Raw genomic sequence first — 115,343 nt, forward strand, 5'->3', positions numbered from 1 at the left:
GAACTATAAGCATAGGTCTTTTTGCTTGTTGCACATTCAATTTTAGCTAAATGTGCCTCTAACAATTCACCCTGAATGAAAACGCTATGTCCATTGTACTTTGCTGTAAAGCCTTTTGCCGCTGGGCTGAAATAGACTTTATGTTCTTCATCGTTCAGTGCAAGTTTAATGGCATAGCTGGCATTAATATTTAAACGCCATAGAGACTCGGCTTGCCATACAGGATTTGCAGCTGTTTTATTGCTGGCAAAGCGAGACAAGAGTTCAATCAATGCCGCCGTGATGATGAGCTCTGAAGAGGCTGTTTCATTGTGTTGCAGTAAAAACGCTTCTTCACGTTGAATTAAGTTGGTGTCTAGGTTGGCGGTTTTAAAAGACTCTGAACGGACCAAACGGTCTAAGAATGCTATGTTATTGCCCAAGCCATCGACATGAAATTGACTCAGAGCATGGTGCATTTGCGTGAGTGCGGCTTCACGATTCTTTGCCCAAACAATTAATTTGGCAATCATTGGGTCGTAAAAGGTCGTGATTTCATCCCCTTCAACAATGCCACTGTCTACACGGACATGCTCATTTTGCTGAGGGTAGTGCAGGTAGTGGATTTTCCCAATCGCAGGTAAGAAACCTTTTTCAGGTTCTTCAGCATAGACACGTGCTTCCAGCGCATGACCATGAATACTGAGTTCGTGTTGTTGTTTAGGTAGTGGTTCACCAAAAGCTACACGAAGTTGCCATTCCACCAAATCTTGCCCTGTAATCATCTCTGTTACAGGGTGCTCAACTTGCAGGCGGGTATTCATTTCCATGAAATACGCCGTGCCGTCTTGCTCCACAATAAATTCAACAGTACCTGCACCGACATAATCCACTGCACGTGCTGCATCAATAGCGGCTTGGCGCATGGCTTCGAGTTTTGGCTCTGCCATTTGGGGTGCAGGCGCTTCTTCTAATACTTTTTGATGGCGACGTTGCACTGAACAATCGCGTTCAAAGAGGTGCACATAGTTACCATGTGTATCACCAAAAACTTGTACTTCAATATGGCGCGGTTGTACCACATAGCGTTCAACCAGAACATCGTCATTGCCAAAGCTTGAACGCGCCTCACTTTTACATGAAGCTAGATGGCTTAAAAAGTCTTCGCCGCGATCAACCAAACGCATGCCTTTACCACCACCGCCAGCACTGGCTTTAATCAGCACAGGGTAGCCAATGGCATCGGCTTGTTGTTTTAAAAAATCAGGGTCTTGGTTAGTGCCATGGTAGCCCGGTGTCAGCGGTACGCCTGCTTTTTCCATTAAAGATTTAGAGGTGGCTTTTAGGCCCATGGCTAAAATGGCATCTACAGGTGGACCAATAAAGACAATGTTGTTTTTTTGGCAGGCATTGGCAAATTGGTCATTTTCAGATAGAAAGCCATAACCCGGATGAATTGCTTCTGCGCCTGTATCTAAGGCAGCTTGGATAATACGTTCAATTTGTAGATAGCTTTGTGCAGCAGGGGATTCGCCGATATAAATGGCTTCGTCGGCTTGTTGCACGTGCTGTGCTTGAGCGTCAGCATCTGAATAGACTGCAACGGTGGCAATGCCCATTTTTTTTGCAGTTCGGATCACACGACAAGCAATTTCACCACGGTTTGCAATTAAGATTTTATTAAACATATCGATATCCTTTCTTGTTGTTATGCCGTCGTCTTGATCCAGACTGGACTGTGTTTATTTAAAAAAGCATTTAAGCCATTTTTCGCCTCTGATCCTTGGCGTATATGGGCAATATGTTGTGCGGTTTGCAACAACAATCCTTCAGTTAACACTTGCTGATCGACCATTTGGATGAGTTGTTTTGAAGCCGTTTGTGCTTCTGGCCCACCCAAAAGTAAGGCATCGACCATTTCTGCGACTTTTTCATCTAACTGTTCAGCATCGGCCACCACATGCGCTAGACCAATATGTAGGGCTTGCTCCGCAGAAATACGTTCTGCGGTTAAAAAGTAGCGTGAAGCCTGACGTGCGCCAATCGCACGAATCACATAAGGGCTAATGGTTGAAGGGGCTAAACCTAAGCGCACTTCAGAGGTCGCAAACTTAGCATCACTGCTTGCCACACAAATATCACAGGCAGAAGCCAGTCCCATCCCACCACCAAAAGCAATGCCTTGCACACGGGCGATGGTCGGTTGTTTTAATGTCGCTAAACTTTGTAGCATTTTCGCTAGTTTTAATGCATCGGCTTCATTTTCAGCCTGTGAGGCTTGTCCTGCTTCTTTCATCCAGTTCAGGTCAGCACCCGCCGAGAAGCTTTTGCCACGTCCTGCTAAAATCACCACACGGACATCATCACGCGTATTGAGTTCGCTAAAGCAGCGGTGCAGTTCTTCAATCACTTGAGTATTGAAGGCATTATGCATTTCTGCACGATTAATCCATACCGTTGCCACTTGGTCGCGTTGTTCGAGTTGTAAATATTGAAAGCTCATCACTCATCTCCTACATGCGGAACACGCCGAATTTGGTCGGTTGGATGGGTGCATTTAAGGCTGCGGCTAAACTTAAACCGAGCACCTGACGGCTTTGTGCAGGGTCAATCACACCGTCATCCCACAAACGTGCCGATGCATAATATGGATGGCCTTGACGTTCAAACTGATCGCGGAAAGGTTGTTTAAAATCATCTTCTTCTGCCGCAGACCAAGACTCGCCACGTTTTTCGATTTGATCACGCTTTAAGGTCGACAATACACTTGCCGCTTGTTCACCACCCATGACCGAAATACGCGAGTTCGGCCATGTCCACATGAAGCGTGGTGAATATGCACGACCACACATACCGTAGTTGCCTGCACCAAATGAACCACCAATCACTAGGGTGAGTTTTGGGACATTCGCGGTTGCAACAGCCATGACTAGTTTGGCGCCATTTTTGGCAATGCCTTCATTTTCGTATTGGCGACCGACCATAAAGCCAGTGATGTTTTGGAGGAACAGTAGGGGAATATTGCGCTGCGTACAGAGTTCAATAAAGTGAGCCCCTTTTTGTGCAGACTCTGAAAATAAAATACCGTTGTTGGCAATAATGCCAACGGGCATGCCATAGATTTTGGCAAAACCTGTGACTAAGGTGGTGCCAAAGCGGGCTTTGAATTCATCAAAACGTGAACCATCGACAATGCGCGCAATCACTTCACGAATATCGAATGGTTTGCGTGCATCACTTGGCACAACACCATACAGTTCAGTTGCATCAAATAACGGTTCTTCAATCTCTGTTGCACGTGTATGTGGTGTTTTATTCAGATTGGCGACGATATTACGAGCAATGGCAATGGCATGTTCGTCGTTCTCAGCCAAATGATCCGCCACACCTGACAGGCGAGTATGCACATCACCACCACCTAAGTCTTCACTGCTAACCACTTCACCCGTTGCTGCTTTCACCAGTGGTGGGCCACCTAAGAAAATCGTCCCTTGGTTACGCACAATAATAGTTTCATCAGACATGGCAGGTACATATGCACCCCCAGCTGTACAACTGCCCATTACCACCGCAATTTGGGCAATGCCCATGCTCGACATACGTGCTTGGTTATAGAAAATACGCCCAAAGTGATCACGGTCAGGGAAAACTTCGTCCTGCATCGGCAAATAGGCACCACCTGAGTCAACCAAATAAATACAGGGCAGATGATTTTGCTCTGCAATTTCTTGAGCACGTAAGTGTTTTTTCACAGTCAGTGGGTAGTACGTGCCGCCTTTTACTGTTGCATCGTTGGCGACGATCATGCAGGTCACACCATTGACCTGACCTACACCAGCAACGACACCAGCCGCAGGCACATCGTCTGCATAGACGTTTTGTGCTGCCAACTGACCAATTTCAAGGAATGCCGTGCCTGCATCAATTAACTGATCAATACGATCACGTGCTAACAGTTTTCCGCGTGCCAAATGCTTTTGTCGCGCCGCTTCGCCGCCGCCTAAAGCAATGTGTTCTGCTTTTTGCTTTAAGTCATCGACCAAGCTTTGCATTGCTGTTTGGTTGGTTTTGAAGTCTTCACTTCGAATATTGATCTTGCTATGTAATTGATTCATCACGAACATCCTTGTCATTTTTATTGTTGTGGAGGGTTAAGCAGTTTCATTAAACAGTTCACGGCCAATCAACATACGGCGAATTTCAGAAGTTCCCGCGCCAATTTCATAGAGTTTTGCATCGCGCCATAGACGGCCTGCAGAAAATTCATTGATATAGCCATTTCCACCTAAGGTCTGAATAGTTTCACCTGCCATCCATGTGGCTTTTTCCGCAGCATATAAAATTGCACTGGCTGCATCTTTACGTAGGCTACGGCTATGGTCAGCCTTATCGCACTCAGCACCCACGGCATAAACCAACGCTTTACATGCCAACCAAGTCGAATACATATCGGCAATTTTTCCTTGCATCAACTGGAACTCACCGAGCGCTTGGCCGAATTGTTTACGGTCATGGATATAGGGAATCACGGTGTCCATGCAAGCATCCATAATGCCTAAAGGACCTGCGCTTAAAACCGCACGCTCATAGTCCAAACCACTCATAAGTACTTTCGTGCCGTTTCCTACACCGCCCATCACGTTTTCTTTTGGCACTTTCACGTTGTCAAAGAACAGAGGGTAAGTATTCGAACCGCGCATACCCAACTTGTCTAAATGTGTGCCATGGCTAAAACCTTCCATGCCTCTTTCTACAAGGAAAGCCGTCATACCTTTAGCGCCTGCATGCAAATCAGTTTTGGCATACACCACAAGCACATCAGCATCACCACCATTGGTGATCCACATTTTTGAACCATTTAACAGGAAGTGATCGCCACAATCTTCAGCTTTGAGTTTCATGCTGACTACGTCTGAGCCTGCGTTTGGTTCAGACATGGCAAGTGCACCGACGTATTCACCTGAAATTAGTTTAGGTAAATAGCGCTGCTTTTGTTCCTCGCTGCCATTTCGGTTAATTTGATTCACACATAGGTTAGAATGTGCACCATAAGAAAGACCAATCGAAGCTGAAGCACGTGAGATTTCTTGCATGGCAATGATATGCGCTAAATAACCTAGGCCTGTACCGCCATATTCTTCACTGACGGTCAGACCGAGTAAGCCCATATCGCCAAATTTTTTCCACAACTGAGCTGGAAATTCGTTGTTCTGATCGACTTGTTGCGCAATAGGAGTAATTTCCTTGGCACAAAAAGCCGCAACGGAATCACGCAGTGCAATGAGTGTTTCATCTAAACCGAAATTTAAGCTTTGTAGGGTCATTTCTTCATTCGTCCTATGAGTGTATTTATTGTTCCTGATAAAGCATTTTTGTTGTGCTTGATTTTTACAATACATCGAATTTTTAAAAAAGTGAACTAAAATTCACAAATTGATTTACAATTCATTTTATCTGGTTGAGAATAGAATTATGAGTTATAAAAGATCATCATTGATGCAAGAACGAATGGAACAAAATCGTGAAGCGATTTTGCAATCCGCTCGTGAACTTATTGCTCAAGGGGGGATTAAAGACGCGCAAATTCAAGCAATTGCTGAACGCGCGGGTGTTTCGAGTGGTTTGGTGTATCGATACTTCGATAACAAAAGCCAAGTGTTAATTGAGGTTTTGTCTGAGGCCATTCAGCATGAGGTGAAAATTTTAAATCACATTGCTGAAAGTGAGCTCTCGTCAAAACAGAAATTGGACAAGGCGGTAACCACGTTTGTGAAACGTGCCATGAATAGCCCCCAACTAGCGTATTCACTCATGTTTGAACCAGTCGATGCTGAGTTAGAACATGAACGTTTTCGCAGTAAACAGCTGATTAAACAGAGCATCAAAGAAATACTGGCCGCAGGGAAAATTAACGGTGAGTTTGGATTTGAAGATTTAAATACCGCAGCACTTTGTGTGGTCGGCGCCATGACTTTTGTGGTGATTGAGCCTTTAAATCCGTCTCGAAATGTGATGTTTGATCAAAACTATAAAGACTACTTTGTGAAACAAATTGCTGAATTTTGTGTCAATGCAGTTCAGGTTCAGGAGGAAAAATAGTAGCAGGTGTGAACACAAAGGTTTGGTGTTTGAAGGGAAGTAGTCATAGAACAATTAAAGTTGAATAACAAGATTACAATGAATCAAGGAGATCGATTCGATGACACAAGAACGGTTAAGTTATGCCTATGGAACGAGCAGTCAGCCCTTATTAGGCATGACGATTGGTGAGAAATTTGATCAGGCTTGTCAGCAGTATGCGGAACAAGATGCTGTTGTCAGCCTGCATCAAAATGTCAGACTCACGTATAAGGAATTACAAGCTCAGGTCAATGCGTTTGCCTGTAGTTTACTAAAACTGGGCTTGAAAAAAGGCGATCGACTTGCGATTTGGTCACCGAACTGTGTGGAATGGACGATTACCCAGTTTGCTGCGTTTAAAGCAGGTATCATTTTAGTCAACTTGAACCCTGCCTATAAAAGTAATGAGCTCGAATATGTGTTGAATAAAGTTTCTTGTAAGGGCTTGGTCATTGCATCGCAATTTAAAAGCACGAATTATCAAGATATTTTAATGAAAATTGCCCCTGAAATTAAAGGTGCTGAAAATAAAGTGTTAAAGGCAGAACGACTGCCACATTTGAAATATATTATTAAAATTGATGAAGAAGAGCATACGGGTTTGCATCGTTTTAGCGATTTGCTTACTCCCCCCAGCAAGAGACAGCTCAATCAATTAGAGCTTGTTGCAAGCGAATCGCAGTTTGATGAAACCATCAATATCCAGTTTACTTCGGGCACCACAGGTAACCCGAAAGGCACAATGCTGACACATAATAATATTCTCAATAATGGTTATTTTGTTGGTGAAGCCATTCACTTAAGTCCTGCCGATCGAGTCTGTATTTCTGTACCGCTCTTTCACTGTTTCGGTATGGTGATGGGTAATTTGGCCTGTATTACGCATGGTTCAACCATGGTCTATCCATCGGCGGTGTTTAATCCTTTAGAAACGTTAAAAGCCATTCAGCAAGAAAAATGTACGGCTGCATACGGTGTACCGACCATGTTCATTGCCATTTTAGAGCATGAACAGTTTGATGATTTTGATCTTTCCAGTTTACGTACAGGCATTATGGCGGGTAGTCCGTGCCCACGCGAAATTATGCAGCGTGTCATTGATCGGATGCACATGTCTGAAATTACCATTTGCTATGGTATGACTGAAACGGCACCTGTCAGTGCACAAAGTTCAACATCAGATTCAGTTGAACAACGAGTCGGAACCGTAGGGCGTGTCCATCCACATCTTGAAATTAAAATTGTTGATGAACAAGGCAAAGTTGTGCCGCGCGGTCAGTTGGGTGAACTGTGTGTTCGTGGCTATTCGGTAATGTTGGGTTATTGGGAAGACCATGAGAAGTCACAAGAAGTGATTGACTCAGCACGCTGGATGCATACAGGTGACATCGCAGAAATGGATGAAGCTGGCTTTGTGAAAATTAAAGGCCGAATTAAGGATGTGGTCATTCGTGGCGGAGAAAACTTATTCCCGAAAGAAATCGAAGACTTTTTATATACCCATCCTGATGTCAGCGATGTCCAAGTCATTGGTCTGCCCGATGCACGTTATGGTGAAGAGTTGTGTGCTTGTATTATTTTACATGAGCATCATGAAATTACTGAAGAGTCGATCCGTCAGTACTGTGCGGAACATATTTCACACAATAAAGTTCCACGTTATGTCCGGTTTTTTAATGAGTTCCCAATGACGGCTTCGGGCAAAGCGCAGAAGTTTAAATTGCAGGAATTTATGCGTAATGAACTGGATTTGAAAGAAATCGCATAAGGTTGAAGACGGACTTTCCTTTGCTGGGTTAAAGCCAAAGGAAAGTCCGAAGTGAAAAGCAAAAGGAATAGCATATGCACCTGAGAAATGATTGGACTCGCGCTGAAATACAAGCACTCTACCAACAGCCTTTTTTAGATTTGGTCTTTCAAGCACAGCAAATTCATCGTCAGTACTTTGAAGCGAATGCCATTCAAGTCAGTACTTTGCTGTCGATCAAAACAGGAAAATGCCCTGAAGACTGCAAATACTGTTCACAGTCTGCGCGCTATGACTCAAAGCTTGAAGCTGAAAAAAGAATTGCGGTTGAAAAGGTCATTAGCGAAGCACAGCAGGCGAAAGCCTCGGGTTCTACACGGTTTTGTATGGGCGCGGCATGGCGAAATCCACATGAGCGCGATATGCCTTATGTCTTGGATATGGTGCGTGAAGTTAAAGCTTTGGGTTTAGAAACCTGTATGACGTTAGGCATGCTGAATGCCTTTCAAGCCGAACGTTTAAAAGGTGCAGGACTCGATTATTACAACCATAACTTAGACACGTCGCGTGAGTACTATCCTAATGTGATTAGTACCCGTAGTTTTGATGACCGTTTGGATACCTTAAGTCATGTTCGAGAGGCAGGCTTAAAAGTATGTAGTGGCGGGATTGTTGGCCTAGGTGAAGAGACCAAAGATCGAATTGGTTTATTGTTTGAATTGGCAACTTTACCGATACATCCTGAGTCTGTGCCGATCAACATGCTGGTTCCAATGCAAGGTACGCCTTTGGCAGAAGTTGACAAGTTAGATGTGACTGAGTGGATTCGCACTATTGCGGTAGCGCGCATCATTATGCCGAAAAGTTATATTCGTCTGTCCGCGGGACGTGAATCGCTGTCCGATGCAGATCAAGCTTTGGCTTTTATGGCCGGTGCAAACTCATTGTTTTCTGGTGAAAAATTGCTGACTACGCCAAATATAGCACAAGGCAAGGATCAACAACTCTTTCAAAAACTGGGTTTACATGCAGAAAAAGCCAAACCGCAACTTGCTGAGTTAACAGTCGATGCTATGGCTGTGGCTTAAATGCTAGAACATGCAGTCATGAAAGTGTAGATTTAGGGCGACGAATAAAAGTAGATGAGTGAACAATAAAATGGCGAAAGACTTTCAGAGTCAAACTGTAGTGGATGGTTATGATCAACATATTCGTAAGCTCATTCCAGGTTATGAGTTGGTTCATCTGCAAATTCAAGCCATTTTAAAAACACATCTACCAGAACATGCGCATGTATTGATTGTGGGATGTGGTACAGGTTATGAGCTTTCATATTTGTTGGCGCAGCATCCAACGTGGAGTTTTACCGCTGTTGACCCATCTTTAACCATGATTGAAAAAGCGCAGCAGTTATTGAACGAGACCCATAGTGGTTTAACGCGGGTTCGCTTTGTGCATGGTGATACGACGGCATTACAGGAAAGTGCACAGTTTGATGCCGCTTTAGCCATATTGGTGGCGCATTTTATTCCACTTGAAGCAAAGCCATTCTTCTTTGCCGACATTTTACGCTGTCTTAAAAATCAAGCCATTTTACTAAGCTATGACCTGATGAGCTCTAGTGATGACACTGAACTCAAGGTTCTACAAACCTTATGTCAGAGCAATGGTTTGACGGTGGTACAGTGTGAAAAAATGATTGAGCGCCTGCAACAAGATTTTTATTTAGTCTCGGCCAGCCAGATGCGAGAGCTTCTGACTAAAGTTGGATTTCATGAAGTACGAACTTATAGTCAACTGTTGAATTATTATGGTTTTTTTTGCACAAAAGTAAAAACCAATGGCAGTGAAAAGATACATTTTAAAGATAAGAATGAAGGAATACACATGGCAGCCTATTATCAACTTTTAAATCGTGAACAGCACAGTGATGGAAGCTGTACGGCGTCTTATCTTTCCAATATTCATGCACAAGGCGCATGGAACCCGCATGAACAGCACATGGCACCTGCAACAGGGGTTTTATGTGCGGAGTTAGAGCAGTTTCAACCACGCGATGAGATGCGCATTGGACGCGTGAGTTTAGATATTTTTGGACTGATCGCTTTTGGTGAGTTTACGGTGCATACCAGTGTCATTCGTGCTGGAAAAACCATTGAACTGATCGAGGCGGAAATGCAGGCAAACGGGAAGACTTGTATTGTGGCCCGTGCTTGGAAAATGATGAAGCAAGATACCAGTGCAATTGCAGGGCTAGAAGATCAATCGATTGTACATCCTGAAACTTTGCCAGTATGGGATGGGATGAAATGTTGGCCGGGTGGTTATATCCAAAGTATTGAGACACGTGCGGCAGAAGGGCACCGTGCTGGTAAAGGCATTGTCTGGTTACATAATGATTTGGACATGGTGGAAGCTCAGGACACATCAAGTTTTGTGCGGTTATTGGGTATGGTCGACACAGCCAACGGTATTGTGCCACGTCAAAATCCAGCATCTGGATGGGGCTTTCCCAATTTAGACTTACAACTGCATTTATACCGTTTACCTCAAGGGAAATGGTTAGGTTTGGAAGCGACTCAGCAATATGGTGATGATGGTATTGGCTTAACCAGTGCGGTTTTGCACGATGAACAAGGGCCATTTGGCCGTAGTGAACAGATTTTGACTCTGCGTAAGTTTTAGTTGGTCAGTATCAATTTAATAAAAAAAGGATGAATTGCTTCATCCTTTTTTTATTGGCATGCTGTAGGCACTTTAAAATAGTGAAATGAAGATGCGGATCAGTTTAATTGGAGCGGGGCGGGTGGCTCATCATTTGGCTAAAGCCCTGATGTCTCAGCATGAAATCATCAATATTTATAGCCGAAGCTTCGACAAAGCCGCGGATTTAGCGCAAGTCGTACATGCAAAGGCGGTCAGTCATTTTAAGCAGTTAAATGCTGATGTGGATTTGGTGATTATTGCAGTAAGTGATCAGTCTATTCCGAGTGTGATTTCGGCCTTGACTGAATATCTGCCGAATGTGTTGATTGTACATACTTCGGGGAGTACAGCTCTTTCAGTTTTGGCGACGAAACATGCACGTGCAGGAGTTTTTTATCCCTTACAGACCTTTAGCTTAGAACGTGAAATTGATTGGTCAAATACACCGTTGTTTGTAGAAGCCACTGAAAATACGGATCTTCAAAGACTACATATACTGGCAGAAAGCCTGAGCCAACGCGTGTATAGCTACAGCTCTGCGCAGCGTCTAAGTTTGCATTTAGCGGCTGTCTTTGCCTGTAATTTTAGTAATTATTGTTATGACATGGCGAAACAAGTGGTGGATGCAGAGCAGGTCGATTTTAATCTGCTACAACCATTGATCTTAGAAACCGCACAGAAAGCTATACAGAATGATCCGAAGCAGATGCAAACTGGCCCTGCGATGCGTCAGGATCAGAATATTCTAAAGATGCATCAACAGATGCTTGCACAAGCTCAACGAGCAGATCTTGCTGAAGTGTATGTTTTAATGAGTCAGCAGATTAGTCAACGTCACCGTTGACATTCAATATAATAAACGAAGAAATGAATCACAAAGAACAAGCAAAGCCACTGAAAACGTGGCTTTTTTTATGCCCTAAGATTCGGTACAGTGTTGCTTAAAATAAATACAAACAAATAGAGGGTATATGCGTTCACATTCATTATTAGAACAAGTGCAGTGGAAAGATCTCGTTCAGTTAGGCCGTAGCGATGTGATTAGTGAGTTATTTATCTCTTTACCGTGGTTGATCGTCTCTTTCATTTTTGCAGGTTTACAGTGGTATGTCTTGGCGCTGTTTTGCTCGTTTATGTTTTTTTTAACAGGGCTCAGACAGGTGCATAACGCCTTTCATTTTGCCTTAGGTATTAGTCGACCTGCGACCCATTGGGTCATGTTTGTTTTGAGCATCGTCATGCTCGGTTCGATGCATGCTGTACAAATTAATCACCTCCGCCACCATCAGCACTGTATGCAGGACGAAGATATTGAAGCAAAAAGTGCAACCATGCAGTGGTGGAAAGCTTTGCTTTTTGGCCCTGTTTTTCCATGGATGTTGCATAAAAAAGCCTTTGAGGTTGGGACTAAAACCCAGAAAAAATGTATGTCTGCTGAGCTGGTTGCCAACGTCATTGTCTTGTTTTTGGTTTTTATGGTCTTGGATATCAGTATTTTAAAATACCATGTCAGTGCCATGTTGATTGGACAATGTATGACAGCATTTTTTGCGGTATGGACGGTGCATCATGATACGGAAGATCATGTGTATATGGCGCGTACAGTGCGTAATGAGTTTAAACGGGTCGTGACCTATAACATGTTTTATCATGTGGAGCATCATTTGTTTCCAACAGTGCCGACACGTCGTTTACATATTTTAGCAAAACGCATGGATGAACATGATCCAACGGTTGAAATTAGGCATGTGTTCTAACATTTTAAGCATAAAAAATAGGGCACTAAGCCCTATTTTTTGAAGATATAAAATTTATTTAATTTTCTTAAATAAGAAGTCGTTAATCTTATGACCTTCTTCTAGTCCACGACGTTCAAATTTAGTTTGTGGACGCCAGTCTGGACGTGGGTAGCTGTTGCCTTTGCCTGCCATATTCTCAAGATTTGGACGGTTATCGAGCACATCAATCATCCACTCCGCATACGGTTCCCAGTCAGTTGCTGCATGGAATGTGCCACCCATTTCCAACTTCTGTTCAACCAGTGGCATACGGTCATGGGAAACGAAACGGCGTTTGAAGTGACGTTTTTTCTGCCATGGGTCTGGAAAGTACAGTTGCACAGCGTTAATGCTGTTGTCTGGCATTTCACGTAATACTTGAATGGCATCAGCATCTAAAAGACGAAGATTGGTTAAACCTGCAATTCCAGCTTCATACACACATTGCGCGATACCCGGAACATGCACTTCAATCCCGACGTAGTTACGTTCAGGGTTGGCCTGCGCCATCAAGACTAATGAACGTCCCATACCAAAGCCGATTTCAACCGTGAGCGGACGCTCTGGATGTTCAAACTGCTGGCGTAGGTCACCTACAGGGTATTCCAAAATCATGTGACCATATTGTTCAAGCGCAGTGCGTTGCGAGGTGTTCAGCGGAGATGAACGACGCATAAATGTCACAATTTCGCGGTGTTCATTTAAGTTGTCTAGCTCGACGACTTGCTGGTCTAATTGATCATTCGTCATAATTTTGGCAGATGTAGAAATTCGAAAGCGGTATTGTAAGTCCTGAGCAGGACAAGTCAAATTTTTTACTCAGAATTTATTAAATTCAGCACCATTGAGTGTGCGCAGCCTAGAAATTGTCATCATTTATTAATCATGATGTAACGAATAAAAATTAACCTGCCATACGATTTAACCAACTGATAAAAAAATGATGAAGAATTTTAAGCCACAAATATTAAGCCTGAGCCTGATTTTGGTAGGTTGTTCTTTTCCAGCGTATGCACAACTCTTGTTTAGTCAGTATGTAGATGGAACTTCAAATAAGAAAGGATTGGAGATTTATAATCCAGATCCGACGACGGTCAACTTGGCAGAATATCAGATCAAGCAGTTTGCAAATGGCAGTAGCAGTGCAAATTTGACGGTGAATTTGACAGGGCAATTGGCGGCAAAGGGGCATTATCTGGTCGGGCATTCTGCTTTAAAAGAAGCTCTAGGCGATACGGTGCAACAGCAGGCGAACTTAGCTTTCAATGGTGATGATGCTTTGGTGCTTTATCATAATGGTATTGCGATTGACCGCTTTGGTACAGTGGGCGAAAGACCAAGCACTGGATGGGGTAGTGTTGCAACAGCGAATAGTTTTAAACGCATACTATTAAGTAATAATGTTTCTAGTACGGGGATAGACGTTACCGCGCCGTTTGATTTGGCATCGGCATGGGAAAAATGGTCAGATCGAGATGCTTTTTCCAGTTATCTGGCTGGAAATACAGTGGTACCACCATTGACCACCGTGAGCTGTAGTACGACAGCTACCCCAATTGCAGCATTGCAAAGTGCCGCGCAAGATGTGGAGTATGTGGTGAAAGGCGTAATCACGGCTGATTATCGTTATAACAATGGTTTTTCAGGTTTCTTTGTCCAAACTCCAGATGCTCAGGCTACTGCAAATACCAGTAATGCGGTGTTTGTCTATGTTCCCTCTTCAAGTCGCGTGACCGGTGGGCAAGTCGGGCAGGAAGTCATTTTCAAAGGCAAACTGAAAACCTATCAAAACCAATTACAGCTTCAAGATTTAAGCAGCGATATAAACGTATGTAATCCTTCGGCAAGTGACTTGGTTAAGCCAATGGCGATCAATTTGCCCTTTGATAATTTGACTGAAATGTCAGGCCATGCACCGAAACGTTATCAGGGCATGTTGGTCAATATTCCTCAAACTTTAACTGTCAGTGAAAACTATGATTATGGGCGTTATGGTCAGTTGGCTTTAAGCCCTGCGCGTTTATATATCCCAACCAATTTATATCCAGCTCATTCAACCGAAGCCAAAACACTGGCACAACAAAATTTACGTTCTAAACTTGTTTTGGATGATGGTTATAATAATCAGAACAGAACGCCGTGGTTGCCAAGTGCTTTTAGTGCAAAAAATACCCTTCGTACAGGTGCACAACTGCAAAATGTACAAGGTATTTTGGAATACCGCTATAACCAATGGCGAATTCAACCTGTGCTTGGGGCAACAGCGCCACAAGTCTTAGACGCGACAAACCCCCGTGCAAACGTTCCAGCAAAGGCCACACAACAAGTTCGTGTTGCAGCATTTAACGTACTGAATTATGACAATGGTTTGGCACAAGGTTTTCCGACGGAACGTGGTGCAAGTTCCGAAGCTGAGTTTAAAAAGCAACATCTGAAAATTGTCAGTGCATTAAAAGCGATTGATGCAGATGTTTATGGTTTGATGGAAATTGCCAACAATGGTTATGGCGAGCGTAGTGCAGTTGCATTTTTAGCCCAAGCGCTGGGGAGTGACTGGAAATATGTAACGCCTCCAAATGCTGACAAACTTGGAACCGACGCGATTGCTGTTGCTATTATTTATAATGCTAAGCGGGTCAAACCAATCAATGAAGCAGCGGTCTTTGATGACCAGAGCCAGAAAAACCGAGTCACGATGGCGCAGACCTTTCAAGCCTTATCTGGCGGGAAGACTTTTACGGTTATTCCCAACCATTTGAAGTCTAAAGGTAGCTGTCCAGATGATAAAACTTCGATAGAGGCAGATCAGGGCGACGGTCAAGGTTGTTGGAATCCAACCCGCGTTAAAGCGGTGCAAGCGTTAATGCAGTGGATCGCGAAGAATCCAACACAGGTGAGTAAACCGAATGTCTTACTGTTGGGTGATCTGAACAGTTATGCCAAAGAAGATCCAATTCTGGCGCTTGAACAAGCCAACTATAAAGTACTGTTGAATGATGAAAAAATTGGTCAGGGGAAAGCAGCTTATAGCTATGTTTTCGGCGTAGCCAGTAATGCTCAAGGTTATGGTGGTGCAGGCAATTTAGACCATGCGATTGCCGATGCAGCACTTTATCCTTTGGTGAAAAAAGCATTTGCATGGCATATCAATGCAGATGAACCGACGGCACTAGACTATAACGAAGAATATAAAACGGAGGAGCAAATTGCTGCATTTTATGCGGACGATGCTTATCGCTCTTCTGACCATGATCCTGTGATTGTGGATTTAGACTTAAACGATGCAGTGGTTAACGATGAGGATAAAACCAATGCAGGAAGTACGGGGCTGTGGTCTGTATTAGGGTTAATTGGTTTGGCATTGTATGGCAGTTTAAGACGTCGTAAGCATCAGTCTTAATCCGTTTTATGGATAATAATAAAAGGGCGTCATCGCCCTTTTATTTTGTCTATGGTTTCAACTTTATGAGCTGATACGGTCAATGAGGGTGCTGCTGGCTTCATTTAAGCCTAACACCTCGACCACAACACCGCGGGCTGCAAACTTTTCAACTACCGCATTTAACATTTGGACTGAAGTCATATCCCAAATATGTGCATGGCTGAGTTCAATTTCAATCTTCTGAATATGTTCGTTAAAGTCAAAAAACTGAAAGAATTTCTCTGAACTGCTAAAGAAAATTTGACCGCTCACCACATAGCGACGGGTATGGTTATGTAGTTCGGACTGAACATGAACCGTACTTTCCAGTTTATTGATGAAAAATAATGCGGACAGTAAAACTCCGACAAAGACACCTAAAGCAAGATTATGTGTGGCTAAGACAATGATCACCACACTCAACATCACTACATTACTTTGTAGCGGATGTTTAGAGAAGTTTTTAACCGAGTCCCATTGAAAGGTTGTAAATGCCACCATGATCATAATGGCAACCAAAGCTGCCATTGGAATATAAGACAGCCAGTCTTTAAAAAACACCACCAAACACAGTAAAAACACACCAGCCACTAAGGTTGAAAGCCGAGTACGTGCCCCAGAGCTGACATTAATTACAGACTGTCCAATCATGGCACAACCTGCCATACCGCCCATAAAACCGCTCACAATATTGGCCATACCTTGTCCGCGACATTCTTGATGACGGTCACCTTCAGTACCTGTGACTTCATTCACTACTGTGGTGGTCATCATGCTTTCAAGCAAACCGACGGTCGCTAATGTGATGGCGTAAGGGAAGACAATTTGCAGCGTTTCAAAGTTCAGTGGAATATCAGGCAGTAGAAAAATAGGTAAAGTATCGGGGAAATGACCTAAATCACTGACCATACGCATATCTGTGCCTAAAAACAGCGCCAAAGCGGTCAGGACGAGAATACAAATGAGCGGTGAAGGAATGGTTTTCCCTACTTTAGGCAGATAGGGAAACAGATAAATTACAGCGAGGCCAAGAGCGATAAATGCATAACCCCAGTGATTCATTTGGCTGAGCTCTGGAAGTTGCGCCATGAAGATTAAAATCGCTAGTGCATTTAAAAAACCATACACCACCGACTGCGACACAAAACGCATCAGTTTGGCAACTTTAAAATATCCCGCAATGATCTGAATGACCCCAGTGAGGATGGTTGCCGCCAGTAAATACTGTAAACCATGCTCTTTGACCAGCGTGATCATGAGTAGTGCCATGGCGCCTGTTGCTGCTGAAATCATGGCTGGACGACCGCCAAAAAAAGCAATGCTCACTGCGATACAAAAGGAGGCATACAGTCCAACTTGAGGGTCTACACCTGCAATTGCTGAAAAAGCAATAGATTCGGGAATTAGAGCAAGTCCTACCACTAAACCAGCAAGAACATCGGTACGAATGTTAGAAAACCATTCATCTTTTTTTAGGCTAATCACAGATCAAATTCATTTTAGAGTCAAGGGGGCTATGGTAAAACAACTCTGTTGCAAATTGCAGTGTTGTTACACTTGAAAAAAAATGTAAATTAGACAATATTCAAAAGGTAGACCAAAATTTTTCGTTTACGCTTTTTTGCAATTTACAGGTTTTGATCACTTGAAAGTTTGTTAGAAGCCATTTAAAACAGAGAATAGAGTTATAACAAGGATCAGATATGAAGCTTTATTATGCACCGGGTGCGTGTTCACTTGCGGCGCACATTATCCTCAATGAAATTAATGTTGACTTTGATTTAGTCCGAGTAGATTTAAAAACACATAAAACAGAAAAAGGTGCTGATTATTACGAAATTAATCCAAAAGGATATGTACCCGCTTTAGAGATTAATCCAGGTTTGATTCTGACTGAAAATGTAGCCATTTTGCCATTTTTAGCACAACATGATCCAAAACAAGATCTTATTCCTCCATCGGGTTTGGGGCGTGCCAAAGTTTTAGAATGGTTAGGTTATTTAAATTCTGAATTGCACGATGCTTATGCTGTTTTCTTTGGTGCGCCATTAGATGCTGCTGCCAAAGAAAAAGCCTATGCAGAGATTGATCGTTTACTCAGTTATATCGATAAACAAATTGGTGAGTCGGATCATGACTATTTGGTCGATGATAATTTTGGCCCCGCAGATGCGTATTTATTTGTCCTTACCAATTGGTCAAATGGTATCGAACATGACTTATCACCGTATAAAAATATTATCTTTATCCGTAATAAAGTGGCTGAACGTCAGTCAGTACAAATTGCAATGCGAGATGAAGGTCTAATTCCTTAATTTTGATGCATTGAAGAAGCGCCGAAAGGCGCTTTTTTTGTACTTTAAAATTTATTATTGATATTTAGTCAATAATATTTTGCATATTCACTACTTTTTAGCGCTGAACAGAGTCTCTATAGTGCCTACATAGATTTTGGCTTTTAGGCTCTTCCCATGAAAAATATTTTATTAGTTAACGGTGCGAAAACTTTTGCACACTCGAATGGTCAGTTAAACGATACCTTAACTGAACTTGCACAAGAGGTGTTGTTAGACTTAGGACATCAGGTTCAAGTGACACGCGCCGACAGCGAATATGATGCAAAAGCTGAAGTGGAGAAATTTCTGTGGGCAGACACCGTGATTTACCAAATGCCGGGTTGGTGGATGGGTGCACCATGGACTGTGAAAAAGTATATCGATGATGTCTTTACCGAAGGGCACGGTAGTCTGTATGCCAATGATGGACGCTCACGTTCGGATGCTTCAAAAAAGTATGGTTCAGGCGGTCTGATTCACGATAAAAACTATATGCTGTCGTTGACGTGGAATGCGCCGATGGATGCATTTAACGACGCTGAACAATTTTTCCATGGGGTTGGGGTCGACGGAGTTTATTTACCTTTTCACAAAGCCAATCAATTTTTAGGAATGCAAACCTTACCGACGTTTATTGTCAATGATGTGATTAAAGCCCCTGAAGTTGAAGCCTATATGGCACAGTACCGTGACCATTTGACGCAAGTTTTTGCTTAATCGGGAGAAGTGACCATGTTAACTGTAATAGCTGAAATTATTTGTCATTCAGAGCAAGATTTTAAAACGGTTCTTGATTCATTCAACAACATCCGTGAGCAAGTATTACAAGAGCCCGGTTGCCATCTCTATGATGTGCATATCGACCATCCTGCTGTTGAGAGTGCATTACAAACCAAAGTACCGTTTTCAATCATGATGTATGAAAAATGGGAAAGCATGCAGCATTTAGAAACACATATGCACAGTGTCAATATGCAGCAACATGCTCAAGCAACTGAAGGTGCAGTTGCTCATGTACAAATTCGTATTTTAGAAGCGCAATAAGCTACGCATATGAGTTTGACCGCGCTTTTCTTCGCTCCGTTTATTTAAACTCCAGTGCTTCATTAAACTGAACCTGTTCGAGTTTCAATGCGTAGCGCTGTTTGAGTGTTGTCCATTGAACTTTGACAGGTTGTGTTGTTTCAGCAAACTCATTTTCACCTGTCGTACTTTTTACTTTACCTGTCATAAAGTTGATACTTCGCGCCGTGATGTCACCTGATGCACGGTGGAAATCGTTGACATCATAACCAATCAGTTTAAATGCACGGTCTTGGTATCGGAAGGTATACGTGTGATTGGTCACATACCACGAACTACAGCTTAACCAGTAGTGCAGATGAACTTTGAGCACGCCTTTTTGAATACTTAATGCTTCAGTCTCACCGAGTGGATCAGCGAGGCAAGGGGACTCTATATCGCCTTCTGTCGGCAAAGTAGTATTAGTCGCCGCAAGTTGATAACCATGCATTTGCTTCAATAAAACCAAAAGCTTTCGTTCATTGATATTGAGGACATCACTCCCTAAGCGATCATTTTTAACAAAATGTTCAGGATTGGTGTCTTCAATAATCAGGGCAATATCCGCTTGACCATCTTGGTTTAAATCGCCTTGGACTTTTTCTAAAATCTTCCAGTTTTTTGGCACAAAAGATTGGTAGCTTGTTTTGAGAGTCGGTTTTTCCTCTACTTTGGCCCAAGCATTGCTTGTGAGTGTTAGGAAAAATAGGGCATTAACTATGAGTGTTGGTCTGATCCATTTTTGCATGGGCATCGCTTCCTCTCATTTTTATATGGTTATAGATGTTTGAAAGTGTCATTGAGTGTATCAAAGCGTGTGGCGAAATGTCCCAACAACCTAGGTCATCATAAAGAGCTGCCCTTGTGTTGAAATAAATAAAAAAGGACTCAGAAGAATCCTTTTTATCGCTTAAAACAGATTAAGAGATTATTTAAAGAAATAACCTGTTTCTGGTGAGCTTGCGTTGGCCATACGTTTGCGAGGCATACGACCTGCGAGGAAGGCTTCTCGACCTGCTTCAACGGCTTTTTTCATTGCAGAAGCCATTAAAATGGGATGTTGAGCGGCAGCAATCGCGGTATTCATCAACACGCCATCACAGCCGAGTTCCATGGCAATGGCTGCATCGCTTGCCGTTCCCACACCAGCATCTACCAACACAGGCACTTTGGCATTTTCTTTAATAATAGAAATCGTGTGTGGATTCAAAATCCCTAGACCCGAACCAATCAAACTACCTAAAGGCATGATGGCAACACAACCCATACTTTCAAGTTCTTGCGCCACAATTGGGTCATCGGAGGTATAGACCATGATTTCAAAACCATCGTCAATCAAGGTGCGTGCCGCTTTCAATGTTTCAGTAATGTTTGGATATAGCGTTTTTTCATCGCCCAATACTTCAAGCTTGACCAAGTTATGACCGTCTAATAATTCACGCGCTAACATACAGGTACGCACGGCACTATTGGCATCAAAGCAGCCTGCTGTATTCGGGAGAATAGTGTATTTTTCAGGTGGGACCACGGACAATAAGTTTGGTTGGTCGGGGTGTTGACCAATATTGACGCGACGAATCGCAACCGTCACGATTTCTGCGCCACTGGCTTGAATGGCCAAATCGGTTTCTTGCAGGTCCTTATATTTACCTGTGCCCACCAGCAGACGAGATTGAAATGATCTAGAACCAATGATGAGAGGGCTGTCTTGCATGTGAACTCCGTATTAACCGCCACCGACGGCATGAATAATTTCAATTCGATCCATTGCACAAATTGGGGTATGTTCCAATTTACTTTTACTAATAATGTTTTCATTTTGCTCAACAGCAAAACGTTTGCCTTCAAGTGCAAAGGTTTGCACCAGTTCAAGCAGGTTTTTACATTCGGTGTGCTGTAGTTCGCCGTTTAAATAAATCTGCATCGTGCTTATCTCTAGTTGTTTACTTGGCATATTTCATGGCATTCCATGCCAGAACCAACCAACCTGCAATCATCAATGCGCCACCAATTGGGGTAATCGCACCTAGGCCACGCGGTAAGCCCAATGCCATAACATACAGGGAACCACAGAAAAAGAAGATGCCGATTTGAATCAGTAAAAAGCTGGTTTTGATGGGAAGCTTAGGAAGGACTTTGGCCAAAATGCCGAGCGCCAATAAACCAAGCGCATGGTAAAAAAAGTAATCAGTTGCAGTTTGCCACCAAGCCAATTGGGCTTCAGTAGCACGTGCTTTGAGACCATGTGCGCCAAAGGCACCTAATATAACGGCAAACGCTAAATTCAGCGCTGAAATCGCAATCCACATATGCAATGCTTTACTTATATCACTGTGCGCAACAAAGTAGCATATTTTGAAGAAAGGTTAAAAGACAAAAAGCCTCATTTATTGGTAAAAAGAAAAGGGCATTTCGCCCTTTTCTGTATTGGTATCATCTTAGTTCGATGACATCGCCACTTTAATTTTTTCCATGGCATTTTTTTCAAGCTGACGAATACGTTCTGCGGAAACATTATATTCAGCAGCCAGTTCGTGCAGCGTCGATTTTTCATCATCTAACCAACGGCGCTGTAAAATATTACGTGAACGATCATCAAGTTGTTCCATCGCATCATGCAGAGCATTGGTGCTTTGTTCTTCGTAATCTTCTTCTTCAGCCAAACGCGCTGGGTCGTAGCGGTTATCTTCAAGATAGAGCGCAGGTGCAACATGGGTTGAACCTTCATCGTCATCATCACCCTGAGCTTCAAATGCTGCATCATAAGCAGTTAAACGACCTTCCATTTCCAACACTTGTTCAGGTGTTACATTGAGGTCATTTGCAATCGATTGCGCTTCTTTTAGAGTGAGCTTTTTAGACGATTTTTTTAGACTACGTAAATTAAAGAACAGTTTACGTTGTGCTTTAGTCGTCGCAATTTTGACAATACGCCAGTTACGAATCACATATTCGTGAATTTCGGCTTTAATCCAGTGCACCGCAAAAGAGACCAAGCGTACGCCCATGTTTGGGTCGAAGCGTTTAACGGCTTTCATTAAGCCCAAGTTACCTTCTTGAATGAGGTCGCCTTGAGGTAAGCCGTAGCCTGCATAACTGCGGGCAATATGAACCACAAAACGTAGATGCGACATGACTAAAAGTTTAGCGGCATCTAGGTCTTGGTCATAATAGTAGCGTTCAGCTAACTCTTTTTCTTGTTCCGCTGTCAAAATCGGGATTTGGTTGACAGTACTAATATAAGCGCCCAAGTTTACACCTGGTGCCGATAATGACAGGGGCATCAATTGATTGCTGCTGTCACTCATGTGTTCTCCTTAGGGATTTCATTTTTACCCAACAATTGAATTTATTTTAATCCAATCTTCCACTGAATAATGGAAAATTGGGTATAGAAATGTAAACTTTTATGCAAATGTGAATAGACTTAGTGTAATTGAAAAGAATTAAGATTCAATGAAGTAGTGAAATTCATGTTCATTAATTTGTTTCAAAACACAAGTTAAATGATGGATTTCGCAATAACGCGTGATATCGATCTGACTGTGCGGATCAGACGATTTTAATAGAAAATGCTGCGCCGGACTCTTCTTAAGTGCGCGTTTAAGCAACAACAGAGGCATAGGACATGGTTGCCCCATTGCATCAATAATGTTGGTATTTTGTTCGATATCACTCATATAGCTTAGTAAGGCTTCACAACATTCAGGATGATAGAAATAGTAGCAAATTCAGTGCCAAAACCCAAATATTTCATGTGTTATAGGCCTATAGTCGCTATATCTAAAATTACAAATAACTAGTTAAAAAATATGCTGAATTAAAAAGACGATTAATCAAAAAAAGGGTATGAATTGTTTTTAACCCATGTTAAGCTCGTCGCGTACTGGGATTTAACACAACCATAAATTGTTTTAAATCCTATTTTACAAATGGATGTAACCGGGATTTTGTTAATAGTTATACAGAATGATTACAAGCTTAGAAATAATAAATATTTTTAAACCTTGTTTGGTCTGCTGTTTGCAACACCGGGTGGTCCTTCTTTTAGATACAATGAGGATTAACTTATGACAGCTCGTGAACAAGGCGTAGTTAAATGGTTCAACGACACTAAAGGCTTCGGCTTTATCCAACGCAATGGCGGCGACGATGTATTCGTTCACTTCCGTGCAATCCAAGGCGACGGCCACCGTTCACTACGTGACGGCCAACGCGTTGAATTCAGCGTTGTAAAAGGTCAAAAAGGCTTCCAAGCTGAAGAAGTACAACCTTTAGACTAATTGTCTGAACGTACTTTAAAACGCCCCAATGTAAATTGGGGCGTTTTTGTTTATACTACAGATCAATTTTCGTGATTTTTCGTCAGAGCGCACTTATATGTCATCAGGTTTTGAAACCTTAAATTTACATCCTCAACTTAAACGAGCTATTGATGCTTTAGGTTTTAAGGATATGACGCCTATTCAGCAAAAGGTTTTAAAATTCACTTTGGCGGGACACGATGCAATTGGTCGTGCGCAAACGGGAACCGGTAAAACAGCGGCATTTTTGGTGAGTGTGATTAACGACTTGCTGAATAACCCAATTCAAGAGCAGCGCTACCGCGGTGAACCTCGCGCCTTGATTTTAGCACCGACCCGTGAGCTTGCACTGCAAATTGAAAGCGATGCGAAAGAACTCACAAAATTCTCAGATTTACATGTCGTGACGCTTTTAGGCGGCGTTGACTTTGATAAACAAAAAGCACAACTCGATAAAAAACCTGTCGATATTATGGTGGCGACGCCAGGTCGTCTGATTGACTTTGTTGAGCAAAAAGAAGTTTGGCTCGACCAAATTGAGTTTTTGGTGATTGATGAAGCCGATCGCTTATTGGATATGGGCTTTATTCCTTCAGTAAAACGTATTGTTCGTTTCTCACCGCGTAAGGAACAACGTCAGACTCTGATGTTCTCTGCAACGTTTAGTTACGATGTTTTAAATCTTGCACAGCAGTGGTTGTTTGAACCTGTAACTGTTGAAATTGAGCCAGAGAAGAAGACCAATGCAGATGTTGAACAACGGGTGTACATGGTCGCAAAGTCAGATAAATATAAATTGCTACAAGACATTCTGCGCGATGAGCCTATTGAAAAAGTGATGATTTTCGCAAATCGGCGCGATCAAGTGCGTAAACTCTATGACAACTTAAAGCGTGATGGCTATAAAGTGGTGATGTTGTCAGGTGAAATCGCACAAGACAAACGTTTGAAAATGCTAGATCAATTCAAAAATGGTCAACATAACATCATGATTGCAACCGATGTTGCGGGGCGTGGTATCCATGTGGATGGTGTATCGCATGTGGTGAATTTCACCTTGCCTGAACAGTCGGATGACTACGTACACCGTATTGGTCGTACAGGCCGTGCAGGTACAAGTGGTGTGAGTATTAGTTTTTTATCTGAAGATGATGCGTTCTATCTACCCGAAATTGAAAAAGCCATTGGGCAAAAACTACCACTGACACGTTTAGAGGGTTATTGCTAATCGTTTGACGTGATTGGTGTAAAAAAAACCGCTCAGATGAGCGGTTTTTTTATGGCATCTTTATTTTGCTTTACACGAAAAAGTCAGGATTGTTTGATAGTCACTGTCTTGGTTAATGCCTGAGTTTGTACCCGAAATAGAACCCAGTACAGATGCGGCTGCTTGGATCATTTTTCCAGTTTCATCGCTCACGACGCCTTTCAAAGCACCTTGATAGTCGGTTTTCTCATCACTCACAATCGCTGTTGCTTTAGAGCCACAAGTTTTAGCTGCTGCTTCAATCGCGTTGTTTTTTGCAATCAGTGCAGTTTTACCAATACCCGTAACTTCGTATTGATTGTCAGCTTTTTGGATCGCTAAAGAGTTGCTTGGTGTCGATGCACAAGCGCTTAGAAGTAGTGTTAGTGCTGCTGCTCCAGCAATAGCGATATTCTTTTTCATTTCATACCCCAGTCATGTTTTATTAAATCATTGTTTATTGGAACATAGCTTGTCGGATGAATCATGTAAGAAATGTATGAAAAATGCAGTCTTATCGAACAGTTTAAAAAGTGCTCAGGATTTTAAAATTAGTTTTGCTGAAACTGGGTATTTCATACTGAAGCGCTAGAGCAAACTTTTCAGAGTGTGCTACTCTAAAACGTATTGTTTAATTTGAAAGATTAAGAGCCTAATGACGGAACTCGCGGTAGATATCGTTCACCAGAATATGCATCAACGTCAATCGATTGGCCATTTGGTCGAGCCTGCTCCCAATGCAGAACAATTAGAGCGGGCATTTCAAGCCGCATTGACTGCACCAGATCATCATCGTTTAAAGCCGACACGTTTTATCGTAATTGCTGAAGATCAACGTGAGGCATTTGGTGAGTTATTGTCACAAGCCTTGGCTGATTTGGGCGAAACGGAATCGGCACAGTTAGAGCGTGTTAAAAATCATCCTTTTCGTGCCCCATTACTGGTTTTGGCACTGACTAAATTTCAATCGCATCCGAAAGTCCCTAATTTTGAGCAGACTTTAAGTAGTGGCGCTGCTATTCAGAATTTTATTTTGTCCTTACAAGCTCAAGGTTTTTCGAGTATGTGGCGTAGTGGGGCAGTGGTGGAATCGGTGCATTTCAAACAGGTTTTAGGCCTCAGTGCAGATGATTTGATCTCAGGTATTTTATATATTGGTACGGCAGTTAAAGCGATTCCGCCACGTGCTGAAATTCAAACCCAAGATTATGTAAGTTATTGGAATCAATAGTTCCATTTTAGGATATAAAAATAATGTCAGAGTTAAAGTTTTCAGATTTGGTTGAACCTGTAGCAGTAGATCAAAAAACGGCACTACGTATTACAGTTTTGGGTGGTGGTAGTTTTGGGACGGCCATGGCGAATACCGCGGTTCGTAATGGCTGCGATACCATGATTTGGATTCGTGATGAAGCCGTTGCAGCTGATATCAATGCAACGCATATAAATAAACGCTATTTGCCTGATTTTAAACTTGAAGATGGTTTACGTGCAGTTTCAAATATAGAAGAGGCTGTTCGTGATCGCGACATTATTTTGGTGGCGATTCCGAGTCATTCTTTCCGTGATGTCCTTAAACAAATTAAACCGTTTATTACTTCGCAAGCAGTGGTGTCTTTGACCAAGGGTATTGAAGCGAATACTTTTAGTTTTATGAGTGATATTATTCGCTCAGAGTTACCAGAAGTGCCTTATGGCGTGTTATCTGGGCCAAACTTAGCCAAGGAAATTGTGGCAGGACAACCGGCTGGGACGGTCATTGCAAGCCAGTCTGACTTAGTGCGTTACGCTGTACAACAAGCTTTGCATAGTGCCTTGTTCCGTGTTTTCGCCAGTGATGATGTGCATGGTGTAGAACTCGGCGGTGCGCTTAAAAACATTTATGCGGTTGCGATGGGAATGGCTGCTGCATACAAAGTCGGTGAAAATACCAAGAGTATGATTTTGACTCGTGCTTTGGCGGAAATGAGTCGTTTTGCTGTGAAGTTAGGGGCAAATCCACTGACCTTCTTAGGTTTGTCTGGTGTCGGTGATTTATTTGCAACGTGTAGCAGCCCACTCAGTCGCAACTATCAAGTCGGTTTTGCACTGGGGCAAGGCAAGAGTTTGGAACAGGCGACCACTGAATTGGGACAAACAGCAGAAGGCATTAACACCATTGTACAAGTCAAAGCACGTTCTGAAGAGCTAGATGTGTATATGCCGATTACTAGCGCTTTATACAGTGTTATTTTTGAAAATGCGCCACCAATGACAATTGCATTATCCTTAATGAAAAATGGACACCGCAGTGATGTGGAGTTTGTTTTGCCGCATCATGAGGTTTAAAGTCACTTAAAAACCGAAATAAAATGAGAGTTTAAGTGGATAAGATGACTGAATTGTCATAAAAATTAATTAAAATAATCAGGATTTGAATAAGGATTTTTTATGCAACTGACTTTGGTACGTCATGGCGAAGCTGCGCCACCGATCATGGGGAATGACACTAAACGTCCACTCACCGAACGTGGGCATGCACAGGCAGAGCAAACTGCTGACTTTTTAAAGTCACGCATCCAGCCTGATGTCTTTGTGGTTAGCCCATTGCTGCGTGCGCAGGAAACATTGGCACACATCAAACAGCACTTTGCGGATGTGCCTGTTGTAATTTGCAATACTATTAAGCCCGATGATGATGCAAAAGCGGCTGTGGAATGGTTATCACATTTGCCGTATGAGTCTATTGTGGTGGTGTGCCATATGAATGTGGTGGCGCATATGGCCTCGATTTTGGTGACAGAATCTTTCAATCCTTATGCTTTGGCTGAAGCGCGGATTTATGAGCAAGCAGTTATCGCGGAAGGCTTGTCGACACAAACAAAAGCATTTATACCTAGCATATAAAAACCAATTAAAACGGCAGAATATAATACATGTTGCAAATTTGGATGCCCGAAGCCGATGGAACATGGCACTGGTCTATAGGGGAAAGATGGCAATCTGCTCATACACTTGAGCAATTGATCCAAGATATACAAGCGCATCATGGTGAGGAAGCAACTGTTTTCTTTCCAAGCCGCGATGTGCAAATTATTCAGCAAAATATGCCTAAGGCTCAATACAAGCAGTTGGGGGCTGAAGGTGTGAAGTATTTGCTCGAAGAATATGTATTGAGCTCAATCGATCAGATGAAAGTATTACATCACTTTCAAGCGCCTGAGCAACTCACTGTTTTGGGTATTTCAAAGCATCGTTTAGAGACTTTACAGCATGCCTTGAGTTTGATTCCTGTGAAGCTGGTCAGCCTATTGCCTGATTTTCTGATTTTGCCTGTACCTGACGCAGAACAGATAATCTTAGGCTATGTTGAAGAGCGACTTCTGTTTCGCGCTAATACTTGGTTGGGCGGATCAATTGATGATCTTGCTGTATTTTTAGATTATCAAGCAGTCAACCAAAAATATAAAATTTGTAACTTTAGTGCTTCGCACATGCATAGCTTAAACGCCAGTGTGACGCAGGAGCAGCTTGAGTCTTTCCATTATGAATGGGCGGCATTGCCAAGAGCAAAACAACATCCATGGAATCTTTTGCCGAAGGTGAGAGAGCAACATGTTTCAACGGGCTATTGGAAAGCCTGTGCAGCGGTATTGGCTGCATTGATTGTGACGCAATTGACCTATGATGCGACCCGTTGGTATCAAAATAAAAAGCTTGCAGAGCAAGTGGCTGTTCAGGCGGTCGATCAATTTAAATATTGGTTTGGTGCGAACTATCCTGTGACCGAGCAAACGCTGCGAAGCCAGTTTGAATATCAACTGAATATGAATAAACAAGCTGATGCTCAAGCTTTGTCTTTATTGAGTCGCGTTGGGCCTGTGCTCATGCAACAGCAAATTGTGGCTAATCAGGTGGTGTATGAAGCGAATAGCCTAAATATGCAACTTAAAGCCAACTCGGCAGAGGCTTTACAGACACTTACTCAGCAGCTTAATCAACAAGGTTTTCAGGTTGAATTAGGCAATATTCAGCCGACCACGGGTGGGGCAATTGGAATGGTGAAAATACAATAATGAAAGCCATGCAAAATTTACAAACAGTTGTAGATCAGCGTTTAGAGCTGATCAGTACTTATTTTGATCGTCTTACACCGCGCGACCGTGTATTAGCTATCTTCTTGGTCATTTTCGTATTGGTGAACTCGATAGGGGCTGCACTTTGGTATACCCATGCTGCGGCAGAGAAACAGCAAAAACGCGTGAACCAGCTCAAAGAAACCATGACATGGATGCAGAGCAATGCAGTCACCATGAAATCGAGCTCAGATGGGCAACTGACTCCGATGGAGCAGATTCAACGTATTGCACAGCAGCAAGGTTTGTCGGTTGCTTCGCAGCAGAATGCTGAACAAATTCAGTTGGTGGTAAGCCATGCAAACTATGTGGTGTTGGCCAACTTTTTGACCCAACTAACGCAAAATGGTTTGAGTATTGAAAAAATGGAGTTGGTCTCAGATGCAGGGCAGATTAAATTATCGGCTAGCGTTAAATAATCGCTAAAAATAAAGCCAGACGAAGCATGGTGTTTTAGCTAGGCTATGCCTATAATATGGCGACTTAAAAAGCAGTAGACTTTTACAGATATGTTGTATTCTCTTGCCCGCCCTTTGTTGTTTACTTTAGCACCAGAGCGTGCACATGAGCTAACACTATCGCTATTGAAATCAACGCATAAGCTAGGCTTAATGCGTCAAAATATAGCGGCTAAACCGGTGACATGTATGGGCATCGAGTTTCCCAATCCTGTAGGTTTGGCTGCTGGTCTAGATAAAAATGGTGTTTATATTGATGCACTGGCAGGTCTAGGGTTTGGTTTTATTGAAATTGGAACCATTACTCCACGTCCACAGAAGGGTAATCCTTTACCGCGTTTATTCCGTATCCCACAAGCTAAAGCTATTATTAACCGTATGGGTTTTAACAACGCTGGTGTGGATCAACTGATTGAAAATGTCAAAGCGGCAAAGTTCAAAGGGGTTTTAGGGATTAATATCGGCAAAAATGCGGATACCCCAGTCGAAAATGCAGTAGATGACTATCTCATTTGTTTAGAAAAAGTCTATAACTATGCGTCTTATATTACTGTTAACATTTCTTCTCCAAATACTAAAAACCTGCGTAGTTTGCAAAGTGGTGATGCTTTAACCGAGCTGCTAGAGACGCTGAAAAAACGTCAGTTAGAGTTGGCTGAAGAGCAGCAGCACTATGTACCCTTGGTGTTGAAAGTTGCGCCGGATTTGGAAGCGGAAGATATTCAATTTATTGCGAAACAACTGCTTCAGTTTAAAATTGATGGTCTGATTGTAACCAATACGACTTTGTCTCGTGAAGGGGTGGAAAACTTACCTTTTGGTGATGAAGCGGGTGGTTTATCTGGTGCGCCTGTGTTTGAGAAAAGCACAGCGTGTTTAAAAGCCTTTGCTGAGGTTTTAAAAGGTCAGATTCCTTTGATTGGTGTGGGGGGGATTTTGTCGGGTGAGCAGGCGCTTGCAAAACAAAATGCAGGGGCAAACCTTGTACAAGTTTATAGTGGCCTCATCTATACAGGACCAACCTTAATTCAAGACTGCGTCTCTGCAATGAAAACAACATGAATGCCATTGATATCTTCATATTGATTGTATTGCTCATTGGAGGGCTCAACGGTTTGCGTCAAGGATTTGTTAAAGCCTTTGCGAACTTGATAGGATGGATTTTAGCGCTGATTGTTGGTGCTAAATTTGCAAGCGTCCTAGCACCTTCGATGGTCTCACTCAGTGAAGATCCAGTGGTTCAAAAAATTGCAGCTTTTGCATTTATTGTATTGGTTATTGTGGTTTTGACGTGGATAGTCACGGCATTACTGAATAACATATTGAAGAGTTTAAAACTCGGGCCTTTGAATCGATTAGCCGGCGGTGCTTTTGGTTCATTAAAAGGGTTGTTAATTGTTCTGATTACGATGCAAGGTGTCGGGTCTTGGGTTGAAAGTTCTCCATATTGGAGACAATCCAAATTTGTCCAAACACTTTTGCCTTATGCGCCATGGGCGATGGAGCTTTCTAAAGAGGCTGCAAGCGAGGCGATGTCACATATCAAGTCTAAAGATACGCATGTATCTTCAGATTCTTCACCGAAAATTTCTTCGAAAAATGCTGAGGGACAGGGTGAGTCAACAAATAATCCTTTTTATTAATCCTAGCTTGTCTGCGAGGTTGCTATGTGTGGAGTAGTTGGTATAGCTGGTAAATCAGCTGTTAACCAAATGTTGTTTGATGCATTAACGATGTTACAACATCGTGGGCAAGATGCAGCTGGGATAGTAACCTGCCACGAAGGTCGTTTATTCTTACGTAAAGACAATGGCATGGTTCGTGATGTGTTCCACACTCGCCATATGCGTGCATTACAAGGTAACTATGGTATTGGGCATGTGCGTTATCCTACTGCGGGTTCATCGAGCAGCGCTGAAGCGCAGCCCTTCTATGTGAACTCACCTTACGGGATCACGTTGGCGCATAATGGTAACTTAACCAATGCTGAAGAAATTCATGACGATCTGTTCAAAACAGACTTACGTCATATGAATACGGATTCAGACTCAGAAGTACTGTTAAACGTGTTTGCGCATGAGTTGCAAAAACGCGGCAAATTAATGCCTACAGCAGACGACATTTTTCATGTAGTTAGTAAAGTACATGAACGCTGTAAAGGTGGTTATGCCGTGGTTGCAATGCTTACTGGGCATGGATTAGTCGGCTTCCGTGATCCAAATGGTATTCGTCCACTGATTTACGGTTCGCGTGAAACTGATGCTGGTATGGAATATATCATTGCATCTGAGTCTGTCGCTATTACGGCACTCGGCTTTAAAGTTGAGCGTGATATTGCGCCGGGTGAAGCGATCTTTATCGACTCACAAGGGCAGATGTTTACCAAGCAGTGTGCTGAAGCGCCTGAATACCGCCCATGTATTTTTGAATATGTTTACTTTGCGCGTCCAGATGCGATTATTGATGGCATTTCAGTCTACAAAGCACGTTTAAAAATGGGCGAAAAGCTTGCTCAAAAAATCTTGACGGAGTGGAGTGAAGAGCACGATATCGATGTTGTGATCCCAATTCCAGATACCTCGCGTACCTCTGCACTTGAACTTGCAAATATGCTGGGTGTGAAGTTCCGTGAAGGCTTTATGAAGAACCGCTACATCGGCCGTACCTTCATTATGCCAGGTCAGCAATTACGTAAAAAATCAGTACGTCAAAAGTTGAACCCTGTTGAACTCGAGTTCCAAGGTAAAAATGTACTTTTGGTGGATGACTCGATTGTGCGTGGTACTACGTGTAATGAAATTATCCAGATGGCACGTGATGCGGGTGCGAAAAAAGTCTTCTTTGCTTCTGCTGCGCCGATGGTGAAATATCCAAACGTGTATGGCATTGATATGCCAGCAAAAGAAGAGTTGATTGCATCTGAGCGTACAGTTGAAGAAATTCGTGAAATTATTGGTGCAGATCGTCTAATTTTCCAAGATTTGGAAGACTTAAAAGCAGCTGTGCGCACTAGCAAAGTACCAGATTTACAAGAGTTTGATTGCTCGGTATTTGATGGTAAATATGTTGCTGGTGGTATTGATGAAGCTTATTTAGATGAATTACAGGCGAAACGCCGTGAAACATCGAAAAAGAAAGACAGCTATATTGATGTCAATATTGATGCAGCTTCCGTTGATTTGACGGGTGTGAAAGAAGTCTAATTGATTTAGATTTGAGAAAAGCGGGAGTTTCCCGCTTTTTTCATTTATGATGGATTGATTCAAAAAATGTAAGAAAAGGGATTTACATTGAAGGGTGTAAGTTATTCAATCATAAAGAATAAAAACATGTTGTGGTCTGCAAGTATCTGCTTGCTTGCGGTACTTTTGTCGCTATTTATTTTAAATACTGTGGCTGGACTGCTGGTTTTTTATTTTGATTCGAGTCAAAGCATTTTTTGGCATAGCTTGAGTATTTATATCATTGGTTTATTGCTCTTAGTGATGAGTTATTCCGTGGTGTATGAGCTGTATGTGTTTCGTTCAGGTGGACATAGTCTGGCCAAGCAACTGCGTGCACGACGTCTAAGTTTGATTGAAAGTACACCTGAAGAAAGTATTGCACTGAAAATTACAGAAAAACTAGCGGATACTTTTTTAATTGAAACACCTGCTGTCTATGTTTTGCCCGATGAGGTGGGGGTAAATGCCTTAACCGCTGGTTTTTATCCCAAAGATATTGCGATTATTTTAACGTGGGGCGCACTGCAAAACCTCGATGAACTTGAGCTGACGGGGTTGTTGAATCATGAGTTTAATCAAATTTTATCTGGTGAGACCGCTGAAAATACACGGCTAAAAATTTTATATAGTGCCCTCACCACCTTTAGTCAGTGGGGCAGTAAAATTGCTAAATTGGGATTTTCAACTCATCATAAAAAGTCGCAAAGTTTTGAAACTACTTTTGTCGCAACAGGTGGTGTGATCTGGTTGATTGGTAGTTTGGGGGTGCTGGTTACCCGCTGCATTAAGTTTCTGACGTTGGGGGGGCGTACTTTAAAAAATGATATGAAAACACGTCGTCTGATGCAAAATGATGCCAATATTCAAACCTTGATGCGTATCTATGTGCATCACGCAGGTTCGCAAATTCACAGTGAATATTCTGAGTCGATTGCACACATGTGTTTTGCCAACTCATTAAGTGCACAAAGTTGGATGAATATTCATCCAAGTATTGAAGAACGTATTTATGAAATGAATCCGAATTTGGTTCAAGACATACAGTTAGAAAACCTAGAAAAACTGCGCAACCGTCCGCTATTTGGCTTGTTTCGTTCCTTAGAAGAGCAGTACGCGGATTTTCAAGCCCCTTGGACTTCACCGCAGCCTTTGCCCTTATTAAGACTGTCTCCGATTAGTTTTGCCATTAAAGATGCGATTAAACCGCTTAACCCTGAAGTACGTGCGCATATTGAACGTCCAGAGCTAATTCAGCGTGCTTTACAGACCGCAACAGGATCACGCGAGCTGATGGTCGCAATTCTCATGATTCGCCAATTCCGTGAGTTTATTCCTGCTGAGGCTGAAGTGAGTCGTGCCATTGTTGATTCATTGTTAAACCTAGATGGTCGTGTTCATATTTCAATTTTTCATGAGGCATGCCGAAATATTGGTGGCATGCCAGCAACAATTGCACGCCAGTTTTTATTAAAGTTGGCTAGGATTATTCAAGAAGACGGTGAAATTGGACTGTTGGATGCACTGCTACTTGAACGGGTTAAGTTTGAGCTGAATTTGTTGCCTGTACATACACCTGCGGCCCTAGATGAAGTTAAACCGCAGATTGTGCGTTTAATTGATGCTTTGTTACATGTGCAACAAATCAATAGCGAAACACAGTTGGAAGTACGAGAGAAAATTTTACGTCGAGTTTTAACTGTGCAAGAGTTAGAGCAGTATGCGGAAATTTCAGATGAGCCGATTGATTTGGCCGAAATTTTAAATGATATGGCGGGGCTGCTACTTCGGGATCGTTTGAGTATTTTGGGGGTGGCTGAAATTTGTCTATGGAACGACCGCATTATTACTCAAGATGAGCAGGATGTTTTGGAGTTGCTTTATTGGCGTCTCGGTTTTGACAGTGAAGAGATCGTTGAGCAAATGCAAAAGAAGAATCGCTTAATGATTGTTTAATTGAGTGGTGAATTTGGCCTTGAGCATGTTCTTGATATTTGCATACTGTCTATACGAATAAATGTGAAAAGAACAGCATCTCTAGGCATTTCTCGATAGAATATGCACTGAATGAAGTGTGAAGGTATAAGATGATCGGGCATCAGCGTGAGGTTTTGGCGAGTTTAGGAATTGATTTGTGGGTTCCTGATTTTTTGCCGTCTCAACAAAATGTAGCCACATCGATCTGGCGAGATCAAAGCGCGACTGAGATTATTTCTGAAATTGTGCGACCTCAGTCTCAGCCCGAAGCCAAAAGCATTCCTGAACCTCCACTTGTACAGAATAAGCTTCCACATCCAGCGCCTCTTGCTGAAATTGCAACACAACCGATTGAACAAGAAACTGTTACAGCATTAAAAGAAGAGATTGTCCGAGAGGCCATCCATGTTGAGGCTTTTCAGTTGCAAGCTGTTGCTTTGGAGCACTGTGCCTTGGTCATTGAAGCGACACAATTGAGCTTGGAGCAGCAACAGCTGTGGCAAAATATTGTGCAAGCCTTACCTGCGCAAAAGTATGCGCTGAATTGGCCTTTTCCTTTGTTGAATTTCCAAGATGGGCGCGGTGTTCAGAGTTATATTCAAGGTTTCATTGATGGTTTAAGTCAGGGTAAAACTGTTATTGCATTGGGCTTTATACCAAATGCTAATGGTATAAAAGTCACACAATCAGCAAGCTTACAAGAAATGCTTGATCAGCCATTACTTAAAAAAGCCCTGTGGCACATGATGCGAGCAAAACAACAAAATATGGAATAGGTATGAAGCAGAAAGTCGTTGTTTTTAGTCAAATAGATGCAGAAGTATTACAGCGCCTAGAGCAGCGTTATCATGTGGTGGTCATCAACCCGAAAGCAGGTGATGTAAATACGCAAATCCGTGAGCAAGTTGCGGATGCGGATGCCATGATTGGTGCAGGGCGTTTACTTAATCAAAACAACCTAGAAACTGCGAAACAGCTCAAAATTATATCTAGTGTTAGTGTTGGCTATGACAACTATGATCTGAACTACTTAAACCAAGCAAAAATTTGGCTCAGCCACACCCCTCATGTGCTAACTGAAACGACTGCCGATTTGGCCTTTACTTTGTTGATGAGTGCGGCGCGTCAAGTGCCTTATTTGGTTCAATGGACCAAAACTGGTCAGTGGTCGCGTACTGTCGGGCAGGCACAATTTGGTCAGGAAATTTTTGGTCAAACATTGGGTATTATTGGCTTAGGAAATATTGGTGCGGCAATTGCGCGACGTGGTTTTCATGGTTTTAATATGAATATTTTGTATCACGGGCGCCGAGAAAAATTAGAATTGGCTCAGCCATTAAATGCACGTTTTTGCGAATTAGATGAGCTGTTAGAGCAATCGGACTTCATTGTTGTGGCGGTTGATCTAAACGCGAATACGCAGCATTTGATTGATGCAGAAGCATTTAAGAAAATGCAATCTCATGCCGTCTTTGTAAATATTTCGCGTGGTGCCGTAGTAGATGAGCAGGCACTTATTCAGGCCCTGGAGCAAAAGCAAATTTTTGCAGCAGGGCTGGATGTTTATGAAAAAGAACCCTTGCAAGATTCGGCACTGTTTCAGCTGCATAATGTGGTGACGTTGCCGCATATTGGTTCTGCAACGTCTGTAACACGTAAAAAAATGGCTGAGTTGGCTTACCAAAACTTGGTGAAAGCATTGGAAGGTGGTCAACCTCAATATGTGGTGAATCCTGAATTTAGATAAAAATTTGATAACACTTCATTGCATTTTCATTCAATTATCAATGTTATAGTCATTCGATTCTTTTAAATAAAGTCGGGGTGAGGGTTGAAGAGTTTTCTGTGTGCGTGCAGTTTAAGTCTTATTTCGACTGTTGGTTTTGCAGAAGGTCAATTTCTTACGAATGCCCCACAGTTCAATGTGCCTGAGATTGGTTCAGGTATAGGTTTTATTGATCAATATAATGAGCGCTATATTGGTGAAAAAGTTTATCGTGAAGTACAGCGTCAGCTACCTGTTACGCAAAATCCGTGGCTAGAAGATCAACTGATGAATGCTTTTTCAAGCATTTTGAGCCAAACCCAACTTGGTCAACCGATTGGTCTGGTGATCATTAATGACCCGCAAATTAATGCCTTTGCGGTCCCGGGTGGATTGTTTGCATTAAACGCTGGTTTGATTACCAATGCCAATAATATGGATGAAGTTGCCGGCGTAATGGCGCACGAAATTGCGCACGTCACACAGCGACACTACAGTCGTTCGCAAGAGGCGTTTAAGGGGCAGGGGTTACTCGCGCTGGCTGGGATTTTGGTTGGTGCTTTGGTTGCGTCTCAAGCCGATGGTGATGTTGGTTCAGCGGTCATGGTTGGTACCCAAGCCGCACTCATGGACAAGCAGTTGTCTTATAGTCGTAACCAAGAGCGTGAAGCTGACCGTATAGGGATGCAGTACATGTATAACGCTGGTTATAACCCGCAAAGTATGGCTGATTTTTTTGAAGTGATGCACCGTGCAACCAGTCGAGTGAGTTTTTTACCTGACTTTTGGTTCACACACCCACTCACGACTGAGCGAATGAGTGAGGCGAGACTGAGAGCGAATCAGTTGCCTAAAGTGAAATCTACTTGGCGTGATGAAGACTTTGAAATATTGAAGCTGTATACCATGGTGATCTCGAATCAGGCGACAGAACAGCAACTACAGACGTTGGTGAGTCGTAACAGCTATGCAGCACAACTGGCTTTGGCTAGTTTTTACCTCAAACAAGGTGACTATAAACTTGCTCAACAAGTGTTAGATCAGGCCAAATCACATCAGAAATTACATAACCTACAAACCTTGATTCAAACCGATATTTTACTTGGACAAAATCGGGTGAATGAAGCTCTTACCGTGATCCAATCACCTGCGAGCATCATGCCTGAAAATCGGGCTTTAAATTATAAATTGGCTGAAGTTTATATACGTCAGAATCAACCTGAGCTTGCGCAGCCTGTACTCAATCGGTTTTTGAAAAATAATCCGCGTGATGTGAATGCGTGGAGAATGATGCAGCAAGCAGCGAGTTTAGATAAAAAGTCACCAATGCGTACCATTAATGTTTTGCGCTACCGGGCTGAAGTGCAGTTTTGGTCGGGCTTTGAAGAAGAGGCGATTAAATCTTTATTGCATGCTCAACGTTTAGCGAAAGATAATGGATCAATGTCAGCGACCATTAAAACGCGTTTAACCCAAATGCAAAAGGATCGACAATTTAGAGCTTAGAAAAGTGGTATTGCAAATAGAGGGATAAAACAGAGATGAGTCAGGATTTGTTTTAAAGCTGAGAATGAATAGATAAAATAAAAAGAAGAATAATAATTTTTATAGAAACTAAAACTTTGAACTGCCTTTCTTAAGGTCAGTTCAACGTAATCGATTTAAAGATTTTTAAATTAAGCCAGTTTTGCTTTAATTTTTGCTGAAACTTGAGAAGGATCGGCGCGCCCGGCTATGAGCGGACGCAGAGAATTCATCACCTTACCCATATCTTTCATGCTAGTAGCTTCTTGCGCTGCAATCGTTTGCGCAATCATGGAATCAAGTTCTTCCTCAGTCATAGCTTCTGGTAGAAATTGAGATAAAACCTCAAGTTCGGCTTGTTCCTTACTAGCTAAATCTTCTCGACCAGCACCTTCAAAGGCTTTGATCGATTCTTTACGTTGTTTAATTTGTTTTTCAATAACCGCAAGAACTTGAGCGTCGTCAAGTTCTTTGCGCTCATCGACTTCGATTTGCTTAATTGCCGCCTGTAGACCACGAATTACCGTTAACTTATCCATTTCTTTAGCACGCATAGTGGCTTTCAAAACTTCAGTTATTTGGCTTTTTAAAGTAGTCATTATTTAGTCCAGGCAGTCAATCACAAATTAATCTTAGTAAAGGCGAGTAGTACGTACTGATTCACGCGCCAATTTCTTTTGGTAGCGTTTAACAGCAGCAGCTTTTTTGCGCTTACGTTCTTGAGTTGGTTTCTCGTAGAATTCGCGCTTACGTACGTCAGCTAAAACGCCCGCTTTTTCGCATGAACGTTTGAAACGACGGATAGCTACGTCTACTGGTTCGCCTTCTTTCAATTTAACTTGTGGCATGAAGAATCCTCATTAAGTTATGGATAAGATCTGGGCGACATTGCCCTGATCACAAGTGAAGGTCAGTATTTTACTCATTTACATCTCATACCACAAGTCTATAATGGTTCACGCAATAGATTTGATACAGGTTATAGGCAGTTTAATGATCGTTTTAGGCTTAGAAACATCTTGTGATGAAACAGGACTTGCCCTTTATGACAGCGAGTTGGGTTTGCGTGGGCAAGTGCTGTACAGCCAAATTAAACTGCATGCAGAGTATGGTGGTGTGGTGCCGGAGTTGGCATCGCGTGACCATGTGCGTAAGCTGATTCCATTGATGAATCAACTGCTTGAAGAAAGTAGTGTAAAAAAATCTGAAATTGATGCCGTGGCATATACGCGTGGCCCAGGTCTGATGGGTGCGCTGATGACAGGTGCGCTGTTTGGCCGAACTTTGGCCTTTGCGCTAAATAAACCTGCAATTGGTGTGCATCATATGGAAGGGCATATGTTGGCACCACTTTTATCGGAAACGCCGCCAGAATTTCCTTTTGTAGCACTTTTGGTCTCAGGTGGACATTCTCAACTGATGGCTGCCTATGGTATTGGGCAGTATGAATTGTTGGGGGAGTCGATTGATGATGCTGCAGGTGAGGCCTTTGATAAGGTTGCGAAAATGATGGGGTTACCGTATCCAGGTGGCCCAAATATTTCAAAACTGGCTGAGCAAGGTGATCCGAATGCCTTTGCTTTCCCACGACCAATGCTGCATCAAGGTTTGGAGTTTTCATTTAGTGGTTTAAAAACAGCCGTATCTGTGCAAATGAAAAAACTCGGTGATGAAAACCGTGATGCGGATATTGCAGCGAGTTTCCAAGAAGCCATCGTGGATACCTTAGTTAAAAAATCTGTGAAAGCGTTGAAGCAAACAGGCTTAAAACGCTTAGTGATCGCAGGTGGTGTCAGTGCCAATAAACGTTTGCGTGAACGTTTGGAAGCAGATTTAACCAAGATTCGTGCTCAGGTCTACTATGCCGAACCTGCACTGTGTACGGACAATGGCGCTATGATTGCTTTTGCTGGTTATCAGCGCTTAAAAGCAGGGCAGCAAGATGGTTTAGCTGTAACGACAACACCACGCTGGCCAATGACTGAGTTGACCAATCCCAGTGAAGTCTAAGACTTTCATTTGATAAGCTTAAAGCCCGACTGAATGTTGGGCTTTTTTACATTTAGGTCTTTACCAAAGGACTTTTAAAAATACTCTGCTTAGACTTTAAGAATATTTTTTGACTCACTTAAATGTAGCTTAGCATCAAGTTAAAAGTATTTACCCATAGGTTTATCCATAGAAATTGGGGATAAGTATGCCTAGCGTGGTTTTTGATTGATCTCAAAAGATTAAGACTTTGAGTATTTTGACTTCAATTGAAATTCTATTTTATATGGTTTTAAGGTATTGATTAATGTTAATAGTTTGTATTTTTCTTAAGTTTTTATTTCTATACGAGGATAAAACTCAAAGCAACGAAGGCCAATTACAACACGTAACATGATTTAGCTTCCTGAGCTTAAGGATATTCTTTAGTTTATATGAAAGGAAGATGTAGATTTAATTAAAAATATCTTAGTCGTATAAATCACAAAGCTATGACGGTCTGTCTTAGGAACTTTCATTACAACAATGGAAGTACATAATTAGAAGAAAATTTTAGAGGTGTTACCCATGGCGGCTACTAATGGAATGCTAGACCTTGATGATTCGATGATTCGATGATTCGATGATTCGATGATTCTACTGATTGACCATCAAAGTGGACTTTTTAATACCGTACGCGATGTACCTGTACCCGACTTACGCAATTATGTAATTGCAATTGCAAAAGCAGCAACTTTATTAAATATACCTGTAATTACTACAGCTTCTGTACCTGACGGCCCTAATGGTCCTTTAATTCCTGAAATTCACCATTTTGCCCCGCATGCGGTTTATGTACCGCGTACTGGACAAATTAATACTTGGGACAATCCTTTATTTGTAGATGAAGTTAAAAAAACGGGTAGGAAGACACTGATTATTGCGGGAACACTGACCAGTGTATGTATGACTTTCCCTGCTGTAAGCGCTCGTAAAGAAGGTTATAACGTCTATTGTGTTGTGGATGGATCAGGCAATTGAAGCAAATTAGCTACAGATACATCAATTGCTCGTGTGACCCAAGCGGGCGCAATTCCGACCGATACTTTTGCGATTGTGGCCGAGTTAATGCGTACTTGGAACCGTCCAGAAGGCTCCCGTTTTGCTGAAATTCTTTCAGATCATGTCTGCCCAGAATATAAATGCTTAATGGAGAGTTATGCAAAAGCACAAGCTGTGGTTAAAGATGGGCCAGAAACAAACTTAGATAAATATCAATAATCAGATCAAACCTATTTGAACTGATATTCATCCCTCATTTTTTCAAAGAAATAACCCAAATTCTAATGCGGAATTTGGGTTATTTCTTTGATCAGACTGAACTATTAAATATAAAAATAATTGAAATAAAATAGATGCTTAAACGCCGATCAGTATTTTTATACTAAAGCTGTTTTAATTGTTGTGAACCGACCCAGTGTTTAGAAAATTGATACGCGGCACGTCCAGAGCGTTGTCCACGTGCTTGACACCAACGAAGCGCTTCGGCTCGTACCATATCGTCCATGGCGATTTGAGCTTTTGCTAAGTAGTGCTGCACGATGTCCAAATATAAATTTTGATCCATTGGATAAAAAGACAGCCATAATCCAAAACGATCGGAGAGTGAAATTTTTTCTTCAATCGCTTCTTGTGGATGCAGTTCAGTGTACTGCGGTACATCGACTCGAGTCACAGGCGTGTTTTCATGCATAAATTCAGGCAGCAAATGACGACGGTTACTGGTGGCATAAATAATAAAATTACTTGAACCTGACTGCAAAGACCCATCCAGCACACTTTTTAAACTGCGATAGTTTTCATCTTCGGCGTTAAAAGCCAAGTCATCACAGTACACAATAAACTTTTCAGGACGTTCTGCTATCAACTTTTGAATTTCAGGCAGTTCGGATAAATCATCACGTTCAATTTCAATCAGCCTTAAGCCTTGCTCTGCGTATTCCGTTAATAAAGCACGCACAATAGAGGACTTGCCTGTCCCGCGAGAGCCTGTAAGCAGGACGTCATTGGCAGGTAAACCATTGAGAAACTGTTCTGTATTTTGCAGTACTTTTTCTTTTTGACGCTCAATGCCTTTTAAATCATTTAATTCGATTCGTTTGAGCTGATGAATCGCTTTTAATTCGCCATTTTCCCATTTAAAGGCAATCGCTGAAAAATCAGGTGCTTGTTTAACTTCTGGTAGGCTTTGCTGTAGTTGTTGGAGTACAGTCGATAGTGCTTCTAAGATATTGTTCGGTAGGTCAATGGTCGCCATGATTAATCAGCTTATAATTACACTTGTCGTCGATCTTAACATCCGATCTAGTCGTATCAAACCCTTAACGTGGTGCAGATTTGCCAATTTTAGGCTTGAAATGGCAATTGTAATGCTCACATAATTTGCACATAGTCAGTTAGACTGACGGTTGAACGTGTCAGTGAAATTTTAGGAAAACAAAAAAAGTGGGTGAGGATGAATATGTTGTTTAAAGATTTCACACGGGAAATCAACCCGCACCAAGCCTATCGAATCAAAAAACTGAAAAACCAATTGGCTCAGGCAGACAACTATACTGAGTGGAAAAGCATTGCGCTTAAAATTGATGAAGAGTCAGGGGCGCAAGAGTGGAAGTATGACAACTGTTCACCTTATTTCGATGCAGAAGTGATTACCCATCGTTTGGGTTTGTTGAAGCGTTATCGCCAACAAAAGCGTACGACCGATTTAATGTACCTGCTACGTGAAGGTCTGAGTTACGACATTGCCAATATTGCTCACCCCATGCTGTTTACCGCAACCTATGTCGGCACCAAGAAAATTATTGAAGACTATATTGAAGAAGTTAGTCGAGGTTTAGCATTTGTAGCATCTACGGATTGCCAGTGTTTAGATAAACAGCAAAAAATTGAATTTTTTCAGCACTGCCAAAAGGCCTTTGGGCAACCGGCCATGATGTTTTCAGGCGGTGCAACATTAGGACTGTTTCATACAGGTGTGTGCAAGGCTTTGCTTGAGCAAGACCTGATGCCGAAAGTGCTGTCTGGTTCAAGTGCTGGCGCCATTATGACAGCGATGCTGGGGCGAGCAACGCCTGCAGAAATGCTGAGCATCTTAAATGGTGAAAACTTTTTTACCGATGCTTTTCAATTTCGAGGTTTTCGTGAGGTCTTAAAGGGTAATGGCGGCTTAGCAGATGTAAAGCATTTAAAAAACTTTTTAATTGCAAATTTGGGTGACGTTACCTTTGAAGAGGCATTTAAGCAGTCAGGCTTGTATAACAATGTCGCGGTTGCGCCTTATGACGCCTCACAAAATCCGCGCATTATGAATACCTTTACTTCACCTGACTTATTGGTGTGGAGTGCGGTACTCGCGTCTTGTGCAGTGCCGATTCTATTTCCACCAGTCAAGCTCACCAGTAAACGACATGACGGCTTATATACCCCTTATATGTCTTCCACGCGCTGGGTTGATGGCAGCGTGCGTAGTGATTTCCCGCAGGAAAAAATGGCGCGTTTATATAATTTAAACTACACCATTGCCAGTCAAGTGAATCCGCATGTGGTGCCATTTATGCAGTCGGATGAAGCACGGTTCCGTAAAGATATGTTGAGCTGGCCTGAACGAATTGTACGCAGACAAGGCAAAGTGATTAGTAAAGGGGTGATGGACTTTGCCCGAGAACGTGTGGGGATGATTCCACCGATCCGTCGTTTACTGGATCATGGCTATGGTGTGGTTGATCAGCGTTATTATGGCGATGTGAACATTGTAGGGAAATATGGCCTGCGTCATTATAGTTATATGCTGCAAAATCCAAGACCACACTTGTTTAAGCTCTTACAACGTGAAGGTGAACGTGCAACTTGGCCAAAAATCTCAATGATTGAAACACATGCCCGTGTTGGGAAAACCATTCAACATTGTTTAGAGGTCTTAACTGCATTGGATACGGCAGAGATGAATGAATCCGAATTCTTGGCAGTTTAATCGTCAAGAATTGAACACTTTCGCGATGTCGCTTCATATTCCGACTCAGCGTTTGGGTTGGGGGCGAAGGCTTTGTCGCTTTGAAGTTGCAGGGCAGGGGTATTGGTTAAAGTATCAGTCACTATCAGAGCATGCGGCGCTAATTAACGGCTTTGACGCTGAACTTAGTTTTTATCAACATGCACTTGCGATGCTGCAACTGCCAAAGTTTTTGCCTGAAGTGCAAATCCTTGAAAATTTTGAGTTTCACTCAGAGCAAGTGAAAGTCGCACTCATCTTAAAAAATGTTCCATCATTACTTATGGCGAACCCCCGTCAGTTAAGTCGAGATCATGTCATTCATATCATCTTTAAGATGCTGAATGCAGTTGAAGAATTACATCAGATGGGTTGGATTCATGCGGATTTAAAAGCTTCGCATTTTTTGTTAGATGGTTCTACATGTAAATTAATTGATTTTGAGCAGAGCCAAAGAGTTGGTGAAATAAGCTGTCAAAAGGCTCTAACGGCGACACCGCGCTATATGGCACCCGAATTATTTCATGGTGAAGCAAAGACCGTACAAACAGACCTGTATGCACTCGGGATCATTCTACTTGAGTGGTTGACTGATCAACGTTTACAGGCATCAAGCTACCAAGATTGGGCGTATTTACACTGTCAGTTTTTGAAGATAGCGCTTCCAGAACCTTTTCAAGGTTTTAGTCCACTATTACATGGACTTTTAGCTAAGCGAAAAAGCCAAAGATGGCAAAATACCATGGCTGCAAAACGATGCTTAATGACTGAAATTGAATGAGAAAAAGCCAAGTATATGATTTTTGTTTCTTATTTAATCAAATGAGTGTGTTTTTCTTAAAAATTGCTTGTCATGCGAAAATGATCCCTATAGTATACACAGCCATTGGGGACGTGGCGAAATTGGTAGACGCACTGGATTTAGGTTCCAGCGCCGCAAGGTGTGAGAGTTCGAGTCTCTCCGTCCCCACCATAAATCATTTGAATTAAGATGGTTTATAAGGCAATAGAGGATTGGTGTAATGGTAGCATGACGGTCTCCAAAACCGTTCGTCAAGGTTCGAATCCTTGATCCTCTGCCAACTTAAAGTCTAACGCAAAGTTAGCACCCTGATGGGGACGTGGCGAAATTGGTAGACGCACTGGATTTAGGTTCCAGCGCCGCAAGGTGTGAGAGTTCGAGTCTCTCCGTCCCCACCATCAGTAATGAAGCAAGGTATAAAGCCTTGCTTTTTTATTGCCTAAAATTTAGTGAAGAACTGAATAGTCTTTTTATACAGATAGAACATAAAAATAGATTCAACTGCCGATTTTATGACAGAAAAGCGGGTGATTGCTTATAAAAGCGCTTGTCATATAGTGTCTATCGCTATAATATACACAGCCATTGGGGACGTGGCGAAATTGGTAGACGCACTGGATTTAGGTTCCAGCGCCGCAAGGTGTGAGAGTTCGAGTCTCTCCGTCCCCACCATAAATCATTTGAATTAAGATGGTTTATAAGGTAATAGAGGATTGGTGTAATGGTAGCATGACGGTCTCCAAAACCGTTCGTCAAGGTTCGAATCCTTGATCCTCTGCCAACTTAAAGTCTAACGCAAAGTTAGCACCCTGATGGGGACGTGGCGAAATTGGTAGACGCACTGGATTTAGGTTCCAGCGCCGCAAGGTGTGAGAGTTCGAGTCTCTCCGTCCCCACCATCAGTAATGAAGCAAGGTATAAAGCCTTGCTTTTTTATTGCCTAAAATTTAATAGATGATTCATATATAAAAAAAGCCCCTTTAAGGGGCTAAATTTTGATTCATCACGCGAAGTAAGTATGGAGCAATTTTAGGCTTTCAAATGGTCTTCGAATTCTTCACCGAGCTGCATGGCCAAGTTATTGCCCGCTAGGTCGCAAGTCACCAGTCCATATTCTTTTTTAAAGCTAAAAGTAAAGCCACGGTTGTCTGCTAAGGTTTTAACTGAATAACCTAATTTCTCTAGCCAAATACGAAAGGCGATGAGGTTTTTTGCTTTCACTACTTTTTTCACGAGGATATTCCTTTTTCACTGATAAATTATTAATAGGGATATTTCACGCTTTTTTAAAGGGGATTTTTTTATATATTTTTGTTTTTGTCTCTTTTTAAAGCAATCTAAACTAAGGCGAAAACGTATAGAAAGCATAAACGAGAGTCTTTCATTGTTTAAAATAATTTTATCATGATGAAAAATAATAATATTTTGAGATGAGTCTCAATACAATGGAATTATGTGCGTTCGTGATAGAGAAATATTTTGTCGTAAATAGAAATGTAATGATTTTTTTCAAAGGCTGGGTACTTTGGGACAGTATTCTCAAACAGCCTTGCTCGTGATCATTCGATTCTGGCATCGTGTGGCTTGAAACTGCATTGGTTGAAATTTTGAGAGCTCAAAGGTTAAGGGTAGAAGCCCCAACTGATCGTTTTAACTCAATAGAAGCACACATACATAATAGGAGACTGCGTTAGTCAGCAGTCTCTAGAAGGGGGAGACCAATTAAAATTGATCCTTCAGATCACGCAGTCGTTTAAACTCTTCCACATTTTCTGTGCGTAAAAAAGGATTGGTTTCGAGTTCGATTTCAATACTGCTAGGAAGGGTACATTGGCCCAAATAGCGCATGGTTTCGACACGGTCTAAACGCTCTTGAATAGCGATATTGTCTGGTTCGACATGGTTGGCAAACTTCGCGTTAGAGAGCGTGTATTCGTGCGTACAATAGACTTTGGTTTCGGCAGGCAAAGCTGCTAAACGATTGAGTGAATGGTACATCTGCTCATGTGTACCCTCAAACACTCGCCCACAGCCCATAGCAAACAGGGTGTCACCGCAAAATAAAGTCTGGATGGATTCAATAAAGTACACAATATGGCCCAGTGTGTGGCCAGGAACTGCTAAAACGTCGACATGTAAATCATGAAACGAGAAATAGTCATCATCCATCAATGCATGGGTGATGAATGGAATTTTAGATAATTCCTCACGTGGCCCATACACAGGAATATTCCGACTCGCAATCAGGTCAGAGACACCGCCAATATGGTCTTTATGCCAATGAGTCAGCCAAATTTGAGCAATGCTTAAGCCATGTTCAGTGCAATAATCTTCAACTAATCCAGCCTCAGTTGGATCAACCACCACGACTTGCTTTGATGAGCTGTGTTCCAGCAGCCAAATATAGTTTTGGAGTTGGTTTTTCACATCAATCATATGAACTTGATAAGTCATTTTTCTTCTTCAAAGAGCTGCATATATTCATTCTACTGTAGCGGGTACACGCACTGAATTCCAGTCATGAATCATGTACAGCGCATAAAGGTTAGCTCTTTATTGTTCTGGGTTTTTCTCTTTCTTGTCATATTGTACTGTTATTTTGGCCATAAAAAACCACGCTAAAAAGCGTGGTTTTTTATGTGTTCAATCTAATTTAGATTAGATTTTACCTACTAGGTCGATTGAAGGAGCAAGAGTTGCTTCGCCTTCTTTCCATTTAGCTGGGCAAACTTCACCTGGGTGAGCGTGTACATATTGAGCTGCTTTAACTTTACGAAGTAATTCTTGAGCATCACGGCCAATACCACCAGCGTTGATTTCAACGATTTGGATTTTACCTTCTGGATCGATTACGAAAGTACCACGGTCAGCAAGACCAGCAGCTTCGATTAGAACGTCGAAGTTTTTAGAAAGAGTCCACGTTGGATCGCCGATTAATGGGTATTGGATTTTACCAATAACTTCAGAAGTGTCGTGCCAAGCTTTGTGAGTGAAGTGAGTGTCAGTAGAAACACCGTAGATTTCCACGCCTAATTTTTGGAATTCAGCGTAGTTGTCAGCAAGGTCACCAAGTTCAGTTGGGCAAACGAAAGTGAAGTCAGCTGGGTAGAAGAATACTACAGACCATTTGCCTTTAAGATCTGCTTCAGTTACGTCAACAAATTGACCGTTGTGATATGCAGTAGCTGCGAATGGTTTTACTTCAGTATTAATCAAGCTCATCATTGTCTCCATGATTGGGGTTTGTATTTAATGTTGAATAGGGTATCGAAATTTTTGTTATTGCTGAAACAGTATTTTTACATTACAAGAATCGGAAAAACCGAATCTTACTTCAGACTATTTCAGCGAATGTGATCATTCTGTTCATTTAGCATGATAAATATGATGACTAAATGACAAAATCATCTATTCCGCAACTCGTTTACAGACATGATGTCCCTAGGCTTAAAATTCAAGGGGATATTTGAAAAAAAGTTAAAATTAAAAAATTATGCTGTACTTTCGCTTCGCTGTATTACCACGTAAACTAAGCGATTGATGTTTTTGATGTAGGTATTTTTTCTGTGCAGCGTCCTTTAAATATAGAGCAATTGGTGATGGTCAAAGACCGTCATCGTTTAAACCGACTCAAAAAAGGAAAAGATGCCAACGAAAAGCAATATCAAGCATTATTTGAACAGTCGCATTTAAAAGTTCTAGAGCGTATTGAACGCATTCCGAATATTAAACTGAATCAAGACCTGCCTGTTACGCAGTATGCAGATAAGTTAATTGATGCCATTCAAGAGCATCAAGTGATTATCGTTGCAGGGGAAACAGGTTCGGGTAAAACCACACAGCTACCGCAAATTGCGATGCTAGCAGGTCGTGGTTTAACCGGTTTGATTGGCCATACACAGCCACGTCGTTTGGCTGCACGTAGTGTGTCCCAGCGTATTGCGGAAGAAGTTGGTGAGAAACTTGGCGAGTCGATTTCCTTTAAAGTTCGTTTTAATGAACAAGGCTCGCAGGATTCGATCGTCCGTTTAATGACCGATGGTATTTTGCTGGCAGAGTTGGCCAATGACCGTTATCTCAATAAATACGACACCATTATTATCGATGAAGCGCATGAGCGTTCGCTCAATATCGACTTTATCATGGGGTATCTCAAACAGCTTTTGCCTCGCCGTAAAGATTTAAAAGTCATCATCACTTCAGCAACTTTAGATGTAAACCGTTTTAGTCAGTACTTTAACAATGCGCCTATTTTTGAAGTAGAAGGTCGTAGCTTTCCAGTCGAACTACGTTATCGCCCAGTCTCTGAGATGAGCATTGTCGGTAGTGATGATGATGAGTTTGATGACTTTGAAGAAAATCTACCTCGTGCTGTCGTGCAAGCTGTAGAGGAATGTTTTCGGGATGCACAAGAAAAAGGCCATCCTGAATATGCCGATACTTTAATTTTTGCCAGTACCGAACAAGAGATTCGTGAATTACAAGAAACTTTGCAAAAGCATGGGCCGCGACATACAGAAATTTTACCTTTATATGCGCGTTTGGCCTTGGCTGAACAACAAAAAATCTTTAATCCATCAGGTGGTGGGCGACGCATTATTATCGCCACCAACGTTGCAGAAACAGCGCTGACTGTACCCAATATTCGTTATGTGATTGACAGTGGTTTTGCGCGTATTTCTCGCTATAACTATCGTTCACGCGTACAGCGTTTACCGATTGAAGCGGTTTCGCAAGCAGCGGCAAATCAGCGTAAAGGCCGTTGTGGTCGTATTGCCCCAGGTGTATGTATTCGTTTGTATTCTGAGGAAGACTTTCAAAGCCGCCCTGAGTTTACTGAACCTGAAATTAAGCGAACGAACTTAGCTTCAGTGATTTTGCAGATGCAAAGTTTAGGGCTGGGTGCTTTAGAAGATTTTGATTTTATTGAGCCGCCAGATCATCGTTTAGTCAACGATGGTCGTAAGTTGTTGGTTGAACTTGGGGCAATGTCTGATAAAGGTAAAGCCCCTCTTTTGCAAAGAGGGGTTGGGGGAGATTCATCTGAAGTCATTCCCCCTCAATCCCCCTTTTCCAAAGGGGGAAGTAAAGGAGATTTAACCAAAATTGGTCAACAAATGGCCAAAATGCCAATTGATCCACGTTTGGCCCGTATGATTTTGGGTGGGGCACATTTTGGAGTGTTGAATGAAGTCTTGGTGATTGTTGCCGCTTTGGCAGTACAAGACCCACGTGAACGCCCTGCAGATAAACAAATGCAGGCGGATCAGAAACATGCGTTGTTCCGTGAAGCCGACTCTGACTTTTTATTTTATATCAAACTTTGGGAAGCACTGGTTGCCAACCGAGACATGAGTGAAAACAAACGCCGTACTTTTGCGCGTAATCACTTTTTAAGCTGGTTGCGTTTACGTGAATGGAAGAAAACTCATGAGCAATTGGTTGATTTGGCAAAAGGCTTAAAGCTGTCTTTTAATGAGAAAAAAGCCAGTTATGAAAATTTACACCGTGCACTTTTAACAGGTCTACTGTCTTTTATTGCCAATAAAACCGATGAACGCAATGTGTTTATGGCGGTGCGTCAGCAAAAGGCTCGCATTTTTCCAGCATCTACTTTACATAAGACCAATACGCCTTGGGTCATGGCTTTTGAGATGGTAGAAACCTCACAGGTCTACATTCGTACACTGGCAAAAATTGAACCTGAGTGGATTTTGCTTGCAGCAGGTGATTTGCTGAAGCACCATTACTTTGAGCCGCACTGGTCGAAAAAAGCAGGTGTGGTCAATGCCTATGACCAAATTTCACTATTTGGCTTAATTATTGAGCCGAAACGTCAAATCAACTATGAAAAAGTCGACCATGTTGCAGCACATGAAATTTTCCTTCGAGATGCACTGACGACAGGGCATTTGGGCATTACGCCACCATTTTTAAAACACAACCTGCTTAAACTTGAAGAAGTAGAGCGGGTCGAGGATAAGCTACGCCGCCGTGATTTGGTGGTGGATGAAGAGACTATTTACCAGTTTTATGCGGCTAAAGTTCCTGAAGAGGTCGCAAGTCGTCGTAGTTTTGAAGACTGGCGCGCAACGGTTGAACCGCAAAACCCACGTTATTTATTTATCGATGATGATGCGCTGTGGATGAACGATCGTCCAACCACGCAGCAGTTTCCCGATTTTTTACGCAATGGTGAACTGCGCTTTGCGGCCAGTTACCGTTTTGATCCAAGCCATGACGAAGATGGTGCAACAGTGAAAATTCCGTTGCAAGCCTTGCCTCAGGTGGATGAAAACTTGTGGTCGTGGGGCATTCCCGGCTGGCGTCAGGATTTAATGGAAGCCTTACTCAAAGCACTGCCTAAAGATAAACGTCGTCACTTGGTGCCTATCCCTGATACGGCTGCAAAGCTAATGGCGAAAGTAGATGCGATGCATTTGCAGCAGCATATTTTTAGTTTTTTAGCCTTCCAGTTACGTGGCGAACAAATCTCTGAAAAAGACTTTAGCTTTGAGCGGATTGAACAGTATTTATTGCCATTGATTAAAGTCATTGACGACAAAGGCCGTGTGATTGAACAAGGTCGTGATTTATCTGAGTTAAAAGCGCGTTGCCGAACGGAAACTCATAGTCCAGTCAAACAGCTCAAAGGTGAGTTCCAAACTTTTCCTGAAAATTTTGTGTTTGAAGCATCACAAAAAGTGACGGGCGTGGTGGTGAAGCAGTATCAAGCTTTAGTCCCAACCAAGGCATTTGCGGCACTGGAACAAAAGGATGAGTCCGGTGTGGTGATTCAGACCTTTAATGATCAAGCTGAGGCGATTAAACAGCACCGCGAGGGTGTACTTCGTTTGGTGCATATACAACTGGGGGATTTGGTCCGTCAGTTGAAAAAGCAAATTTCCAAACCGTTGGCATTGGCGTATTCACCTTTGGGCGATAAGGCGCAGCTGGAGCAAATGTTAGTTTATGCCACACTGCAAATGTCGATCAATGAACTGCCTGTCAACGCACAAGAGTTTGAAAACTTGGTTGCAAATGTCAAAAAAACTTTTCTGACCCATGGGCAAAAAGCACTGGCAGATGTGACAGAGATCTATATTCAATGGCAGGATATACGTCGAAAACTGTTGGTCTTAGATGATGCTGTGTTTGGGAAAAATATTGATGATGTTGAAGATCAGCTAGATTTGATGTGCTTATCAAACTTTGTCTATGTGAAATCTTCCGACATTTGGCTTGAATTTCCTCGATATTTGAAAGCATTGGTCTTGCGTTTGGAGCGCCTGCCCAATAACCTACAGAGGGATAATTCTGCCATTGATCAAGTTGACCCGTGGATGGAAAAATTATTTAAGTTTAAAAATGACACTCGCCTTAAAGAATTGTATTTCATGGTTGAGGAGTTTCGGATTTCTTTATTCTCTCAACCGATGAAGACAAAGATGCCCATTTCTCCGACTCGCTTGCAAAAAGTATGGGAAAAACTTGGAATCAGTTAAGATATAGGTAATTTAAAGAAGGAGTTTTACATGGGCATCCGCATTACAGGTACGGGTCTTTATCATCCCGAAGACATCATTACCAATGAAGAGTTAGTTGAAAGTTTAAATGCTTATGTGGAACAGTATAACCTAGACAATGCTGACAAAATTGCTTCGGGCGAGTTGGAAGCCCGTCGTGGGTCAAGCGCAGAGTTTATTGAAAAAGCGTCTGGTGTAAAACGTCGTTATGTGGTTGAGAAAACAGGGATCTTAGATCCGAAGCGTTTACGTCCATTGTTACATGAACGTTCAAATGATGAACTCTCGATTCAAGCCGAATGGGGCGTGATCGCTGCAAAACAAGCGATGGAAAATGCAGGCGTGACTGCAGAAGATATCGATGTGGTAATTTTATCATGCTCTAATTTACAGCGTGCTTATCCTGCTGTTGCAATTGAAATCCAAACAGCATTGGGTATTCAAGGCTATGCCTACGACATGAACGTGGCATGTTCGGCCGCAACCTTTGGTATTAAACAAGCGTATGATGCGATTAAAGCGGGCGGACGCCGTGTATTATTGGTGAATGTAGAAATCACCTCTGGTCATACCGACTACCGTTCACGTGATTGCCACTTTATCTTTGGTGATGTTGCAACGGCTTCTATCATTGAAGAAACCGACAGAAAAACTGGTTTTGAAATTGAAGACATTAACTTATTCACACAGTTTTCAAACAACATCCGCAATAACTTTGGTTTCCTAAACTTGAGTGAAGTCGATGCAGACATTGAAAATAATCGTTTCGCTCAAGACGGTCGTAAAGTGTTCAAAGAAGTTTGTCCACTGGTTGCCAAAATGATTACGGCGCAACTTGAGAAAAACAACATTGCACCGACTGATGTGAAGCGTTTCTGGTTACACCAAGCCAATGCCAGCATGAATGAGCTGATTCTGAAATTGGTTGTAGGCAAAGAAAATGCTCAGCCTGATTTAGTGCCGATCATTTTAGATGAATTTGCAAATACCTCTTCAGCAGGTGTCATTATTGCGTTGCACCGTACAGCAGACCAAGTCAATGACGGTGAATACGGTGTCTTGTGTTCATTTGGCGCAGGTTACTCTGTTGGTGCTGTGCTTGTGAAAAAACACGTCGTATAAGCCCGTATGTTGCAGGTTGAGCATGATGCAAAATGGATTAAACGCCTGAGTGCTTTATCTAAAGTTTATTTCACACCGACATTTATCGGTGCTGAACAGTTAGATGCATCACAACCTGCAATGTATGTAGGAAATCATTCCTTATATGGTGTGCTTGATTCACTAGGACTTACGCACTATCATTTATAGATTCTCTGTGGTAGCAGATGATTTTTATCGAGAATAAAGTCATCAATGAAGTCTTTGATGATTGGTCTAAATAATTTCTTCTGCCAACGATATACATTTTCAAAGATCCGCTCAAACTGGTTCTTTTGTATCTCGACGTAGGCCATCAAGGCTGAAAAAATATGATTCAAAATCAGTTTAGATCGTCTTACTTGAAACTTTTCAATATGACAAACCTGTTTAATCACTCGGTGATATTGTTCTATTTTCCAATGACTTGAATGTAATTCATGAAAACCCTCAAAGGACAATAAATCATCTTCATCTTGATGCACAATATAAAACCTCTGCTGTTCTTTTAACTGAGTCTTAAATAATTGTACAAAGCCAAAATCTTTGAGCCAGACCACTTGACCCTGATGGAAATTTGGCAATAAACGCAGTTGAAACCATTGTCCTTTTTCTGGGGAAACCTTACGGTTACAGTCGATACCAAACATAAATCGAATACCATATTTTCTTATGGTTTTTAGATTTCCAGTCGATGAATACCAACTATCACCTGTAATAAATTGAATCTTTGCACCCCAACTGAGTACTTCACTTAACATATCCATAAAGTAATCATTCTTGGTTTTACTTTCAGATTTGTCATAAATTCGGAAATTAATTGGAATATTTTGACCATTTTGATCTGTCGCATACAAGGTAATGAGATTAATACCCTTGACGGATCGGTGGTGTTTGCCTGACCAAAAATAGCTAACTAAGTCCATATGTTGACTATATGGTTTATCTAAAACAGTATCATCAATACTGACTATAAGTTTATTATTATCAATATGTTGAATTGCTTCTTGATATAGGTCGTGAGGTGTGTAGTCTTCACGCTCTAGAAAGCGATTTACACTATCATGCGAGATATTATAAGTCTCGGCAAGTTGTGTGCAGCTAATAGAGTTCGGTTCTGTCATGAGAAAGCCCATATAAATGGGTAGAGTACAAGTTGCTGTAGAAGCATTTTTAATTCGTCTGATCACAGATACTTTATAAAGTATTTTAATACTTTTTTGAATCCGTCAATGCGTAAGTCCTATTCACCTATGTTGATTGATTATCTCTACAATGAGCATCAAGTGGCTGTGGTCAGTATTGCTGATCATAGCCATTTTTATTTGCCACTGTGGCGCAGTGTGGTGAAAAAATTTGGTGCGGTTGATGGCATTCCAGCCTATGTGCGTGAAGCCATGAAACAAGGCTATTCCATTTTGGTTTTTCCTGGTGGCGGACGCGAAGTTCTAAAACGTGAGGGCGAACAGTATCAACTGATTTGGAAACAGCGCTACGGCTTTTTAAAGCTCGCTCAAGAATTTGGCTATGACATTGTACCCTTTGCCGCTTTGGGTGGAGATGAAGTCTTTGATATTGGTTTTGATGCTAATAAAGTTGTTCAGCACCAATATTTTCAAAAGTTGCTACAAGTGCCACAGTTAAGTCGCTTGCTGCGTAAAGGGGAGGTGATCCCATCTTTACCGAAACATTTGATTCCGAAACGCTTGCCTTTTTATTTTAAGTTTATGCCCAGACAAAGTTTGATGCATATTGAAAACCTAGAACAGTTACAGCAGTTCCGCGACTTGATTGCAGCAGAAATTTATACTGGGCTTGCAGACTTAAGAGTATTGCGTCAACAGCAGCATGGTGACCGATTTGATTGAGTATTTGCAGGCGTAAAATCTGCTTAGTCTTCCTGTAAATCTTTCAACAAATGTGCAATTTTTAAAGTATGGGTCTTATTCCCTTTGACTTCCATAACCTTATTTTCCACCCACCATAAATATTCAAAAATTTCAGTTTCACTGGCTTCTTCACAAATGAATCGGAATAAACTGGGTAAGTATTCCTCATACTCATCTTGTAGTGCAGGATTGCGATAGATACACAGGGGATCCCAGTCTTTAATCAGTATTTTGTTAATCGCATGTAATAAAGAAGCATGTCGATTTTCCTCGGTAAACATAATACACCCCGCTGTCCTTGGGTTAGTTTGACGTTTAAAAAAGAAGTTGTGATGAAGATTATTTATCTATTGTTTTCATGTTTTAAGAGATATTAGCGTGCTTTTCGCATGAGTAAATAGCACGCTCAGATAAATGGAATCGAAAGTAAAATGTCTAATAACGTGGCAGTAAAGTTAGATCGCAGATTTACTTCAAAATATTTTTCAGAATAAATGTTTCAAAATAGTGCGTAATTACGGATTAAGTAACATATAGTAATAATTTAAAAATCAAGTCTTTGTTTGAATGACGCAATTTTCACTAATACTGTGAATTTCATCACTATCTAAATTTACATCATCCCATTTTTGCATTTGCTGTGTGAGCCAAACAAAATCTGAAACTTGCGGCTGGGCTTGTTCGGGAATAAAACCACGAATAATGTTCTGAATCAGGTGATATTTTTCGACGTGAACACTTGCTGAACATGCAAAGCGAATGATGTTGTAATCGACCAAGACTTGCCAAACAGGTTCAAGATCCTGCATCTGTTTAAGTTCAACTTGTGCTTTTTGGATGGCTTGGACGAGGGCTGCAAGTGTATTGGGATTGGAGATAGCCCATTCTTGAGTCACAGCCAGTACTTTGTCTGCGACGCGAGGAATAATGTCTGAGCCAGTCGCAATAATTTGGCTATAGCCTTGAATTTCCGCTTGTGTGTTCCAAGGTTCCCCAACACAAAAACCATCGATCAATTGGTTTGAAATGGCTTCCACCATATAGGGCGGCGGTAAAGTGCGGAGATGTACGCGTTTGGCAAATTCAGGATTGGCCAACGCCAACCACTCACGTAAACAATAATGATGAATAGACTGCTTAAACACATGGGCAATCGGAAGATACTGTTCATGCTGCATAGCACTAAAGAATTTCTGTGCAGTGGTGGCTGCATCGTCAGTTTTTTTGATATCAAGCGCGTAGCATAGTTTTTGGCTTAAGCTGATAAAAGCACTGTTGTAGCTTAAGACGAGAGGGGTTTGTAGCGGAATACCGAGTTGATCTTGAGCGAGTGCGGCAGCAGGCAACATGGCAGATAAACAATGCGCGGCGTCTAGAAAACCAAAAGCCAAACGATCTCTTAAACTTGCCCAAGACGCTTCTTTGACTAAGCTCACGTCTAAGCCCACGTCCTCAAAAAAACCGCGTTGTTTAGCCCACAGTAAAGCAACACAGTCTAAAAGTGGAATATAGCCCAGATGAAGTTGTGACTTTTCGAGTTGAGCCATGACTTAGTCCTTGAGTTGAGATTGTAAAAGCTGTTGAGCATCCAACAGACGTCTTGCCATTTCACCGATGGTCATACGGTGGCTCATGGCATTTTTACGCAGCAATTGAAAGGCATCATCTTCAGATAGTCCATGTAATTGCATCAGCAAGACTTTCGCACGCTCCACATCTTTACGATCGGCGAGTTTATTTTTGGTGTCTTGTAAGTCTGTGAGCAACTTTTTGTGTTTACGAAACTGTTCGATCGAGATTTCTAAAATATTTTCTAACTTTGAAGGATCTATCCCATCCACTATATAAGCCGTCACCCCAGCATCTATGGCACTTTTAATGGTGTCTTTATGGCTATTTTTAGTAAATAAAACAGTGGGTAGGTTAAATTGACTTACACAGCTTTCAATGATGTCACGTTGCGGATGGTCCATATCTAACAAAATGACATCCGCACTTAATTGTTCAAGACGGCTAATATTGATGTGATCGATAATCAGGCAGGCAACCACATCGAAATCATGTTCGATGAGGGAACTTCGAATATATTGTGCGCGTTCTTGATTGTCATCAATCAATGCAATTTTCAGTTTAGGCATACTGTACAGTGCTCAGGAAAACCTGAAAATGAGATCTAAAAGTGTACAAGCAATTTAAATGCCAAACTTAACAAATGCCAGCTTTATCTCGGATTAGGCAGTCAATCTTTATGGTCGCGATTACAGACAAAGTATGCATGTTGCATATGTTGTGATCGGAGTTTTCATGAAAGAGTTTACGGATATGGATTCAGTAAATTGAAGTGTTGATGTTCACAGTCGATTTGTACATCTAAGGGAGAACTTCTAGATGTCGTGCTTAGAACAAAGCAATGTCGTTTATTTGAGAAAGCAGATGCTCATCGATAATGCAAAATGCACCAAGAGGTAGCAGTGTTTTAAAAAGTCGGAAAAATTAGCTGTTGTGCTTTAAAAATAAAAAGAGCTGACTATATCGAATTATAAGATTATTTTTTAAATAAATTTTTAAAAAACAATATGTTGTTATTTAATTATAAATATTGGCACACTCGTTGCATTATCCTTAATGAGTCAAAGACGACTCTAAATCAAATTTGTAAGACGGCCAACGACGTCCGTTCTGATCGCTTCTACATCCCAAGAGTTTGTGCTGTAGAAAAACTATACGCTCAGTTCAGTCTGGAGAAGGTTATGTCTTCAAATTTACATGCTAAAAAAGCAACAAAAATAAGTCTTTTCAGTTTTAACGGCGCAGCAATGAGAGCCTTCCACATGAGTTGGATCGCCTTTTTTGTCTGCTTCTTTGCTTGGTTCGCTTGTGCTCCGCTGATGCCAGTGATCGCGGGTGAATTTCATTTAACCAAAGATCAAATTGCCAATATTAATATTGCGGCCGTAGCCATCACCATTTTAGTTCGTCTTATTGTGGGGCCGCTGTGTGATAAATACGGCCCGCGTAAAACCTATACCGCACTTCTAGTACTCGGCAGCATTCCAGTCTTTGGAGTCGCGTCTGCAAATAGCTATGAATCCTTCTTGTTCTTCCGTCTATTGATTGGTGCGATTGGGGCAAGCTTTGTCATCACTCAGTATCACACCAGCATTATGTTTGCGCCAAACGTAGTCGGGACTGCAAACGCAGCGACAGCAGGCTGGGGTAATGCAGGCGGTGGTGCAACACAAGTACTCATGCCATTGATGCTCGGTGCCTTGGTGATGTTTGGTGTAGAGCAAGCGATGGGCTGGAGAATTGCACTGATCGTTCCGGGTGTCTTGATGCTGATCGTGGGTTTGATGTATTGGAAATTTACTCAAGATTGTCCACAAGGCAACTTCAAAGAACTTCGTGCAGAGGGCGTCAGTGTTGGTTCAGATAAAAAAGGTGGTGTAGCGATTCTGATGCATGCTGCGAAAAACTACCGTGTTTGGATTCTATTTGGTGCCTATGCCGCGTGTTTCGGGATCGAAATCTTTATTCACAACATTGTCGCGATGTACTACGTTGACCACTTTAGCTTTGGTTTAAAAGAAGCCGGGATGGCGGCAGGTATTTTCGGTTTACTGGCATTGTTTGCTCGTGCTCTGGGTGGCATTGTGTCAGACAAAGTTGCAACAAAAAAAGGGCTTGATGGTCGAACCAAAGTGTTATTTGGCATGATTCTGCTGGAAGGCCTTTTCCTCGTCCTATTCTCTCAAATGAATACCCCCATCTTCGCGATTCTCGCAATGACAGTCTTTGCATTGTTCACGCACATGGCATGTGGTGCAACTTATGCCTTGGTGCCTTTCATTGATCGTGATGCCTTGGGTGGTGTGGCAGGCATTATTGGCGCAGGGGGGAACGTGGGTGCAGTGGCAGCAGGTTTCCTACTCAAAGGTATGTTGGATATTCAAACCACACTGATGATTTTAGGTGGTTTAGTGGTCATCGCTGCAAGTTTTGTTCTTATGATTCGGTTCTCTGTTGAGCATAAAGAAAAGGAACAGCGCTTATTCGAACAAGCGGTACATGATCGTAGCATTGCTGAAGCGCAAAACTAAATAAAGAGATTAAACCCAAGCCTCAAGGCTCAGGCAGAACAAATGAAATATTGCGGAGAAAGAATATGAAAATCATCATGATTGGTCATGGCATGGTTGGCCACAAATTTATCGAATCAGTACTCGAACATGTGGGTGATGATGTTGAAATTACCATCTTGGCCGAAGAACCGCGCTTGGCTTATGACCGCGTACATTTAACTGAATATTTCAGTGGTAAATCGGCAAAGGATTTAACCCTTTGTCGTGCAGATTTTGCTGATGCTTATGGCATTGATCTACGTTTGAATACCAAAGCGGTTGCAATTGATCAAAGCCATAAAACGGTGACGACGAATCATGGTGATGTTCTTCGTTTTGACAAACTAATCTTGGCAACAGGTTCATATGCTTTTGTTCCGCCTATTTCGGGTAATGACCGTGAAAACTGCTTTGTCTACCGAACCATTGAAGATTTAGATGCGATTCGTGCTGCAAGTCTCAATGCGAAATCGGGTGTGGTAATTGGTGGCGGTTTATTGGGCCTAGAAGCCGCTAAGGCGCTACGGGATCTGAACTTGCAAACCCATGTGGTTGAGTTTGCACCACGTCTCATGGCGGTTCAAATTGATGACTTGGGCGGAAAGGTTCTACGTGCAAAAATTGAAAACTTAGGCGTAAAAGTTCATACCCAAAAAGCGACTTCATCAATTGAGGAAGGTACTGCAACTAAGCATGTGATGAAATTTGGTGATGGTTCTGAGCTTGAAACAGACATCATTTTGTTCTCAGCAGGTATTCGCCCACGTGATGAGTTGGCACGTCAAAGTGGTTTAGCCCTTGGGGAGCGCGGCGGGATCATGATTAATGATTATTGCCAAACGTCAAATCCAGATATTTATGCTATTGGTGAATGTGCACTGTGGCAAAACAAAATTTATGGTCTGGTGGCACCGGGCTATGACATGGCACGTATTGCAGCAAAACATGTCACTGAACAAGCTTGTGCTGAATTTGCGGGTGCAGACATGAGCACCAAGTTGAAACTGATGGGCGTTGATGTTGCTTCTGTCGGTGATGCACATGCGATGACACCGAATGCACTCAGTTATTTCTATGCCGACGAAGATACACAAGTTTATAAAAAAATCGTGGTGAACGGTGAAAAGACCAAGTTACTTGGCGCAGTTTTAGTGGGCTGTGCAAAAGAGTACAACGACTTACTACAAATGATGCTGAATGGTTTAGCTCTTCCAGAAAATCCTGAAAGCTTAATCATGCCGGGTTATGCACAAGCTTCAAGTAAATCGGGCGGTAGTGGAGTTGATTTACTGCCAGACAGTGCAACCATTTGCTCATGTAATAATGTCTCTAAAGCTGATATTTGCAGTGCAATTGCCGAGGGTTCAACATCTCTAGGTGCACTAAAAAAATGTACCAAAGCAGCTACTGCATGTGGTGGATGTGCACCATTAGTGACCCAAGTTTTAAAATCTGAATTACAACGCCAAGGCGTGACGGTCAATAATCATATCTGTGAACACTTTGCTTACTCACGTCAAGAGCTGTATCACTTGGTACGGGTTAATGAAATCAAAACTTTTGATGACCTGATTCAACAGCATGGTCATGGTTTGGGCTGTGACATTTGTAAGCCAACTGCAGCCAATATTTTAGCGTCGTGTTGGAATGACTTTGTTTTGAAACCAAGCCATGCAGGTCTACAAGACAGTAATGATTACTATCTAGGCAATATTCAAAAAGATGGTTCTTATTCTGTCGTCCCACGGATGGCAGGCGGTGAAGTGACGCCTGACGGCTTGATTGCAGTGGGGCAAATTGCTAAAGAATTTGGCTTATATACCAAGCTCACTGGTGGGCAACGTGTCGATATGTTTGGCGCGCAAATTCACCAACTTCCTGAAATTTGGGAAAAGCTCATCGCGGCGGGCTTTGAGTCAGGCCATGCTTATGGGAAATCGCTGCGTACAGTGAAGTCTTGTGTCGGCAGCACATGGTGTCGTTACGGTGTGGATGACTCGGTGGGTTTAGCTATTTTCCTAGAGAACCGCTACAAAGGACTGCGCTCACCGCACAAATTAAAAATGGCTGTTTCAGGCTGTACCCGTGAATGTGCCGAAGCACAAAGTAAAGATGTCGGTGTGATTGCCACTGAAAAAGGCTGGAATCTGTATGTCTGCGGTAATGGCGGGATGAAGCCTCGCCATGCCGAGTTATTGGCTTCAGACCTAGATACCCAAACTTTAATTAAGTATATCGACCGATTCTTTATGTTCTATGTGCAAACCGCAGACCGTTTACAACGAACTTCGGTATGGCGCGACAACATGGAAGGTGGTTTAGATTATCTCAAAGATGTGGTTGTGCATGATTCTTTAGGTCTAGCTGCTGAACTAGAACGTCGTATGAGCCATGTGGTGGGGACTTATCAAGATGAATGGCGTACGGCTGTTGAAGACCCAGAAGTACGTAAACGCTTCGTGACTTTCATCAATGCCAAAGCTGAGCAACAACAAGATCCGCATATTCAGTTTGCAGAAGTTCGTGGACAGATTCGTCCTAAAACTGAGGCTGAACGAGATCGTAGCCGTATTCCAGTGGTTGAAGCTTAACAAATTAGGGTATTCAAACTTCTTTCTTCAGTGCTCTCTTAATAGGAAAGGCAGAGGGGTTAAATGAATGGAAAAGTTTAAAAAGGATCAAGACGATGACAATTTTAAAAGAAATGAATGAGCTAGATTGGGTTGATGTCTGTGCGCTAGATGATCTAACGCCAAATACAGGCGTAGGTGCACTTATTGAACATCAGCAAATTGCTATTTTCCGTGTCGGTGCTGAAAAGCGGGTATATGCCTTGAGTAACCAAGACCCATTTAGCCAAGCTTTTGTAATGTCGCGCGGCATTATTGGTGATTTACAAGGTGAGCGTGTGGTGGCATCCCCGATTTACAAACAGCATTTTAGTTTAGCAACAGGACGCTGTTTGGAAGATAAAGATCAAAAACTGTTAGTTTTTCCAAGCAAAATTGAAAATGGTCGAGTGTGGATTAGTCCAACACCACAAAAAACCTATATCACCAACACAGGTGCATCTCAGGAAAAAATGAAGCTGGTGCTGGTTGGCAATGGCTTAGCGGGCATGCGTTGTTTGGAAGATTTACTCGACATGGCAGCAGACCGTTATGAAGTGACGGTGATTGGTGAAGAGCCTTGGGGAAACTACAACCGTATTATGTTATCGCCAGTGTTGTCAGGAGATAAAACCATTGACGACATCATGTTGCATCCACATGCATGGTATAGCGACAAAGGGATTCGTTTTATTGCGGGTGATCCTGCGGTACGTATAGACCGTCCTCGTAAGCAGGTCTATACCGAAAAAGGCGAAGTGGTCGATTATGATCGTTTAATTTTAGCGACAGGTTCGAAACCGTTTATTCCTCCAATTGCTGGAGCGGATTTGAAAGGTGTCATTAGTTTCCGAGATATCTATGATATCAACACCATGTTGGATTACTGCAAGACCAAGAAAAACGCCGTGGTAATCGGCGGTGGTTTGTTGGGACTTGAAGCTGCATATGGCCTCAAACAACGCGGGATGAATGTCACAGTTTTACATCTTATGGATCGCATTATGGAGCGCCAACTAGACAGTAAAGCCAGCCAAATGCTACGCCATAGTATTGAACAAAAGGGTATCTCCATTATCACTGAGGCCAATACTGAAGCATTGGTGGGTGTAGATGGTCATGTCACACAAATTCGCTTGAAAGACGGTACAGTCTTAGCGGCTGATCTTGTAGTTTTTGCAGTTGGTATTCGTCCGAACATGGCACTTGCACAAAGTGCAGGACTACGCTGTAACCGTGGTGTGTTGGTGAATGACACCATGCAGACTTTTGACCCAAGTATTTACGCCGTAGGCGAGTGTATTGAACATCGTAGCCAGACTTTTGGCTTGGTTGAGCCACTTTGGGGGCAGGCGTTCATTTGTGCCTCACATTTGGCGGAGCATGGCAGCTTAACGTTCAAAGCACCAACTGTTCCAACACAGTTAAAGGTAAGTGGCTGTGATGTGTTCTCAGCGGGTAATTTTGAACCGAAGGATGACTTTGAAGACATCATTTTAAATGATGAAAAACGTCAGATTTATAAACGCATTATTATTCAAAAGGATAAGGTTGTCGGTGCGGTATTGTTTGGTGATACTGAAGATGGTGTCTGGTATGCAGAACTTATTTCAGATCAAACCCCAATTTCCTCAATTCGAAATAAACTGTTATTTGGTAAAGATTTTGCATTAAAAAAAGCAGGGTAAAAACTTCCTCGTGAAAGGAGGGGGATAGATTTTCTGATAGTTAATTTGATACGCGGAAACGTCATTCACAACTTGTTTGAGGCAGAGTTACTTATGAAAATTAATGTTTCTGCGAATAAGTTGGGGTGAAGGTGGTATGGGACGAGTTTTGTGAATGACAATGGTTTTGCCTACTTTTCCCAAAAGAAAAGTAGGTCGAACCGAAGGTTAATCCTAAATCTAAACACAAAAGAAAAGACGCCGTTGTGAGTGATTCAAAATAAATGAAAGGCAAATAGGAGCGAAGCAGAAATGAATAGTATCCCTGTAATGGAACTGCATAGCTCCACAGAAAAAATGATGACAACCACACAAACCACCTGCCCATATTGTGGGGTGGGGTGTGGGGTAACAGCAACTGTTGACGAAACGGCTTTAGGGCAAAAAGTCTCTGTAGTGGGTGATGCTCAACATCCATCTAATTATGGAAAGTTGTGCATTAAAGGCAGTAATTTAGCCGACACGGTAGGTTTAGAAACGCGCGTCTTACATCCCATGTTGGGGCGTAAACTGCAACGTGAAGTAAGTTCATGGGATACCGCAACAGATTTAATCGCCAACAAATTTCAACATTATATCGATCAATATGGGCCTGAAAGTATTGCCTTTTATGTCTCTGGTCAACTGCTGACTGAAGACTATTATGTGGTCAATAAATTTGTTAAAGGCTACTTAGGTACGGCCAATATCGACACCAATTCACGGTTGTGTATGTCTTCAGCCGTTGCTGCGCATAAACGCGCTTTTGGGGAAGACTTAGTTCCAGCCAGTTATAGTGATTTTGAACATACCGATATGGTGGTTTTGGTGGGTTCAAATACCGCATGGTGTCATCCTGTGCTGTATCAACGCATCATGAAAGCCAAAGAGGAGCGAGATCTTTTTGTCGTTGTGATTGACCCTCGTTTTACTGCCACCTGTGAGGCGGCTGATTTACACTTACCGATTTTACCAGGTCAGGATGTCGCATTGTTCAATGGTCTATTACAGTATTTGGCAACCAATCATTATACCGATACCGATTTTATTGCAAAGCATACTCAAGGGCTAGAGCAAGCGCTGGCAAGCAGTGCATCTGAAGCATCCATAGCGAGTGTGAGTGAACGGACGGGGATTTCTGTTGAAAAATTAGCACTCTTTTTTGAAAAATTTGCACAAACGGAAAAAGTGATGAGCTTATTTTCAATGGGTGTGAACCAGTCTTCACGTGGGGTAGACAAAGCCAATAGCATTATCAACTGCCATTTGTTAACTGGCAAAATTGGCAAATTGGGCGCAGCGCCTTTTTCCATGACGGGTCAGCCGAATGCGATGGGCGGGCGTGAAGTGGGTGGACTTGCCAATATGTTGGCTGCCCATATGGACTTGGATAATCCACAACATCAACAATTGGTACAGCAGTTTTGGCACAGTCCAACCATTGCAAAGCAAGTGGGTTTAAAAGCCGTCGACCTTTTTGAAGCGGTCGAAGCTGAAAAAATTAAAGCCATTTGGATTATGGCGACCAATCCTGTGGTGAGTTTACCCAATGCCGATCAGGTGAAACGTGCACTAGAGAATTGTGAGTTTGTGGTGGTGTCAGACATTTGTCTAGATACCGATACCACGCAATATGCCGATGTGTTGCTGCCTGCATTAGGTTGGGGTGAAAAAGACGGCACGGTGACTAATTCTGAACGCCGTATTTCTAGACAGCGTGCTTTTTTAGACATTCCAGAACAAGCACAAGCCGATTGGTGGTCGGTTTCACAAGTGGCGAAAAAATTAGGATTTCAGGGTTTTGACTTTGAAAGTAGTCATGACATTTTCAAAGAACATGCCCAGCTCTCAGCTTATCAAAATGCAGAAATCGATTTACGTTCATCGACTGAAACATTCCGCTATTTCAATTTGGCAGGTCTGAAGAATCTTTCATTTGACGACTACCAAGAACTTGAACCGACGCAATGGCCTGTGCTCGCACCTTTGAAAAATGGCCAAACCACACCAAACATTTTTGCCCAATTATTTAAAGATGGTCAGTTTAGTCACGCAGATGGTAAAGCTAAGTTTATTGCAACAATGGCGGTTGGCGCAGTGAATCCAACCAGCAGTGAATATCCATTGGTACTGAATACGGGACGCATCCGAGATCAATGGCATACCATGACGCGTACAGGTTTATCAGCTAATTTAAGCACACATAAAGCAGAACCCTATTGTGAAATCCACCCAAATGATGCACTGAAATATGGTTTGAAAGATGGGGAACTGGTAGAGATCAAATCGGCTTGGGGAAATTGCGTACTGCGTGCCACGGTCAGTGACAATATCCGCCGGGGACAGATTTTTGCACCGATTCACTGGAGTGATCAATTTGCATCAGATGCACGGATTGGCAAAGTGGTGAATCCTGTGGTGGATGCGATTTCGGGAGAACCTGAGTTCAAACATACCCCTGTGATGATTCATCCGTTTTATACGCAATGGCAGGGCGTGTTTTATGTCAGAACGGGCTTTGAGCATTTGGTGCAACAAAGCATTGAACAAAGCGTTTGGTGGACCAAAATCAAAACGTCCAAAGCTATTCGTTATGAGCTGGCAGATCGCCGACGTTTTACGGAAACCACGGAACAACTCAAAGCTTTATTGCCTTTTGATGATGAAAGTTTTGAATGGCTCAATGTAGAAGATCAAACCGCCCATATCAGTCATAGTGTGGTGTTACAAGATGGACACCTCATTGCGAGTCTGTATATTGCACCTAAAGCGTTATTGCCAGATCGAGACTGGGTGGCAAGTCTGTTTAAGCGCGAACGCTTAAGCGCGATGCATCGGAAGGCTTTATTAGCAGGGCAAGCCATGTCAATGACTAATAGCGATGGCCCACTGGTCTGTAGCTGTTTTAAAGTTGGGAAAAATCGTATTATCGATGTCATTAAAGAAAAAAATATCACCCATGAAAAACAAGTCACTGCATGCTTAAAGGCAGGAGGCAATTGCGGTTCTTGCTTACCTGAAATTCGAGGTCTGATCAAAGCGTGTCAAACGGAGGAGGTAGAATGAAAAGAAAAATACTCAAACCCGTGAGCTACCCAGAAACTGAAGTTGTTATTTTGGCGGGTGGTCAGGCGCGCCGTATGAATGGCATTAATAAACTCTTGCAAAAATTTGATGATGAAATTCAACTTATCAAAATTCATCAGCAGTTAAAGTCACGTGCAACCAAGTTATGGGTCAACAGCCATCGGGATCATTCCATTTATGAGCGGTTGATTCCGTCGATTGGCTTTTTTGAAGATGAGGCAACAGGCTTTCAAGGGCCCTTGATGGGGATGAAAAGTGCATGGACACATGTGCAATCAGACTATGTGCTGTTCGTGCCCTGTGATGTAACTTTTATTCCGAAAAAAGTGTTTTCACGGTTACATCAAGCGATGCAACAAGATCCGAACTGTGGTGTCGTTATTGTAGAAATCAATGACCGTGCACTGTATCCGTTTTGTTTGTTAAAACGGAGCAGTTTGCCGACATTGATTCAGCACCTTGAGCAAAATCAGCGCAGTTTAAGGCAGTGTTTTGCAGATCTGCACCCACAAGTGGCACGATTTAAAAATCATGCACTGTTTTTTCATAGCATCAACTCTTTGGATGAGCTACAACAGCATCGGCAACTCAATTTTTTATGAATACCTCAGATATTGAAGAGAGGAGGTTTGTGTCGAGAGTAGAAGATGTTGCCATAAACTGATTTGACTGTTTAAATAAAAATCTATAAAAGAACCAAATAAGTATTCATGTTGATACTAAATTTATTATAAAAACAATCATTTGAAATAAATTTAGAGGGAGTCGTTATTTTATTTAGATTATAAATGTATGCAGCAGTGATCACTCATTGCGGCGGTGAACTGAAATACTCAAAATTTAGAAAGTGCACAAAGTTGGAACAGTTATTGCAAAATATACTTCAGAAAATAGGGCGTGAAATATGAACTGCACCCACATCGCTCAAAGGACGCATAGGTAAGACAGATGAACAGCATGACCCATGTATCTGCAGTTAGAGTATTCCAAGATCAGTTTGGACGTGAAAAGCGCAAACTACGAATCTCGGTGACGGATCGTTGTAATTTTAAATGCGTCTATTGCATGCCAGAACATCCCGAATGGATGAAAAAACACGACTTGCTCAGCTTTGAAGATCTTTATCGTTTTTGCAAATTTATGGTGCAGCATGGCGTTGAGCAAATTCGTATCACGGGGGGTGAACCGTTGATGCGCCAAGGTGTGGTACATTTTATCGAACAGTTACAAAGCCTAAAAAAACAGGGGTTGAAGCGTATTTCCATGACCACCAATGGTCATTATTTAAAACAATATGCCGTTGCTTTAAAGCAAGCAGGGTTAGATGATTTAAATATTAGTCTAGACAGTTTAGATGCCGAGCAATTTCAACACCTCACCAAGAAACAACTACATACAGTGTTGGAAGGCATTCAGGCTGCACAACAGCTTAGTTTTAACATCAAAATCAATACTGTGCTGATGAAGGGCATCAATGATGATCAAATTGTCCCTTTGGTGCAGTGGGCAAAGCAGCAAAAGGTAGAACTGCGTTTTATTGAGTTTATGCCTTTAGATGGCGATCAAAATTGGTCGCAAGCCGATGTCGTCACTGAACAAGAGATTTTGTCCCAACTCAGCTCGCAATTTACGGTGCAAGTGCTTGAAGGACAAGGTGCCAATCCAGCGCGTAGTTATCGGGTAGATGGTGGGAAGGTTGGGATTATCTCTACCATTAGCAACTCGTTTTGTGGGGAATGTGATCGACTGCGGTTGAATGCGCAAGGTGAGTTTTATAATTGTCTTTTTGCCAAGCAAGGCTTAAATTTAAAGTCAGACATTCAACAACTTGCCCAAATCAATCAGCATGAAGCCTTTGTTTTAGAGGGGAAACTTTCAACTTATGTTTGGCATAAAGAGCAAGGCTTTCATGCTATTCAAAAACAGCAATTGCATCAACCTGTGCGAAAAATCAGTATGCATATGATTGGAGGTTAGGATGACTCAGGAATTAAACAACGTGATTAGAGTGAAGATCGAAGCTTTTGGTGCGATTGAACGGCAGTTACCCCCCAATTTAATGCTGCAATGTGAGCCTGATTCATCAGTTGCAGCGGTATTAAAGGATGTCGTTGCTCAATACCCAGCTGTCCACACATTATTGGAGCGCTGTGCCTGTGCAATGGGTGAAGACATTATTCCAAGGCAGACTATTTTAAGTCGAGATTGTACTTTGGTATTGTTGTCCCCTGTGGCAGGAGGTTGATATGGAATTAAAACAATTTCCGCGGATTCAAACAGTGGTTTTTAGTCAAAATGACTTTGATGGCATCCAACATTTTCCTGAGTGTGGTGGCATTGGCATATTCATTGGCACAGTGCGGAATCACCATCAAGGTAAAGCTGTAAAAGCATTGAAATATACCGCTTATGCACCTGTCGCTGAAAAAATGATTCGTCAAATTGAACAAGAAATCCAATTAAAATATGGCGTGTCTTATGTTCGGGTGGTGCATCGTATTGGTGCTTTAGATATTGGTGATACTGCCATTATTGCGATGGCTTACGCTGCGCACCGTCGTGAAGCCTTTCAAGCTTGTGAAGAAGCGGTGGAACGGGTGAAACATGAAGTTCCTGTGTGGAAAGAGGAGTTTTATGCGGATGGTACCAGTCAGTATGTCGAGGGCTGTTGTATTCGAACAGATCATGAAGCGCCAAAACCTCATAGTCATGAGCATTGCGAGCATGTACATGTTCATCCCTAGTAAATGCATCATGCAATGCCAATATTTACCGGTAACCCGTTTAAGATTTGGATAATGGAAATTTGGAAATAGTTGCGTATAAATGAAAAGCGGCGAGATAATTGAAAGAAAAATCTTCTGAAAACTTTATGAAAAATAATGCTTAGGTTAAGATGATCCATTCTTATATTTGAAGTCTTTTGAATCGCTATGCAACCATTTGTTCTATATAACTCAGAGCAACGCAAAAAAGTAGAATTCGTACCTCGTGTTGAGGGGCATATTGATATGTATGTTTGCGGTATGACGGTGTATGACTACTGTCATATTGGACATGCGCGCGTGATGGTTGCATTTGACTATATTATTCGCTTCCTGCGTAGCCAAGGTTGGAGCGTTAAATATGTACGTAACATTACCGACATTGACGACAAAATCATTAAACGTGCCAATGAAAATGGCGAGTCGATTACGCAGCTGACAGACCGCTTTATTCAAGCGATGAATGAAGATGCTGAAAATCTAGGCTGTTTACATCCAGACGAAGCACCGCGTGCAACGGACTATATTGATCAAATGCAAAGCATGATTGGTAATTTGGTTGAAAAGGGTACAGCTTATCCATCTGCCAATGGTGATGTGTATTTCCAAGTGGAAAAATTCGCCAAGTATGGTCGTCTTTCGGGTCGTAAACTGGAAGATATGCAGGCGGGTGCATCTGAACGTGTCGATGTTGAAGTTGAGAAAAAACATCCCTTTGACTTTGTACTTTGGAAACATGCCAAAGAAAAAGAACCTGCATGGGCTTCGCCGTGGGGCAAAGGTCGTCCGGGCTGGCATATTGAATGTTCTGCGATGTCGACTTGCTGCCTAGGGAACCATTTTGACATTCATGGTGGTGGTTCAGACTTGATGTTCCCGCACCATGAAAATGAAATTGCACAGTCTGAGGCTTCAACTGGCGAGCAGTATGTCAACTACTGGATGCATGTCGGTTTCATCAACGTTGATGGCGAGAAAATGTCGAAGTCATTGGGCAATTTCTTTACCATTCGTGATGTGATGGATAAGTTCCATCCTGAAGTGATTCGCTACTTCATTGTGTCATCACACTATCGTAGCCCTGTGAACTTCTCTGATGTTGCCTTAAAAGAAGCAAAAACAGCACTGTCACGTTTCTATCATTCATTCAAAGCTTATCAACAAGCCTATGGTGATACGCAAGTCGATACCTTAGATGAAACATTGCTTGAGCGTTTCAATAGTGCCATGCGTGATGACTTCAATACCGCTGAAGCCATTGCGGTATTGTTTGAAGTGAACAAAGAATTGAACCGTGCCGTGAAAGAGCAACAAGCGGAACAAGCGGCGATTTACTATGCAACTTTGCGTCATTTAACCAATATTCTAGGTTTGGTTCAGCACAATGTTGAAGAATTCCTGAAGTCTGATATTGGGCAAGAGGCTTTGGCTTTGTCTGAAGAGCAAATTGAAGATTTGATTCAACAACGTCAAGATGCGAAAAAAGCCAAAGAATTTGCCAAAGCGGATGAAATTCGTCAGTCCTTGTTAGATCAAGGTGTGGTTTTGGAAGACACTCGCCAAGGGACAATCTGGCGTCGTGCTGATTAATTCAGCAATTGCATTATAGAGTGTTGACAGTTTGATGAAACTCTCTATAATGCACATCCATATTGCGGGAATAGCTCAGTTGGTAGAGCACAACCTTGCCAAGGTTGGGGTCGCGAGTTCGAGTCTCGTTTCCCGCTCCAAAATTTAAAAAGCCTCAAGTTTAACTTGGGGTTTTTTTATGCCTGTAATTTGAGTGTGTTGAAAATAATTCATTTAAATGTGAAATTATCTCGGCATTTCAGCCCATAATTTTGACAAAAATATGCTTAAATTATTCATCTTCATTTGTGAATAAAATTGTGTTTCTTCAACCCCATAGCACTGTAGTACCGACCGAAGCTCGAGACTATCCTGAATGGCATTTGGGACGAGAACGCTATGCACTTTGGTATATTGAAGTGGATGATCCTGTTTTGATCAGCTATTTAACAAAGCTTCGTGAGCAGTTCTCAGATTTGCTTTATCAACCAAATCAACGGCAGTTTCATATCACTTTATTTGTTGCAGGTTTTTGGGTAGAACAGGCAACACAGTCGGATGACTTTAGTCGAGTGCAACTGAATCAGCAGCTTGAACGCCTTAAAAATTTAAAACTAGAATCTTTTCAGTTACAAATGGGTGAATTAAATAGTTTTGAAAGTGCCTTATTTTTAAAAGTGGCTGATACTGAAGGCTTTTTGGATCAAATTAGAAAAACATTGCTGCATACCTCGCAGGAAGTTGCGGCATTAAGTTATTGCCCACATATTACATTAGGTCTATACCGTGAAGCGGTGAGTAGTGATCATGTATTGGCACGGATGGCTGAAATTGAAGCTATCAACTCTAGCTTAAATGTCTCAAAGCTCACGTTTGGTTTTTATCAGTCCCATGTCCTACAAGGGCCATTGTTTTCACGTACACAAATTGAGTTGGAGAATGCGCAATGCAACTGATTTTAGGTGGTGCACGTTCGGGGAAAAGCCGCTTGGCGGAGCAGATTGCCCAACAGTTGGCGCAGCCTGTGGTTTATGTGGCAACTGCACAAGCCTTGGATGCAGAGATGCAAGTGCGTATTCAACACCATCAGCAACAACGACCCGAAGATTGGGGGCTGTGTGAAGAACCCACTTATCTTGCCGAGCAGTTGGTCAAATTAGACCGTCCAAACCAAACTATTTTGGTTGATTGCCTGACCTTATGGATGAGTAATTTACTGATGCATGCTGACCCAGATTTGCAAGTTCAAGAATGCCAGAAGTTGTTAGATGTTGTCGGAAATTTACAGTCCGAGCTGATTTTAGTGAGTAATGAAACAGGCCTAGGTGTGGTTCCAATGGGACAAATCAGCCGTCGCTTTGTTGATGAAGCAGGGCGATTGCATCAGCAGTTAGGTCAAATTGCAACAAAAGTGGTGTTCTGCGTAGCAGGATTTCCAATGATTTTAAAAGGAGAGCAAGTGTGAGTTGGTGGTTAGAAGCATGTCAAAGTCCGAGTGAGTCTGTATTGGCTCAAGCCCTAGCACGCCAGTCACAGTTGACCAAACCGACAGGCTCGTTGTCGGAGCTTGAATCGGTTGCAGTGACTTTAGCTAGTTTGCAAAATACTGTAAAACCCAAGATAGACCGCCCATGGATTACAATTTTTGCAGGTGATCATGGAGTGATGGAAGAAAATATTTCTGCCTACCCACAAGCGGTGACACGTCAAATGTTGCAGAACTTCGCAACTGGCGGGGCATGTATTAGTGTGATTGCCAAAGAGTATCAAGCCAAGTTACAAGTCATCGACTGTGGTTCAGTCGGTGAGGCGTATGAATATGTCGGGGTTGAACGCCACTGCATCCGTGCTGGGACGGCGAACTTTGCTCAAACTCCAGCCATGACTGAGGCTGAATGTGAAGCTGCTTTTGCTTTGGGGCAAAAAAGTGTGGAAGATGCCATCGCTTATGGGGCAGATATCTATGTCGCGGGTGAGATGGGCATTGGAAATACCTGTTCAGCCTCAGCCGTGGCTTGTTTTTTATTGGCTGAACCCGCTGAAAAGCTCACGGGTGTTGGAACAGGTATCCGTACTGAACAATTGATACATAAAAAACAGGTGATTGACCAAGCACTTTCACTGCATGCGCAATATGTCGGGAATGATCCGTTTAAAGCCTTATGTGCGGTGGGTGGGCTTGAAATTGCAGCCATGACAGCCGCGTATATTCGCTGTGCGCAATTGGGGCTGCCAATGGTGGTAGATGGGTTTATCAGTACTGTTTCGGCATTGCTCGCAGTACGTTTAAATCCAGACGTTCGCGCTTGGATGCTTTTTGGGCATCAGTCGGCTGAATATGGTCATGTACGTTTATTAGAAGAACTTAAAGCAATGCCTTTATTGAAGTTGAATCTGCGTTTAGGTGAAGGCAGTGGAGCAGGAGCTGCACTTGGGCTGATCAAACTCGCCTGTCACTTACACAATGAGATGGCAACATTTGCTGAAGCAGCCGTGATTGGTGAGAAAGTTTAAGGATGTTGTATTTAGACTTCCTACGCCACGGCGAAACCAGCTTAAGCCATACCTTACGGGGTAGAACGGATGATGCTTTGACTGCGAAGGGGTGGGCGCAAATGCAGTCTACTATCGCCCAGGCTGAGCAGCTTAGGCCGGCGTGGGATGTCATTTATAGCTCACCATTACAGCGCTGCCGTCTATTTGCAGAGCAGTGGGCGGAGCAAAAACAGCTCCCTTTGTATATAGAACCGAATTTGCAAGAAATGGATTTTGGAGAATGGGAAGCTCAGCCGACCGATCGACTCTATCAACTCTACCCAGATGAATTGGCTCAATTTTGGCAAAAACCGTTAAGCTTTACACCGCCCCAGGCAGAAAGCTTATTGGCATTTAAAAGTCGTGTTCTAGAGTCTGTAGAGACCTTGACCCAACAAATGTATGCGCAGGGCTGGACACGCGCATTGATTATTTCCCATGGTGGAGTGATTAAACTCTTAAAATGCCAAGCGCTGAAGCAAAATGCTAATGACCTTTTAAAAATGTCAGCAGAGTTGGCACAGTTGAACCGTTTTGTATTCGATCAAGGGCAACTTCAGTTTATTCAAAGTGAGGACGTGTAATGACACCTTTTTGGATTGCACTGCAGTTTTTAACGACCTTTCCAGTTCGTTTAAGCGCAATGCCAACGCCTCAGCAAAATGCGCAAGCACTGTTATTTTATCCTGTAGTTGGTTTGCTCATAGGCGGCATTCTGTATGGGATTGCCCTGTTATTGCATGCTTTGCCACTTGTGCTGTTAAGCAGTGTGATTCTGGTGTTATGGATTTGGCTGACGGGTGGTTTGCATCTGGATGGTTTGGCCGATACCGCAGATGCTTGGGTCGGTGGTTTTGGCGATCAAGCACGCACACTTGAGATCATGAAAGATCCGAGTTGTGGGCCGATAGGTGTACTCAGCCTTGTCATTGTATGCATATTAAAGTGGTCTGCACTGTATGTGTTATTGCAGCAGCAGTGTTATAGCACACTCATTTTATTTCCTGCCTTAGGGCGTCTCGTGCCGCTATTTTTCTTTTTAAGCACAGACTATGTGCGTGCTAAAGGACTCGGCAGCCAGTTGGGCCAATATTTGCCACGACCAATTGCAATGGCACTTTTACTGCTGATACCTTTGGTGGCTTTGTATTGGGCATGGATTGGTGTTGTGGTGATTGCCACGTTTTATTTGGTATTGTGGTATTTGCGGTATAAATTTATACAGCGTATTGGCGGTGTGACGGGAGACACTATTGGTGCCAGTATTGAAATAATTGAATTAGCGACATTGTTTAGTTTTGTGATGGCTACTTTTTATTTAGTTTAAGTTAGGGAGTAAATAAGAGCCTCTTAGTGTGAAGGTTGTGCAGTCATACGTGGCCGAAAGAATAAATAATGAAAAGGGAGCGAGCTATATGCACTTGAAACAAAGGTCTTCCATCATCAGCAAAACACATTTGTAGATATGTTGTGAAAATCCAAAGATTTCCACGCTAGTTGCCTACAGAGATATGATAAAATTGCGAAAATTATTTTTTATGTGCTGACGTTTCATTTCGTCACACGGTTCAGGTAAAACAACGTTGAATTCTGAAAATATGTCAAATCCCATTGATTTCCAAAAAGTTGCTTTAGAAACACTAGAGATAGAGCGTCAGGCACTCTCGGTACTTGCTAAGCAAATCGATGATCGTTTTAGCCGTGCTTGTGAAATTATCTTAAAGTGTAAAGGTCGCTTAGTCATTACTGGCATGGGTAAATCAGGGCATATTGGCCGAAAAATGGCAGCCACATTTGCCTCTACAGGTACGCCATCATTCTTTATGCACCCAGGTGAAGCGGGGCATGGTGATTTAGGGATGTTGGTTGCAGGTGATGTGCTGATTGCGATTTCAAACTCGGGCAAGAGTGATGAAATCATGATGCTGATGCCTTTGATCAAATATTTGGGTGTGCCTTTAATTACCATCAGTGGTGATGAGCGTGGGCCGATGCCACAGAATGCTGATGTGGCGCTGACGTTGGGCAATATTCAAGAAGCTTGTCCATTGGGGCTAGCACCAACATCAAGTACAACGGCGACTTTAGCCTTGGGTGATGCATTGGCTGTTGCACTGTTAGATGCACGCGGGTTTACTTCAGATGACTTTGCACGCTCGCATCCTGCGGGTGCTTTGGGTAAACGCTTGTTATTACATGTGAAGCATTTAATGCACACTGGAGACGAACTACCGAAAGTGTCTCCAGATACAGCAATGAACAAAGTTCTGTACGAAATCTCTAACAAACGCCTAGGTTTAACCACAATTGTGGATGACAATGATCATCTATTGGGGATTTTTACTGATGGTGATTTACGCCGTTTGATTGATAAACAGCAAGGTTTCGATGTGAACTTGGCGGTGTCTGATGTGATGATTAAGAGCCCGCTGACGATTTCACCGGAAGCACGTGCTGTTGAAGCATTAGAGCGAATGAATGAAAAGAAAATTAACCAATTTGTCGTTGTTGATGAGAGCAATAAAGTCATTGGTGTTTTGAGTATGCATGACCTGATTCAAGCTGGGGTAAATTAAAAAATGGCTTCTTATATTTTGTTAGAACAAGCGCGTTATGTAGAAGCTCTAGTTTTGGATGTTGATGGTATTTTAAGTGATGGTTTTGTGACTTTGACCAACTCGGGGGACGAAATCAAATCTTTCGATATCCGTGATGGCTTAGGCATGAAACTGGTTCAGCAAGCTGGTGTGAAAGTGATTATTATCACAGGACGTAAAAGTCAGATCGTAGAAAAACGCATGTCTGATTTGGGCGTGGACCTTGTTTATCAAGGCCGTGAAGACAAAGGTGTTGCACTGCGCGAGGCTTGTGCAAAATTTGGTATTTCACCCGAAGATTGTTTATACATGGGTGATGACTGGCCTGACCTATCTGCATTTGCCATTGCAGGCATGAAAGTGACCGTGCCAAATGGTCATTTAGAAGTGCGTCGTCGTGCCGATTTGGTGACTCAAGCGATGGGTGGACGTGGCGCGGTACGTGAAATCTGCGATATGATTTTACAAGCCAAAGGTGTATACGAAACTTTACTTGAAAAGTACACCGCAGTCCCGCATTAATCTGTATGCATGCATGAGAGTTTAGTTAACATTTATGGATACTAAAGTTTTATATATCACTGCTGTAGCCATTGCGGCTATCAGTAGTGGTTATTACTATTACAGCGGAAAAGGGCAAAAGCTCGAGGTCGATGGTGCGCAAAGCATGACCTATTCTGCTGAACAGATCCAACTGACTCAAACAGATGAGCAGGGTCATTTATACGTCCGCGCAAAAGTAGACCGTCTTGAGCAGGATATGCAAAAGAAGACCTCTAAGTTAGAAAACTTAAATGCTGAGATGTATAAAGATGGAAAAGTGGATGCAACTTTCTATGCCAAGCAAGCCAATGGTATTAACGACAACGAAAAAGTCGTTCTGACAAACCAAGTGGTTGCAAAGAAAATGTTGGATCAAGGTCAGATGCAGTTTGAGACAGCAGAACTGACTGCGTTTCCACAGACGCGTGAACTTGAATCTCAGCATCAAGTGGTTGTTACGACACCACAAGCCGAATTTGTCAGTCAGGGCTTAAAAGCGAATTTAAATACGGGTCAATATGACTTTTTCCATATTCGAGGGAAGTATGAACCATAATCCAAAATTTTCTATTTCGAAAACTTTCCTCAAGCAAACACTTGCACTGAGTTTAGGTGTGGCTGTTTCAACTTTTGCTTTGGCGCTGCCAAGTGACCGTAGTAAAGCGATTTCGTTGGTTGCAGATCGTGCGACTTTTAATGAAAAAACGGGTGTAACGACGTACACGGGCAATGTCATCATTGAACAGGGCACGATGAAACTACAAGCGGATTCGATTGTTGCCAATTTAAATCAAACCCGTCAAATTAGCACCATTACGGCCAATGGTAAGCCTGCACGTTTCCAGCAGCAAGTCAGTACCAATAAAGGTATTGCTAAAGGTCAGGCGCAAAAGATTATTTATAATGCAGAAACAGGCATTATTACCTTATCGGGTAGTGCACTTCTAGAACAAGATGGTGCCAGTATTCGTGGTAATACATTGCGTTATAGTATGAACAAAGGTGATATCGAAGCGATTGGCACACCAAATAACAGTGGTTCGTCGAGTGGTCGTGTTCAAATTGTGATTCCACCTTCAGGTTCTCAATCCTTCCCAGGAGCGCGTGACTAATGGAGCAAACTCTCAATCAGCCACAAACCCTATGTATTAAGCATCTCGCGAAAAACTACAGTAAGCGTTGGGTAGTGAAAGATGTATCTTTTAGCATGCAAAGCGGACAAATCGTAGGTTTACTGGGTCCGAATGGTGCAGGGAAAACTACCAGCTTCTATATGGTGGTTGGACTGGTGCGTATGGACAAAGGCGAAATTCATCTTGATGACCTAGACATGTCTGATTTGGCCATGCATGAACGTGCGCGTAAAGGCATTGGTTACTTACCTCAAGAAGCCTCAATTTTTAGAAAACTCACTATTTCTGAAAATATTATGTCGATTTTGGAAACGCGCAAAGATCTAAATAAAGAACAACGTAAACAGCGTTTGCATGAATTGCTGGCTGATTTCAAAATTAGCCATATTAAAGATTCATTGGGTATGAGTGTGTCAGGTGGTGAACGTCGTCGTGCTGAAATTGCACGTGCACTGGCAGCCGATCCAAAATTTATGTTACTCGATGAGCCTTTTGCTGGGGTTGACCCAATTTCAGTGGGTGACATTAAAGATATTATTCGTACTCTAAAAGACCGCGGCATTGGCGTTCTTATTACGGATCATAACGTTCGTGAGACTTTGGCGATTTGTGAACGTGCTTATATCGTGAGTGAGGGTGCGGTGATTGCTGAAGGCTCTCCAGATGAAATCTTAGCCAATGAAACCGTGCGTCAAGTTTACCTTGGTGATGATTTCACTGTATAAGATTATTCTGCGCCAATGAAAATAATTGGCGCAGATTTTCCCCCCAATATGTTTAATCGATCTCTTTGCATTGAATTAAGAATAGGGCATCCCTTTATATTCAAACTGCGCGCTCTACCATCCTTTTGAAATCGCTTTTTCAGCATGCTCCACAGTATGCATATCTCTTTATTTTATGTGGGCTTAAAGCGAAAAGCTATTTTCATACGATAGCTGATTGAAAGTACGTTATAATTTTTTGTGAAATTTTTAAAAATTATGCTATGCCATTTACCATCTCTAGTTTAGTGAGCTATGAAGAAGACATTAAGAAAAGTCGTTTTCAAGCTTTTGCTGTGCCTGTTGAAAATGAACAAGCCGTTAAAGATTTTCTAGAGCAATATAAAGATATCAGCACCACGCATCAGTGTTGGGCATGGAAAATTGGTCATAATGTTCGTTTCAATGATGACGGTGAACCCTCAGGTACCGCAGGTCGTCCTATTTTGGCCACCATTGAAGGCAATGAACTCACCAATGTTTTGGTTTTGGTCAATCGTTGGTATGGTGGCGTCAAGTTAGGCACAGGCGGGTTGGTACGTGCTTATGGTGGAACTGCAAGACAGTGTTTACTGTTGGCTGAAAAAATAGAACTCATTGAGAAGAAAAAAGTGCATTTTGCCTGCCAATTTAATGAATGGGCAATTTTCCAGTACGAGCTGAATAGCCAGCAGATTGAGTTTAATGAGCAATATACTGAGGATGGCGTGCTTGTAGAGGCTTTATTACAAGTGCATCAGATTGAAGCGCTCGCACTTAAAATACAAGATGTGACCCGTGGACGTGAGGCCTTAAAAATTGTGGATGACCATCATGACTGATCCCTTATTAAAATATCGTGAGCAGCATAAGCATCGCTTAAACTATATGCCCTGGTTGTATTGGTCGCTCAAGCCTAAAAACCGTGTGTGGGCTGAAGCATGGCAGCAAGAATACCAAGCTTATCTAATGGAAATGGAAACCGTTGAAATTGGTCAAAACTGTTTTATTTCTCCATTGGCACACATATTTGCAGAGCCTGGCCGCAAAATTGTCATTGGAGACAACACTTTTATTGCTGCCGATTGTACTTTGCATGGGCCTTTAGAGATTGGCAGTGAAGTTGCGATTAACCATCATTGTATTTTAGATGGTGGTCGTGTGGGGATTAAGTTACATGATCAAGTGCGTATTGCGGCCTATTGTCACTTGTATGCCTTTGATCATGGCATGGCACTTAGCGATCCAATTTATCAACAACCTGTGCGTTCACAAGGGATAGAAATTGGACGGGATGTTTGGTTGGGTGCGCATGTGGGCGTGAAAGATGGGGTGAAAATTGGTGCACATGCTGTGGTGGGAATGAATAGTATGGTAACCAAAGATATCGCCGAGCAATCGATTGTTGCTGGCAATCCTGCACAGTTTATCCGTTTACGTGATTAAGATATCAAAGAATATTGAACATTTATCAATACTTAATTACATAAAAACCTGCCATCAAAAAAAAAGATATGCTAAGTTTAGAACAACAATGAGACCTTATACCAAATGCGGTGTAATGAGAGGCGATAATGAAACGAGTCATTGCATGTATTGATTCTTCCCCTTGTATCAATGCCCTAGCAGAAGCTGCGGCGTGGATTGCAAAACAGACGGGGCGGGAATTGGTCCTTTTACAAGTTTTGGATTATTATCCTGCAAGTTATCACTTAGGTGAAATTAGCGGGGTAATTGGATTTGAAAGCAATGCAATGTTGCTCAAAGAGTTGGCTGAATTAGAGCAAAAACAAAGTGAACTTGCGCTCAGTTATAGTAATAATTTACTTGATCATATTTCTAAACTTATTCTCGAAACGCATGGCCTACATACAACGCATATTCAAGAAAAGGGTGACTTTCTAGAGCAAAGTTTTAACTTATTGCATGAAGATGACATTGTGGTGATTGGCCGTGTGGGTGAGAAATCGGCTGAACGCAATAAACCATTGGGCAGTAATGTTGAAAACTTTATCCGTGGTGCAAACTGTACCGTCATGACGGTAGGTGATAGCTTTAAGCCACCTACGCGCTTTATCTTTGCCTACGAGTATTCACCGACGTGTGTGAAGATGATGAAACGGATTGCACAAAGTGATTTACTGCGCCTCTTACAATGCCATTTGGTCTATGTCGGTGACCACCCTGAAATTTTAAGAGAGCCTGAACAATATCTGAAAGATGCAAATTTGGATGTGATTACAGAATATCGTTACGGCGACGTGGCTGAAAATATTTTGGAATACCAAAATGAGCATGGCATACAACTGATTGTGCTCGGTGCGTTCAGCCACAGTAAAATTCATCAGTTCTTCTTGGGCAGTATTGCAACCACCATTTTTAGGAATGCCAAAGTTCCTTTACTGGTTGCCCGTTAATTTAGAGTGATTTATCTAAATTGGAACTGTTTTATCCATAGTTATCCGCAATAATTGTGGATAACTATATGGACAGTAAATGTAAGTTTATAATTTATATAAGCTTAAATTAATCGATTGTTTTTTAATCTAAATTTTGGCTTATTTTACAATGGCTAAGGCAAATCCATCATGTCCTTTGCTACCGACCGTTTGAAGTGCGGTGCATGACAAAATTTTCGGATGGTTTTGCATCGCTTTGAACATATCTCGAATCCCTTCAATACTTGGTTTATGATTTTCAGGATTGATAATATCGCCTGCACGAATCACGTTATCAAGGAAAATCAAAGTACCTGAATGAGATAGGTTCAGGCTTAATTCCAAATATTCTGGGTAGCTTTGTTTATCGGCATCGATAAAAATAAAGTCGAAAGGTTCAATATCTGCGGGCAGTGATTTAAGGATATCTGCTGCACGTCCACATTTGAGTTCAATGGTTTGTTTGAGCTGAGCTTTGTCGATATTTTCTTGACCCATCGCGGCATGCGTATCACGACCCTCAATCGTTAAAATATAGCCGTCTTCAGGTAAAGCACGCGCTAACCACATGGTGCTATAGGCGGCAAAAGTGCCGAGCTCCAATACCCGCTTACATTGATTCATTTGAATCAGCATTTGTAAAAGCATACCTTGGTTGGGTGCAACAGCTAAGTGATCTGGAAAACCATGCTTCTCTGTATTTTCTAAAGTTTGCAGTAGAATTGGGTCTTCAGGAATTAAATGTGCATCGATATAGTTATCAATCTCTGTCCACATTTGTTGCATAGCATGTTCACCTTGGTTGCGATGTGGAGCATTTTAAACTTTTATTTTCAGAGTGCAATTTATCCGACCATATTTGTTGAAATCAATGCTCAAAAAAAGAGGTCATATTGACCTCTTTTAAATTTTTAAAAACTAGTAACTACACATCGAAGAATTGCGACTGAGGTCTGGGCCCCATGTACGATATCCTTGGGTATCAATGTGAATCTGACCAGAAGCATATAAACCTAAGCCCATGTTCAAGCTCTGACCATGTTGGGTCCAAAATTGGCATAGACGATATTTTGTATTTTCAATATAAGCATAATCTTCAGGTTGTGGGTTTTCAGACCCAATTCGAAAATCGATAGCAGAATTGAATAAGTGGCGTGACGAGTTTGCACCGCCAGCACATTGGTTTAAAGGCAGATCACGATAAACTGAAGTGACTTCAAAATCGGTCAGTACTTTGGCTGCAACTAAATATTTGAACACTTTTAAGGTCGCAATTTGGTTTTTCCAAAGTTCACGATTGGGCACCATATATTGTGCTCGACCACATTTTTGCCAGTCACGCGCTGTTCTGAGTAGTTCAAAGCTTGGGATGATATTTCCGACACCATTACGTTCAAGAAAAACTTCATACTCACGTACGCGTGCTAGCGTGTCACCGACAGACATCCAAGCATTGTAGGTATAAGGAATAATTTTAGGTGGAGCAGGGCGGTCAAAAATAATTTTCTCTTGTGGGATAAAAATACGTTTTCCATCAGGAGTTGTGATGGTCTGGCCTTTGTGAGATGAAGTCGTACAGCCAATCATCACTAAGGGGATTATGCTAACCGCAAATAATCCCTTTAAAAATTTCTTCATTATAGAAATCAAATATTTAAAAAATACGCCTATTATTTTAATCCAAATTTGTGAGGAAAAATTGGAAATATTGCAATCAAATGTGTGTTTTAGGTATAAAAAAAGATCAGCTTATGCTGATCTTTTTGTGGCTTACTTTTCTAAGTATTGTAACTTATCTGCTTTACCATTCCATTCTTCACGGTCAGCAGGTTGGTCACCAATCTGGGTGATGTTTGGCCAAGTTTGTGATAACTCAGCATTTAGTTCAATAAATACTTCTTGACCTTCTGGCAGTTCATCTTCAGAGAAAATTGCATTTGCTGGACATTCAGGTTCACAAAGTGCGCAATCGATACATTCATCCGGATTGATCACTAGAAAGTTTGGACCTTCATAGAAACAGTCTACTGGACAAACTTCTACGCAGTCTTGATATTTACATTTAATACAATTTTCAGTGACAACAAAGGTCATGGCGAAGGCTACCTAAAAATATGGTTCTAATAACTAATGTGTATTTTAGGCAAAAACAGCACCAACTAACAATTGCTTTTATTGATATTTGTTATTTATATGCATGAAATAAGACTATGTTTATGATTTTTATTAGAATGTGTATTGATTTTAAAGGGGTTTTTATGGGAGAAATCGAGCTTTAAGAAATTATAGAAAACAATAACTTAAATAATAGTTTTTTAGGTGCAACTTATGTCACATCTGCAAATGGTAAAGAGATTCCAATATCAAAATCATTCCATGTAATTTTTGATCTGAATGCATAGAACTTAGTCATTTATGAGTTGGTATTACTAATCCATTAGTGAACTGATTGACCTGTATAAAAATTAAGTATGATTGAGTTTCTTGCTGTTAAATTTGATAAAAACTGAATATTCTGCTGAAAACCGCTTTTAACAATAAAAGAGACCGTCATTTTGACGGTCTAAATGGGTTACAAAAATAGAAAACTACTATGAATGTAACTGATCTTTTAATGCATAAAGCTGCTGTAAAGCTTCACGTGGGCTTAAGTTATCGACATCAATGCTCTTGAGTAGTTCAAGTGCGGCAGAAGGTTTCTCAATTTCGACCACACGTTCAATGATTTCAAGTTCAGGCGTTTCTATCGCGGCAAACAAATCATTTTGAACGACTTTAGGTTTTTGCAGTTGTTGCTTCTCTAAAATTTTCAGACGATTTTGTGCTTCTTTGATCACACTGGCAGGAATACCAGCCAATTTTGCTACCTGTAAGCCGTGACTTTGGCTCGCTGGCCCATGTTGGACTTTATGTAACAAAATGAGGTTGCCGTTGAGTTCTTTTGCGGTGACATGGTAGTTATCAATAGCAGTTTCTTTGGCCAGTTCGGTCAGTTCAAAGTAGTGTGTGGCAAATAAACATAAGCATTTAATGCGTTTGGTTAAGTCAAGTACGCAAGCCCATGCCAAAGATAAACCATCATAGGTACTGGTGCCACGACCAACTTCATCCATCAAAACCAGTGACTGATTGGTTGCATGATGTAGGATTTGCGAGGTCTCGGTCATTTCCACCATAAAGGTCGATTTGCCTGTAGATAGGTCATCTGCAGAACCAATACGGGTAAAGATTCGATCAATAGGGCCTAAGACTGCTGATTGGGCTGGTACATATGAGCCACAATAGGCCAATAGGCTAATTAAAGCCGTTTGACGCATAAAGGTTGATTTACCCCCCATGTTAGGACCCGTAATAATGGCCATACGGTGGTTAAAATCAAGTGTCGTGTCATTCGATGTAAATGAGGCTTTGTTCAAAGCCTCAACCACTGGATGACGTCCCGCAATAATTTTAACCCCAATTTCTGGACTATACTCAGGACGCGACCAATTGCGTAAGCGAGCCTGATGCGCAAAGTTAGCTAAGAGGTCGATCTGCGCAATAGCGCTGCTCATCATTTGTAAATGACCAATATCGGCTCGGAGTTCATCTAAAAGCATTTCGAACAGCATTTTTTCGCGGGCTAATGCACGGGACTCACTCGAAAGTACCTTATCTTCAAAGGTTTTCAGCTCAGGCGTGATATAACGCTCAGCATTTTTTAAGGTCTGACGACGAATGTAGTGATCAGGTGCTTGCTCGGCTTGCGCACGGGTCAATTCAATGTAATACCCGCTGACACGGTTATAGCCAATTTTTAAGGTCGAAATGCCAGTATTTTGACGTTCTTGAATTTCAAGGTCGATCAAGTACTGTCCTGCATGATCGCGGATTTTACGTAGTTCATCGAGTTCATGATCAAAACCTTCCGCTATCACATTTCCATCTCGTAAAAGCACAGGTGGATGTTCAACGATGGCAGACATTAAACGTTGATGTAAGCCATGGAAATCACCCAATTCCTCATTCAATTGGGTAATGAGTGCGGACTGTTTGCTTTGGATCACGGGTTGAATGGCATGACGTAAATAAGGGACTTGCGCACAGGCTTGGCGCAGTTGCACTAAGTCACGCGGACGGGCGCTACCTAAAGCCACCCGACTGAGGACACGTTCGATGTCTCCAATCTCTTTTAATACTAAACGGACTGGTGATTCATGGTAACCATCCACAAGACTCTTGGTGGCATCTAAACGTGCGTCTAAGAGCTTGGTATCACGTAACGGTTGCATCAGTGTACGACTAAGTAAACGTCCACCCATGGCTGTTTGACAGTCATTGATGAGTTGGAATAATGACGTGCCGTGTTCAAACAGAGGCTCAACTAGCTCTAAGTTTCTACGTGTCACAGGGTCAAGCGCAATGAAATCACTGCTTTGTTCAAGCTGAATAGAGCGAATATGCGGTAAGGCTGTTTTTTGCGTTTCTTTGGCATAATGAATCAGGGATGCTGCTGCTGCTTTGGCAAGTGGCAAATGGTCAATACCGAAACCGGCTAAAGTCGATACTGCAAACTGATCACATAAAGTTTTTTGTGCATTGTTTAGGTTAAAGTCGACATTTGGACGGCGTGTCACAGAGCAGTCGAGCAGTTTTTTAATGTGTTCAATGATATTGGGGTCGACAATATTTTCATCGACCAAAATTTCACTTGGCATGAGGCGAGACAGTTCAATACCGAGTTGTTCAAGTTGGAACTCTTGTTGCTGAACTTTGAATAAACCTGCACTCAAATCTAACAGTGCAATACCAATTTCGTTTTGTTGTACGCAAAGAGCGACAAGGTTTGAACTTTGATGTGCCGTCAGTAAAGCATCGTCAGTCAGTGTACCTGGTGTAATAATCCGGACAACGCCACGTTCAACAGGTGCCTTACCTGTAACTTCACCAATTTGCTCGCAGATGACGACGGTTTCGCCTTTTTTCACCAAGCGAGCAAGGTAGCCTTCAGCTGCATGGTAAGGAACACCTGCCATAGGGATGGGTTCACCATTGGCTTTGCCACGATGGGTCAGAGTAATTCCGAGAAGTTTAGCGGCCTTGTGTGCATCTTCAAAAAATAGCTCGTAGAAGTCACCCATACGATAGAACATCAAAGAGTGCGGATGTTGCATTTTGACGCCCATGTACTGTTGCATCATGGGAGTGAGGGTGGACAAATCAGTTATGATTCCCGAATTGCTCATGTAGGTGAAATCCTTAAATCTTTGAAAATGCACAATATAAAAATAGACCGAGCGACACCGCTTACCGTGTGTATTTATGCGTTATGAACAGCTATTGTATGAATGGCAATATCTTAGCAAAATTGAAAACGACTAAACAATAAATCATCTATAAAGCGAACAGTTGTTAAACATCCAAGTGATTATTGCTGTAGGCCTTAGGCGTAAAGCAAAAATAAAAAAGCCTAAACAGATGTTTAGGCTTTTTTATTTTTAAGGCTTATACAGACCGAGTTCAGTCAGGTGCAACCGCAGGATACGACGTAACTCCAGAACAGCTTCAGGCGTTTCTTGAATAGAATGTCCCCCTTTAATAATCTTCTCAGACAATGCACCATCTAGATGGGCACTCGTATAAGGCACGACATCGTCTGTAATGATATTGAGGTCATCACTTTTAGTTGCATTCCCCATGATGCTGTGGAATTTCATGCCCTTGTATGGAACGACGTTTTTAGTTAATCGAGTAAAGTTAGAGTTTTTGCTGAGATCACTTGGCCCATTTTGAATGAGTCCATTATCTACATCTTTAATGAAGGCTTGTAGGTCAGGGTCACTACTTTGTATAACATCGGACAGTGCTCCCAAAAACGCACCAGGTAGACGAATGACTTTACGTGCTGCAAGGGTAAACCAGCGGTCAGCAAACTCTGTCCCACGATGTGGGGCTGCTAAGAAAATGGCCCGACTGAAGTTTGGAATTGGTTGAATGTCGAGGCGTGATTTAAATAGAGGGTCATTTTTAAATTGTTGCGCACGTCGATTGGGTAGCAGTTTCATTGCCGCAGGGGTTAAGTCAGCATCGCTCACCAAAAGCCGCGCAATAATACCGCCCATACTATGACCCACTAGCACGGCATCCTTTTTGGCAGGCGCTTTGCTATCGACCAAATTAAAACTTTGTTGAATGATTGCATAGATTTGGAAACGACTTTCCAAAATTGGCATATTGGTCGAGTAGAACACTTGCCAGACTTGATAGTGTTCACGTAGCACGGGATCGCCCATGACATCATTCGTCAAACGAATCCATGCCTCTGGACTACTGGCTAGTCCGTGAACGAGCACCACCACTTTTTTATTTGGGTTGTACGGCTCAAGCATGTATAGGTGCGGCATGGTGAGGCGTGCATCACGATCAATCAGTGATAAATACGCGGCTTTACCTAAATTGTTCTGTGCTAACCATAAGCCATAAGGTGCAGAAAAGTTTGCAGCGAGTGGGTAGCTTTTGCCTGCAATTTTCGCAGATTCAAACTTGTAGGGATCATAAGCTGAGATTTCAAACTCAGGGTTGTTTAAGATTTCATCGATATTGGATGCAGAGCGTGGCTGTGCGGTAATAGTCGCTGCTAAATAACGGGCATTGTGAATGTTAGGATTACGACCATTGGTGTACTGATAATGCAGTGGATCGACAATATATTTGGCTTTTTCTGGTGAGGTGTCATTGTGCTCGGGTGGGAGGACAATCAGAAACTCTGAACCAAAACCATCGCGACGTGTGATAGAGCGTAGGCCTGAAAAGTTCATATTGTAAGTTGACATCAGTTGTTCAACTTGACGGTTTTTTAAAAGTGGGTAGTTGTCATAATTTATGCGGTAAATACTTTGCCCCACTTTTATTTGATTGCCGACTTCAGATGGCCCATGGCGTAAGCGATAACTATTTACAAGCTTAGCGATAGCTTGGTTATAAAAGTCACGGAGTTGGACTTGACGGTTATCAAAAATACGGTCTTGCGGGCCACGTTTGGTGTTAAACATGTAGGCATAACTATAGCGAATGCTTTTATCCAGCATGCCAAGTTGTTGATCTAGGCAGTTTTGGTAGTTTTGTTTTTGTAGCGCCTGTTTTTCTTCAGAGTGTGTCTTGGCTAAAATACTTACTTTACAGGCTGATGATTTTTCTAAGGAAAGTGCTTTAGCGAGATAGAGTTCGCTGGCAGTAGAGAGGAGCTGTTCATCTTGAATTTGTGGAATTTGTTTGAGTTCACTGACGCATTCTTCAGGTTGCTCTGAACAGATTTTGGCTTCTCGACCCGTCATAGACAGCACGTTTAGACTCGCTTCACTGAGCTTATCCCGCGTTAAAATACTCTCACGCTCATTGGTAATCGTGACGTTCAGTGATTGATTTTTCACACTGACCACTTGGCAACCACTCAAGAGCGAAAATAGAGTGGTTACCATCAAGGTGCTACGGATGTATTTAGGCATAAAAAGCGTCGACTACCGTTTATTCTTTTGAATTTTTTAAATCATACGATAATTCTCGGATTTATGTAAGCGTCCGCTGAACACACCTTATGAATTCGTCCTATAAGCCTTAATTTAGTCCTCACTTAAAAACAAGTGGGAACTTAAATTTATGACTACAAATAACCAGACATCCATCGCATCTCTTACGATAAAACGAAGAACATATAGTGCTGAATTTAAACAGCAGATCGTTCAGGCGTGTAAAGCATCGGAGGTTTCAATTGCTTCGGTCGCTTTGCAACATGGATTGAATACAAATCTTGTATCCAAATGGATTCGCTTAATTGATGCTAAGCCAGGGAATGATCGCTCACTACTACCGAATAAACCTGCATTTATTGCCTTATCTTGCTCCGCACCATTAGATCCTATCCCTACTGGCATGTTAACGGTTCAAATTACTTTACCCCACTCAAAAGCAGAAATTGGCTTGAAATGGCAAGTATCAGAAATATCTGCTTTAGCAGAATTACTCAAGGCACTTACAACATGATCCGTATCGATGAAATCTGGTTGTCTACTCAGCCCATGGACATGCGTGCAGGTATGGATACGGCCATGGCTCAGGTGGTGAGAGCCTTTGGCTACATCAAACCGCATTGTGCTTACCTGTTCTGTAATAAACGTGGCCATCGCATGAAAGTGCTGGTACATGATGGACTGGGGATCTGGCTGTGTGCTCGGCGGTTGGAACAGGGAAAATTTCACTGGGCTAAAGTTCACCAGGGTGAAAGCGTAGCCCTCAGCCCAGAACAGTTACAGGCACTGATCCAGGGTTTGCCTTGGCAGCGCATTGGACGACAGCAAGTGGTCACAATGCTCTAAACTAGCTTGGTCCAAGTTGCTATTCTCCAAACGTTCTATTTCATTCTTCTCATGACCTCAGGCATACTGCGGTCATGAATACACTGCCTGATTTAAGCCAACTGACCCATGAACAACTGCTGGAATTTACTAGACAGTTGGCAATGCAACATCAGTCTCTGGCACAATCAAACCAGCAATTAGATGCCAAAGTTCAGCATCTTGAAGTATCCAATCTGCAATTAGATGCTCAAGTTCAACATCTTTCCATTCTCACGCAAAAATACGAGCATGAGCTCGCACTATTTAAACAGCACAAATTTGGCAGTAAAAACGAACATCTCACCGCAAAACAAATCCATCTGTGGGATGAAGCGGTCGAAGAAGATATTGCCGCTGTTGATCTGGAACTGGAACGGCTGAATGCAGATAAAACTGATGCAGCGACACACAAAGCCACAGTCAACAAACCTAAACGTCGACTGCTGCCCGATCATCTACACACCATCCGTATCGAGCATGAACCAACATCAACCCAATGTGCTTGTGGCTGCACCTTGCGTCGTATCGGCGAAGATATCAGTGAAAAACTGCATTTCAGACCGGCACAGTTCTATAAGGAACAGCATGTGCGTGGCAAATGGGTCTGTGATCAGTGTGACACCCTGACTCAGCAAGCGATGCCCGCCTATGTGATTGATAAAGGCATTGCTTCACCTGAACTGCTCAGCCATGTGCTGGTATCGAAGTATGCCGATCATTTGCCGCTGTACCGTCAGCGCCTGATCTATCAGCGGGCGGGCATTGATCTGTCCAGATCCACGTTATCTGACTGGATTGGTCGCTGCGGTGTGGAACTGGAACCTCTGGCCAATGCCTTAAAACAGGTGGTGCTGCAACAGCGGGTGATCCATGCCGATGAAACGCCGGTCACCATTATGCGGATGGGTGATAATGAGAAAAAACCAAAGAAAGGTTATGTCTGGGCCTATGCCACCACACAGTACAATCCAGTTCAAGCGGTGATCTATGACTTTCAGGATAGCCGTTCAGGTCAGCATGCAGAAGAGTTCCTGAATGGCTGGCAGGGCCATCTGGTCTGTGATGATTACAGTGGTTATAAAGCACGCTTTAAATCAGGCCAGGTCATTGAGGTGGGCTGCATGGCACATGCACGTCGTAAATTTCATGAACTGCATGTGACCGGGAAAAGTCAGATCGCTGAACAGGCATTAGTGCTGATTCAGAAACTGTATGCCATAGAAGCAGAACTCAGGAGAAAGACCGATGGTACAGCAGAACAGCGCCGCGAATACCGACAACAGCATAGTCAACCGGTGATGCAACAACTGTATGAATGGCTCAACCAGCATCAACTGACGGTGCCATCGAGTTCTCCAACCGCCAAGGCCATCAATTACACTCTGAAGCGTTGGCCAGCTTTAAGCCGCTATCTGGATGATGGCAATCTACCGATTTGCAATAATTGGGTGGAAGTGCGACACGAAGTCGCTTAATGAAGTTGTTCCCCCCTGCGGGAACCACCCGTGTCACCGGGTGAATCTAGAAGGCTGAATAAAGAGCGCCTTCGACAATGTAACGAGGCACCGCAAGGTGCGGGGTATCAATCGTGAGAGGCGTACCCTTCTGGCAGCCATAGCCGGACAAGGGCTAGATAATCGGTATGGTGAACACATGTGAATCTGCGTAACGATCGTTAAGTTGAACGAGCGGAAATGGCTGATACGCTCGAACCAAAACGGTAATGGAGGTGGGAATTGCGTCTTTCGACTACGCATTCGTGACCCATACGCCTCCCGGTCGATAGCAGGCACCTAAGCCGATGTACTTCAGTAAGCGGAACGTGGAAATCCCGTATTACTCCCATTGGGAAAGCAGTTTGCAAAAACTGCCCATGGTGATGCGGGCGAAGGAACGAGGAAAAAGCGAATGCCAGTCTGTAATGGGTTGGATAGAGGTTGAAACATTACCCCACGCGAAAGCGGGCTGACGTCCTTATGGTCTCTCATCACAAGAGAGTGTGTAGAACCCTTTTAATGGAGGGAGAGCAAATGAATGCAGCAGTATCAGCGTGTGCACCTTCCAGCACATCGTGGGACAGCATCGATTGGATTGCTGTACAGCGTCATGTCAGAGGGCTGCAAGCGCGTATTGTGAAGGCGGTACAAGACGGCAGGCATAACAAGGCGAAAGCTTTGCAATGGCTGCTGACTCACTCGTTTAGTGGCAAAGCATTGGCCGTCAAACGAGTGTCTGAAAACAAAGGCAAAAACACGGCTGGGGTCGACAAGGTGACTTGGAATACACCCAAGGCCAAGACCGGTGCGATGATGTCGTTGAAGAGGCGAGGTTACACGCCCCTTCCGCTTCGGAGAGTCCTTATTCCGAAGAAAAATGGCAAGATGAGACCTCTCGGGATACCCACGATGAAATGCCGGGCCATGCAGGCGCTCCATCTGCTGGCTTTGGAACCCATCGCGGAGACCATCGCTGATCGGAACTCTTATGGGTTCAGACCGCAACGCTCAACCGCGGATGCTGCAGCACAGTGCTTTGGTGTGCTGTCAAGAAAAGTAAGTGCGGAGTGGGTGCTAGAGGGTGACATTCAAGGCTGTTTCGACAATATCAGCCATGACTGGATGATCGCCAACCTCCCAATGGACAAGGTGATTCTACGGAAATGGCTCAAAGCCGGTTACGTCTACCAAAGCAAGCTGTTTCCCAGTCTTTCCGGAACACCGCAAGGAGGTATTATCTCCCCGGTGCTGGCCAACATGACCTTGGACGGACTGGAAACGATGCTGGCGAAGAGGTTCTCTAACGCCAAATGGACAGGCAAAAAGCTGCAACTGGTACGGTATGCGGATGATTTCATCATCACGGGGTATTCTAAAGAGTGGCTCGAAAATGAAGTTCGTCCTGCCGTGGTTGAATTTCTGGCGCAGCGCGGTCTCGTGCTCTCTCAGGAAAAGACCAAAATCACGCACATAGGGAACGGGTTCGATTTTCTTGGCTGGAACGTACGTAAGTACAACGGCAAGCTACTGATCAAGCCGTCAAAGGCAAACATCAGCGCTCATCTTGACAAGCTGCGAGCATTAATCAATGCAAACAAAGCGACACGACAGGCCACTTTGATCGGTTTGCTCAACCCGATTCTAAGGGGTTGGGCCAACTATCATAGTCATGTCGTTGCCAAGAAGGTTTTCAACCAGGTAGACAACGCAGTGTGGGAAATGCTCTGGCGATGGGCTGTACGTCGCCACCCTCGCAAGACACTCCGATGGGTCAAAGATCGGTATTTCAAAGTACAAGGAGCGCGTCGATGGGTGTTCTCATGTGATGAACAGTCCGCCGATGGTCGGAAGCGACAATACACATTAGTGTCTGCCTCGGACACGCCAATTGTGCGACATATCAAGATCAAGGCTGCTGCTAACCCTCATGACCCCGCATGGGATGAGTACTTCGAATCCCGATGGGGTAAAAGAATGCTGGTCTCCGCAAAGGGGCGAGCCAAGCTGTATCGGGTGTGGCTAAAACAAGGTGGTCGCTGCTGCGCCTGTCTTAAACCAGTCACCAAAGATACACCATGGCACAGCCGTCATATTGTGAAGCTAAGTCATGGTGGAACGGATGCAGTTGCTAATCTTGAGATTTACCATCTGTATTGTCCGAGGAGTGTTCAGTTTGCCAATGTCAACGATGTATAACCGGGTGCCGAATGGCGCCTTAGCAGAGGCTTGAGCCGTGTGCTGGGAAACTCGCATGCACGGTTCTTAGGGGGTTGGACGTAGGTAACTGCGTCTGACTACCCGACAACCAGGTGCGGCCTTGGGCGTTGGGACGTAAGAACTGGTTATTTGCAGGTTCGCTGCGTAGTGGTCAGCGAGCGGCAAACATCATGACTTTAATCCAGTCAGCAAAGCTGAATGGGCTGGATCCGTATGCCTATTTAAGTGATGTGCTGAAAAGATTGCCGACCCATAAAGTGACCCAAATAGAAGAATTGCTACCACACCGCTGGAAATCCAACTCAAATTAAAAAATAGACATGGGGTTCAGCGGACGCTTACGGATTTATCAATTCGCCTAAAATAAAAATAGACCGAAAATTCGGTCTATTTTTAGGTACATCAGAAGTGATGGAATTATTTTGCAGTATTTAGAACTTGCCAAACATTCCAACGACCTTGTTTTTCAATTTCATTAATCAAGCGATCCGCAACTTCGGCTTCTTGTGGATATTTCAGCTTGTAGTTTTTCAAGGTTTGCACCGCATTTTTCTTTTGTTCCATCGCGATGTAGTTATTTGCGGTCGCTAAATAGGCTTCTTGAACACCAGATTTCATTGCTTTATCGAGGTATGGCATTGCTTCGCGTTGACCACCACCTTCAGACAAAGCAAAACCGAACCAGAAGTTTGCTTCAGGGTCTTCTTGGTTAATTTTTAAAATACGCTGTGCATAAGCCAAAGATTTGGTGGTATAGACTGAACCAAGGTCTAAATTACGTGCCATAACGCTGGCTTTGAACGCACGAACCAGCACATCAAATGAAGCATTGTCTTTCGATGCTAACGTATCAAGCTGTTGTGTCACTTCTTTTAGTTTTAACTCAAAACCTTTACGTTCTTGGCGTTCCGTAAAGCGCGGTGGGTAGTGACGGGCTTTGCCTTCAACCAACTGTAAGAAGTCATCAATTTCAGTAATGTCGACTTCATTGTCGCCTGCCAGTACGGCAAACTTCAACTGACGGTCTTTGCTGTTTACGGTTGGAATAATCAGTTTATTGGTATCTAAAACCAGTTTTTTAGATGGATCGTCAGAGCGAGTCACTTCCATTTTAGTTACGGGTTGAGCCGCTGCTTTTTTTAAGTTAATTTCAAATGGGGGTGGCGCATCATAATTAAATGGATTGAGTGCATAAAATGGTGCAGTTAATTCAGGCTCTGTAAAAACGATGGTATCGCTATTGTTTTTCGTTGGGTTTGAGCTACACGCTGTTAAAAACGAGACAGCAAGAACAGCAACCGCTAAGGGTTTAAGCATCATAAGGTTCATCCATTCATTATTTTAAGAAGTGGTATAAAAGGCATGTTCGTCAGTCTAAAAAAACTCTGATGAACATGCAAGGTTTGCTATAGGCAGGTTTTCAAAAACTAACACTTTTCATGTTTAGTCATTGGATGGCAGGCTTTGAGCTTCACATTCGCGGCGTACATCTTCCAAAATTTTCAATTCTTCAGCACTAAAGGGTTGTTCATTTTGTTGTTGCTTTTTAAAAGTTGGATCAAGTAAAGACAAACGTTGGCAAAGGGTATTCATCCGTTTTTCATTCAACTGAATGCGGTCAAGTAGAACACGCATACCTTCAAGAATTGGATCAGACTGGTCTTGCGTTGCAGCATAAGGTTGGAAACCAATACTTTCTGCATAATCGCGACGACGTGTTTCTGCTTCATCTTTCGGTTTATCTTTAGAAATAAAGCGTGCAGGGTTGCCAACTGCGGTGGTGTCGGCTGGTACAGCTTTGGTGACGACTGCATTTGAGCCGACTTTAGCATTTTTACCGACAGTAAAAGGGCCTAAAATTTTAGCACCAGCACCCACCACCACGCCATCTTCTAAGGTCGGGTGACGTTTGCCTTTATTCCATGTAGTTCCACCTAAAGTGACACCATGATATAGGGTCACATCGTCGCCAATTTCAGCGGTTTCACCAATCACGACGCCCATGCCATGGTCAATAAAAAAACGACGACCAATTTTAGCACCTGGGTGAATTTCAATACCTGTTGCAAAACGGCTAAAAGAAGACAATAAACGTGCTGAGCCTTTACATTCTTTTTTCCATAACTCATGCGCCATACGGTGCATGATCAAGGCATGAATGCCTGGATATGTGGTTAGAACTTCTAAAGTGTTTCGTGCCGCAGGATCGCGCGCGAATACAGCTTGTATATCTTCTTTGAGCTGTTTAAGCATTAGATTGATCCTCTGTTTGATCCGTATTTGACTTTTTCCATGTGCCATTGTTTAAGGCTTGTACACGACTAAAAATACCACGAAGTAAATGATATTCCATACGATCTAATTGTATACGTCCAAAAAGACGACGCAAGCGTAAAGGCAGTAATCGTGGATTTTTGGGGTCTAAAAATTCAATCTCGGCCAACATTTTTTCAATGTGCGGGTAGAACTGTTCCATTTGCTCATGGGTGACCAAAGGCTCATCCCATTGCATAGACTCAGTATCTGTGACAGGCATGGTTGCAGCTTCATCTTCACCGCTTTTCACAGCAGCCAGTGTGGCCATACGCATTTCATAACAAATCACTTGAATGGCTTGAGCCACATTTAGTACACCATAGTCTGTATTTACAGGAATGGTGACATGATAGTTAGCCATGGCCAGTTCTTCATTGGTCAGTCCGCGGTCTTCACGGCCAAATACAACAGCAACCTCTTGCTGATCATTCACCACTGCTGAAATTGATTTTTCAGCCGCGGGACGTGCGTCTAGCAAAGGCCAAGGAATGGTACGACTACGCGCACTGGTACCAAACACTAAATGGCAGTCTTTGATGGCATCGGCAAGAGTTTCAACGATTTCAATCTGCTCAATTAAATCAGTTGCACCCGCAGCTAAAGCATCGATATCCGGATGCGGATAGGTTTTTGGCGCAACCAACACCAGCTTTGAGAGTCCCATTGTTTTCATGGCGCGCAGTGCGCTACCAATGTTCGCAGGGAGTGTGGTATTGACCATGACAATACGCACATGGGAGAGATGCGCTGAAACAGCGGCATTGTCAAATTGGCTCATGATTTTTCCAATGAATCTTTAAAATTTAAATAATTAAGAGAACTGACCGACTTCAGCTTGATATAAGTCCATGGCATCATCCATGCTCATATCCGCAGGTGGAGGTGGTACATCTATCGGTTTGGCTTCTTCATAGCTCACCGCTTTGGCTGCTTTGGATTTGACTTGATATTCCACATGAAGATTTTCTTTACCAAAATAGTCTCGGAGTTTGGAAAGTAGTTCATCCAGTGGCGCCAATTTCCAATTGATCCCTAAGTGCAATTCAGCCGTGGCATACGGGTAGTCCAACAGCAATTGCAGCGGGATGTGATTACACATATCGACATTACAAAAGGGTGCAAGAATATTTTTTAAGTCTTGGCTCAGTGTTTTTGTACTATGTGTTGGGTCGAGACGAATTTGAATACAGTTGGCGCGTTTTTGACGAATTTCATTTAGGGTAAATACTTTGGTTAAGCGACCCATTGGACGGTCAAAACCTTCACGCTCGTAAATTTCACCTTCAATTACCACCACTTTTTCATTTTGAATGATGTCTTTGAAACGCATAAAGCGTTCATGATTCGCAGAGACTTCAATCCGTGAGGTACCATCATCTAAGGTCACCATCATTCGGTTCGGGAAGTTAGCTACATCGACCACGAGACCTGCAAAAACCGTAGTGACACCACGACGGGTTGGGGTAAGTTCATTAATTTTATTCGGAATAAACGCTTTCAACTCAGTGCGATAGACATCGATCGGGTGACCGGTTAAATACAACCCTAGAGTGTCTTTTTCACCTTTGAGACGGACTTCATCTGACCAAGGTTTAACAGGTTTGGCGGGTTTACGTTGTACTTCTTCAACCTCACCAAACAAGTCCATGATACCTGTTTCACGGTTTGAGCGAGCTTGATCTGCCGCTTGTACCGCTTCAGGTAGCTGCGCCATTAGGCTTGAGCGCTCAATGCCGAGGCAGTCTAAAGCACCTGAGCGAATCAATGCTTCTAAAGTCCGTTTATTGATTTTTTTCAGATCAATACGATGGCAGAAATCAAACAAATCACGATAAGGCCCATCTTGAATACGCGAGTCAATGACCGACTGCATCGCCGCTTCACCGACACCTTTAATTGCACCGAGTCCATAAACGATCGTTTTGTCGTCCGAAGCATGGAATTGATAGATAGACATATTGACCGAAGGCGGCAATACCTCTATATCATTGTGGCGACAGTCATCAATCAAGAACACCACGTTATCGGTGTTTTGCATTTCCGATGACATCACCGCTGCTAAGAATTCAGCTGGATAATGCGCTTTGAGCCATGCCGTTTGATAGGCCACTAAGGCATAAGCTGCGGCATGTGATTTGTTAAAACCATAACCTGCGAACTTTTCCATATAGTCAAAGATATGGTTGGCAGTGGCTTCATCAATCTCTTTTTTCGCTGCTCCTTCCGTGAAAATTTGGCGCTGTTTGACCATTTCTTCGGGCTTTTTCTTACCCATCGCACGACGAAGTAAGTCCGCGCCACCCAAGCTATAGCCCGCACAATACTGTGCTGCCTGCATGACCTGTTCTTGGTAAACCATAATACCGTAAGTCGGCTCAAGTACACCTTCAAGTAGGGGGTGAAGATACTCAAACTCGCCACCATGCATACGGTGGATAAAGTCTGGAATCAGGTCCATCGGACCCGGACGGTAAAGAGATACGAAGGCGATAATTTCTTCAAATTTACTTGGACGTGCTTCCTTGAGCATTTTTTTCATGCCCACGGATTCAAACTGGAAGACCGCTGTGGTGTTGGCATTGGCAAAGATGAGGTATGCATCTTTGTCATCAAGCGGAATGAACGCAATGTCTAAAGGCACATCTAGCTGAATGCGCTTATTGATATTCTTCACGGCATCTTCAATGACCGTTAAGTTACGTAGACCCAAGAAGTCGAACTTCACCAGACCTGCAGATTCAACATCGTCTTTATCGTATTGCGCAACACGGCCTGTACCATCTGCATCACACAGCACGGCAGAAAAGTCGGTAATTTTAGTCGGGGAAATGACCACGCCACCTGCGTGCTTACCTGTGTTACGGGTAATGCCTTCGAGTTTTAATGCCATTTCCCAAATTTCAGCGGCATCGTCATTGTCTGGGTTAGATGGGTTGGTGACAATGTCTTTAAGTTGTGGCTCTGCTTCAATCGACTCTTCAAGGCTTAAACCTAAAGGTTTGGTCGGAATCATTTTTGAGATTCGGTCTGCCAAACCATAGGATTTACCCAAGACACGTGCCACGTCACGAATGGCACCTTTGGCTGCCATGGTACCGAAAGTGGCAATTTGTGATACTGCATCGCGTCCGTACGTACGCGCCACATAGTCAATCACACGATCACGACCAGCAATACAGAAATCGACGTCGAAATCGGGCATTGAAACACGTTCTGGGTTTAAGAAGCGTTCAAAGAGTAGTCCGTATGGGAGAGGATCGAGATCCGTAATTTTTAAGCTGTAGGCAACAAGTGAACCTGCACCTGAACCACGGCCTGGACCAACCGGAACGCCATTACCTTTAGACCATTGGATGAAGTCCATGACAATCAAGAAGTAACCTGGGAAACCCATTTTAAGAATGGTCCCGATTTCATACTCTAAACGATCATCATATTCTTTACGTTTTTCAGGCCAGTATTCATCACGCGTTTCAGGTGGATATAAAAAGTCTAAACGCTCTTCTAAACCTTCTTTGGATAAATGTGCAAAGTAGGTGTCGATGGTATGGCCTTCAGGAATAGGGTAGTCAGGCAGGAAGTATTTACCTAATTGCAGGGTAACGTTACAACGTTTAGCAATCTGATAAGTATTTTCAATTGCAGAGGGAATGTCTGCAAATAATTCCGCCATTTGTTGGCCAGATTTAAAATATTGCTCTGGAGAGTAATTTTTTGGTCGGCGGTTATCCCCTAATACATAACCATCGGCAATACAGACTCGGGCTTCGTGTGCTTCAAAGTCGATTTCTTTCATGAAGTGCACATCGTTGTGCGCAACTACACCAATATTGTACTTTTTAGCCAGTTTTAAGGCTTCATAGTTGAAGTCATCTTCACCTGAGCGTTCTGTTCGACATAGAGCCAAATAAACCCGATTGCCAAATTTTGCAATCCATTCTTCGAGTAAAGGTTCGGCTTTTTGCGGATTCGATGTACAGAGCATTTTGCCGACATCAGATCGCATGCCAAGTAGTGCAATCAGGTCATGGTTTTGTTCTAAAATCCAGTCTTTTGCAACGCAAGGAATATCAAGCTGTTGACCTCGGATAAAACCTTCTGAAACCAGTTCGGTTAGATTACGCCAGCCAACATTGCTCATCGCCAATAATGTCACGCGATGTTCAGCATCGTTCAAGCGAACTTCTGAACCCATAATCGGTTTGATACCATTATCTAAGCATTTACCATAAAATTTTACAGCAGCGTGTAAGTTAGATAAGTCAGTAATGGCAAGGGCTGGCATACCTTCTGCCTTAGCAGCTTTGACTAAATCAGGTATACGTACAATTGATTCTGTGATTGAAAATTCTGTATGAATACCAAGATGTACAAAGTGCATAATTGAGTCCCTGCAAAAACCGCTGAATAGTTTAACATGCTCTGCCTTCATTCTGAGTGCGATTCAAATGAATTGGCAAAATTTAATAGGCCACAGTGTTTGGACTGTTTATTTTATTGTCAGTAAGTTCTAAACGACTTAGAAAAGGCAATGTCAGTCGCATTGTTTCTTGGCATAAAAGCCTTTAGCAGGCCACTGCTTGCTGAATGGCAAAGCTGCTTAACCGTCCATTTTTAAAACCAAAGTTTAGATAAGCCGTGTAGGGTGGGGCAAAGTTTTGTGGTTCTTTTAGAAAGGTTTTGATTTCATTGGGCTGCAAGAGCAAAACTTGGGCTTCACCTGATGCTACCATGCCTTGTGCACTGTATTTAAAGTCTTGTTTAAACTGCTGCAAAGTATAATTCGGTGTGATCTGAATATTTTGCACGCGTATATTTTCGCTCATCACTTGAGTGCTTTTCCACTCAAGCCAAACACGGCCTTTGGTTTGACTGAGTTGTTTTAAATTCGTTTTGTTTTTATAGAATTTTTCAGTCTGACTCTTGGGATTATCTTCGTTAAAAATCTCAAATTTTAGGGTTTTGGGTTGGGCACTTGTAATACTGTATTCATAGTTGCCTGTACATTCGGCATATTGTTTGCTGATTTTTCCATTCGGAGGAGCGAGTAATTGACTGACTTGATGTGCTGTCACAGGTGCATTGAGTTCAACCTGATTCACTTTCACACTGGTGACGTAGTTATAGGGATTTGAAGCTGCATGGCCGAGCATCGGCAAAAGACTTAGACTGATCAATAGAGTTGTTATTTTCATCGTTATAGCTTTTAAAAATTTTGTTTGCCGCATTATATAAAATTTAGACCTAAAAAAAGCTCCCAATATTGAGAGCTTAATTTTGTTAGCGTAGTTTAGACAGCCAATCGCCAACCGATTGTACAATTTGCACCATGATCAACAGCACAATCACTGTGAGTATCACGACACTGGTGTCAAAACGTTGATAACCATAAGATATAGCAAGGTCACCAATACCGCCTGCACCCACTGCACCGGCCATCGCTGTGGCACCAATTAAGCTAATGGTGGCTGTGGTTAAGTTTAAAATCAGTGAACTGCGTGCTTCAGGTAAAATAAACTTAAAGATGATTTGTAGCGGAGTTGCACCCATGGCTTGTGCAGATTCGATAATCCCCTCATTCACTTCAAGTAATGAAGTTTCCACCAAACGACCAATGTATGGTCCAACATAAATGGTGAGCGGAACAATCGCAGCCCACGTGCCAATCGATGTGCCGACGATGAGTTTGGTCAAAGGTAAAACCGCAATCAGCAAAATAATAAAGGGCAGAGAGCGTAGAGCATTCACAATCGGGTTCAGGCTATGATAAATTGCTTTGTTGGGCAAAATACCATCAGGACGTGTGACCAATAAAATGATGGCCTGAATAAAGCCCCAAATACAGCCAAATAGCATTGCAAAAAACACCATATGAAATGTTTCTTGCAAAGCAGTAATAAACTGGTCAATTGATAAAGAGCTTTTCCAAAAAGGCGCTGTGATTTGAGTTAACCACTGGACAATTAAATCTCTCATGCCAGCTCTCCTGATTGTTCAACAGCCACACCATGTTGTTTTAAAAACTCAACCGCTTCAGCAATCAGGCTTTCATCGCCCAAGAGCTGAACAAACATTTGCCCAATCACATTGCCATCAATTTCAATCATGTTGGCAAACAGGATATTGAGACTAATATCAAACTGTTTAATTAAGTTTTGGATTACGGTTTCGTGTGCAGAGTTACCAAGAAATTGTAAGCGGTAAATACTATGATGATGCTTATGTTCGAGGTTATTCAGAAGCTTAATCGGTAGCTGTTGATGCAAAATCGTTTGAATAAAATTCTGTGTCGTTGCATGTTGTGGGCGACTAAACAAGTCCACCGTTTTCCCCGTTTCAACCACTTTGCCGAGTTCCATTACGGCCACATGTGAGCAGATGCTTTGGATCACATCCATTTCATGTGTCACCATGACGATGGTAATGCCTTGCTCTTGATTGATTTTTTTGAGCAAGTCCAATACCGACTTGGTGGTTTGTGGGTCTAGTGCAGAAGTCGCTTCGTCACAAAGTAATATTTTAGGATGGTTGGCAAGCGCACGTGCAATGCCGACACGTTGTTTTTGACCACCCGAGAGCTCATCTGGATAAGCTTCTTTTTTGTGTTTGAGATCAATAAACTCAAGTAGCTCATTCAAACGCTTTTCACGTTCAGCTTTGCTATAACCTAAAAGTTTCATGGGCATTTCAATATTGGCTGCAACGGTTTTGGTTTGCAGTAAGTTGAAATGCTGGAAAATCATGCCAATATTTGCACGTTCTTGACGTAATGCTTTTGCATCTAATGCAGTAAAGTCTTTCTGATTGATAATTACTTGGCCTTCGGTTGGGCGTTCAAGTAAATTGATCAAACGAATGAGGGTACTTTTACCTGCACCACTATAGCCAATAACGCCAAAAATACTGCCTTCTGGAATGTCCAAATTGATTTGGTCCAGTGCAGGAATGGTTTGGCCCTTCAACTGATAGTGCTTTGAAATGTTTTTAAATTGAATCATATCGTCAAAAACTACACAAAAATGAAAAAACAGGCAAAGAGACTTTGCCTGTTTCGTTGATTTGATTATATTACTATTTAGCTTGAGTAAGGTAGCTTACTGGCTTGTTCACATCAATTTTTGTGCCGCCAAAATGTTCTTGAACATATTTGCCTACTGCAGCGACATGGTAAAGCTCACCGACTTTTTTCAGTACAGGGTCATTTTGACGCGCTTCAGCCACCGCAAGTACGTTCACATTCATTTTTGTGGTTTGATCGATTGGCTCATAGTAAATCGCATCTTTCAATACGTTCAGACCACCTTCCATTGCAAGGGTATTACCCAAAACAATGGCATCAACTTCGTCTTTCACACGTACAGCCGTTGCCATTTGAATAGGCTTGATGACGAGAGCTTTGTTGTTTTCAACGATGTCTTTCGAAGTGCCTTTCACGAAGTCAAAGTCATTTTTTAACTTCACTAGACCCGCAGATTGTAATAATAACAATGCACGTGATTCGTTCGCACCATCATTTGGAATCGCAATCGTTGCACCATTTTTAAATTCAGCCAGTGTTTTTACTTTGCTTGAATAGATGCCCATTGGCTCTAGGTAGGTCGTTGAAAGAGGGGCAATCTTCGCTGTGTTCGCTTCGTTATAGGCCACAAGGTAAGCATAAGATTGGAATGCGTTGACATCGACTTCATTGTTTGCAACAGCGGTGTTCATTGCGACATAGTCAGTGAAGTTTTTAATATCTAACTTTAAGCCCGCTGCTTTAGTCTCTGGCAAAGTTGCAATGTGGCGCCAAATATCAGCATCAGAGCCAGTCGATGCGATGGTTACTGTTTGCTCAGCTGCTGCAGTATCTGTTTTAGCCGCATCTGTTGCAGGTGCTTCAGGTTTGCTACAACCGGTTAAAGCAACAGATAAACCCAGCGCAATTCCTAGAATTTTTTTCATTTTTTCTTCCCGATTAAGCATCCAAACGAGGCTTAACTTAGCTGAACAATAGAGAGATCAATTGATTTTAAATCAGGCATTCCTGATTTGATGCATATGACTGTAATGTGAGTTTTGCCAGCGTGCAATTCGATATCAGTCGAATATGTGCTTTCGCTTTGAAAAAGATTAACTTTTTCAACTCACTAGAAACATCTCTGCTCAATCGTTAAATTTTGCACATCATATCAACAAAGTAATATTCGATATAGAGCATAAAAGTTCAATACTTATCTTATTTAAAGATTAGTAATTTGCATTTTGTTTGTAATTCTACAATGAAAACAATATATTATTTTTAATTAATCTATTTAAAAATAAGAATTTGCATAAATTTTGTGCTTTATAAGATTTTATCTAAACTAAATACAAAAAATAGCTCTGTACACGACAAAAATAGATAACTCATTGAAATAATGTCACAATAATTGTTTTCTAACGACGAATACTATGATACATCTCAATGAGTTATATCTTATCTTAAACAAATCTCTAAAATGGAACAAGTCACATTTAAAGTGCTTTGCGCTCATCATGCTTGTGATTATTTTAAAGCAAACATGTAATCTTTCTTCTGCATCTAAAGCCTTGCCCATCAAGTGCTTACCACAATCATTTTATCGACGTATGCAGCGCTTCTTTGCAGGTCAGTATTTTGATTATCGTCAAATTTCTCGGTTGATTTTCAATATGTTTTCATTCGACCAAGTGCAACTGACTTTAGATAGAACCAATTGGAAATGGGGAAAACGAAATATTAATATCCTGATGCTCGCAATCGTTTATCGTGGAATAGCGATACCTATCCTTTGGACATTGCTTAATAAACGTGGAAATTCAGATACGAAAGAGCGTATTGCTTTGATTCAACGCTTTATAGCCATTTTTGGTAAAGACCGTATTGTGAATGTGTTCGCAGACAGAGAGTTTATCGGTGAGCAGTGGTTTACATGGTTAATTGAACAAGACATCAACTTCTGCATTCGTGTTAAAAAAACTTCATTGTCACCAATCATTTAGGGAAGAATCATAAAATTAGTGATTTATTTCGCCATCTTCAACTTGGTCAAATTGAATGTCGTAAACGACGGATTTTGGTTGGTCGGGTGAAACTATATATGAGTGCACTACAGTTAGAAAATGGAGAGCTTTTACTCGTCGTTTCTCCTCAGTTTAATGCCAATGCTATTCAGGATTATGCATTACGCTGGGAAATTGAAACCTTATTCAGTTGTCTCAAAGGACGAGGATTCAATCTTGAAAATACGCGCTTGACAGACGCTAGACGAGTGAAAAAATTGATTGCGGTGTTAGCTATAAGCTTCTGTTGGTGTTACTTAACGGGTGAATGGCAACATGATCAAAAAAAAGCGATAAAAATAAAGAAGCATGGACGACTCTCAATGAGTTTATTTCGCTATGGTTTAGACTATGTTCAAATGGCGATTCAGCGTTTAATTGGTTTTGGGAAAAAAGAAGAGTTTAAGGAAATTTTGGCAATTTTAAGAAGGCAGAACCCTGATAGGATAAGGGTTCTGTGAAATTTGTCGTGTACAGAGAAAAAATAGATATAACGAGTATAAAGTGCAAATCCTAATGTATGCAGAGTAGTCGTAGTATGCTCTCGAAACAATGGCATAGGTTTAATGTATTCAGGGTGTGAGAAAATAGCTGTTATAAGGCATGTTCTACTTTTTTATTATTGAAAGCAACTTAAAGAGTCTTAGTTATTTTTTTGATGCTTGTGAGAACAAACTAAAGCAATCACTAAAAAAGAGTGATGCTTTAGTTTGAGCTGTATGCGAAGAAGTTGAAATATCAAAAAAACAACTAGAGCTTAGGTTGATATTTCAATACTTAATCATTTTAAAAAGGTTGCTGATTCATATGCAGGATTTGGGTAGCTATAGAAACCTTGTCCTGTTGGAAGACCTAACTTATTTTGACTGATGAATTCATTTTCAAGTCGTTCCATAATACGTGCCATCATTGGGCTTGCTGCTGCATTGACTTTAGCAACGTTGTAAACAGTTGTGATACCGATAATATCTAAAATTGCGAATGGTCCTTTTGGTGAACCAAATGACTTCATCCAAGTTTTATCGATGGTATGAGGGTCAGATACTTCGTTTATCCAAAGCTCTAATGCTGAAACACAGTAAGGTAGTAACATTGAATTTAAGATAAGACCAGGTTGCTCTTTATAAACAGGTAAAGCCACCATGCCAATTGCTTTGGCAAATTGCACTAAATCTTCAAATACTTGTTTGTCAGTGGTGTCATGTCCCATGATTTCAGCCATGTTGTTGACCCAAATTAAATTGGCAAAATGTAGGGCTAGGAATTTCTCTGGGCGACCAGTCAAGTCACGGAACTGACTTGGCAATAATGTTGAGGTATTGGTTGCAAAAATGGTTTTTGCTGGCGCAACTTGACTTAATTTTTCATAAAAATCAGTTTTGATACTGACATCTTCAGGAACGGCTTCAATGACTAAATCTGCATCTTGCACGGCTTCTGCAAGGTTTGAATAGTAACTGAGATTGTTAAATGTATTGTCGAGTTGTTCTTGGGTCGCATTAATATCGCGTTTATAGCATTCGCTTAATTCAAAGAACTTAGCTTTGGCTTTAGCAAGTACTTCGTCATTAATGTCATATACCGACACTTTAAAACCATGAAAAGCGGTTTGAAACGCAATTTGATAACCGAGTACACCACTGCCAGCAACAGTTACATTCTTAAAATTCATTCTATATTCCTTGTTTTATCCTTGATGAAAAATGTAGTGTTCATATCCATGTGCTACATTTATTCGCGCCAGCGTTTTATGTGTTTGAAGCGCAAAATTGATGAACAAATAAATTGCTCATAGGGCTATTCTGCCGTGGCTTTTTTATGCTAACTTGACGTAATGAGTCAATTTTTTGACGTATTGAGACAGGGATTGTGGAAGTGAATCAGGAAGATTCACTCGCAGTTGAGTACCCGAGAAATATTCATGAGGATATGGTGCATAGTTCAGGGCTACGTGGCTATCTAGAGGTAATGCAACACTTGGGCATCGACCCAATGCCGTTGTTGGCCAAGCATGGAATTCAACTTGCACAATTACAAGATGACAATGCATGGATTTCACATACAGCACTAATCCAACTTCTAGAAGAAAGTGCGCAACAGGCCAACTGTGCCGATTTAGGTTTGCGGATTTCTCAGTATCAAGATATTGGCATTTTGGGTGTACTTGGGCTGATCTTACAAAGTGCATCGACACTTCATGAAGTGATTAAATACAGTTCAGATTTACTGTTTTTACATGGTTCTGCACTACGTTTATATATCAATGATCGTGTTAGCACAGATGCATTTGAACACAGCTTGGATATTGTAGAACTTATTTTTGATATTCAGCTCCATGACGCTACGCATATTTTGAGGAAACGACAAACCATGGATCTGGGGCTTGCTGTGTGTCATCGGGTTCTACGTTATTTGAGTGGTGAGCGCTATCAGCCGCTCCGAGTTGCACTACCGCACAGTCCAATTGCGCCCTTAAATGTGTATAAACGGTTTTTCATGCCGAAGTCATGATTGATCAACAGCATGCAGCTTTGTATTTCCACAGAGATATGTTGAATATTACTTTAGATAGTATTGATCATGGCTTACGTGAAATTGTCGATAGTTATCTGGAGAGGAGTTTTCGGAGTCATCAAGGTTCATTTAGCGATCGGGTTCGACATGCGATACGCATTCATTTATCGGGCCCAAAGGCCAATAAAACAGATATTGCAAATATGCTTGCGATGCATCCTCGAAGCTTACAACGTAAATTAGATGAAGAAGGGACCAGCTTTGAACAGATCCGAGATAAACTCAGACAACAGTTGTTGTTGCAATATTTAGCAGACTCAAAAGCATCGATGAGCCAAATCGCTTCTGTACTGGGATTTTCCGAGCAGTCCGCATTAAGCCGTGCCTGTAAAAATTGGTTTGGTATAACACCCAGACAGCTAAAAAAGCTTCGCAGCGGTTTGCAATAAAAAAACCCGCATTTAGCGGGTTTTTACAGTATGGATGCTTTTAAGCATTTTCACGCGCAATAGCACGATAACCAATATCTGTACGATATTGCATACCCGTAAATGTCACTTGACCACAGACTTCTAAAGCATTGACTTGCGCTTCAAGTACGGTATCGCCAAGAGCTGTGACACATAAAACACGACCACCCGCAGTCAAGATGTGACCGTCGGCACTCATTGTAGTGCCCGCATGGAAGATTTTTGTGTTTTCAGGAGATTGACCAAGACCAGAGATTACGTCACCTTGACGAACAGTTTCTGGGTAGCCTTCTGCTGCTAGGACAATACCAATTGATTTGCGTTCATCCCATTCAGCTTCTGCTGGAAGATTACCTGCAATACCAGCTTCAACCAGATCGACCAATGATGATTTTAAACGCATCATAATCGGCTGAGTTTCAGGGTCACCAAAACGACAGTTGAACTCGATCACTTTTGGTTGACCTTTGTCATCAATCATCAAGCCTGCGTATAAGAACCCTGTATAAACGTGACCGTCTTTTTTCATACCTTCAACGGTAGGACGCATCACTTCATTCATGGTTTTTTCAAATACATCTGCAGTCACCACAGGAGCAGGAGAGTAAGCACCCATACCACCCGTGTTTGGACCTTGGTCGCCTTCAAAAATACGCTTATGGTCTTGAGATGTTGCCATTGGTAAGATGTTGTCGCCATCAATCATACAAATGAAAGATGCTTCTTCACCAGCAAGGAATTCTTCGATCACAACACGAGAACCAGCATCACCAAACTTGTTGCCCGCCAACATGTCATCAATCGCATCAAAAGCTTCTTGATTAGTCATGGCTACAATTACGCCTTTACCCGCAGCAAGACCATCGGCCTTGATCACGATTGGCGCGCCATTTTTTTCAACAAATGCTTTCGCTGCATCGACTTCAGTAAATACATCGTAGAACGCAGTAGGAATGTTGTGGCGTTTTAAGAAGTGCTTAGCAAATGCTTTTGAGCCTTCTAGCTGGGCAGCAAATTGAGTTGGGCCCCAAATTTGAAGCTCTACCGCGCGGCAAGCATCAACTACACCATTTACCAGCGGTGCTTCTGGACCCACAATAATCAAATCTACTGCATTGTTTTTTGCAAAGTCGATAATTGCAGCATTGTCTAAAATGTTGAGTGCAACATTTTCACATTTGTTTTCTGTTGCAGTTCCTGAATTACCTGGTGCAACAAAAACTTTTGCAACTTTTTCATCTTGCGCGATTTTCCATGCCAATGCATGTTCACGACCGCCATTACCCAAAACTAAAATGTTCATCGGTTCATACTCCATGAATCGAAATGGCATAAAGTCCTCAGCCTAAAAAGGAGAGGACTTTATGTAAGATTTAGAAATCTGTTTTAAACCACATGTATGACTTTGTCATTACGGTCTGCATCTATCACTTAGTGACGGAAGTGGCGCATGCCAGTGAAGACCATTGCAATACCTGCTTCATCTGCAGCAGCAATGGTTTCTTCGTCACGCATAGAACCGCCCGGTTGGATAATACATTTAATGCCTGCTTTCGCTGCATTATCAATACCATCGCGGAATGGGAAGAATGCATCAGACGCCATTACAGCACCTTCAACCACTAAGCCTGCATGCTCCGCTTTAATCGCAGCAATACGCGCTGAGTTAACACGGCTCATTTGACCTGCGCCTACACCAATGGTTTGACGACCTTTAGCATAAACAATGGCATTTGATTTCACGTATTTCGCAACTTTCCATGCAAAAATTAAGTCATCAATTTCAGCATCCGTTGGTGCGCGTTTCGTCACGACTTTTAAATCATCTTTGGTGATCATGCCTAAGTCTTGGTCTTGAACCAATAAACCGCCATTTACGCGTTTATAGTCAAGTTGTGGCGCACGTTCATCAAGTGCAGGTAATTCACCGCAAACGAGAACACGAACATTTTTCTTCGCGCCAGTGACTTCAAGTACGCCTTCAGCAATGCTTGGCGCAATGATAACTTCAACAAACTGACGGTCAACAATTGCTTGTGCAGTTGCAACATCTAATTCACGGTTGAATGCAATGATGCCGCCGAAAGCTGATTCAGGATCTGTTGCATAAGCCAAGTCATATGCCGCATGAATACCATCTAAAGATACCGCAACGCCACATGGGTTTGCGTGTTTAACGATGACACAAGCCGGTTTTGCAAATGATTTGACACATTCAAGTGCGGCATCTGTATCTGCAATGTTGTTATAAGAAAGTTCTTTACCTTGAAGTTGTTTCGCTGTTGAAACAGATGCTTCAGTTGCTGTGCTTTCTACATAGAATGCTGCTGATTGATGCGGGTTTTCACCATAACGCAAGTCTTGAGCTTTATTTAACTGTGTATTGAAAGTACGTGCAAACTTGTCTGCTTGACCTTCTTCCTTGCCTACGCGAGCGCCTAGATAAGAAGCAATCATGCCGTCATACTGTGCGGTATGTTCAAATGCTTTAACGGCTAAGTCAAAACGAGTTTCGTAAGACAAAGCACCATTTGCTTTTAGCTCAGCAATAACAGTGTCATAGTCTGTAGCATTGACCACAATACCGACAGAAGCATGGTTTTTCGCAGCAGCACGCACCATGGTTGGGCCGCCGATGTCGATATTTTCAATTGCATCTGCAAGTGAGCAGTTCGGTTTAGCGACAGTTGCAGCAAATGGATAAAGGTTCACAACCACAAGATCGATCGCATCGATATTGTGTTCAGCCATCACAGCTTCGTCTAGACCGCGACGAGCTAAGATACCACCATGAATTTTCGGGTGTAGCGTTTTTACACGACCATCCATCATTTCTGGGAAACCCGTATGCTCTGAAACTTCGACTACAGCGATATTGTTGTCTTTTAACAACTTATATGTACCGCCAGTAGATAAAATTTCTACCCCTAGAGCAACAAGGTTTTGAGCGAACTCAACAATGCCAGTTTTATCGGAAACAGAGATTAAAGCGCGTTTAATGGTCATGATCTTCGTCACAGTTATCAAGAATTAAAACAAAAAGCCAAAAATAGCAGGTAAAAAAAATGCCCGCGGAAGCCGCAAGCATTTTATCATTTATTCACTCATTAAACCGTGAGCTTTTAACTTTTTACGTAAAGTTCCACGGTTAAGTCCTAGAATCTCCGCAGCACGTGTTTGGTTACCGCGGGTATATTCTAAAACTACAGATAGAAGAGGTTTCTCCATTTCTGCCAGCACCATGTCGTAGACCTGAGATGGTTGCTCGCCTTGCAGTTGTGCAAAATAGTGGCGAACTGCGCGATCTACGTGAATACGAAGAGCGACATCAGACTGTGCAGTAAAAATAGGAGATTTGCTATTCATGCGAAGTAATCCGAAAAATCTAAATATCACTTGGGTAAAGTGACATATATAAAGTGGTCTAAAATTAAAATGAACTTCGTTTTAGATCCTAAAACGACTAGTTCTAAAACTGTACATTTAGCATGCCACAATATCGCTAAGTTGGTCGAAATATAAGCGTAACAATAGTTAAATATTTGTTACCGACCTTTTTTAAACAAAAAAATCTGCTCAATACGCGATATTTCGATAACGCGCATTTTTGCTGATGTTCTATTTGTATTAAAAGACTGAGGAGATTGCAGCACTAAGCTTTTGTGGCGCGTATCATACCATTGTCTAAGAAAAAGTGAGCAAGAAAACTGCATTTTTTTTCACTTTTTTTACATTTTTTTTAAATTTTAGGGCTGGACTATTTCTAAACTGTAATGATTGAAGCTTTTACGGCTGACTGGCAGGCTAAATTTGAATTTGAACGGACTATTTTTAGGAATTCGTTTAATTCCAACCAGACTATCAATCAAATATTCATTTGCATGTAGTTGATAGGTTGAATCGACTTCACCATCCACTTTTAAAATGACCTTAAGATCTGGTAGGGGAAGACTGGTATCATGATAGTTGATCAGTTCACCTGAAAATTGAGTTTTCTGTGCCTCTATACGTTTTACTTTTAATTTATTAATGCTGATTAGGCTGTAGCGTTCTTGTAGGCTGCTACAGTTCAGTACAAGACAAATTTTATTATAGGTTGCGCCTAGTGCGGGGCTGTTATTGAGAATATGTGGGTTAAACCATAAGTATTGGAAACACAATAGCGCCAATAAGCTGAAGTTAACCACACCCCAAAGCATATAATACATCGGGCTTTTTTGCGGTTTCGCTGGATTGTTGTCTGCCAAATTCATGGCAGGATAGTTACCAATCGGGTCGGTACTAAAATAGTTTAAATTGTTTAAATAGGTTTTGAGGTCAATGTTGGAGTGCTCAACTTTCAGATTGAAAATATCAAGCAAATTTGATGTCGACATTGAAAGCGCAGCAGATTGTGATAAATCAAAATGAATGCTGTCTACACGAGGAGAGGAAAATGCGGAATTTGAAGACAGGCTCTTGTCATTCTGATTCGCTGATCTTTCCTCACCAGTGTCAAAAGTATGACCCGTGGTTAAATGCGAGAGCGCATTAAAGGTCATCGAACACTTTGGGCAACAAACCATACCTTGCGCAACAGTGAGTTGTGCAACACTTACTTTGTAGATGGTTAGGCATTTAGGGCAAGAGGTTTGTTTGTCGCTCATAGTGTATTAAGGGTTCATTTAAAGGGTGTGGCGTTTACCCGAGATTCGGCACCAGTTTTCATCACGTTTCTCGACCTCTAATATATCAAAAAACTCAGAATAAACACTAGAAACATCAGAAACTTGCTCTTCAATTACACCTGCAAGTGCGAACTCTCCCTCAGATTTGACCAAAGTTGCGAATTCCGGCGCTAACATCATAAGCGGGCCTGCCAAAATATTTGCAACAAAGACATCTGCTTTTTGGTCAGCCAGCTCTAAATTGAACTCATCTGGTAAGCCAACATAAAGGTTCTCAGCCACGCCATTGAGTGCCGCATTTTGTTCAGTGGCTAAAATTGCTTGTGGATCAATATCTGTCGCATAGACTTTTTTTGCACCTAGGAGTAGAGCAGCAACCCCTAAAATACCTGAACCGCAACCATAATCGATCACGATTTTATCTTTAACATCAGTTTTACCTAACCACTGCAGGCAAAGAAAAGTAGATGCATGGTTCCCCGTACCAAACGCTAAGCCTGGATCAAGTTTAATGTTCACTGCATCTGGTTCTGGTGCTTCCATCCATTCAGGAACGATCCAGTATTTGTCGGCAATTTGAATCGGTTCGTAGGCATCCATCCATGTGCGTTCCCATTCTTGGTCTTCAAGAAATTCACTACGCATCGGCGCATCAGGCATTTGAGTGCGAATAAACGTTTCTAATGCATTGACATCAATTTCTTCGTCGTCTTCTTGCGCATAGATACCTGTCACAATGACTTTATTCCAAAGTGGCGTTTCACCTGGAAGTGGTTCAAGTAAGTCTTGGTTTTCTGCATCATCTAATGTGACACTGACTGCACCCAAAGATTCTAAAAGGGTTTCAGTAAAATCGACTTGCGCTTGATCAACCGTAATATGAATTTGTAACCACTTCACAGGAATAACCTAATATTTATGTATAAATAAATATTGTAGCGGAACAGGGGGCAGTTCGACAGCATTCCTCAAAATAAAAAAGGATGCCGAAGCATCCTTAGATCTACACCTGTTCTAGGCTTGTTCTGTACTGGTTTGAACCGATGGGGCAAAACGGTTGAGTAATGTCCCAAAGATGGCAGCAAAGATATACATAAAAATAGAATAGACCGCTGCAGGCATGGCAATGGTGGTACTGGCCATCACGGTGAGTGCAATGGTCATGGCAAGGGTACTGTTATGAATGCCAATTTCAAAGGCACAGGCCCGAGCTTGAGCACTGTTGATCCCCAGTAGTCTCGGTACAAAATAACCAATCATTAAACTACAAATACAGAAAATGACTGTGGCTAAACCGACCTGAGTCAGATACTCCAGAATATGTGCGCGTTCTTTGGCTATTGCTCCAACAATGATTAAGACCAAAAATACAACAGAAAAAATACGTAATGGCTTATTCAGCTTCTTGGTAAAAGAGGGTGCATAGTGGCGAATCAACATACCAATACAGACAGGGATAAGAATAATTGAGAAAACTTGTAAGATTTTACTAAACTGCATACTGACGTGTTGTCCATCCTGCATAAAGTATTGAATGGCAAAGTTGACAATTAGCGGCAAGGTAAACGCTGCAATAACGGAGTTAATTGCGGTTAAGGTAATATTGAGCGCAATATCACCTTTGAACAAATAGCTAAATAAGTTTGCAGTACTGCCACCAGGAGAAGCGGCTAAGAGCATCAAGCCGACGGCAAGCAGTGGCGGTAAGTTGAGTACTATGCAAATTACAAAGGCAATCCCAACAAGAAGTACCAACTGACAAAATAAAGCAACCAATACTGCTTTGGGATGCTTGCTGACGCGTGCAAAATCCTTCGGGGTTAACTCTAAGCCCAAGCCAATCATGATGATGGCAAGAGCTAGGGGTAACATAATAGTTATAATTCCTGAATCCATAGGTGCATATTCTCCTTAAAATTATATAAATCATGACCGTGAACTTATTCAGCTACGGTCTCTTTCTTCAAAAATAAACTGTCATTTCTTCGCGAGATTAATAGGCCTAATAACGCAGCAAATACAAACATGAAAATAGAATAAATACCGGCAGGAATGGCCATGGCAGTGTTGCCTAAGACTGACAGGGCAACCGTAATGGCAAGTGCGGTGTTATGAATGGTGATCTCAAAGGAGCAAGTTAAGGCTTGCTTTTCTGGAATATTGGCAAGATGTGGCACAAAAAAACCAATAAACATGCTACAGAAGCAGAATAAGGCTACGGCAGGCCCAATCTCAAACACATATTCGACAAAATTATGTCGCTCTAAGTACAGTGCGAGAAAAAAGATAAAAAGAAGACAGCTTGCAGACAAAATACGCATTGGGCGGTTTAATCTGTCGGCAAGTTTTGGAAAGTAATAACGTAAAAACATGCCCATACTGACTGGAAGTAAAGTGATGAAAAAAACTTTCATCATTTTCATGGCGGGCATGTCAACGGGTTGTGATGTTTGTAGAAAGTACATCAGTGAAAAATTAATAATAAAAGGCAGGGTTAGTGTTGAAATGATGGAGTTCGTGGCTGTAAGAGTAATGTTGAGCGCAACATCACCTTTAAATAAATAGGTAAATAGGTTTGACGTTGGCCCACCTGGTGAGGCTGCAACGAGCATCAAACCAATCGCGAAAATAGGCGCTAAATTTAAAAACTGGCAAATGAGGAACGCAATGCCCACCAGCAGTACCAACTGTGAAAATAACGCGATGAAAATGACTTTGGGATGCAGTGTGAGGCGATAAAAATCAGCTGGGCGTAGGTGTAAACCAAGACCCATCATCATTAATGCCAAAGTCAAAGGCAAAAAAACTGTAAACAATTCCGAATCCATGGAATACCTTTTTTATTCGTTTTTATCTTTTGTGTTTTTTGAGTGTATACAGAATTCAATAATTTACAAGGTAGAAAAAAGGGTAAAAAATGGACTATTTTTTACCCTCAATACAGCATGAAATTTAAGTTGTTTTGATTACATTCTTGGTTTAGGTGCTACAAAACCAAGGGCACATTTGCCTTTGATTTCTTTACCTTCGATATTGATTGATGTCGCTTTTGAGTCGCCTTGGCAAATGCTGGCTAACTCAGCTTCATCACCATGAATATTGGCATTTTTTGAGCTTGGGAAAAATTGAGGTTCACAGGTACCATTCCAAATAATGCCTCGATAGGCAAAACTAACCGCTGTTCCTTGTGACTTGCCTTTACAGACTTGTTGATAACGTTGACTGTCATAAACCTTTTCAACTTTGT

103 protein-coding genes, 7 tRNA genes and 5 pseudogenes (2 of these 115 cut by a window edge) are annotated in these 115,343 nt (G+C 42.2%); 70 read left to right on the forward strand and 45 right to left on the reverse strand.

Translation table 11 applies throughout. The features are described from left to right. The 4 genes in view from AC4CU3_RS14830 to AC4CU3_RS14845 are tightly spaced (at most 36 nt apart) and all read right to left on the reverse strand, a layout consistent with a single transcriptional unit that may run on beyond the window. Window positions 1-1,667, reverse strand: partial view of an acetyl/propionyl/methylcrotonyl-CoA carboxylase subunit alpha gene (locus tag AC4CU3_RS14830; RefSeq protein WP_279043012.1) — the 5' portion only. 325 nt of this gene lie to the left of the window's left edge; 1,667 of the gene's 1,992 nt are visible here — the first part of the coding sequence; it begins with the start codon at window positions 1,665-1,667; its stop codon lies beyond the left edge, outside the window. 20 nt (window positions 1,668-1,687) lie between these two features. Beyond that, window positions 1,688-2,482: an enoyl-CoA hydratase/isomerase family protein gene (locus AC4CU3_RS14835; RefSeq protein ID WP_279043011.1), complete on the reverse strand. Its 795-nt coding sequence runs from the start codon at window positions 2,480-2,482 to the stop codon at window positions 1,688-1,690. A gap of 10 nt (window positions 2,483-2,492) precedes the next feature. After that, window positions 2,493-4,094: a carboxyl transferase domain-containing protein gene (locus AC4CU3_RS14840; protein WP_279043009.1), complete on the reverse strand. Its 1,602-nt coding sequence runs from the start codon at window positions 4,092-4,094 to the stop codon at window positions 2,493-2,495. Between the two features lie 36 nt (window positions 4,095-4,130). Beyond that, the gene (locus tag AC4CU3_RS14845) at window positions 4,131-5,303 is read right to left on the reverse strand and encodes an isovaleryl-CoA dehydrogenase (protein ID WP_236769302.1); all 1,173 of its coding nucleotides are present in this window, start codon (window positions 5,301-5,303) and stop codon (window positions 4,131-4,133) included. A 148-nt stretch (window positions 5,304-5,451) separates the two neighbouring features. Here AC4CU3_RS14845 and AC4CU3_RS14850 point away from each other — a divergent pair, with 148 nt between their 5' ends. The 7 genes and pseudogenes from AC4CU3_RS14850 to AC4CU3_RS14880 all read left to right on the forward strand — a co-directional run bounded on the left by AC4CU3_RS14850 (window position 5,452) and on the right by AC4CU3_RS14880 (window position 12,309). Next, on the forward strand, window positions 5,452-6,078 hold the full coding sequence (locus tag AC4CU3_RS14850) for a TetR/AcrR family transcriptional regulator (protein ID WP_004982268.1): 627 nt from the start codon (window positions 5,452-5,454) through the stop codon (window positions 6,076-6,078). 100 nt (window positions 6,079-6,178) lie between these two features. Further along, window positions 6,179-7,867 (forward strand): AMP-binding protein, encoded by a 1,689-nt coding sequence (locus AC4CU3_RS14855; protein WP_005400597.1) that lies wholly within the window; start codon window positions 6,179-6,181, stop codon window positions 7,865-7,867. Between the two features lie 74 nt (window positions 7,868-7,941). Further along, window positions 7,942-8,934: a biotin synthase BioB gene (bioB, locus tag AC4CU3_RS14860; RefSeq protein WP_279043003.1), complete on the forward strand. Its 993-nt coding sequence runs from the start codon at window positions 7,942-7,944 to the stop codon at window positions 8,932-8,934. 70 nt (window positions 8,935-9,004) lie between these two features. After that, a pseudogene (locus AC4CU3_RS14865) lies at window positions 9,005-9,676 on the forward strand (class I SAM-dependent methyltransferase); the annotation flags it as partial. Between the two features lie 57 nt (window positions 9,677-9,733). Further along, the gene (locus AC4CU3_RS14870; protein ID WP_279043050.1) at window positions 9,734-10,531 is read left to right on the forward strand and encodes a thioesterase family protein; all 798 of its coding nucleotides are present in this window, start codon (window positions 9,734-9,736) and stop codon (window positions 10,529-10,531) included. 91 nt (window positions 10,532-10,622) lie between these two features. Continuing rightward, complete coding sequence (locus tag AC4CU3_RS14875; RefSeq protein WP_279043000.1) at window positions 10,623-11,396, forward strand: Rossmann-like and DUF2520 domain-containing protein; 774 nt, start codon at window positions 10,623-10,625, stop codon at window positions 11,394-11,396. Window positions 11,397-11,523: 127 nt separating this feature from the next. After that, window positions 11,524-12,309 (forward strand): fatty acid desaturase, encoded by a 786-nt coding sequence (locus AC4CU3_RS14880; protein ID WP_279042999.1) that lies wholly within the window; start codon window positions 11,524-11,526, stop codon window positions 12,307-12,309. Between the two features lie 54 nt (window positions 12,310-12,363). Here the strand turns inward: AC4CU3_RS14880 and trmB are convergent, their stop codons facing one another. After that, window positions 12,364-13,080, reverse strand: a complete 717-nt coding sequence (gene trmB, locus AC4CU3_RS14885; protein ID WP_005400603.1) for a tRNA (guanosine(46)-N7)-methyltransferase TrmB — start codon at window positions 13,078-13,080, stop codon at window positions 12,364-12,366. A gap of 193 nt (window positions 13,081-13,273) precedes the next feature. Between trmB and AC4CU3_RS14890 the strand changes: the two genes are divergently transcribed. Next, the gene (locus tag AC4CU3_RS14890) at window positions 13,274-15,730 is read left to right on the forward strand and encodes an ExeM/NucH family extracellular endonuclease (RefSeq protein WP_279043048.1); all 2,457 of its coding nucleotides are present in this window, start codon (window positions 13,274-13,276) and stop codon (window positions 15,728-15,730) included. Between the two features lie 63 nt (window positions 15,731-15,793). Here AC4CU3_RS14890 and AC4CU3_RS14895 read toward each other — a convergent pair whose 3' ends face one another. Then, the gene (locus AC4CU3_RS14895; RefSeq protein WP_279042997.1) at window positions 15,794-17,236 is read right to left on the reverse strand and encodes a SulP family inorganic anion transporter; all 1,443 of its coding nucleotides are present in this window, start codon (window positions 17,234-17,236) and stop codon (window positions 15,794-15,796) included. Between the two features lie 218 nt (window positions 17,237-17,454). Between AC4CU3_RS14895 and AC4CU3_RS14900 the strand changes: the two genes are divergently transcribed. The 3 genes from AC4CU3_RS14900 (at window position 17,455) to AC4CU3_RS14910 (ending at window position 19,131) form a co-directional block, all read left to right on the forward strand. Then, on the forward strand, window positions 17,455-18,066 hold the full coding sequence (locus AC4CU3_RS14900; RefSeq protein WP_078388936.1) for a glutathione binding-like protein: 612 nt from the start codon (window positions 17,455-17,457) through the stop codon (window positions 18,064-18,066). 156 nt (window positions 18,067-18,222) lie between these two features. Then, entirely contained in the window at window positions 18,223-18,804 is a 582-nt protein-coding gene (locus AC4CU3_RS14905; RefSeq protein ID WP_279042994.1) for an NAD(P)H-dependent oxidoreductase, read from the forward strand. A 15-nt stretch (window positions 18,805-18,819) separates the two neighbouring features. Further along, window positions 18,820-19,131, forward strand: coding sequence for a putative quinol monooxygenase (locus AC4CU3_RS14910; RefSeq protein WP_178927663.1), 312 nt, complete (start codon window positions 18,820-18,822; stop codon window positions 19,129-19,131). 40 nt (window positions 19,132-19,171) lie between these two features. Here AC4CU3_RS14910 and AC4CU3_RS14915 read toward each other — a convergent pair whose 3' ends face one another. The 6 genes from AC4CU3_RS14915 to AC4CU3_RS14940 form a co-directional block, all read right to left on the reverse strand. Continuing rightward, a complete protein-coding gene (locus AC4CU3_RS14915; protein WP_279042991.1) occupies window positions 19,172-19,897 on the reverse strand; it encodes a hypothetical protein in 726 nt (241 codons plus the stop codon). Window positions 19,898-20,077: 180 nt separating this feature from the next. Next, entirely contained in the window at window positions 20,078-20,863 is a 786-nt protein-coding gene (locus AC4CU3_RS14920) for a thiazole synthase (protein ID WP_005400610.1), read from the reverse strand. A gap of 12 nt (window positions 20,864-20,875) precedes the next feature. After that, the gene (thiS, locus tag AC4CU3_RS14925) at window positions 20,876-21,073 is read right to left on the reverse strand and encodes a sulfur carrier protein ThiS (RefSeq protein WP_004696245.1); all 198 of its coding nucleotides are present in this window, start codon (window positions 21,071-21,073) and stop codon (window positions 20,876-20,878) included. 19 nt (window positions 21,074-21,092) lie between these two features. Next, the gene (locus AC4CU3_RS14930) at window positions 21,093-21,458 is read right to left on the reverse strand and encodes a DUF423 domain-containing protein (protein ID WP_279042989.1); all 366 of its coding nucleotides are present in this window, start codon (window positions 21,456-21,458) and stop codon (window positions 21,093-21,095) included. A gap of 129 nt (window positions 21,459-21,587) precedes the next feature. Next, complete coding sequence (gene rpoH / locus AC4CU3_RS14935) at window positions 21,588-22,457, reverse strand: RNA polymerase sigma factor RpoH (protein WP_004982243.1); 870 nt, start codon at window positions 22,455-22,457, stop codon at window positions 21,588-21,590. Between the two features lie 138 nt (window positions 22,458-22,595). Further along, on the reverse strand, window positions 22,596-22,829 hold the full coding sequence (locus tag AC4CU3_RS14940; protein ID WP_004696251.1) for a sulfurtransferase TusA family protein: 234 nt from the start codon (window positions 22,827-22,829) through the stop codon (window positions 22,596-22,598). A 390-nt stretch (window positions 22,830-23,219) separates the two neighbouring features. On the opposite strand from AC4CU3_RS14940, the gene AC4CU3_RS14945 reads away from it, so the two are divergent. Both AC4CU3_RS14945 and rhlB read left to right on the forward strand, forming a co-directional pair. Then, window positions 23,220-23,432, forward strand: coding sequence for a cold-shock protein (locus AC4CU3_RS14945; RefSeq protein WP_004648643.1), 213 nt, complete (start codon window positions 23,220-23,222; stop codon window positions 23,430-23,432). 97 nt (window positions 23,433-23,529) lie between these two features. After that, window positions 23,530-24,681 (forward strand): ATP-dependent RNA helicase RhlB, encoded by a 1,152-nt coding sequence (rhlB, locus tag AC4CU3_RS14950; RefSeq protein WP_004982241.1) that lies wholly within the window; start codon window positions 23,530-23,532, stop codon window positions 24,679-24,681. Between the two features lie 60 nt (window positions 24,682-24,741). Here rhlB and AC4CU3_RS14955 read toward each other — a convergent pair whose 3' ends face one another. Then, window positions 24,742-25,122 (reverse strand): hypothetical protein, encoded by a 381-nt coding sequence (locus tag AC4CU3_RS14955; protein WP_078426208.1) that lies wholly within the window; start codon window positions 25,120-25,122, stop codon window positions 24,742-24,744. A gap of 232 nt (window positions 25,123-25,354) precedes the next feature. Here AC4CU3_RS14955 and AC4CU3_RS14960 point away from each other — a divergent pair, with 232 nt between their 5' ends. From AC4CU3_RS14960 to AC4CU3_RS15015, 12 genes are all read left to right on the forward strand, one after another. Further along, window positions 25,355-25,930, forward strand: coding sequence for a nitroreductase family protein (locus AC4CU3_RS14960; protein ID WP_005400613.1), 576 nt, complete (start codon window positions 25,355-25,357; stop codon window positions 25,928-25,930). Between the two features lie 23 nt (window positions 25,931-25,953). Next, window positions 25,954-27,027: an NAD(P)H-dependent glycerol-3-phosphate dehydrogenase gene (locus AC4CU3_RS14965; RefSeq protein ID WP_058869931.1), complete on the forward strand. Its 1,074-nt coding sequence runs from the start codon at window positions 25,954-25,956 to the stop codon at window positions 27,025-27,027. A 102-nt stretch (window positions 27,028-27,129) separates the two neighbouring features. After that, window positions 27,130-27,585: a phosphoglycerate mutase family protein gene (locus tag AC4CU3_RS14970; RefSeq protein WP_005400615.1), complete on the forward strand. Its 456-nt coding sequence runs from the start codon at window positions 27,130-27,132 to the stop codon at window positions 27,583-27,585. Between the two features lie 29 nt (window positions 27,586-27,614). Beyond that, the gene (gene gspL / locus AC4CU3_RS14975) at window positions 27,615-28,754 is read left to right on the forward strand and encodes a type II secretion system protein GspL (RefSeq protein ID WP_234955762.1); all 1,140 of its coding nucleotides are present in this window, start codon (window positions 27,615-27,617) and stop codon (window positions 28,752-28,754) included. Continuing rightward, window positions 28,754-29,233 carry a type II secretion system protein M gene (locus tag AC4CU3_RS14980; RefSeq protein WP_279042984.1) on the forward strand — a complete coding sequence of 160 codons (480 nt, stop codon included), beginning with the start codon at window positions 28,754-28,756 and terminating at the stop codon, window positions 29,231-29,233. The genes gspL and AC4CU3_RS14980 overlap by 1 nt, the downstream gene beginning before the upstream one ends. Window positions 29,234-29,323: 90 nt before the next feature. Next, on the forward strand, window positions 29,324-30,334 hold the full coding sequence (locus AC4CU3_RS14985) for a quinone-dependent dihydroorotate dehydrogenase (protein WP_279042982.1): 1,011 nt from the start codon (window positions 29,324-29,326) through the stop codon (window positions 30,332-30,334). Next, entirely contained in the window at window positions 30,331-30,915 is a 585-nt protein-coding gene (locus AC4CU3_RS14990) for a CvpA family protein (RefSeq protein ID WP_004696270.1), read from the forward strand. The genes AC4CU3_RS14985 and AC4CU3_RS14990 overlap by 4 nt, the downstream gene beginning before the upstream one ends. Window positions 30,916-30,939: 24 nt before the next feature. Next, on the forward strand, window positions 30,940-32,475 hold the full coding sequence (gene purF, locus AC4CU3_RS14995) for an amidophosphoribosyltransferase (protein ID WP_004696272.1): 1,536 nt from the start codon (window positions 30,940-30,942) through the stop codon (window positions 32,473-32,475). An 87-nt stretch (window positions 32,476-32,562) separates the two neighbouring features. Then, window positions 32,563-34,449, forward strand: coding sequence for a M48 family metalloprotease (locus AC4CU3_RS15000; RefSeq protein WP_168158907.1), 1,887 nt, complete (start codon window positions 32,563-32,565; stop codon window positions 34,447-34,449). Between the two features lie 131 nt (window positions 34,450-34,580). Continuing rightward, window positions 34,581-35,246 carry a hypothetical protein gene (locus tag AC4CU3_RS15005; protein ID WP_279042979.1) on the forward strand — a complete coding sequence of 222 codons (666 nt, stop codon included), beginning with the start codon at window positions 34,581-34,583 and terminating at the stop codon, window positions 35,244-35,246. Window positions 35,247-35,248: 2 nt separating this feature from the next. After that, the gene (locus AC4CU3_RS15010; RefSeq protein ID WP_279042977.1) at window positions 35,249-36,217 is read left to right on the forward strand and encodes a 2-hydroxyacid dehydrogenase; all 969 of its coding nucleotides are present in this window, start codon (window positions 35,249-35,251) and stop codon (window positions 36,215-36,217) included. Between the two features lie 84 nt (window positions 36,218-36,301). Further along, window positions 36,302-37,741 carry a M48 family metalloprotease gene (locus AC4CU3_RS15015; RefSeq protein WP_279042975.1) on the forward strand — a complete coding sequence of 480 codons (1,440 nt, stop codon included), beginning with the start codon at window positions 36,302-36,304 and terminating at the stop codon, window positions 37,739-37,741. Between the two features lie 170 nt (window positions 37,742-37,911). Here the strand turns inward: AC4CU3_RS15015 and AC4CU3_RS15020 are convergent, their stop codons facing one another. Next, a complete protein-coding gene (locus tag AC4CU3_RS15020) occupies window positions 37,912-38,358 on the reverse strand; it encodes a GatB/YqeY domain-containing protein (RefSeq protein ID WP_004982206.1) in 447 nt (148 codons plus the stop codon). A 33-nt stretch (window positions 38,359-38,391) separates the two neighbouring features. Continuing rightward, window positions 38,392-38,607 carry a 30S ribosomal protein S21 gene (gene rpsU / locus AC4CU3_RS15025; RefSeq protein WP_001136722.1) on the reverse strand — a complete coding sequence of 72 codons (216 nt, stop codon included), beginning with the start codon at window positions 38,605-38,607 and terminating at the stop codon, window positions 38,392-38,394. A 145-nt stretch (window positions 38,608-38,752) separates the two neighbouring features. On the opposite strand from rpsU, the gene tsaD reads away from it, so the two are divergent. Both tsaD and AC4CU3_RS15035 read left to right on the forward strand, forming a co-directional pair. After that, window positions 38,753-39,769: a tRNA (adenosine(37)-N6)-threonylcarbamoyltransferase complex transferase subunit TsaD gene (gene tsaD, locus AC4CU3_RS15030; protein ID WP_279042970.1), complete on the forward strand. Its 1,017-nt coding sequence runs from the start codon at window positions 38,753-38,755 to the stop codon at window positions 39,767-39,769. A 609-nt stretch (window positions 39,770-40,378) separates the two neighbouring features. Further along, window positions 40,379-41,008 (forward strand): annotated as a pseudogene (locus AC4CU3_RS15035) (isochorismatase family protein). A 163-nt stretch (window positions 41,009-41,171) separates the two neighbouring features. Here the strand turns inward: AC4CU3_RS15035 and AC4CU3_RS15040 are convergent. Further along, window positions 41,172-42,044, reverse strand: a complete 873-nt coding sequence (locus tag AC4CU3_RS15040; protein WP_010327089.1) for an ATP-binding protein — start codon at window positions 42,042-42,044, stop codon at window positions 41,172-41,174. A gap of 204 nt (window positions 42,045-42,248) precedes the next feature. Here AC4CU3_RS15040 and AC4CU3_RS15045 point away from each other — a divergent pair, with 204 nt between their 5' ends. From AC4CU3_RS15045 to AC4CU3_RS15080, 8 genes are all read left to right on the forward strand, one after another. Next, window positions 42,249-43,760 (forward strand): DUF3336 domain-containing protein, encoded by a 1,512-nt coding sequence (locus tag AC4CU3_RS15045; RefSeq protein ID WP_279042968.1) that lies wholly within the window; start codon window positions 42,249-42,251, stop codon window positions 43,758-43,760. Continuing rightward, a complete protein-coding gene (locus AC4CU3_RS15050; protein ID WP_126037149.1) occupies window positions 43,735-44,559 on the forward strand; it encodes a serine/threonine protein kinase in 825 nt (274 codons plus the stop codon). The genes AC4CU3_RS15045 and AC4CU3_RS15050 overlap by 26 nt, the downstream gene beginning before the upstream one ends. Before the next feature lie 107 nt (window positions 44,560-44,666). Beyond that, window positions 44,667-44,751 (forward strand) — tRNA-Leu (locus AC4CU3_RS15055). Between the two features lie 35 nt (window positions 44,752-44,786). Beyond that, a tRNA-Trp gene (locus AC4CU3_RS15060) sits at window positions 44,787-44,860 on the forward strand. Window positions 44,861-44,893: 33 nt separating this feature from the next. Next, window positions 44,894-44,978 (forward strand) — tRNA-Leu (locus AC4CU3_RS15065). A 189-nt stretch (window positions 44,979-45,167) separates the two neighbouring features. Then, window positions 45,168-45,252 (forward strand) — tRNA-Leu (locus AC4CU3_RS15070). A 35-nt stretch (window positions 45,253-45,287) separates the two neighbouring features. Then, window positions 45,288-45,361, forward strand: a tRNA-Trp gene (locus tag AC4CU3_RS15075). 33 nt (window positions 45,362-45,394) lie between these two features. Then, window positions 45,395-45,479: transfer RNA gene (locus AC4CU3_RS15080), tRNA-Leu, on the forward strand. A gap of 130 nt (window positions 45,480-45,609) precedes the next feature. Here the strand turns inward: AC4CU3_RS15080 and AC4CU3_RS15085 are convergent. The 3 genes from AC4CU3_RS15085 to ahpC form a co-directional block, all read right to left on the reverse strand. Then, window positions 45,610-45,813, reverse strand: coding sequence for a hypothetical protein (locus tag AC4CU3_RS15085; protein WP_004696295.1), 204 nt, complete (start codon window positions 45,811-45,813; stop codon window positions 45,610-45,612). A gap of 489 nt (window positions 45,814-46,302) precedes the next feature. Beyond that, complete coding sequence (gene gloB, locus AC4CU3_RS15090) at window positions 46,303-47,034, reverse strand: hydroxyacylglutathione hydrolase (RefSeq protein ID WP_126037147.1); 732 nt, start codon at window positions 47,032-47,034, stop codon at window positions 46,303-46,305. Between the two features lie 204 nt (window positions 47,035-47,238). Next, window positions 47,239-47,802, reverse strand: coding sequence for an alkyl hydroperoxide reductase subunit C (gene ahpC / locus AC4CU3_RS15095; protein WP_004982189.1), 564 nt, complete (start codon window positions 47,800-47,802; stop codon window positions 47,239-47,241). A 344-nt stretch (window positions 47,803-48,146) separates the two neighbouring features. Here ahpC and hrpA point away from each other — a divergent pair, with 344 nt between their 5' ends. The 3 genes and pseudogenes from hrpA to AC4CU3_RS15110 all read left to right on the forward strand — a co-directional run. Continuing rightward, entirely contained in the window at window positions 48,147-52,085 is a 3,939-nt protein-coding gene (hrpA, locus tag AC4CU3_RS15100) for an ATP-dependent RNA helicase HrpA (protein ID WP_279042962.1), read from the forward strand. A gap of 30 nt (window positions 52,086-52,115) precedes the next feature. Then, a complete protein-coding gene (locus tag AC4CU3_RS15105) occupies window positions 52,116-53,228 on the forward strand; it encodes a beta-ketoacyl-ACP synthase III (protein WP_126037143.1) in 1,113 nt (370 codons plus the stop codon). 6 nt (window positions 53,229-53,234) lie between these two features. Then, a pseudogene (locus AC4CU3_RS15110) lies at window positions 53,235-53,408 on the forward strand (glycerol acyltransferase); the annotation flags it as partial. Here the strand turns inward: AC4CU3_RS15110 and AC4CU3_RS15115 are convergent. Further along, window positions 53,408-54,436 (reverse strand): IS701-like element ISAba11 family transposase, encoded by a 1,029-nt coding sequence (locus AC4CU3_RS15115; protein ID WP_490738355.1) that lies wholly within the window; start codon window positions 54,434-54,436, stop codon window positions 53,408-53,410. The pseudogene AC4CU3_RS15110 and the gene AC4CU3_RS15115 overlap by 1 nt on opposite strands. Before the next feature lie 42 nt (window positions 54,437-54,478). Between AC4CU3_RS15115 and AC4CU3_RS15120 the strand changes: the two genes are divergently transcribed. Beyond that, a complete protein-coding gene (locus AC4CU3_RS15120) occupies window positions 54,479-55,114 on the forward strand; it encodes a 1-acyl-sn-glycerol-3-phosphate acyltransferase (protein ID WP_279043979.1) in 636 nt (211 codons plus the stop codon). A 23-nt stretch (window positions 55,115-55,137) separates the two neighbouring features. On the opposite strand, the gene AC4CU3_RS15125 is transcribed toward AC4CU3_RS15120, so the two are convergent. From AC4CU3_RS15125 to AC4CU3_RS15135, 3 genes are all read right to left on the reverse strand, one after another. After that, window positions 55,138-55,416 (reverse strand): hypothetical protein, encoded by a 279-nt coding sequence (locus AC4CU3_RS15125; RefSeq protein WP_279043978.1) that lies wholly within the window; start codon window positions 55,414-55,416, stop codon window positions 55,138-55,140. Window positions 55,417-55,686: 270 nt separating this feature from the next. Continuing rightward, entirely contained in the window at window positions 55,687-56,682 is a 996-nt protein-coding gene (locus AC4CU3_RS15130) for an ABC transporter substrate-binding protein (protein ID WP_279043977.1), read from the reverse strand. Between the two features lie 3 nt (window positions 56,683-56,685). Then, complete coding sequence (locus AC4CU3_RS15135) at window positions 56,686-57,273, reverse strand: ANTAR domain-containing response regulator (protein WP_004696311.1); 588 nt, start codon at window positions 57,271-57,273, stop codon at window positions 56,686-56,688. Window positions 57,274-57,885: 612 nt separating this feature from the next. Here AC4CU3_RS15135 and AC4CU3_RS15140 point away from each other — a divergent pair. From AC4CU3_RS15140 to AC4CU3_RS15250, 23 genes are all read left to right on the forward strand, one after another. Beyond that, the gene (locus AC4CU3_RS15140; RefSeq protein WP_279043975.1) at window positions 57,886-59,235 is read left to right on the forward strand and encodes an MFS transporter; all 1,350 of its coding nucleotides are present in this window, start codon (window positions 57,886-57,888) and stop codon (window positions 59,233-59,235) included. A gap of 65 nt (window positions 59,236-59,300) precedes the next feature. After that, the gene (gene nirB / locus AC4CU3_RS15145; RefSeq protein ID WP_279043974.1) at window positions 59,301-61,847 is read left to right on the forward strand and encodes a nitrite reductase large subunit NirB; all 2,547 of its coding nucleotides are present in this window, start codon (window positions 59,301-59,303) and stop codon (window positions 61,845-61,847) included. A 95-nt stretch (window positions 61,848-61,942) separates the two neighbouring features. Next, window positions 61,943-63,553, forward strand: coding sequence for a nitrite reductase small subunit NirD (gene nirD / locus AC4CU3_RS15150; RefSeq protein ID WP_279043973.1), 1,611 nt, complete (start codon window positions 61,943-61,945; stop codon window positions 63,551-63,553). Window positions 63,554-63,844: 291 nt separating this feature from the next. Further along, on the forward strand, window positions 63,845-66,637 hold the full coding sequence (locus AC4CU3_RS15155; RefSeq protein WP_279043972.1) for a molybdopterin-dependent oxidoreductase: 2,793 nt from the start codon (window positions 63,845-63,847) through the stop codon (window positions 66,635-66,637). Then, window positions 66,634-67,260: a molybdenum cofactor guanylyltransferase gene (gene mobA, locus AC4CU3_RS15160; protein WP_010327078.1), complete on the forward strand. Its 627-nt coding sequence runs from the start codon at window positions 66,634-66,636 to the stop codon at window positions 67,258-67,260. Before AC4CU3_RS15155 ends, mobA begins: the two co-directional genes overlap by 4 nt. A gap of 346 nt (window positions 67,261-67,606) precedes the next feature. Next, entirely contained in the window at window positions 67,607-68,635 is a 1,029-nt protein-coding gene (gene moaA / locus AC4CU3_RS15165; RefSeq protein ID WP_279043971.1) for a GTP 3',8-cyclase MoaA, read from the forward strand. Window position 68,636: 1 nt separating this feature from the next. After that, on the forward strand, window positions 68,637-68,903 hold the full coding sequence (locus AC4CU3_RS15170) for a MoaD/ThiS family protein (protein ID WP_279043970.1): 267 nt from the start codon (window positions 68,637-68,639) through the stop codon (window positions 68,901-68,903). A 1-nt stretch (window position 68,904) separates the two neighbouring features. Continuing rightward, entirely contained in the window at window positions 68,905-69,402 is a 498-nt protein-coding gene (locus AC4CU3_RS15175) for a molybdenum cofactor biosynthesis protein MoaE (protein WP_279043969.1), read from the forward strand. A 189-nt stretch (window positions 69,403-69,591) separates the two neighbouring features. Then, complete coding sequence (gene cysS / locus AC4CU3_RS15180) at window positions 69,592-71,013, forward strand: cysteine--tRNA ligase (protein ID WP_490738360.1); 1,422 nt, start codon at window positions 69,592-69,594, stop codon at window positions 71,011-71,013. A gap of 64 nt (window positions 71,014-71,077) precedes the next feature. Then, a tRNA-Gly gene (locus AC4CU3_RS15185) sits at window positions 71,078-71,153 on the forward strand. Between the two features lie 147 nt (window positions 71,154-71,300). Further along, window positions 71,301-71,948 (forward strand): 2'-5' RNA ligase family protein, encoded by a 648-nt coding sequence (locus AC4CU3_RS15190; RefSeq protein WP_279043968.1) that lies wholly within the window; start codon window positions 71,301-71,303, stop codon window positions 71,946-71,948. After that, window positions 71,939-72,457 carry a bifunctional adenosylcobinamide kinase/adenosylcobinamide-phosphate guanylyltransferase gene (gene cobU, locus AC4CU3_RS15195; protein WP_279043967.1) on the forward strand — a complete coding sequence of 173 codons (519 nt, stop codon included), beginning with the start codon at window positions 71,939-71,941 and terminating at the stop codon, window positions 72,455-72,457. The genes AC4CU3_RS15190 and cobU overlap by 10 nt, the downstream gene beginning before the upstream one ends. Beyond that, entirely contained in the window at window positions 72,454-73,506 is a 1,053-nt protein-coding gene (cobT, locus tag AC4CU3_RS15200; RefSeq protein ID WP_279043966.1) for a nicotinate-nucleotide--dimethylbenzimidazole phosphoribosyltransferase, read from the forward strand. Before cobU ends, cobT begins: the two co-directional genes overlap by 4 nt. Window positions 73,507-73,508: 2 nt before the next feature. Beyond that, a complete protein-coding gene (locus AC4CU3_RS15205; protein ID WP_279043965.1) occupies window positions 73,509-74,111 on the forward strand; it encodes a histidine phosphatase family protein in 603 nt (200 codons plus the stop codon). Then, window positions 74,111-74,854 (forward strand): adenosylcobinamide-GDP ribazoletransferase, encoded by a 744-nt coding sequence (locus tag AC4CU3_RS15210; RefSeq protein ID WP_279043964.1) that lies wholly within the window; start codon window positions 74,111-74,113, stop codon window positions 74,852-74,854. Before AC4CU3_RS15205 ends, AC4CU3_RS15210 begins: the two co-directional genes overlap by 1 nt. Before the next feature lie 271 nt (window positions 74,855-75,125). Next, window positions 75,126-76,103, forward strand: a complete 978-nt coding sequence (locus AC4CU3_RS15215; RefSeq protein WP_004982125.1) for a KpsF/GutQ family sugar-phosphate isomerase — start codon at window positions 75,126-75,128, stop codon at window positions 76,101-76,103. 3 nt (window positions 76,104-76,106) lie between these two features. Continuing rightward, the gene (locus AC4CU3_RS15220; protein WP_004982122.1) at window positions 76,107-76,646 is read left to right on the forward strand and encodes a KdsC family phosphatase; all 540 of its coding nucleotides are present in this window, start codon (window positions 76,107-76,109) and stop codon (window positions 76,644-76,646) included. Window positions 76,647-76,680: 34 nt separating this feature from the next. Beyond that, a complete protein-coding gene (gene lptC / locus AC4CU3_RS15225) occupies window positions 76,681-77,223 on the forward strand; it encodes an LPS export ABC transporter periplasmic protein LptC (protein ID WP_078389214.1) in 543 nt (180 codons plus the stop codon). Continuing rightward, entirely contained in the window at window positions 77,213-77,779 is a 567-nt protein-coding gene (gene lptA / locus AC4CU3_RS15230) for a lipopolysaccharide transport periplasmic protein LptA (RefSeq protein ID WP_004696346.1), read from the forward strand. Before lptC ends, lptA begins: the two co-directional genes overlap by 11 nt. Next, complete coding sequence (gene lptB, locus AC4CU3_RS15235; RefSeq protein WP_004696348.1) at window positions 77,779-78,525, forward strand: LPS export ABC transporter ATP-binding protein; 747 nt, start codon at window positions 77,779-77,781, stop codon at window positions 78,523-78,525. Before lptA ends, lptB begins: the two co-directional genes overlap by 1 nt. Before the next feature lie 263 nt (window positions 78,526-78,788). After that, window positions 78,789-79,385 carry an IMPACT family protein gene (locus AC4CU3_RS15240; protein WP_279043947.1) on the forward strand — a complete coding sequence of 199 codons (597 nt, stop codon included), beginning with the start codon at window positions 78,789-78,791 and terminating at the stop codon, window positions 79,383-79,385. Next, window positions 79,378-79,989 (forward strand): acyltransferase, encoded by a 612-nt coding sequence (locus AC4CU3_RS15245; protein ID WP_125273462.1) that lies wholly within the window; start codon window positions 79,378-79,380, stop codon window positions 79,987-79,989. The genes AC4CU3_RS15240 and AC4CU3_RS15245 overlap by 8 nt, the downstream gene beginning before the upstream one ends. Window positions 79,990-80,117: 128 nt before the next feature. Continuing rightward, window positions 80,118-80,960, forward strand: a complete 843-nt coding sequence (locus tag AC4CU3_RS15250; RefSeq protein WP_004696353.1) for a universal stress protein — start codon at window positions 80,118-80,120, stop codon at window positions 80,958-80,960. Window positions 80,961-81,101: 141 nt separating this feature from the next. Here AC4CU3_RS15250 and AC4CU3_RS15255 read toward each other — a convergent pair whose 3' ends face one another. The 5 genes from AC4CU3_RS15255 to AC4CU3_RS15275 form a co-directional block, all read right to left on the reverse strand. Continuing rightward, entirely contained in the window at window positions 81,102-81,767 is a 666-nt protein-coding gene (locus AC4CU3_RS15255) for an O-methyltransferase (RefSeq protein ID WP_010327063.1), read from the reverse strand. Between the two features lie 132 nt (window positions 81,768-81,899). Beyond that, window positions 81,900-82,619 (reverse strand): D-Ala-D-Ala carboxypeptidase family metallohydrolase, encoded by a 720-nt coding sequence (locus tag AC4CU3_RS15260; RefSeq protein ID WP_279043944.1) that lies wholly within the window; start codon window positions 82,617-82,619, stop codon window positions 81,900-81,902. A 132-nt stretch (window positions 82,620-82,751) separates the two neighbouring features. Then, a complete protein-coding gene (gene fdxA / locus AC4CU3_RS15265) occupies window positions 82,752-83,075 on the reverse strand; it encodes a ferredoxin FdxA (RefSeq protein ID WP_004696359.1) in 324 nt (107 codons plus the stop codon). 497 nt (window positions 83,076-83,572) lie between these two features. Further along, window positions 83,573-86,206 carry a DNA mismatch repair protein MutS gene (gene mutS / locus AC4CU3_RS15270; RefSeq protein ID WP_279043942.1) on the reverse strand — a complete coding sequence of 878 codons (2,634 nt, stop codon included), beginning with the start codon at window positions 86,204-86,206 and terminating at the stop codon, window positions 83,573-83,575. Window positions 86,207-86,458: 252 nt separating this feature from the next. Continuing rightward, on the reverse strand, window positions 86,459-88,465 hold the full coding sequence (locus AC4CU3_RS15275; RefSeq protein ID WP_279043941.1) for an alpha/beta fold hydrolase: 2,007 nt from the start codon (window positions 88,463-88,465) through the stop codon (window positions 86,459-86,461). 151 nt (window positions 88,466-88,616) lie between these two features. Here AC4CU3_RS15275 and tnpA point away from each other — a divergent pair, with 151 nt between their 5' ends. From tnpA to AC4CU3_RS15300, 5 genes and pseudogenes are all read left to right on the forward strand, one after another. Continuing rightward, the gene (gene tnpA / locus AC4CU3_RS15280; RefSeq protein ID WP_043974824.1) at window positions 88,617-89,000 is read left to right on the forward strand and encodes an IS66-like element accessory protein TnpA; all 384 of its coding nucleotides are present in this window, start codon (window positions 88,617-88,619) and stop codon (window positions 88,998-89,000) included. Further along, on the forward strand, window positions 88,997-89,332 hold the full coding sequence (tnpB, locus tag AC4CU3_RS15285; RefSeq protein ID WP_004642106.1) for an IS66 family insertion sequence element accessory protein TnpB: 336 nt from the start codon (window positions 88,997-88,999) through the stop codon (window positions 89,330-89,332). Before tnpA ends, tnpB begins: the two co-directional genes overlap by 4 nt. 74 nt (window positions 89,333-89,406) lie before the next feature. Beyond that, window positions 89,407-90,807 (forward strand): annotated as a pseudogene (tnpC, locus tag AC4CU3_RS15290) (IS66 family transposase); the annotation flags it as partial. Window positions 90,808-91,383: 576 nt separating this feature from the next. After that, window positions 91,384-93,045 (forward strand): group II intron reverse transcriptase/maturase, encoded by a 1,662-nt coding sequence (gene ltrA, locus AC4CU3_RS15295; protein WP_005167203.1) that lies wholly within the window; start codon window positions 91,384-91,386, stop codon window positions 93,043-93,045. Between the two features lie 104 nt (window positions 93,046-93,149). Next, window positions 93,150-93,377 (forward strand): annotated as a pseudogene (locus AC4CU3_RS15300) (transposase domain-containing protein); the annotation flags it as partial. Window positions 93,378-93,483: 106 nt separating this feature from the next. On the opposite strand, the gene AC4CU3_RS15305 reads toward AC4CU3_RS15300, so the two are convergent. The 8 genes from AC4CU3_RS15305 to AC4CU3_RS15340 all read right to left on the reverse strand — a co-directional run bounded on the left by AC4CU3_RS15305 (window position 93,484) and on the right by AC4CU3_RS15340 (window position 103,326). Next, window positions 93,484-94,386, reverse strand: a complete 903-nt coding sequence (locus AC4CU3_RS15305; protein ID WP_078425893.1) for an ABUW_2363 family tetratricopeptide repeat lipoprotein — start codon at window positions 94,384-94,386, stop codon at window positions 93,484-93,486. A 123-nt stretch (window positions 94,387-94,509) separates the two neighbouring features. After that, window positions 94,510-95,319 (reverse strand): serine O-acetyltransferase, encoded by an 810-nt coding sequence (gene cysE, locus AC4CU3_RS15310; protein ID WP_004696365.1) that lies wholly within the window; start codon window positions 95,317-95,319, stop codon window positions 94,510-94,512. Further along, window positions 95,312-96,160, reverse strand: coding sequence for an RNA methyltransferase (locus AC4CU3_RS15315; RefSeq protein WP_279043940.1), 849 nt, complete (start codon window positions 96,158-96,160; stop codon window positions 95,312-95,314). Before AC4CU3_RS15315 ends, cysE begins: the two co-directional genes overlap by 8 nt. 33 nt (window positions 96,161-96,193) lie before the next feature. Next, complete coding sequence (dnaE, locus tag AC4CU3_RS15320) at window positions 96,194-99,763, reverse strand: DNA polymerase III subunit alpha (protein WP_490738368.1); 3,570 nt, start codon at window positions 99,761-99,763, stop codon at window positions 96,194-96,196. 184 nt (window positions 99,764-99,947) lie between these two features. Continuing rightward, entirely contained in the window at window positions 99,948-100,577 is a 630-nt protein-coding gene (locus AC4CU3_RS15325) for a hypothetical protein (protein ID WP_279043937.1), read from the reverse strand. 85 nt (window positions 100,578-100,662) lie between these two features. Then, entirely contained in the window at window positions 100,663-101,358 is a 696-nt protein-coding gene (locus AC4CU3_RS15330) for a methionine ABC transporter permease (protein WP_004696373.1), read from the reverse strand. Continuing rightward, window positions 101,355-102,380, reverse strand: coding sequence for a methionine ABC transporter ATP-binding protein (locus AC4CU3_RS15335; RefSeq protein ID WP_078389205.1), 1,026 nt, complete (start codon window positions 102,378-102,380; stop codon window positions 101,355-101,357). Before AC4CU3_RS15335 ends, AC4CU3_RS15330 begins: the two co-directional genes overlap by 4 nt. Before the next feature lie 73 nt (window positions 102,381-102,453). Beyond that, complete coding sequence (locus AC4CU3_RS15340; RefSeq protein WP_159152837.1) at window positions 102,454-103,326, reverse strand: MetQ/NlpA family ABC transporter substrate-binding protein; 873 nt, start codon at window positions 103,324-103,326, stop codon at window positions 102,454-102,456. Between the two features lie 489 nt (window positions 103,327-103,815). On the opposite strand from AC4CU3_RS15340, the gene AC4CU3_RS15345 reads away from it, so the two are divergent. After that, window positions 103,816-104,906, forward strand: a protein-coding gene (locus AC4CU3_RS15345; RefSeq protein WP_490738371.1) for an IS4-like element ISAba1 family transposase whose coding sequence is annotated in 2 segments (ribosomal slippage) — window positions 103,816-104,356 and window positions 104,356-104,906 — 1,092 coding nt in all. Because the reading frame shifts where the segments join, the coding sequence is not laid out codon by codon here. Between the two features lie 320 nt (window positions 104,907-105,226). Here the strand turns inward: AC4CU3_RS15345 and AC4CU3_RS15350 are convergent. After that, entirely contained in the window at window positions 105,227-106,117 is an 891-nt protein-coding gene (locus AC4CU3_RS15350) for a 3-hydroxyacyl-CoA dehydrogenase (protein ID WP_279043054.1), read from the reverse strand. Between the two features lie 203 nt (window positions 106,118-106,320). On the opposite strand from AC4CU3_RS15350, the gene AC4CU3_RS15355 reads away from it, so the two are divergent. Then, entirely contained in the window at window positions 106,321-106,956 is a 636-nt protein-coding gene (locus AC4CU3_RS15355) for an AraC family transcriptional regulator ligand-binding domain-containing protein (RefSeq protein ID WP_236770704.1), read from the forward strand. Next, window positions 106,953-107,408, forward strand: coding sequence for a helix-turn-helix domain-containing protein (locus AC4CU3_RS15360; protein ID WP_236770703.1), 456 nt, complete (start codon window positions 106,953-106,955; stop codon window positions 107,406-107,408). The genes AC4CU3_RS15355 and AC4CU3_RS15360 overlap by 4 nt, the downstream gene beginning before the upstream one ends. Window positions 107,409-107,448: 40 nt before the next feature. Here the strand turns inward: AC4CU3_RS15360 and purD are convergent, their stop codons facing one another. From purD to AC4CU3_RS15400, 8 genes are all read right to left on the reverse strand, one after another. Next, window positions 107,449-108,732, reverse strand: coding sequence for a phosphoribosylamine--glycine ligase (gene purD, locus AC4CU3_RS15365; protein WP_236770573.1), 1,284 nt, complete (start codon window positions 108,730-108,732; stop codon window positions 107,449-107,451). Window positions 108,733-108,860: 128 nt separating this feature from the next. Beyond that, entirely contained in the window at window positions 108,861-110,435 is a 1,575-nt protein-coding gene (purH, locus tag AC4CU3_RS15370; RefSeq protein WP_125274433.1) for a bifunctional phosphoribosylaminoimidazolecarboxamide formyltransferase/IMP cyclohydrolase, read from the reverse strand. A 90-nt stretch (window positions 110,436-110,525) separates the two neighbouring features. Then, window positions 110,526-110,795, reverse strand: a complete 270-nt coding sequence (gene fis, locus AC4CU3_RS15375) for a DNA-binding transcriptional regulator Fis (protein WP_001086304.1) — start codon at window positions 110,793-110,795, stop codon at window positions 110,526-110,528. A 380-nt stretch (window positions 110,796-111,175) separates the two neighbouring features. Beyond that, window positions 111,176-112,075 (reverse strand): MJ0042-type zinc finger domain-containing protein, encoded by a 900-nt coding sequence (locus tag AC4CU3_RS15380; protein ID WP_236770572.1) that lies wholly within the window; start codon window positions 112,073-112,075, stop codon window positions 111,176-111,178. A gap of 18 nt (window positions 112,076-112,093) precedes the next feature. Continuing rightward, window positions 112,094-112,996 (reverse strand): 50S ribosomal protein L11 methyltransferase, encoded by a 903-nt coding sequence (gene prmA / locus AC4CU3_RS15385; RefSeq protein WP_004696394.1) that lies wholly within the window; start codon window positions 112,994-112,996, stop codon window positions 112,094-112,096. Window positions 112,997-113,110: 114 nt separating this feature from the next. Then, the gene (locus AC4CU3_RS15390; protein ID WP_236770570.1) at window positions 113,111-113,992 is read right to left on the reverse strand and encodes a bile acid:sodium symporter family protein; all 882 of its coding nucleotides are present in this window, start codon (window positions 113,990-113,992) and stop codon (window positions 113,111-113,113) included. A 44-nt stretch (window positions 113,993-114,036) separates the two neighbouring features. After that, entirely contained in the window at window positions 114,037-114,924 is an 888-nt protein-coding gene (locus AC4CU3_RS15395; protein ID WP_236770568.1) for a bile acid:sodium symporter family protein, read from the reverse strand. Window positions 114,925-115,062: 138 nt separating this feature from the next. Further along, on the reverse strand, window positions 115,063-115,343 hold the 3' portion of the coding sequence (locus AC4CU3_RS15400; protein ID WP_004696401.1) for a hypothetical protein. Its footprint extends 70 nt past the window's final position; the window shows 281 of its 351 coding nt (coding positions 71-351); its start codon lies off the right edge, out of view — the gene reads right to left on this strand; it ends in the stop codon at window positions 115,063-115,065.

The organism is Acinetobacter sp. 802_lipA (assembly GCF_058242885.1).

What these genes read in the sequence shown, in the direction of transcription:
- ltrA (WP_005167203.1), top strand. Translation starts at nt 91,384, where the DNA reads ATGAATGCAGCAGTATCAGCGTGTGCACCTTCCAGCACATCGTGGGAC.
- trmB (WP_005400603.1), bottom strand. Translation starts at nt 13,080, where the DNA reads ATGACGAATGATCAATTAGACCAGCAAGTCGTCGAGCTAGACAACTTA.
- dnaE (WP_490738368.1), bottom strand. Translation starts at nt 99,763, where the DNA reads ATGCACTTTGTACATCTTGGTATTCATACAGAATTTTCAATCACAGAA.
- AC4CU3_RS15010 (WP_279042977.1), top strand. Translation starts at nt 35,249, where the DNA reads ATGAAGCAGAAAGTCGTTGTTTTTAGTCAAATAGATGCAGAAGTATTA.
- lptB (WP_004696348.1), top strand. Translation starts at nt 77,779, where the DNA reads ATGGAGCAAACTCTCAATCAGCCACAAACCCTATGTATTAAGCATCTC.
- AC4CU3_RS14905 (WP_279042994.1), top strand. Translation starts at nt 18,223, where the DNA reads ATGAAAAATATTTTATTAGTTAACGGTGCGAAAACTTTTGCACACTCG.
- AC4CU3_RS15120 (WP_279043979.1), top strand. Translation starts at nt 54,479, where the DNA reads ATGCGTAAGTCCTATTCACCTATGTTGATTGATTATCTCTACAATGAG.
- AC4CU3_RS15105 (WP_126037143.1), top strand. Translation starts at nt 52,116, where the DNA reads ATGGGCATCCGCATTACAGGTACGGGTCTTTATCATCCCGAAGACATC.
- AC4CU3_RS14855 (WP_005400597.1), top strand. Translation starts at nt 6,179, where the DNA reads ATGACACAAGAACGGTTAAGTTATGCCTATGGAACGAGCAGTCAGCCC.
- lptC (WP_078389214.1), top strand. Translation starts at nt 76,681, where the DNA reads ATGGATACTAAAGTTTTATATATCACTGCTGTAGCCATTGCGGCTATC.
- AC4CU3_RS15245 (WP_125273462.1), top strand. Translation starts at nt 79,378, where the DNA reads ATGACTGATCCCTTATTAAAATATCGTGAGCAGCATAAGCATCGCTTA.
- AC4CU3_RS14900 (WP_078388936.1), top strand. Translation starts at nt 17,455, where the DNA reads ATGAAGCTTTATTATGCACCGGGTGCGTGTTCACTTGCGGCGCACATT.
- AC4CU3_RS14835 (WP_279043011.1), bottom strand. Translation starts at nt 2,482, where the DNA reads ATGAGCTTTCAATATTTACAACTCGAACAACGCGACCAAGTGGCAACG.
- nirD (WP_279043973.1), top strand. Translation starts at nt 61,943, where the DNA reads ATGACAATTTTAAAAGAAATGAATGAGCTAGATTGGGTTGATGTCTGT.
- ahpC (WP_004982189.1), bottom strand. Translation starts at nt 47,802, where the DNA reads ATGAGCTTGATTAATACTGAAGTAAAACCATTCGCAGCTACTGCATAT.
- AC4CU3_RS15135 (WP_004696311.1), bottom strand. Translation starts at nt 57,273, where the DNA reads ATGCCTAAACTGAAAATTGCATTGATTGATGACAATCAAGAACGCGCA.
- AC4CU3_RS15155 (WP_279043972.1), top strand. Translation starts at nt 63,845, where the DNA reads ATGAATAGTATCCCTGTAATGGAACTGCATAGCTCCACAGAAAAAATG.
- AC4CU3_RS15390 (WP_236770570.1), bottom strand. Translation starts at nt 113,992, where the DNA reads ATGGATTCAGGAATTATAACTATTATGTTACCCCTAGCTCTTGCCATC.
- gloB (WP_126037147.1), bottom strand. Translation starts at nt 47,034, where the DNA reads ATGACTTATCAAGTTCATATGATTGATGTGAAAAACCAACTCCAAAAC.
- purD (WP_236770573.1), bottom strand. Translation starts at nt 108,732, where the DNA reads ATGAACATTTTAGTTTTGGGTAATGGCGGTCGTGAACATGCATTGGCA.
- rpoH (WP_004982243.1), bottom strand. Translation starts at nt 22,457, where the DNA reads ATGAGTGACAGCAGCAATCAATTGATGCCCCTGTCATTATCGGCACCA.
- fdxA (WP_004696359.1), bottom strand. Translation starts at nt 83,075, where the DNA reads ATGACCTTTGTTGTCACTGAAAATTGTATTAAATGTAAATATCAAGAC.
- AC4CU3_RS15275 (WP_279043941.1), bottom strand. Translation starts at nt 88,465, where the DNA reads ATGCCTAAATACATCCGTAGCACCTTGATGGTAACCACTCTATTTTCG.
- AC4CU3_RS14880 (WP_279042999.1), top strand. Translation starts at nt 11,524, where the DNA reads ATGCGTTCACATTCATTATTAGAACAAGTGCAGTGGAAAGATCTCGTT.
- AC4CU3_RS14980 (WP_279042984.1), top strand. Translation starts at nt 28,754, where the DNA reads ATGAAAGCCATGCAAAATTTACAAACAGTTGTAGATCAGCGTTTAGAG.
- AC4CU3_RS15220 (WP_004982122.1), top strand. Translation starts at nt 76,107, where the DNA reads ATGGCTTCTTATATTTTGTTAGAACAAGCGCGTTATGTAGAAGCTCTA.
- AC4CU3_RS15045 (WP_279042968.1), top strand. Translation starts at nt 42,249, where the DNA reads ATGTTGTTTAAAGATTTCACACGGGAAATCAACCCGCACCAAGCCTAT.
- AC4CU3_RS15330 (WP_004696373.1), bottom strand. Translation starts at nt 101,358, where the DNA reads ATGAGAGATTTAATTGTCCAGTGGTTAACTCAAATCACAGCGCCTTTT.
- AC4CU3_RS14930 (WP_279042989.1), bottom strand. Translation starts at nt 21,458, where the DNA reads ATGTGGATTGCGATTTCAGCGCTGAATTTAGCGTTTGCCGTTATATTA.
- cysS (WP_490738360.1), top strand. Translation starts at nt 69,592, where the DNA reads ATGCAACCATTTGTTCTATATAACTCAGAGCAACGCAAAAAAGTAGAA.
- nirB (WP_279043974.1), top strand. Translation starts at nt 59,301, where the DNA reads ATGAAAATCATCATGATTGGTCATGGCATGGTTGGCCACAAATTTATC.
- AC4CU3_RS15020 (WP_004982206.1), bottom strand. Translation starts at nt 38,358, where the DNA reads ATGACTACTTTAAAAAGCCAAATAACTGAAGTTTTGAAAGCCACTATG.
- AC4CU3_RS15250 (WP_004696353.1), top strand. Translation starts at nt 80,118, where the DNA reads ATGAAACGAGTCATTGCATGTATTGATTCTTCCCCTTGTATCAATGCC.
- fis (WP_001086304.1), bottom strand. Translation starts at nt 110,795, where the DNA reads ATGAATAGCAAATCTCCTATTTTTACTGCACAGTCTGATGTCGCTCTT.
- AC4CU3_RS15140 (WP_279043975.1), top strand. Translation starts at nt 57,886, where the DNA reads ATGTCTTCAAATTTACATGCTAAAAAAGCAACAAAAATAAGTCTTTTC.
- AC4CU3_RS15125 (WP_279043978.1), bottom strand. Translation starts at nt 55,416, where the DNA reads ATGTTTACCGAGGAAAATCGACATGCTTCTTTATTACATGCGATTAAC.
- AC4CU3_RS14850 (WP_004982268.1), top strand. Translation starts at nt 5,452, where the DNA reads ATGAGTTATAAAAGATCATCATTGATGCAAGAACGAATGGAACAAAAT.
- AC4CU3_RS14960 (WP_005400613.1), top strand. Translation starts at nt 25,355, where the DNA reads ATGACGGAACTCGCGGTAGATATCGTTCACCAGAATATGCATCAACGT.
- AC4CU3_RS15305 (WP_078425893.1), bottom strand. Translation starts at nt 94,386, where the DNA reads ATGATGCTTAAACCCTTAGCGGTTGCTGTTCTTGCTGTCTCGTTTTTA.
- AC4CU3_RS15395 (WP_236770568.1), bottom strand. Translation starts at nt 114,924, where the DNA reads ATGGATTCGGAATTGTTTACAGTTTTTTTGCCTTTGACTTTGGCATTA.
- cysE (WP_004696365.1), bottom strand. Translation starts at nt 95,319, where the DNA reads ATGCTTAAACAGCTCAAAGAAGATATACAAGCTGTATTCGCGCGCGAT.
- AC4CU3_RS15255 (WP_010327063.1), bottom strand. Translation starts at nt 81,767, where the DNA reads ATGCAACAAATGTGGACAGAGATTGATAACTATATCGATGCACATTTA.
- AC4CU3_RS14840 (WP_279043009.1), bottom strand. Translation starts at nt 4,094, where the DNA reads ATGAATCAATTACATAGCAAGATCAATATTCGAAGTGAAGACTTCAAA.
- AC4CU3_RS14955 (WP_078426208.1), bottom strand. Translation starts at nt 25,122, where the DNA reads ATGAAAAAGAATATCGCTATTGCTGGAGCAGCAGCACTAACACTACTT.
- AC4CU3_RS14845 (WP_236769302.1), bottom strand. Translation starts at nt 5,303, where the DNA reads ATGACCCTACAAAGCTTAAATTTCGGTTTAGATGAAACACTCATTGCA.
- AC4CU3_RS15205 (WP_279043965.1), top strand. Translation starts at nt 73,509, where the DNA reads ATGTTGTATTTAGACTTCCTACGCCACGGCGAAACCAGCTTAAGCCAT.
- AC4CU3_RS15050 (WP_126037149.1), top strand. Translation starts at nt 43,735, where the DNA reads ATGAATCCGAATTCTTGGCAGTTTAATCGTCAAGAATTGAACACTTTC.
- bioB (WP_279043003.1), top strand. Translation starts at nt 7,942, where the DNA reads ATGCACCTGAGAAATGATTGGACTCGCGCTGAAATACAAGCACTCTAC.
- tnpA (WP_043974824.1), top strand. Translation starts at nt 88,617, where the DNA reads ATGACTACAAATAACCAGACATCCATCGCATCTCTTACGATAAAACGA.
- AC4CU3_RS15130 (WP_279043977.1), bottom strand. Translation starts at nt 56,682, where the DNA reads ATGGCTCAACTCGAAAAGTCACAACTTCATCTGGGCTATATTCCACTT.
- AC4CU3_RS14890 (WP_279043048.1), top strand. Translation starts at nt 13,274, where the DNA reads ATGAAGAATTTTAAGCCACAAATATTAAGCCTGAGCCTGATTTTGGTA.
- purH (WP_125274433.1), bottom strand. Translation starts at nt 110,435, where the DNA reads ATGACCATTAAACGCGCTTTAATCTCTGTTTCCGATAAAACTGGCATT.
- rhlB (WP_004982241.1), top strand. Translation starts at nt 23,530, where the DNA reads ATGTCATCAGGTTTTGAAACCTTAAATTTACATCCTCAACTTAAACGA.
- AC4CU3_RS15380 (WP_236770572.1), bottom strand. Translation starts at nt 112,075, where the DNA reads ATGAGCGACAAACAAACCTCTTGCCCTAAATGCCTAACCATCTACAAA.
- AC4CU3_RS15040 (WP_010327089.1), bottom strand. Translation starts at nt 42,044, where the DNA reads ATGGCGACCATTGACCTACCGAACAATATCTTAGAAGCACTATCGACT.
- AC4CU3_RS14985 (WP_279042982.1), top strand. Translation starts at nt 29,324, where the DNA reads ATGTTGTATTCTCTTGCCCGCCCTTTGTTGTTTACTTTAGCACCAGAG.
- AC4CU3_RS14870 (WP_279043050.1), top strand. Translation starts at nt 9,734, where the DNA reads ATGGCAGCCTATTATCAACTTTTAAATCGTGAACAGCACAGTGATGGA.
- thiS (WP_004696245.1), bottom strand. Translation starts at nt 21,073, where the DNA reads ATGCAGATTTATTTAAACGGCGAACTACAGCACACCGAATGTAAAAAC.
- AC4CU3_RS15340 (WP_159152837.1), bottom strand. Translation starts at nt 103,326, where the DNA reads ATGAAAAAAATTCTAGGAATTGCGCTGGGTTTATCTGTTGCTTTAACC.
- AC4CU3_RS14945 (WP_004648643.1), top strand. Translation starts at nt 23,220, where the DNA reads ATGACAGCTCGTGAACAAGGCGTAGTTAAATGGTTCAACGACACTAAA.
- purF (WP_004696272.1), top strand. Translation starts at nt 30,940, where the DNA reads ATGTGTGGAGTAGTTGGTATAGCTGGTAAATCAGCTGTTAACCAAATG.
- AC4CU3_RS15170 (WP_279043970.1), top strand. Translation starts at nt 68,637, where the DNA reads ATGACTCAGGAATTAAACAACGTGATTAGAGTGAAGATCGAAGCTTTT.
- AC4CU3_RS14990 (WP_004696270.1), top strand. Translation starts at nt 30,331, where the DNA reads ATGAATGCCATTGATATCTTCATATTGATTGTATTGCTCATTGGAGGG.
- AC4CU3_RS15260 (WP_279043944.1), bottom strand. Translation starts at nt 82,619, where the DNA reads ATGAAGAAATTTTTAAAGGGATTATTTGCGGTTAGCATAATCCCCTTA.
- cobU (WP_279043967.1), top strand. Translation starts at nt 71,939, where the DNA reads ATGCAACTGATTTTAGGTGGTGCACGTTCGGGGAAAAGCCGCTTGGCG.
- rpsU (WP_001136722.1), bottom strand. Translation starts at nt 38,607, where the DNA reads ATGCCACAAGTTAAATTGAAAGAAGGCGAACCAGTAGACGTAGCTATC.
- AC4CU3_RS15315 (WP_279043940.1), bottom strand. Translation starts at nt 96,160, where the DNA reads ATGAGCCAATTTGACAATGCCGCTGTTTCAGCGCATCTCTCCCATGTG.
- AC4CU3_RS14875 (WP_279043000.1), top strand. Translation starts at nt 10,623, where the DNA reads ATGCGGATCAGTTTAATTGGAGCGGGGCGGGTGGCTCATCATTTGGCT.
- gspL (WP_234955762.1), top strand. Translation starts at nt 27,615, where the DNA reads ATGTTGCAAATTTGGATGCCCGAAGCCGATGGAACATGGCACTGGTCT.
- AC4CU3_RS14920 (WP_005400610.1), bottom strand. Translation starts at nt 20,863, where the DNA reads ATGCAAGACAGCCCTCTCATCATTGGTTCTAGATCATTTCAATCTCGT.
- AC4CU3_RS14970 (WP_005400615.1), top strand. Translation starts at nt 27,130, where the DNA reads ATGCAACTGACTTTGGTACGTCATGGCGAAGCTGCGCCACCGATCATG.
- AC4CU3_RS15175 (WP_279043969.1), top strand. Translation starts at nt 68,905, where the DNA reads ATGGAATTAAAACAATTTCCGCGGATTCAAACAGTGGTTTTTAGTCAA.
- AC4CU3_RS15005 (WP_279042979.1), top strand. Translation starts at nt 34,581, where the DNA reads ATGATCGGGCATCAGCGTGAGGTTTTGGCGAGTTTAGGAATTGATTTG.
- AC4CU3_RS14965 (WP_058869931.1), top strand. Translation starts at nt 25,954, where the DNA reads ATGTCAGAGTTAAAGTTTTCAGATTTGGTTGAACCTGTAGCAGTAGAT.
- tsaD (WP_279042970.1), top strand. Translation starts at nt 38,753, where the DNA reads ATGATCGTTTTAGGCTTAGAAACATCTTGTGATGAAACAGGACTTGCC.
- AC4CU3_RS14940 (WP_004696251.1), bottom strand. Translation starts at nt 22,829, where the DNA reads ATGAGTGATATCGAACAAAATACCAACATTATTGATGCAATGGGGCAA.
- AC4CU3_RS14910 (WP_178927663.1), top strand. Translation starts at nt 18,820, where the DNA reads ATGTTAACTGTAATAGCTGAAATTATTTGTCATTCAGAGCAAGATTTT.
- tnpB (WP_004642106.1), top strand. Translation starts at nt 88,997, where the DNA reads ATGATCCGTATCGATGAAATCTGGTTGTCTACTCAGCCCATGGACATG.
- mutS (WP_279043942.1), bottom strand. Translation starts at nt 86,206, where the DNA reads ATGAGCAATTCGGGAATCATAACTGATTTGTCCACCCTCACTCCCATG.
- AC4CU3_RS15360 (WP_236770703.1), top strand. Translation starts at nt 106,953, where the DNA reads ATGATTGATCAACAGCATGCAGCTTTGTATTTCCACAGAGATATGTTG.
- lptA (WP_004696346.1), top strand. Translation starts at nt 77,213, where the DNA reads ATGAACCATAATCCAAAATTTTCTATTTCGAAAACTTTCCTCAAGCAA.
- AC4CU3_RS15215 (WP_004982125.1), top strand. Translation starts at nt 75,126, where the DNA reads ATGTCAAATCCCATTGATTTCCAAAAAGTTGCTTTAGAAACACTAGAG.
- AC4CU3_RS15350 (WP_279043054.1), bottom strand. Translation starts at nt 106,117, where the DNA reads ATGAATTTTAAGAATGTAACTGTTGCTGGCAGTGGTGTACTCGGTTAT.
- moaA (WP_279043971.1), top strand. Translation starts at nt 67,607, where the DNA reads ATGAACAGCATGACCCATGTATCTGCAGTTAGAGTATTCCAAGATCAG.
- mobA (WP_010327078.1), top strand. Translation starts at nt 66,634, where the DNA reads ATGAAAAGAAAAATACTCAAACCCGTGAGCTACCCAGAAACTGAAGTT.
- AC4CU3_RS15325 (WP_279043937.1), bottom strand. Translation starts at nt 100,577, where the DNA reads ATGAAAATAACAACTCTATTGATCAGTCTAAGTCTTTTGCCGATGCTC.
- AC4CU3_RS15240 (WP_279043947.1), top strand. Translation starts at nt 78,789, where the DNA reads ATGCCATTTACCATCTCTAGTTTAGTGAGCTATGAAGAAGACATTAAG.
- AC4CU3_RS15210 (WP_279043964.1), top strand. Translation starts at nt 74,111, where the DNA reads ATGACACCTTTTTGGATTGCACTGCAGTTTTTAACGACCTTTCCAGTT.
- AC4CU3_RS14915 (WP_279042991.1), bottom strand. Translation starts at nt 19,897, where the DNA reads ATGCAAAAATGGATCAGACCAACACTCATAGTTAATGCCCTATTTTTC.
- AC4CU3_RS15335 (WP_078389205.1), bottom strand. Translation starts at nt 102,380, where the DNA reads ATGATTCAATTTAAAAACATTTCAAAGCACTATCAGTTGAAGGGCCAA.